General features: G+C 48.9%; 107 protein-coding genes, 7 pseudogenes and 1 riboswitch (2 of these 115 running past the window's edge). Of the genes and pseudogenes, 75 read left to right on the top strand and 39 right to left on the bottom strand.

What is annotated here, in order from left to right; translation table 11 throughout:
- Together ELR70_RS23315 and ELR70_RS23310 are read left to right on the top strand one after the other, a co-directional pair.
- Positions 1–496, top strand: the 3' portion of a protein-coding gene (locus ELR70_RS23315; RefSeq protein WP_054014939.1) for a DUF3103 family protein. 698 nt of this gene lie to the left of the window's left edge; only the last 496 of its 1,194 coding nucleotides appear in the window; its start codon lies off the left edge, out of view; the stop codon is at positions 494–496.
- Between the two features lie 299 nt (positions 497–795).
- Entirely contained in the window at positions 796–1,095 is a 300-nt protein-coding gene (locus tag ELR70_RS23310) for a hypothetical protein (RefSeq protein ID WP_128064734.1), read from the top strand.
- Positions 1,096–1,304: 209 nt separating this feature from the next.
- Here the strand turns inward: ELR70_RS23310 and ELR70_RS23305 are convergent, their stop codons facing one another.
- Positions 1,305–2,918: an endonuclease gene (locus ELR70_RS23305; protein WP_054014994.1), complete on the bottom strand. Its 1,614-nt coding sequence runs from the start codon at positions 2,916–2,918 to the stop codon at positions 1,305–1,307.
- A 354-nt stretch (positions 2,919–3,272) separates the two neighbouring features.
- Here ELR70_RS23305 and ELR70_RS23300 point away from each other — a divergent pair, with 354 nt between their 5' ends.
- The 5 genes from ELR70_RS23300 to ELR70_RS23280 all read left to right on the top strand — a co-directional run bounded on the left by ELR70_RS23300 (position 3,273) and on the right by ELR70_RS23280 (position 9,096).
- Positions 3,273–5,090, top strand: coding sequence for an assimilatory sulfite reductase (NADPH) flavoprotein subunit (locus tag ELR70_RS23300; protein ID WP_054014993.1), 1,818 nt, complete (start codon positions 3,273–3,275; stop codon positions 5,088–5,090).
- Between the two features lie 54 nt (positions 5,091–5,144).
- Positions 5,145–6,869 (top strand): assimilatory sulfite reductase (NADPH) hemoprotein subunit, encoded by a 1,725-nt coding sequence (cysI, locus tag ELR70_RS23295; protein WP_054014937.1) that lies wholly within the window; start codon positions 5,145–5,147, stop codon positions 6,867–6,869.
- Between the two features lie 64 nt (positions 6,870–6,933).
- Complete coding sequence (locus ELR70_RS23290) at positions 6,934–7,674, top strand: phosphoadenylyl-sulfate reductase (protein ID WP_054014936.1); 741 nt, start codon at positions 6,934–6,936, stop codon at positions 7,672–7,674.
- 124 nt (positions 7,675–7,798) lie between these two features.
- The gene (locus tag ELR70_RS23285) at positions 7,799–8,590 is read left to right on the top strand and encodes a hypothetical protein (protein ID WP_054014935.1); all 792 of its coding nucleotides are present in this window, start codon (positions 7,799–7,801) and stop codon (positions 8,588–8,590) included.
- Positions 8,587–9,096 (top strand): DUF4124 domain-containing protein, encoded by a 510-nt coding sequence (locus tag ELR70_RS23280; protein WP_054014934.1) that lies wholly within the window; start codon positions 8,587–8,589, stop codon positions 9,094–9,096. The genes ELR70_RS23285 and ELR70_RS23280 overlap by 4 nt, the downstream gene beginning before the upstream one ends.
- A gap of 1 nt (position 9,097) precedes the next feature.
- Here the strand turns inward: ELR70_RS23280 and ELR70_RS23275 are convergent, their stop codons facing one another.
- From ELR70_RS23275 to ELR70_RS23260, 4 genes are all read right to left on the bottom strand, one after another.
- Positions 9,098–10,189, bottom strand: coding sequence for an NAD(P)/FAD-dependent oxidoreductase (locus ELR70_RS23275; protein ID WP_054014933.1), 1,092 nt, complete (start codon positions 10,187–10,189; stop codon positions 9,098–9,100).
- Positions 10,190–10,287: 98 nt separating this feature from the next.
- Positions 10,288–10,512, bottom strand: a complete 225-nt coding sequence (locus tag ELR70_RS23270) for a hypothetical protein (protein ID WP_054014932.1) — start codon at positions 10,510–10,512, stop codon at positions 10,288–10,290.
- Positions 10,513–10,603: 91 nt separating this feature from the next.
- Positions 10,604–11,044, bottom strand: coding sequence for a PaaI family thioesterase (locus ELR70_RS23265; protein ID WP_054014931.1), 441 nt, complete (start codon positions 11,042–11,044; stop codon positions 10,604–10,606).
- A 16-nt stretch (positions 11,045–11,060) separates the two neighbouring features.
- Positions 11,061–11,459 carry an RNA-binding S4 domain-containing protein gene (locus tag ELR70_RS23260; RefSeq protein ID WP_054014930.1) on the bottom strand — a complete coding sequence of 133 codons (399 nt, stop codon included), beginning with the start codon at positions 11,457–11,459 and terminating at the stop codon, positions 11,061–11,063.
- A gap of 207 nt (positions 11,460–11,666) precedes the next feature.
- On the opposite strand from ELR70_RS23260, the gene ELR70_RS23255 reads away from it, so the two are divergent.
- Together ELR70_RS23255 and ELR70_RS23250 are read left to right on the top strand one after the other, a co-directional pair.
- Positions 11,667–11,939: a hypothetical protein gene (locus ELR70_RS23255; protein WP_054014929.1), complete on the top strand. Its 273-nt coding sequence runs from the start codon at positions 11,667–11,669 to the stop codon at positions 11,937–11,939.
- A gap of 84 nt (positions 11,940–12,023) precedes the next feature.
- Positions 12,024–12,698, top strand: coding sequence for a hypothetical protein (locus ELR70_RS23250; RefSeq protein ID WP_054014928.1), 675 nt, complete (start codon positions 12,024–12,026; stop codon positions 12,696–12,698).
- Positions 12,699–12,753: 55 nt separating this feature from the next.
- On the opposite strand, the gene ELR70_RS23245 is transcribed toward ELR70_RS23250, so the two are convergent.
- A complete protein-coding gene (locus tag ELR70_RS23245) occupies positions 12,754–13,416 on the bottom strand; it encodes a DUF2959 domain-containing protein (protein ID WP_054014927.1) in 663 nt (220 codons plus the stop codon).
- A 111-nt stretch (positions 13,417–13,527) separates the two neighbouring features.
- Here ELR70_RS23245 and ELR70_RS23240 point away from each other — a divergent pair, with 111 nt between their 5' ends.
- Genes ELR70_RS23240 through dtd form a run of 3 tightly spaced genes read left to right on the top strand, consistent with a single transcriptional unit; the run spans position 13,528 to position 15,844 of the window.
- The gene (locus ELR70_RS23240) at positions 13,528–14,409 is read left to right on the top strand and encodes a virulence factor BrkB family protein (protein ID WP_054014992.1); all 882 of its coding nucleotides are present in this window, start codon (positions 13,528–13,530) and stop codon (positions 14,407–14,409) included.
- 11 nt (positions 14,410–14,420) lie between these two features.
- Positions 14,421–15,362, top strand: a complete 942-nt coding sequence (locus ELR70_RS23235) for an alpha/beta fold hydrolase (protein ID WP_054014926.1) — start codon at positions 14,421–14,423, stop codon at positions 15,360–15,362.
- Positions 15,363–15,406: 44 nt separating this feature from the next.
- Positions 15,407–15,844 (top strand): D-aminoacyl-tRNA deacylase, encoded by a 438-nt coding sequence (gene dtd, locus ELR70_RS23230; RefSeq protein ID WP_054014925.1) that lies wholly within the window; start codon positions 15,407–15,409, stop codon positions 15,842–15,844.
- A 9-nt stretch (positions 15,845–15,853) separates the two neighbouring features.
- Here the strand turns inward: dtd and ELR70_RS23225 are convergent, their stop codons facing one another.
- Positions 15,854–16,543 (bottom strand): methyltransferase, encoded by a 690-nt coding sequence (locus ELR70_RS23225; protein ID WP_054014991.1) that lies wholly within the window; start codon positions 16,541–16,543, stop codon positions 15,854–15,856.
- Positions 16,544–16,758: 215 nt separating this feature from the next.
- Between ELR70_RS23225 and ELR70_RS23220 the strand changes: the two genes are divergently transcribed.
- Positions 16,759–17,652, top strand: coding sequence for a bifunctional GNAT family N-acetyltransferase/hotdog fold thioesterase (locus tag ELR70_RS23220; protein WP_054014924.1), 894 nt, complete (start codon positions 16,759–16,761; stop codon positions 17,650–17,652).
- Between the two features lie 42 nt (positions 17,653–17,694).
- On the opposite strand, the gene ELR70_RS23215 is transcribed toward ELR70_RS23220, so the two are convergent.
- A complete protein-coding gene (locus ELR70_RS23215) occupies positions 17,695–18,717 on the bottom strand; it encodes a phospholipase A (protein WP_054014923.1) in 1,023 nt (340 codons plus the stop codon).
- A gap of 168 nt (positions 18,718–18,885) precedes the next feature.
- Between ELR70_RS23215 and ELR70_RS23210 the strand changes: the two genes are divergently transcribed.
- Positions 18,886–19,092, top strand: a complete 207-nt coding sequence (locus ELR70_RS23210; protein WP_054014922.1) for a hypothetical protein — start codon at positions 18,886–18,888, stop codon at positions 19,090–19,092.
- A 300-nt stretch (positions 19,093–19,392) separates the two neighbouring features.
- Here ELR70_RS23210 and ELR70_RS23205 read toward each other — a convergent pair whose 3' ends face one another.
- Genes ELR70_RS23205 through dapA form a run of 4 tightly spaced genes read right to left on the bottom strand, consistent with a single transcriptional unit; the run spans position 19,393 to position 23,375 of the window.
- The gene (locus ELR70_RS23205) at positions 19,393–20,505 is read right to left on the bottom strand and encodes a succinylglutamate desuccinylase/aspartoacylase family protein (protein ID WP_054014921.1); all 1,113 of its coding nucleotides are present in this window, start codon (positions 20,503–20,505) and stop codon (positions 19,393–19,395) included.
- A 2-nt stretch (positions 20,506–20,507) separates the two neighbouring features.
- Complete coding sequence (locus tag ELR70_RS23200) at positions 20,508–21,728, bottom strand: PLP-dependent decarboxylase (protein WP_054014920.1); 1,221 nt, start codon at positions 21,726–21,728, stop codon at positions 20,508–20,510.
- The gene (locus ELR70_RS23195; RefSeq protein WP_054014919.1) at positions 21,728–22,468 is read right to left on the bottom strand and encodes a 2,3,4,5-tetrahydropyridine-2,6-dicarboxylate N-succinyltransferase; all 741 of its coding nucleotides are present in this window, start codon (positions 22,466–22,468) and stop codon (positions 21,728–21,730) included. The genes ELR70_RS23200 and ELR70_RS23195 overlap by 1 nt, the downstream gene beginning before the upstream one ends.
- Positions 22,469–22,478: 10 nt before the next feature.
- Positions 22,479–23,375: a 4-hydroxy-tetrahydrodipicolinate synthase gene (gene dapA / locus ELR70_RS23190; protein WP_054014918.1), complete on the bottom strand. Its 897-nt coding sequence runs from the start codon at positions 23,373–23,375 to the stop codon at positions 22,479–22,481.
- 113 nt (positions 23,376–23,488) lie between these two features.
- Positions 23,489–23,665: riboswitch (Lysine riboswitch) on the bottom strand.
- Positions 23,666–23,838: 173 nt separating this feature from the next.
- Between dapA and ELR70_RS23185 the strand changes: the two genes are divergently transcribed.
- On the top strand, positions 23,839–25,593 hold the full coding sequence (locus tag ELR70_RS23185; RefSeq protein ID WP_054014917.1) for a response regulator: 1,755 nt from the start codon (positions 23,839–23,841) through the stop codon (positions 25,591–25,593).
- Here ELR70_RS23185 and ELR70_RS23180 read toward each other — a convergent pair.
- Both ELR70_RS23180 and ELR70_RS23175 read right to left on the bottom strand, forming a co-directional pair.
- Entirely contained in the window at positions 25,577–26,191 is a 615-nt protein-coding gene (locus tag ELR70_RS23180) for a hypothetical protein (protein ID WP_054014916.1), read from the bottom strand. The genes ELR70_RS23185 and ELR70_RS23180 overlap by 17 nt on opposite strands.
- A 96-nt stretch (positions 26,192–26,287) precedes the next feature.
- Positions 26,288–27,169, bottom strand: coding sequence for a TraB/GumN family protein (locus ELR70_RS23175; RefSeq protein WP_054014915.1), 882 nt, complete (start codon positions 27,167–27,169; stop codon positions 26,288–26,290).
- 506 nt (positions 27,170–27,675) lie between these two features.
- On the opposite strand from ELR70_RS23175, the gene ilvG reads away from it, so the two are divergent.
- The 8 genes and pseudogenes from ilvG to can all read left to right on the top strand — a co-directional run bounded on the left by ilvG (position 27,676) and on the right by can (position 37,123).
- Positions 27,676–29,331, top strand: coding sequence for an acetolactate synthase 2 catalytic subunit (gene ilvG / locus ELR70_RS23170; protein ID WP_054014914.1), 1,656 nt, complete (start codon positions 27,676–27,678; stop codon positions 29,329–29,331).
- A gap of 32 nt (positions 29,332–29,363) precedes the next feature.
- On the top strand, positions 29,364–29,603 hold the full coding sequence (gene ilvM, locus ELR70_RS23165; protein ID WP_010383772.1) for an acetolactate synthase 2 small subunit: 240 nt from the start codon (positions 29,364–29,366) through the stop codon (positions 29,601–29,603).
- 18 nt (positions 29,604–29,621) lie between these two features.
- Positions 29,622–30,545 (top strand): branched-chain amino acid transaminase, encoded by a 924-nt coding sequence (locus ELR70_RS23160; RefSeq protein ID WP_054014913.1) that lies wholly within the window; start codon positions 29,622–29,624, stop codon positions 30,543–30,545.
- A gap of 110 nt (positions 30,546–30,655) precedes the next feature.
- Positions 30,656–32,512, top strand: coding sequence for a dihydroxy-acid dehydratase (gene ilvD, locus ELR70_RS23155; protein WP_054014912.1), 1,857 nt, complete (start codon positions 30,656–30,658; stop codon positions 32,510–32,512).
- A 2-nt stretch (positions 32,513–32,514) separates the two neighbouring features.
- A pseudogene (gene ilvA / locus ELR70_RS23150) lies at positions 32,515–34,058 on the top strand (threonine ammonia-lyase, biosynthetic).
- A gap of 62 nt (positions 34,059–34,120) precedes the next feature.
- Positions 34,121–35,176, top strand: coding sequence for an ABC transporter substrate-binding protein (locus tag ELR70_RS23145; protein WP_054014910.1), 1,056 nt, complete (start codon positions 34,121–34,123; stop codon positions 35,174–35,176).
- A 75-nt stretch (positions 35,177–35,251) separates the two neighbouring features.
- Entirely contained in the window at positions 35,252–36,445 is a 1,194-nt protein-coding gene (locus ELR70_RS23140; RefSeq protein ID WP_054014909.1) for a methyltransferase, read from the top strand.
- A gap of 9 nt (positions 36,446–36,454) precedes the next feature.
- Positions 36,455–37,123, top strand: coding sequence for a carbonate dehydratase (gene can / locus ELR70_RS23135; RefSeq protein WP_054014908.1), 669 nt, complete (start codon positions 36,455–36,457; stop codon positions 37,121–37,123).
- Between the two features lie 3 nt (positions 37,124–37,126).
- Here the strand turns inward: can and ELR70_RS23130 are convergent, their stop codons facing one another.
- Positions 37,127–37,399 (bottom strand): accessory factor UbiK family protein, encoded by a 273-nt coding sequence (locus ELR70_RS23130; protein ID WP_054014907.1) that lies wholly within the window; start codon positions 37,397–37,399, stop codon positions 37,127–37,129.
- 127 nt (positions 37,400–37,526) lie between these two features.
- Between ELR70_RS23130 and rep the strand changes: the two genes are divergently transcribed.
- On the top strand, positions 37,527–39,539 hold the full coding sequence (rep, locus tag ELR70_RS23125) for a DNA helicase Rep (RefSeq protein WP_054014906.1): 2,013 nt from the start codon (positions 37,527–37,529) through the stop codon (positions 39,537–39,539).
- On the opposite strand, the gene ELR70_RS23120 is transcribed toward rep, so the two are convergent.
- The 3 genes from ELR70_RS23120 to elbB all read right to left on the bottom strand — a co-directional run bounded on the left by ELR70_RS23120 (position 39,536) and on the right by elbB (position 43,550).
- Positions 39,536–42,109 carry a diguanylate cyclase gene (locus tag ELR70_RS23120; protein ID WP_054014905.1) on the bottom strand — a complete coding sequence of 858 codons (2,574 nt, stop codon included), beginning with the start codon at positions 42,107–42,109 and terminating at the stop codon, positions 39,536–39,538. The two genes, rep and ELR70_RS23120, sit on opposite strands and share 4 nt — an antisense overlap.
- 167 nt (positions 42,110–42,276) lie before the next feature.
- The gene (locus tag ELR70_RS23115; RefSeq protein ID WP_054014904.1) at positions 42,277–42,666 is read right to left on the bottom strand and encodes a cytochrome c5 family protein; all 390 of its coding nucleotides are present in this window, start codon (positions 42,664–42,666) and stop codon (positions 42,277–42,279) included.
- Positions 42,667–42,899: 233 nt separating this feature from the next.
- Complete coding sequence (elbB, locus tag ELR70_RS23110) at positions 42,900–43,550, bottom strand: isoprenoid biosynthesis glyoxalase ElbB (protein ID WP_054014903.1); 651 nt, start codon at positions 43,548–43,550, stop codon at positions 42,900–42,902.
- Positions 43,551–43,984: 434 nt separating this feature from the next.
- On the opposite strand from elbB, the gene polA reads away from it, so the two are divergent.
- From polA to ELR70_RS23095, 3 genes are all read left to right on the top strand, one after another.
- Entirely contained in the window at positions 43,985–46,738 is a 2,754-nt protein-coding gene (polA, locus tag ELR70_RS23105; RefSeq protein ID WP_054014902.1) for a DNA polymerase I, read from the top strand.
- 448 nt (positions 46,739–47,186) lie between these two features.
- A complete protein-coding gene (locus ELR70_RS23100) occupies positions 47,187–47,750 on the top strand; it encodes a YceI family protein (protein WP_054014901.1) in 564 nt (187 codons plus the stop codon).
- Complete coding sequence (locus tag ELR70_RS23095; protein WP_054014900.1) at positions 47,743–48,273, top strand: DUF1285 domain-containing protein; 531 nt, start codon at positions 47,743–47,745, stop codon at positions 48,271–48,273. The genes ELR70_RS23100 and ELR70_RS23095 overlap by 8 nt, the downstream gene beginning before the upstream one ends.
- Positions 48,274–48,302: 29 nt before the next feature.
- On the opposite strand, the gene yihA is transcribed toward ELR70_RS23095, so the two are convergent.
- On the bottom strand, positions 48,303–48,950 hold the full coding sequence (gene yihA, locus ELR70_RS23090) for a ribosome biogenesis GTP-binding protein YihA/YsxC (protein ID WP_054014899.1): 648 nt from the start codon (positions 48,948–48,950) through the stop codon (positions 48,303–48,305).
- Positions 48,951–49,320: 370 nt separating this feature from the next.
- Between yihA and ELR70_RS23085 the strand changes: the two genes are divergently transcribed.
- The 4 genes and pseudogenes from ELR70_RS23085 (at position 49,321) to ELR70_RS23070 (ending at position 52,358) form a co-directional block, all read left to right on the top strand.
- Positions 49,321–49,953 (top strand): c-type cytochrome, encoded by a 633-nt coding sequence (locus tag ELR70_RS23085; protein WP_054014898.1) that lies wholly within the window; start codon positions 49,321–49,323, stop codon positions 49,951–49,953.
- A gap of 647 nt (positions 49,954–50,600) precedes the next feature.
- Positions 50,601–51,250 (top strand): annotated as a pseudogene (locus ELR70_RS23080) (class I SAM-dependent methyltransferase).
- A 22-nt stretch (positions 51,251–51,272) separates the two neighbouring features.
- Positions 51,273–51,848, top strand: a complete 576-nt coding sequence (gene yihI / locus ELR70_RS23075; RefSeq protein WP_054014896.1) for a Der GTPase-activating protein YihI — start codon at positions 51,273–51,275, stop codon at positions 51,846–51,848.
- Positions 51,849–51,851: 3 nt separating this feature from the next.
- A complete protein-coding gene (locus ELR70_RS23070; protein ID WP_054014895.1) occupies positions 51,852–52,358 on the top strand; it encodes a DUF2489 domain-containing protein in 507 nt (168 codons plus the stop codon).
- Between the two features lie 11 nt (positions 52,359–52,369).
- Here ELR70_RS23070 and ELR70_RS23065 read toward each other — a convergent pair whose 3' ends face one another.
- The 6 genes from ELR70_RS23065 to cutA all read right to left on the bottom strand — a co-directional run bounded on the left by ELR70_RS23065 (position 52,370) and on the right by cutA (position 58,113).
- On the bottom strand, positions 52,370–53,263 hold the full coding sequence (locus ELR70_RS23065) for a DMT family transporter (protein ID WP_054014894.1): 894 nt from the start codon (positions 53,261–53,263) through the stop codon (positions 52,370–52,372).
- A 159-nt stretch (positions 53,264–53,422) separates the two neighbouring features.
- On the bottom strand, positions 53,423–54,763 hold the full coding sequence (gene accC / locus ELR70_RS23060; protein WP_054014893.1) for an acetyl-CoA carboxylase biotin carboxylase subunit: 1,341 nt from the start codon (positions 54,761–54,763) through the stop codon (positions 53,423–53,425).
- 21 nt (positions 54,764–54,784) lie between these two features.
- The gene (gene accB, locus ELR70_RS23055) at positions 54,785–55,246 is read right to left on the bottom strand and encodes an acetyl-CoA carboxylase biotin carboxyl carrier protein (RefSeq protein WP_054014892.1); all 462 of its coding nucleotides are present in this window, start codon (positions 55,244–55,246) and stop codon (positions 54,785–54,787) included.
- Positions 55,247–55,265: 19 nt separating this feature from the next.
- Positions 55,266–55,727, bottom strand: coding sequence for a type II 3-dehydroquinate dehydratase (gene aroQ / locus ELR70_RS23050; RefSeq protein ID WP_054014891.1), 462 nt, complete (start codon positions 55,725–55,727; stop codon positions 55,266–55,268).
- A 236-nt stretch (positions 55,728–55,963) separates the two neighbouring features.
- Entirely contained in the window at positions 55,964–57,793 is a 1,830-nt protein-coding gene (locus ELR70_RS23045; RefSeq protein ID WP_054014890.1) for a protein-disulfide reductase DsbD, read from the bottom strand.
- Entirely contained in the window at positions 57,793–58,113 is a 321-nt protein-coding gene (gene cutA, locus ELR70_RS23040; RefSeq protein ID WP_054014889.1) for a divalent-cation tolerance protein CutA, read from the bottom strand. Before cutA ends, ELR70_RS23045 begins: the two co-directional genes overlap by 1 nt.
- Before the next feature lie 174 nt (positions 58,114–58,287).
- Between cutA and ELR70_RS23035 the strand changes: the two genes are divergently transcribed.
- The 12 genes and pseudogenes from ELR70_RS23035 (at position 58,288) to ELR70_RS22980 (ending at position 68,834) form a co-directional block, all read left to right on the top strand.
- Positions 58,288–58,794, top strand: a complete 507-nt coding sequence (locus tag ELR70_RS23035; RefSeq protein ID WP_054014888.1) for an FxsA family protein — start codon at positions 58,288–58,290, stop codon at positions 58,792–58,794.
- A 165-nt stretch (positions 58,795–58,959) separates the two neighbouring features.
- The gene (locus ELR70_RS23030; protein WP_054014887.1) at positions 58,960–59,247 is read left to right on the top strand and encodes a co-chaperone GroES; all 288 of its coding nucleotides are present in this window, start codon (positions 58,960–58,962) and stop codon (positions 59,245–59,247) included.
- 61 nt (positions 59,248–59,308) lie between these two features.
- Positions 59,309–60,958 (top strand): chaperonin GroEL, encoded by a 1,650-nt coding sequence (groL, locus tag ELR70_RS23025; RefSeq protein WP_054014886.1) that lies wholly within the window; start codon positions 59,309–59,311, stop codon positions 60,956–60,958.
- A gap of 433 nt (positions 60,959–61,391) precedes the next feature.
- On the top strand, positions 61,392–62,174 hold the full coding sequence (locus ELR70_RS23020) for a sporulation protein (RefSeq protein WP_054014885.1): 783 nt from the start codon (positions 61,392–61,394) through the stop codon (positions 62,172–62,174).
- Between the two features lie 91 nt (positions 62,175–62,265).
- Entirely contained in the window at positions 62,266–62,712 is a 447-nt protein-coding gene (locus ELR70_RS23015) for a hypothetical protein (protein ID WP_054014884.1), read from the top strand.
- A 290-nt stretch (positions 62,713–63,002) separates the two neighbouring features.
- On the top strand, positions 63,003–63,947 hold the full coding sequence (locus ELR70_RS23010; RefSeq protein ID WP_054014883.1) for a hypothetical protein: 945 nt from the start codon (positions 63,003–63,005) through the stop codon (positions 63,945–63,947).
- A gap of 24 nt (positions 63,948–63,971) precedes the next feature.
- Positions 63,972–64,871, top strand: a complete 900-nt coding sequence (locus ELR70_RS23005) for a DUF350 domain-containing protein (RefSeq protein ID WP_054014882.1) — start codon at positions 63,972–63,974, stop codon at positions 64,869–64,871.
- A 48-nt stretch (positions 64,872–64,919) separates the two neighbouring features.
- Entirely contained in the window at positions 64,920–66,611 is a 1,692-nt protein-coding gene (locus ELR70_RS23000; RefSeq protein WP_054014881.1) for a polyamine aminopropyltransferase, read from the top strand.
- Between the two features lie 80 nt (positions 66,612–66,691).
- The gene (locus ELR70_RS22995) at positions 66,692–67,105 is read left to right on the top strand and encodes a DUF2170 family protein (RefSeq protein ID WP_046004856.1); all 414 of its coding nucleotides are present in this window, start codon (positions 66,692–66,694) and stop codon (positions 67,103–67,105) included.
- A gap of 15 nt (positions 67,106–67,120) precedes the next feature.
- A pseudogene (locus tag ELR70_RS22990) lies at positions 67,121–67,809 on the top strand (PspA/IM30 family protein).
- 68 nt (positions 67,810–67,877) lie between these two features.
- A pseudogene (locus ELR70_RS22985) lies at positions 67,878–68,508 on the top strand (hypothetical protein).
- 2 nt (positions 68,509–68,510) lie between these two features.
- A complete protein-coding gene (locus ELR70_RS22980) occupies positions 68,511–68,834 on the top strand; it encodes a hypothetical protein (protein WP_054014878.1) in 324 nt (107 codons plus the stop codon).
- A gap of 28 nt (positions 68,835–68,862) precedes the next feature.
- On the opposite strand, the gene ELR70_RS22975 is transcribed toward ELR70_RS22980, so the two are convergent.
- Positions 68,863–69,423: a hypothetical protein gene (locus tag ELR70_RS22975; protein WP_054014877.1), complete on the bottom strand. Its 561-nt coding sequence runs from the start codon at positions 69,421–69,423 to the stop codon at positions 68,863–68,865.
- Positions 69,424–69,882: 459 nt separating this feature from the next.
- Here ELR70_RS22975 and ELR70_RS22970 point away from each other — a divergent pair, with 459 nt between their 5' ends.
- The 6 genes from ELR70_RS22970 (at position 69,883) to ELR70_RS22950 (ending at position 77,504) form a co-directional block, all read left to right on the top strand.
- On the top strand, positions 69,883–71,793 hold the full coding sequence (locus tag ELR70_RS22970; RefSeq protein ID WP_054014876.1) for an FAD-dependent oxidoreductase: 1,911 nt from the start codon (positions 69,883–69,885) through the stop codon (positions 71,791–71,793).
- A gap of 237 nt (positions 71,794–72,030) precedes the next feature.
- Positions 72,031–72,720, top strand: a complete 690-nt coding sequence (locus ELR70_RS22965) for a DUF3313 family protein (RefSeq protein ID WP_054014875.1) — start codon at positions 72,031–72,033, stop codon at positions 72,718–72,720.
- 12 nt (positions 72,721–72,732) lie between these two features.
- Positions 72,733–73,800, top strand: a complete 1,068-nt coding sequence (locus ELR70_RS22960) for an efflux RND transporter periplasmic adaptor subunit (RefSeq protein ID WP_054014874.1) — start codon at positions 72,733–72,735, stop codon at positions 73,798–73,800.
- Complete coding sequence (locus tag ELR70_RS22955; RefSeq protein ID WP_241566350.1) at positions 73,797–76,406, top strand: efflux RND transporter permease subunit; 2,610 nt, start codon at positions 73,797–73,799, stop codon at positions 76,404–76,406. The genes ELR70_RS22960 and ELR70_RS22955 overlap by 4 nt, the downstream gene beginning before the upstream one ends.
- Positions 76,382–76,852 carry an efflux RND transporter permease subunit gene (locus ELR70_RS25600; RefSeq protein ID WP_241566349.1) on the top strand — a complete coding sequence of 157 codons (471 nt, stop codon included), beginning with the start codon at positions 76,382–76,384 and terminating at the stop codon, positions 76,850–76,852. The genes ELR70_RS22955 and ELR70_RS25600 overlap by 25 nt, the downstream gene beginning before the upstream one ends.
- Positions 76,853–77,018: 166 nt before the next feature.
- Positions 77,019–77,504: a DUF3016 domain-containing protein gene (locus ELR70_RS22950; protein ID WP_054014990.1), complete on the top strand. Its 486-nt coding sequence runs from the start codon at positions 77,019–77,021 to the stop codon at positions 77,502–77,504.
- Positions 77,505–77,569: 65 nt separating this feature from the next.
- On the opposite strand, the gene ELR70_RS22945 is transcribed toward ELR70_RS22950, so the two are convergent.
- Positions 77,570–77,863: a hypothetical protein gene (locus ELR70_RS22945; protein WP_054014872.1), complete on the bottom strand. Its 294-nt coding sequence runs from the start codon at positions 77,861–77,863 to the stop codon at positions 77,570–77,572.
- 72 nt (positions 77,864–77,935) lie between these two features.
- On the opposite strand from ELR70_RS22945, the gene ELR70_RS22940 reads away from it, so the two are divergent.
- The gene (locus ELR70_RS22940; RefSeq protein ID WP_040644570.1) at positions 77,936–78,133 is read left to right on the top strand and encodes a hypothetical protein; all 198 of its coding nucleotides are present in this window, start codon (positions 77,936–77,938) and stop codon (positions 78,131–78,133) included.
- A 54-nt stretch (positions 78,134–78,187) separates the two neighbouring features.
- On the opposite strand, the gene epmB is transcribed toward ELR70_RS22940, so the two are convergent.
- Positions 78,188–79,207, bottom strand: a complete 1,020-nt coding sequence (gene epmB, locus ELR70_RS22935; protein WP_054014871.1) for an EF-P beta-lysylation protein EpmB — start codon at positions 79,205–79,207, stop codon at positions 78,188–78,190.
- A 41-nt stretch (positions 79,208–79,248) separates the two neighbouring features.
- On the opposite strand from epmB, the gene efp reads away from it, so the two are divergent.
- Both efp and epmA read left to right on the top strand, forming a co-directional pair.
- Positions 79,249–79,815 carry an elongation factor P gene (gene efp / locus ELR70_RS22930; protein ID WP_046004845.1) on the top strand — a complete coding sequence of 189 codons (567 nt, stop codon included), beginning with the start codon at positions 79,249–79,251 and terminating at the stop codon, positions 79,813–79,815.
- 104 nt (positions 79,816–79,919) lie between these two features.
- Positions 79,920–80,918 carry an elongation factor P--(R)-beta-lysine ligase gene (gene epmA / locus ELR70_RS22925; protein WP_054014870.1) on the top strand — a complete coding sequence of 333 codons (999 nt, stop codon included), beginning with the start codon at positions 79,920–79,922 and terminating at the stop codon, positions 80,916–80,918.
- Positions 80,919–80,950: 32 nt separating this feature from the next.
- Here the strand turns inward: epmA and ELR70_RS22920 are convergent.
- From ELR70_RS22920 to ELR70_RS22910, 3 genes and pseudogenes are all read right to left on the bottom strand, one after another.
- A pseudogene (locus ELR70_RS22920) lies at positions 80,951–82,167 on the bottom strand (methyl-accepting chemotaxis protein).
- 120 nt (positions 82,168–82,287) lie between these two features.
- Positions 82,288–83,010: a glycerophosphodiester phosphodiesterase family protein gene (locus tag ELR70_RS22915; RefSeq protein WP_054014868.1), complete on the bottom strand. Its 723-nt coding sequence runs from the start codon at positions 83,008–83,010 to the stop codon at positions 82,288–82,290.
- Complete coding sequence (locus ELR70_RS22910; protein ID WP_054014867.1) at positions 83,007–83,870, bottom strand: DMT family transporter; 864 nt, start codon at positions 83,868–83,870, stop codon at positions 83,007–83,009. The genes ELR70_RS22915 and ELR70_RS22910 overlap by 4 nt, the downstream gene beginning before the upstream one ends.
- A 309-nt stretch (positions 83,871–84,179) precedes the next feature.
- On the opposite strand from ELR70_RS22910, the gene ELR70_RS22905 reads away from it, so the two are divergent.
- The 3 genes and pseudogenes from ELR70_RS22905 (at position 84,180) to rlmB (ending at position 89,592) form a co-directional block, all read left to right on the top strand.
- Positions 84,180–86,279, top strand: coding sequence for an ATP-binding protein (locus tag ELR70_RS22905; protein WP_160317361.1), 2,100 nt, complete (start codon positions 84,180–84,182; stop codon positions 86,277–86,279).
- Positions 86,280–86,363: 84 nt separating this feature from the next.
- A pseudogene (gene rnr, locus ELR70_RS22900) lies at positions 86,364–88,849 on the top strand (ribonuclease R).
- 2 nt (positions 88,850–88,851) lie between these two features.
- Complete coding sequence (gene rlmB / locus ELR70_RS22895; protein WP_054014864.1) at positions 88,852–89,592, top strand: 23S rRNA (guanosine(2251)-2'-O)-methyltransferase RlmB; 741 nt, start codon at positions 88,852–88,854, stop codon at positions 89,590–89,592.
- A gap of 31 nt (positions 89,593–89,623) precedes the next feature.
- Here rlmB and yjjG read toward each other — a convergent pair whose 3' ends face one another.
- The 3 genes from yjjG to ELR70_RS22880 all read right to left on the bottom strand — a co-directional run bounded on the left by yjjG (position 89,624) and on the right by ELR70_RS22880 (position 91,823).
- Positions 89,624–90,319, bottom strand: a complete 696-nt coding sequence (gene yjjG, locus ELR70_RS22890; RefSeq protein WP_054014863.1) for a pyrimidine 5'-nucleotidase — start codon at positions 90,317–90,319, stop codon at positions 89,624–89,626.
- Complete coding sequence (yjjX, locus tag ELR70_RS22885) at positions 90,316–90,849, bottom strand: inosine/xanthosine triphosphatase (protein ID WP_054014862.1); 534 nt, start codon at positions 90,847–90,849, stop codon at positions 90,316–90,318. Before yjjX ends, yjjG begins: the two co-directional genes overlap by 4 nt.
- A gap of 74 nt (positions 90,850–90,923) precedes the next feature.
- Positions 90,924–91,823 (bottom strand): phosphoribulokinase, encoded by a 900-nt coding sequence (locus ELR70_RS22880; RefSeq protein WP_054014861.1) that lies wholly within the window; start codon positions 91,821–91,823, stop codon positions 90,924–90,926.
- Positions 91,824–91,993: 170 nt separating this feature from the next.
- Between ELR70_RS22880 and ELR70_RS22875 the strand changes: the two genes are divergently transcribed.
- From ELR70_RS22875 to ELR70_RS22835, 9 genes are all read left to right on the top strand, one after another.
- Positions 91,994–92,866 carry a hypothetical protein gene (locus ELR70_RS22875; protein WP_054014860.1) on the top strand — a complete coding sequence of 291 codons (873 nt, stop codon included), beginning with the start codon at positions 91,994–91,996 and terminating at the stop codon, positions 92,864–92,866.
- Positions 92,867–92,943: 77 nt separating this feature from the next.
- Positions 92,944–93,960 (top strand): UDP-glucose 4-epimerase GalE, encoded by a 1,017-nt coding sequence (galE, locus tag ELR70_RS22870; protein ID WP_054014859.1) that lies wholly within the window; start codon positions 92,944–92,946, stop codon positions 93,958–93,960.
- Between the two features lie 206 nt (positions 93,961–94,166).
- Positions 94,167–95,180, top strand: coding sequence for a tRNA dihydrouridine(20/20a) synthase DusA (dusA, locus tag ELR70_RS22865; RefSeq protein WP_054014858.1), 1,014 nt, complete (start codon positions 94,167–94,169; stop codon positions 95,178–95,180).
- A 172-nt stretch (positions 95,181–95,352) separates the two neighbouring features.
- Entirely contained in the window at positions 95,353–96,018 is a 666-nt protein-coding gene (locus ELR70_RS22860; protein ID WP_054014857.1) for a PspA/IM30 family protein, read from the top strand.
- A gap of 59 nt (positions 96,019–96,077) precedes the next feature.
- A complete protein-coding gene (locus tag ELR70_RS22855; protein ID WP_054014856.1) occupies positions 96,078–96,284 on the top strand; it encodes a PspC domain-containing protein in 207 nt (68 codons plus the stop codon).
- A gap of 9 nt (positions 96,285–96,293) precedes the next feature.
- Positions 96,294–96,617: a hypothetical protein gene (locus ELR70_RS22850; protein WP_054014855.1), complete on the top strand. Its 324-nt coding sequence runs from the start codon at positions 96,294–96,296 to the stop codon at positions 96,615–96,617.
- A 138-nt stretch (positions 96,618–96,755) separates the two neighbouring features.
- The gene (locus ELR70_RS22845; protein ID WP_054014854.1) at positions 96,756–97,268 is read left to right on the top strand and encodes a copper chaperone PCu(A)C; all 513 of its coding nucleotides are present in this window, start codon (positions 96,756–96,758) and stop codon (positions 97,266–97,268) included.
- Between the two features lie 8 nt (positions 97,269–97,276).
- Positions 97,277–98,275, top strand: coding sequence for a DUF2333 family protein (locus ELR70_RS22840; RefSeq protein ID WP_054014853.1), 999 nt, complete (start codon positions 97,277–97,279; stop codon positions 98,273–98,275).
- 4 nt (positions 98,276–98,279) lie between these two features.
- On the top strand, positions 98,280–99,041 hold the full coding sequence (locus ELR70_RS22835) for a TIGR04219 family outer membrane beta-barrel protein (protein WP_054014852.1): 762 nt from the start codon (positions 98,280–98,282) through the stop codon (positions 99,039–99,041).
- Positions 99,042–99,103: 62 nt separating this feature from the next.
- Here ELR70_RS22835 and ELR70_RS22830 read toward each other — a convergent pair whose 3' ends face one another.
- The gene (locus tag ELR70_RS22830; RefSeq protein WP_054014851.1) at positions 99,104–99,985 is read right to left on the bottom strand and encodes a TIGR03899 family protein; all 882 of its coding nucleotides are present in this window, start codon (positions 99,983–99,985) and stop codon (positions 99,104–99,106) included.
- Between the two features lie 2 nt (positions 99,986–99,987).
- Positions 99,988–100,512: a hypothetical protein gene (locus tag ELR70_RS22825; protein WP_054014850.1), complete on the bottom strand. Its 525-nt coding sequence runs from the start codon at positions 100,510–100,512 to the stop codon at positions 99,988–99,990.
- Between the two features lie 184 nt (positions 100,513–100,696).
- On the opposite strand from ELR70_RS22825, the gene ELR70_RS22820 reads away from it, so the two are divergent.
- The gene (locus ELR70_RS22820; RefSeq protein WP_054014849.1) at positions 100,697–102,883 is read left to right on the top strand and encodes an EAL domain-containing protein; all 2,187 of its coding nucleotides are present in this window, start codon (positions 100,697–100,699) and stop codon (positions 102,881–102,883) included.
- A gap of 63 nt (positions 102,884–102,946) precedes the next feature.
- The gene (locus ELR70_RS22815; RefSeq protein WP_054014848.1) at positions 102,947–105,136 is read left to right on the top strand and encodes a YgiQ family radical SAM protein; all 2,190 of its coding nucleotides are present in this window, start codon (positions 102,947–102,949) and stop codon (positions 105,134–105,136) included.
- 44 nt (positions 105,137–105,180) lie between these two features.
- Here the strand turns inward: ELR70_RS22815 and ELR70_RS22810 are convergent, their stop codons facing one another.
- The 3 genes and pseudogenes from ELR70_RS22810 to coaBC all read right to left on the bottom strand — a co-directional run bounded on the left by ELR70_RS22810 (position 105,181) and on the right by coaBC (position 110,037).
- Positions 105,181–107,940, bottom strand: a complete 2,760-nt coding sequence (locus ELR70_RS22810) for a prolyl oligopeptidase family serine peptidase (protein WP_054014847.1) — start codon at positions 107,938–107,940, stop codon at positions 105,181–105,183.
- A 151-nt stretch (positions 107,941–108,091) separates the two neighbouring features.
- Entirely contained in the window at positions 108,092–108,682 is a 591-nt protein-coding gene (gene slmA, locus ELR70_RS22805; protein ID WP_054014846.1) for a nucleoid occlusion factor SlmA, read from the bottom strand.
- A 156-nt stretch (positions 108,683–108,838) separates the two neighbouring features.
- Positions 108,839–110,037, bottom strand: a pseudogene (gene coaBC / locus ELR70_RS22800) (bifunctional phosphopantothenoylcysteine decarboxylase/phosphopantothenate--cysteine ligase CoaBC).
- A 160-nt stretch (positions 110,038–110,197) separates the two neighbouring features.
- Here coaBC and radC point away from each other — a divergent pair.
- The 9 genes from radC to ELR70_RS22755 all read left to right on the top strand — a co-directional run.
- Positions 110,198–110,872, top strand: coding sequence for a DNA repair protein RadC (gene radC / locus ELR70_RS22795; RefSeq protein WP_054014844.1), 675 nt, complete (start codon positions 110,198–110,200; stop codon positions 110,870–110,872).
- 278 nt (positions 110,873–111,150) lie between these two features.
- Entirely contained in the window at positions 111,151–111,387 is a 237-nt protein-coding gene (gene rpmB / locus ELR70_RS22790; RefSeq protein WP_010383680.1) for a 50S ribosomal protein L28, read from the top strand.
- A gap of 12 nt (positions 111,388–111,399) precedes the next feature.
- A complete protein-coding gene (rpmG, locus tag ELR70_RS22785; protein ID WP_005493124.1) occupies positions 111,400–111,555 on the top strand; it encodes a 50S ribosomal protein L33 in 156 nt (51 codons plus the stop codon).
- 198 nt (positions 111,556–111,753) lie between these two features.
- Entirely contained in the window at positions 111,754–112,644 is an 891-nt protein-coding gene (locus ELR70_RS22780; protein ID WP_054014843.1) for a TauD/TfdA family dioxygenase, read from the top strand.
- Positions 112,645–112,652: 8 nt separating this feature from the next.
- Entirely contained in the window at positions 112,653–113,681 is a 1,029-nt protein-coding gene (locus tag ELR70_RS22775; protein WP_128064733.1) for an AMP-binding protein, read from the top strand.
- On the top strand, positions 113,632–114,180 hold the full coding sequence (locus ELR70_RS22770) for an AMP-binding protein (protein ID WP_164881464.1): 549 nt from the start codon (positions 113,632–113,634) through the stop codon (positions 114,178–114,180). Before ELR70_RS22775 ends, ELR70_RS22770 begins: the two co-directional genes overlap by 50 nt.
- A gap of 8 nt (positions 114,181–114,188) precedes the next feature.
- Entirely contained in the window at positions 114,189–114,926 is a 738-nt protein-coding gene (locus ELR70_RS22765; RefSeq protein ID WP_128064731.1) for an aminotransferase class III-fold pyridoxal phosphate-dependent enzyme, read from the top strand.
- On the top strand, positions 114,887–115,321 hold the full coding sequence (locus ELR70_RS22760) for an aminotransferase class III-fold pyridoxal phosphate-dependent enzyme (protein ID WP_128064730.1): 435 nt from the start codon (positions 114,887–114,889) through the stop codon (positions 115,319–115,321). Before ELR70_RS22765 ends, ELR70_RS22760 begins: the two co-directional genes overlap by 40 nt.
- A protein-coding gene (locus tag ELR70_RS22755) for an aminotransferase class III-fold pyridoxal phosphate-dependent enzyme (RefSeq protein ID WP_054014840.1) crosses the window boundary here: on the top strand, positions 115,321–115,343 show its 5' end (the start). It continues 1,321 nt past the right edge of the window; 23 of the gene's 1,344 nt are visible here — the first part of the coding sequence; it begins with the start codon at positions 115,321–115,323; the stop codon falls past the right edge of the window. Before ELR70_RS22760 ends, ELR70_RS22755 begins: the two co-directional genes overlap by 1 nt.

Here is a 115,343-nt window from a genome sequence, read left to right as displayed (position 1 = left end):
TATTCGTCTTAACAATGATCAGGAACCTTGGGTGCTGGGTAAAGCGGAAGTATATGGCATTGTCACCGGGGTAAGCCCATCACGCGATGAGCCAGTTCTGGATATTGTTGATATGCCCTATCTGGACCATGACGGCACTGACTATACACCGAATCAAATCCTTATCCACTGGGAGCGTTATCGCTGGCAAGCGGCTGATGTATTGCTCATGGAGCAGGATGACAACACCAACTACAAAGACTTAGCGACGACTTTCCTGGATATCGTCACTCAGGTCATGCGTACTATCCCGGATCCCAATGTACAGGGTTATGCGATTATTCCTCAGCTTACCAATCAGCTGATCAAAGCGATGCCAGATCACTGGTTCAGCAATGATGACGACTATGTTGATGTGTTTTATACCTTGTTTGAGGGCCAGAACTATAGCGGGTATATGGGCGCCAGCAATAATGCAAAAATCACATTATCTCCCTTAACCATAGAGCCAAGATAACAGCCAGTGGCCAGCCCATTGTCTTAGCTTATTAGCTCACAACCCGTTGAGTAGGTTACGGTCTAACGGACTAGACCGGTTTTTTATTCTGCAGCGAGCCTCTCCCTTTTAGGGTGCAGGCTTGCTTTGTCTTTCCGTCTAAAGCATGTGGGCAAATCACATGCGGCACCACCCGCCGGACTTTAAGCTTCCACACCCACTCAGCTGCATTTTTAACCACAGCTTTAGCCAAGATTCCGTTTTATTTAGCTTTATCAGCGCTGCCCCTGGATGAAGCGGCGCAGCAGAAGCTGGAAACCATGACGCCCAGCTGCGCGAATCTGATTGAGGCAATCTCCTTTTATTTTGAGACTCTGGAACAGTCAGAGGCCCTGATTGCTTTTCAGGAAGTGATCTTGTTTAAGTGTGAATATACCGATGAGTTCAGTGCGTTACTTAAACGAGATAAGGATGATCTCGAGAAAGCCCGTGATATTTTTACTGCGTTTATTACTGACATAGACGAAAGCCAGTGGCTGGATACGCGCCCTGATACCGCGCATATCGGAGCGGTGAGTCAAACGCTGCTCAATGCTTTGGTGGGGGCTCTGTTTCAATGACTTACAACCCACCAGGGTATTTTGTCTCATACCGTGACCCAGGCGGTCAGGATGATTTTGCGCGGTGGTGGATTAAAAGTCGATATATAAAATAAAGAAGGCAGACCTGTGAGGGTAAACCTGTAAAGGTGAACCACAGTCTGCCTTTTTGGTTTGGCTCAGCCACAGCCTTGTGCGCTGAACCTTTTTTACCTATAGAGTGATGTGAATTACCAGATCTGCTCTACAAACTCAGGGTGATCCACAAACGGGTTGCGGTTGCCCTGGAACTGATAGGCACCTTCGTTGCGGGCACGCTCCAGTGCATCAACCGGATCGGCCTGATGCCAGCGTTTGAGCATAGCAACCACCCAGGCCTCAAAGACCTGATCACTGCTGCCATTGAGTACCGCATCGCTGTAGCTGGAATTGTTCTGCCAGCCACTAATACGATCCTGATAGCGGGTAGCCATGTAGAAGTAGGCGCGGGCAAAGTCGCCCTTGAACTGATCGATAGGCTCAAACACCGTACCGCTGTAACCTATGCCCGAGGCGCTGCCCACTTTACTGCCGTTGCTTGAGACATAAGTACTGCTGCCGACTTCGCCAAAGGGGAAGCTGCTGCGGCGGTTATTTACATAGCCGTCGGAGGCGAAGATATGGTGAATGTCTGAATTCATAGGTTCAATTTTGCCACCAAACCAGCTTTTCGGGAATGAATGCTCACGGTTGTAGCAATCGCCCTCAACGCGGGCGGTGCCACACTGATCGCCTACCGCAGTAAACTCGTGACTGTCCGTACCGGTTGGCTTTTCAGAGTAGCGGTCCAGCACTGTGCCATTGTTCTCAAAGTAGCGATCGCGCTCGTATTGATCAATGAACGACCAGATAGCACCATAACCCTGATTATTATGGCTGGCAATGATGTTGTGCAGCGCCGTTTTCAGGGCATAACCCGATAAACCTGCCGCAGCACTGTAGTAACCTGTCGGTGTATCGCCACCACCATCGCCACCGCCATTATCCGTTCCCAGCGTGAAACTGTGCGAAGCCGATGAAGTAAACTGACTGCCCGACGCTATCGTCCCTGAAGGACCGTTCAGGCTATATGAACCGTTTCCATAACTGCAACAAATGCCGTCACCATAGCTGTCAGATATCGTAAAAGTGTATGAGCCGTCAGTTAAGCACAGGTTTTCAGTGTAGTTTTGACTGGCACCATAATTCTTACCACTGGCAACAGTCGTATTTGACGCATTTTTAATGACCCAGCTGGTTTCCTCACCGTACTTGTCTGTGGTCAGGTTGAAGGTCAGCGCATTGGCCTGGCAGGTTCCACCGGTTGGCGGTGGTGTACCTGTGGTGCCGCTGGGCTGGAAGTTATCAACATAGACGGTTTCATTGCCGTCAAATCCGCTGACATCATAAAAACGCAGACCCACCGTGATTTGGCCATTGCTGGTGGCCGTATAATCATGGCTCAGTTGTTGCCATTGGTTTAACTGTTGTGGATCCGAATAATTGTGATAACCGTCAGCGACCAGACGAGCCCTGACGCCGCCTTCAGTGTGATAAACCCAGGTACTGAAAGTGTAGGTCTTACCGGCCTCAACCGTGACGGTTTGTGCCAGATCTGTATTCCCCTGCGTTGTAGTCAGTACATTGACGGCGGCAGCCGTTTGTCCGCTGTGAACGCGATTCTGCTCGGTAGTCAATGAGATACCCGAATCAATGGTGGTCCAGTTGCTGGGCTTACCCAGCTGCCATTGTTCGAAATCTCCGTTGTCTACCTGTCCCCATGCCATGGTACTGAGCAGGCTTAACGCACTGCCAGCCAGGCCCATAGTCAGGCACAAAGGCCCTTTTCTTGTAATCATTTTATTATTCCCGTGTTCTATTTTTTATTTAATATTGTTGTTTGGTTGTAAAAAACCGAGTGGGAGTTTAAAGGAGTTTTGTTACATTGTCGTTAACTTTTTAATTGTATAAATCGGTACAATGATTTTTAATCTGTTTTATTTGGAGTTTTTGAATATCCATAACCAAATGGAATAACAAAGCAGATACTGTTCTTTTTGTCGCGCAGTGAGTTGCGTATCCTGCATGCTAAGAAAATGACCGAATTGCATGTCTGTGCTGTGGAGCCGCAGGCAGTTCGGCGGGGCAAGCTATATAAGGGTTATGGGGAAACAATCATCATGTTGTTAAGTCAACTCAGTGCCGCGGCCAGTCCGCTGACACAAGAACAACTGCAAAAATTACAGGGGTTAGTGGCGGAGCTTAATCCGATCCAGCAGGCCTGGGTCAGTGGTTATCTGGCTGCCAATGCCAACACTGCCGCGCTCGCGGGGACTTTAGGACAGGCACCTGCGGCTGCTTCAGAGGCCGCGCCTTTGACTATTTTATATGGCTCTCAGACGGGCAATGCCAAAGGTGTTGCGGCGCAACTAGAGAGTGCGGCGAAGGCACGTGGTTTGCAAACCAAGTTGGTCAATATGGCTGATTACAAACCTTCAGCCCTGAAAAAAGAACAGTTTCTTGCCGTTGCGGTCTCAACGTATGGTGAGGGTGAACCCCCTGAAGATGCTGAGACGTTACACGCCTTTTTGGCTGGCAAAAAAGCCCCTAAACTGGACGGCGTTAAAATCGCAGTGCTGGGCCTTGGCGACTCAAGCTATGAGTTCTTTTGTCAGACGGCCATTGATTTCGAAGAGCGCTTGCAAAAGCTGGGTGCGGAGTCCGTGGTTGCGCGCGCTGATCTGGACGTGGACTATGAAGATCAGGCAACTGCCTGGATTGACAGTGCATTAGATGCCTTTGAACCTGCGCTTAAGGCACAGCAGGCAGACGGCGGTGCCAATGTAGTAGCCATGCCATTGGCAACGGCCGGTGCGCATGCCAGCCAGTACACTAAGCAAAACCCGTTCAGCGCAGAAATCTCTGTGGTACAGAAGATCACTGGCCGTAACTCGACCAAAGATGTTCGCCACGTCGAAATTTCACTCGAAGGGTCAGACATTCAATATCAGCCGGGTGATTCACTGGGCGTTTTTTTCCTCAATGATGAGCAGCGTGTGGACGAGGTTATCGGCCTGCTTGGTCTTGAAGGCGACAGCGAAGTGACTTTGGGCACTGAGACGCTGACACTGCGCACTGCCTTGATTGAAAAGCTTGAGCTGACTCAGTCTTACCCAGGCTTTGTCGAAAAGTATGCGGCTGCAACGAATAACGCAGAGCTGAGTACACTGGCCGGTGACAAAGCCGCGCTGCGTGAGTATATCGAAGCGCGTCAGATCTTCGATATCATCAAGCAACAGCCGGGAACACTCAGTGCGCAGGCGCTGGTTGACAGCTGTCGTAAGATCCAGCCACGTTTATACTCCATCGCGTCGAGTCAGGCCGAAGTGGAAGAAGAAGTGCATCTGACTGTGGGTCTGGTGGAGTTTGAGGCCTTTGGTGAAACCCATCAGGGTGGTTGCTCTGGTTTCCTGGCGCATCGCGTTGAGGAAGGCACGCAAGTTAAAGTGTTTAGTGAGCATAACGACAATTTCCGTTTGCCAGCAGACGACAATACCCCCGTGATCATGGTTGGTCCGGGTACCGGGATTGCGCCATTCCGCGCCTTCTTGCAAGAGCGCGAGGCACGCGATGCTGAGGGCGACAACTGGTTATTCTTCGGTAACCCACACTTTACTCAGGATTTCCTGTATCAGGTTGAATTACAAAAGTACGTGAAATCGGGCGTACTGAATCGCATTGATCTGGCCTTTAGCCGCGATCAGGCAGAAAAAATCTACGTTCAGGACCGTTTACGCGAAAAGGGTCAGGACGTGTATACATGGTTGCAAAATGGTGCGCACTTTTATGTGTGTGGAGACGCCAGCCGTATGGCCAAGGACGTTCATCAGGCATTAGTAGACATCGTTAAGCAGTATGCAGGTAAGAGCGACGAGGAAGCTGAAGAGTATCTCAAAGAGCTACGCAGCGCGGGTCGCTATCAAAAAGACGTGTACTAATCCTGCGGGATTAGTCAGTACACACCGTCACAGTGTAAGAATTTAGGAATAAAGATGAGCAATAGCGATTACAAACCCAACAGTAAGCTCGACCCGAACGCCAAACTGTCTGATAACGAGCGTTTGAAAACTCAGAGCAACCTGCTGCGTGGCACCATTACGAATGATTTGGGCGATCAATTAACGGGTGGCTTTACCGCCGACAACTTCCAGTTGATCCGTTTCCACGGTATGTATCAGCAGGATGACCGCGATATTCGTGCCGAGCGTATCAAGCAAAAGCTGGAGCCGATGCACAATGTGATGTTACGTGCGCGGATGCCGGGCGGGATCATCAAGCCACACCAGTGGTTGGCGATCGACAAGTTTGCTGAAGAAAAAACTGAGTATGGCAGTATTCGTTTGACCACACGTCAGACTTTCCAGTTTCACGGTGTGCTCAAGCCACATATTAAAGAAATGCACCTGACGCTGAACGATGTGGGTATCGACTCCATCGCCACCGCGGGTGACGTAAACCGAAACGTACTGTGTACCACAAACCCTGTTGAGTCTGAACTACACCAGGAAGCTTACGAGTGGGCGGCACGTATTTCTGAGCACTTGCTGCCAAAAACCCGTGCCTACGCCGAGATTTGGTTAAACGGTGAAAAACAGGAAACCACCGAAGAAGAGCCGGTGCTAGGTAGTACTTACTTACCGCGTAAATTCAAAACCACAGTGACTATTCCGCCGAATAACGAAGTGGATGTGCACGCTAATGACCTGAACTTTGTGGCCATTGCCGAAGACGGCAAGCTGGTCGGCTTCAACGTCCTGGTGGGAGGTGGTCTGGCCATGACTCATGGTGATGTGAACACTTACCCACGTAAGGCAGATGACTTTGGCTTTATCAGCCTGGACGACACGCTGGCGGTGGCTGAGCATGTGGTTGGCGTACAGCGTGACTGGGGTAACCGTGCGAATCGTAAAAACGCGAAAACCAAGTATACCCTGGATACCTTTGGCACCGATGCGTTTAAAGCGGAAGTCGAAAAACGTGCCGGTGTGACCTTTGCACCGAGCCGTCCGTATGAATTCACCCATCGTGGCGACCGTATTGGCTGGGTTGAAGGCATTGATGGTAAGCACCACCTGACGGTGTTTATTCAAAGTGGCCGGATTTTGGATTACCCGGGCAAGCCGCTGAAAACCGGTTGTCGCAAGATTGCCGAGATCCATCAGGGCGATTTCCGTATGACGGCAAATCAGAACCTGATCATCGCAGGCGTGCCTGCTGAGCAAAAGGCTGAAATTGAGCAGCTGGCCCGTGAACACGGCCTGATCGATGATGCGCACACCGAGCAGCGTAAAAACTCGATGGCCTGTGTGTCTTTGCCAACGTGCCCATTGGCCATGGCGGAAGCTGAGCGTTACTTACCTGATCTGATTGAAAAAACCGAAGCGATCCTGGCCAAACATGAGATTGCCGACGACGACATTATTTTGCGTGTTGTCGGTTGTCCAAACGGCTGTGGCCGCGCCATGTTGGCAGAGATTGGCTTCGTGGGTAAAGGTCCGGGCAAATATAACGTGTATCTGGGCGGTAACCGTGCCGGGACGCGGATCCCGAAACTGTATCTGGAAAATGTCGGTGAAGAGGTATACCTGCCGGCACTGGACGAGTTGATTGGCCAGTGGGCCAAAGAGCGTCAGCCGGATGAATGTTTTGGTGACTTTGTGATCCGTAAGGAAATTGTGGCTGAAGTTAAGGTATCTAAAACCGACTTCCATGCATAATAAAGTGGGCGCTCGGCGCCCCTGACCACAGCTTTGAGCGGTGGTGGAATACTGGGAATGAGTAATGAGTGACTTTAAACAAATCCTGACACTGGATAAGGCCTCACAGCAGGCATTATTGAATGATGCCAACGGTATGCTGGCGCAAAAAAGTGTTGAAGAGCGCGTGATCTGGGCACTGGAAAATCTGCCAGAGAACCCGATATTATCGTCTAGTTTTGGTATTCAGGCTGCGGTGATGCTGCATTTAGTAACCCGTCAGCGTCCAGATATTCCGGTGGTCCTGACGGATACCGGGTATTTGTTCCCGGAAACCTATCGTTTTATTGATGAACTGACAGAGCAACTGAACCTGAATCTGAAAGTCTATCGTGCGGTCCAGGGTCCGGCATGGCAGGAAGCCAAGTTTGGTAAACTGTGGGAGCAGGGCGAAGAGGGTATTAAGCGTTATAACACCCTGAATAAGGTAGAACCGATGACCCGGGCCTTAAAAGAGCTTCAGGCAGGCACCTGGTTCAGTGGTTTACGCCGTCAGCAGTCTTCGACTCGTGCCGACAAACAGATCCTGGAGATCAGCCGTGGGACGGTGAAGGTATATCCGATTATCGACTGGCACAACCGTGACGTCTATCAGTACCTGACCAAACATGGATTGTCTTATCACCCGTTATGGGAGCAGGGTTATGTGTCTATGGGTGATGTGCACACCACCCGTAAACTTGAGCCGGGTATGAGCGAAGAGGAAACGCGCTTCTTCGGTCTTAACCGGGAATGTGGTTTACATATTGATGGTGACGGCATTTAAGCGGCTCTGATCAGAGCACAATTACAAAAGCGGACTCGGCTATACAGCCCAGTCCGCTTTTTTGTCACTATTGAGATGCAAGCACTACACTGTGAATTACGAGGGAAAAGAGAAGGTGAGTGCGATGCGCACAATGTACAGTCTGTTTGGTCTGTTGCTGTGGCTGGTGCCAATGAGTGGTCATGGTGTTGCAATTCCCCTTCCTCCGGCAGGAGCTGAGTTGCCGGTGTTGCGTGTTGCCTTGCCTTATAATGCTTTTCCGCCTTTTGTGACCGGCGACCCCGAGCGTCCTGGTGTGCTCCCTGAGCTGCTAACCCATTTTACTCCGGATGGCGCGGCGGTGGATGTAGACTATATCCCGGAAGAGCGCTCAAAAAAACTGATCAGTCGCGACAAGATACAGGTGCGAATGGAGTCAGAGTCCTGGTACCGGGGTGACAGCCCGATGTGCTGGAGTCCAGGTTTATACTGGATAAAAGATGTGCTGATAACCCATCAGGCGGCGTCCGTGCCCGAGGGGGACTATCGGGGGTTTGTAATGTTGGGGCGCTTTGGTTATACCTATCCAACAGTTGAGCAGGCACTGTCCCGGGGAGAGCTGGAGCAAACGCTGTTTTATTCAGAGCGAGCCATTCTCGACACCTTAGCCTCTCCTGTCAGCGGTGATAAGCGCTTTGCTTTTATGAGTCTGCCTACCATTCGCTGGTTGCAGCTCAATAGTCCCAAATTTGTGAGTGCCCTTAAAGTACATCAGGTGGTCGATACAGCGGCATTACAGTTGCAGTTTAATCGCAGTGCTCTGGGGCTAAAGGGCTGCACGCAATTTCGTGATTTCTTTATGCGCTTTCGTCACTCTACCGAATATCGCTCTATACTGTTAAAGTATGGCCTCGATATAAAAGGAGTGCCGCAATGAAGTACGCAAGTTATCTGTTAATTATGGTGATGCTGGTTGGTGTGGCGTCACTGTTTGTTTTGAAGCGGCCTGACGGGCGCACCTGGCTGAGTCTGGATGATATCCTTGGCAAGGCGCAGACTCAGGCACAGCAAGTGCTGAATGAATCTAAGCAGCAACTAGACAAAGCTGTAGATATGGTCAGCAGTAAAGATGCACCGACAGCGCAGGACAAACCCGCAAAAATCTATAAATGGCAGGACGCACAGGGCAACTGGCACTATTCAGACCGTCCCAATGCACGTGGGCAGAGTGAAGAAATGACACTGGACCCCAGCAAGATCACCATTATGGCGGCGGAAAATACTGACATTCTCAAGCAGCTAAAAGAGCAGCAGGATGCCGGCCGGATCCCGAAAGATTTACCGGCAAACATGAGTCCGGCTGACATTAAAAAGTTGATCCAGGATGCACAAAACGTTGAAAAGTTAATGCAGGAGCGCAGCAAGAAGCTCGAAGGCATTTAACCTATAGTTGTGCTTCAACATACTCGGCGATCGCCAGACTGGCGGTCAGCCCGGGTGATTCAATACCAAACAGGTTGATAAGACCATTAATACTATGGTGTTGATGCCCTTCAATCACAAAGTCTTGCCCCTGATCCCGATACAACTTAGGTCTTATTCCCGCGTAGTCGGGATGCAGCCGCTCAGGGTCCAGAGCGGGCCAGTAGCTTTGTATTGCTTGCACAAAACGGGCTTTGGCCTGTGCGTCAACTTGGTAATCCAGCTTGTCAATAAACTGGGCATCGGGCCCGAACCTGAGTTGACCTGCCATGTCTAAAGTAGCATGGATCCCCAGACCATGTTGTTCAGGCATCGGGTAGATCAGGTGATTGAAGGGGTGGGGGCCTTGATAACAGAAATACTGACCACGGCATAAATGGCTTTGTGGGATCTGGTCCTTGTCAAGTCCCGTGATTCGCTGAGCATTGTCTTGTGCAAACAGGCCTCCAGCGTTGATCAGAGTATTGCAACTCAGCTCAAAGGGGGCACCGTCGCAGTTTAGCGTCAGTGCAAATCCTGACGCTGTTTTTTCCGCCGATTCAAAGCGGGTGTGACAGACCAGGTTGCCACCTGCGTGCTCAAGCTGATGGACTAAAGACAGCATCAGCTGGTGGCTGTCGACAATCCCGGTTGAAGGTGAAAACAACGCCGCACTGGTGTGCAGGCCAGGAGCCATATCCGCGATTTGTGTTTGGCTGAGAGGCGCCAGATCATGCACGCCGTTGCGCTTTGCCTGCGCCTCAATTGCAGCGAGTTTACCTTGCTCTTGCGCCGTACGAGCGAATAAAATTTTACCAAGCTGCTTAACCGGAACATGAAAGCGCTCGCAATGTGCGTACAGCAAGGCTTTACCACGGACACACAAATGTGCTTTAAGGCTGTGTTCATCATAATAGAGACCAGCATGGATCACTTCACTGTTGCGGCTACTGGTATGCTCGCCAAATTGTCCCATCTGATCGATGACCAGGACGGAGCGGGTTTGACTCAGGCGTGCCGCGATGGCCAGGCCAACGACTCCTGCGCCTATGATCACTGTATCTATATGGTCCATGGATGTGTCTGAATTAGTAACTGAAAGCAAAATTGTAGCGAAATGCCAGTACAGAGGCAAAGCCCCAGGTGATGAATTGGGCTGTAATGCAATCTGGATTAGTCTGACTTTTCTCGGCGCATTAACAAAATCGTCAGATAAATCTTAGTTGGTAATGAGCAGATCAGACCTATGGCTATGCAGGCCGCACCTAGCGCATACCCCGTGGGTCCGAGTGCCGTCAACCACTGGGCGCTCAGCAGAGTGTGCCCTGTGAAGATCAGTAACAGGCCACATACAATCACACAGTGCAGAATAATAATCAGGCGTTTTTGTTTCTTCATGATCTCAGCCTCCACAAACTGGGGTTGAGATCATTGTGATATTGTAAAGAGTAGAGCGGCTTGCGCTATATCAATTTCGGTGAGGTTAGGGCTAGCGTCGTTCTACGACTGCGGCAGTCATACGAGCGACGCAGCATAACTCATCACGCGCATTGACGATTTTCACTTCCCAGACTGAAGTACGCCGGCCAAGATGCAGGGGTCGTGCCGTGGCAGTGAGCGTCCCGTTTCGTGAGGCTTTAAGGTGATTGGCGTTAATCTCCTGTCCGACACAGTAAAAACGTTCAAAGTCGACTGCAAAATTAGCTGCATAACTGGCCACAGTTTCGGCTAAAGCAACATTGGCACCACCATGGACCATGCCTAGCGGATTATGGTGCGCTGGGGTGGCGGGCATAGTGGCAACGAGGTAGTCATCGCCAATTTCACTGATGCTGATCCCTAAGGTTTGCATCAGCGTGCCTTTTTGATGGAGTCCCTCATCCAGGGCTTGGCACTGTGCCAGTGTGATTGGGCGATACCAGATACTCACTGTGTGATCTCCTGTTTTATCCAAACGAAATGGGTTTTCTGCCCGTGACACTATCCACGTTATTCTTTTGCTTATTGCGTCGCTTTTTGCCAGATTGGGTTGGCTGCTTGCCCTTATCAGTTGCTGAATGTGCACTGGACTGGTGCGCAGGGGATGGTTTTGGCTGGCTACGCTCTGCAGGTACAGCGCCCTCTGCGAGGGTCAGCATGAATGTTTCTTCATTAAAGTAGAGGGTATCACCTGCGTACAATTTCTTGCGTTTAACCGTACACAGCTCACCATTGACGCCCACATATCCTGCGGCGATAAGTTGCTTGGCTTGCCCGCCACTTTCTGCAAAGTCTAATACTTTTAAAAGGTTACAAAGCTCAATTGGCTCTTCTTCGAGCTCGATTTCAATATAATCTTGATTCATATCACAACCCCGTTGGATGTTTTGCGACAGTATAGCGCGACGCTGCGGTGAACCACGAAACTTTTTCGATCATCGTGGTGTCTTTAATGTAATTGCAGCATTTGGTGTGTATCTTGCACGCCGATACGGAGTCGGGCGGCCATTGGTCGAGACGTTTGGCAGTGATTCGCTGCGACTTTTGTAAATTATGACAACAGGAGACATTCCATGGGGATCCGTTCTGCATTAAAAAAAGACCTGATGAATTTAGAGGCATTGGGGTTAATGACAGCAGATGATGTGCGTGGCTATCTCAACACTCAGCTCAATCAGGGCAGAGACAAGCTGACTTTGATCTCTCGATTCAATGAGCATCACAGTCAGGTCCAGGCTGGTCTACCCAGTCAGGAGAGCGATCTTAAATTTGAGCGTCACCGCTTGTTTAAAGAGATTGTGTATCCCAAAACCGCGGTGCAAAACTGGCTGACACGTAGTCACTGATGCCGAGAGTCACATTGGAACAATGGACAGGTGTCGGGCGGCTGTGGTTTACTCTGACCATAATAATAAGAACAAGGACTTTTCATGAAAGTATGGTCAGTGGCTGGGTGCTTATTTTTGAGCGCCTGTAGCAATCAGCCTTTGGTACATGTGTTTCACTCATCTTTGGACGACACAAAACAGCAGCTGTTGGTGAACCAGCTGGAACAGGCCAATATCAACTATGTATTGAATGACCTTCCCGTGCCTGTAGAGTACACCAGTGATAGTAACACTGTTCGTCTCAATCGCTTTCCGGCAGATCAAAATGATGCTCTGATCTCACAGTTGTCTGAGGTGGTACGTGGGTTGGGGTATGCCGGGCTCAATGTGCAGGACTTTAACGGCGAATATCATCGTTTCAGTGAGGGCAATTATGGTTTGTATTTTCCTGGCGATGGCTCTCAGGTGAGACTGCCTAACGTCGTACACTCGCACGACTGTGCAATGGATCCCTTTCAGATTGAACTGAGCACGAGCGGAGACTGGAACCTGACCGGGACGGCAACAAAGGGGCAGTGGCAATACATTGACCCCTATTTGACCCTGATATGGAATGATGGCCGTGGCGCGATGCAACAGGCCTATCAGATGCGCTCGCACACAGTACAGACGCGGTTTGGAGAAAAACCTGCGGTTACCTTCCAAGTGATGGGCCACCGCAGTTATGCAGCCATCCCCATTTTCAATTGTGATTTGCAGGTAATCTATGCCGATTAGCATAGTAGTCACGGTTAACTGGCAGGATTAACCGTGACTGAGCAGAGCTTTACCTTTATGGCTGGTTAGTATTATTCATACTGGCGATAAAGGCGTTGGAGTCCTCAATGGAGCGATTCATATCACTGATCAGAGATTGAATATCCCGTTTCAGGCCACTGAATTCGCCTTTGATGGCGGCGATCGCTTGTGCGTTTAGGTTGTGCTTTAAATACAATACGTTATCTTTGAGTGAATCCAGTACTGGTTGCATTTTGGCTTCGCTGGCACGCATTGAGCGTAGCAACTTGTCAAACTGACGTTGCGTTTGTCGGAGCTTTTGTTCGCTCTGGCGCTTCAGTTTGGCACTGGAGTATTGGCTCAGCTCATCCTGCCATTCAGAGAATAAGGCCTCTGCAACGTCTTCTACCTTGTCTATGTTCGTACGTACGTCCTGCGCTGCGGCTTCACTGGAGAGATAATCGTCATTGAGTTGTTGATACACACTTTGTAATTCGCCACCATCAAAATTGATCAGGGTAGTCAGACGCTCCAGTGCAGACTGAAACTCTTGTTGAGTAGCTTGTTGCGCTTCTTTGGTATTTTCTACACGGTCAACTAAGATCTCGCGCTTGTGCACCCCTACTTTTTCCCAGGCTGCGTAGTACGCGCTTTGGCAGGCGCTAAGCAGGCTCAGGCTCAAGATTATGAGGCTCGTTTTTAACACAGAATTGTTCATCGGCTTTCCTAATGCAGTTGATACATAACGGCTTATACTTAAATCTGACCCTATGAATTATGACTGGGATTGGTAAGATGTGCAAAACTCACTCTGTGAACCTGTGTAATGATGAATGAATTATGGCTACAGCGCTTGTTGTCAATGAAACAGCAAGGCAAGGCCTTTTTAAGGCGCCAGCCCGATTGGTGGTTGTGCTTCTACCAGCGCTGCCAGCAAGACCAGCTCATGATCAATGCGGGCTATCTGGCTTATGTGACCCTGCTGTCTCTGATCCCTCTGGTCGCGGTCGGGGTGGCGATCTTCAGTGCATTCCCCGGCTTTCAGGATGCCCGGGATGCCATAGAAAGTTTTATTTTTAATAATTTTGTGCCCACCTCGACAGACACCATTAAATCCCATATCAGTGCCTTTACTGGCAATGCAAATCAGATGACTGCGGTGGGGATTGGTTTTCTTACCGCCGTTGCCTTATTGCTGATCCGCAACGTCGATGCTGCGTTGAATCGTATCTGGCGGGTCGAAAAATCGCGACCTATGATGATTTCCTTTGCTATTTACTGGATGGTGCTGACGTTGGGCCCGGTATTATTGGGAGCCAGTATTGGTGTAACGTCGTATATTGTGTCATTGGTTTCTTTTGCCGATCAGGGGATCCCGGGGTTCAGCGGTTTTTTATTGAAGCTTTTGCCCTATGTTATTTCCATGGCAGGCTTTTTTATGCTCTATACTTTAGTACCAAATACACGCGTGTCTTATCAGGCAGCGATACCTGGGGCATTTTTTGCAGCTTTGCTATTTGAACTGACCAAAAAAGGCTTTGCTCTGTATATCAGCCATTTTCCCTCCTATGAGGTGATCTATGGTGCGCTGGCCACAGTGCCAATTCTGTTCGTCTGGGTTTATCTTTCCTGGATGGTGGTGCTGCTGGGTGCTGAATTTACTGCCTGTTTGTCCGAAAAGGAGTGCGAGGAACAAGACACACCACAATAAAGAGGTGTGCAATGACTCAATTGTATCGGCTGGAATCGCCACGACGCAGTTTTCATATGGCGGTGTCTCATGGACATCAAATACATGTAGAAGAGTTTGGTCTGGAGACCGGGTTGCCTGTGATTATTTGTCATGGTGGCCCGGGGAGCGGCTTATGTCGCCATTCTGCCAGTTATTTTAATCCACAACGCTATCGTATAATTTTGTTTAGTCAGCGCGGTTGTGGCCAGTCTTCCCCCCAGCAACTCACACACAACACCACAGAATACCTGCTCCAGGATATAGATAGTCTGCTGTCGTACTTAGATATCAGTCAGTGCGTACTGGCGGGTGGTTCCTGGGGGGCCACGTTAGCCCTCTTGTTTGCGCAGCGCTATCCGCAGCGCGTGCTGGGGTTGGTATTATGGGCGACCTTTTTGGGGTGCCAAAGTGATTTACAGTGGCTCTATGGGATCAGCGGTGCCGGTGCACAATTCTACCCGGAGCGTTATCAGGTTTTCAGTCAGGGACAAGGGGATTACAAAGCGATATTGTCCCGTTATACCCAGCTATTGCATTGCGATGATGAAGTGGCGGTACGCCGCGCTGCGCAGCAGTGGCATGACTGGGATCGCCAGCTTAGCGTTGGCAGCCAGGCGCAGCGTTATCAGCTGGATCATGAACAGGCCGTGGTTCAGCAAGCCCGGATTATGGTGCATTACTTTAATACCCGCTGTTTTATTGAAGAACAACAGATATTTCAACAGGCTAATAAAATCGCAAGCTTGCCTGTGTGGATGATCCATAGCCGCCATGACTATGTTTGTCGTTTTGCGATGGCTCAGGCATTGGCCGAGCAGCTTAATGCGCGTTTGCTGATCCTCGAAGAAGTTGGGCACTGCGCCACAAATGCAGTATATTCCGAAGCGATACGGCGTGCCGCCGATTTACTGTTATGTAAACTGGCGCATTAGCGCCACAGTAGATATAAATTACGTCATGAATCATAGAGGTAAGCGTGCAGGGATTAATTCAAAGGGTCAGTCAGGCCAATGTGGTCGTGGAGGGCGAGTGTGTCGGTCAAATTGGTCAGGGGATCTTGGTGCTGCTCGGAGTAGAGAAGGCTGACGATCAAAAAAGTGCAGACAACTTGCTGCATAAGATCAGTAACTACCGTATTTTTACCGATGAGCAGGGCAAAATGAATTTGAGCCTGAGAGACATTGAGGGTGAGTTGCTGGTGGTGTCTCAGTTTACGTTAGCGGCGGATACCAAAAAGGGCATGCGCCCGAGCTTTTCATCTGCTGCTACGCCTGCGCAAGCCGAAGCACTTTACGAGTATTTTGTAGCGAAGGCGAAAGAGTCTGGGTTGCAGGTGGCCACTGGGCGGTTTGCTGCCGATATGCAAGTGAGCCTGTGCAATGACGGTCCGGTCACGTTTAATTTGTCGGTCTGACGGACATCTTTAGCGGGTTAAAGAAATAATGTGATTGGCGTAATCGGGCACTTTGTGTACGAAGGGTTTTTTGCCAAAGTTGGTGATAAGCAGGTGCTCAAGCTGTTTTAGTTGCGAATCATGCTCCGCAAGAAAATTGATATATAGGCGGCCGCCTTCATTGAGCGTGGCACGAATTTGTGTGTAAAACTTGTGTTCGTACAAAAATCGTGGTGCATCTAGCTGGCTGAACAAGTCCAGGATGATCCAGTCATAATGGCCATTGTTCTCCAGCGCCTTGTAGGCATCGCTACAACTGACGTTAGAGATAGGATTGCCACCAAAATAGCGTTTATAGCAATGAATAATATCAGGGTTATTATCGATAGAAGTTATCTGACAGTCGGGATAGCTGATATGCAAATAATCCCGGATAGCCCCAGCGCCAAGACCCAGTTCCAGTACTTTGCCAGGAGTGGGGCACTTTTGCCACAACGCGGCTAACACCTGTAAATGGGGAAAAAGCAGCTTCTCCGGATGATTGAGCTCAATCACGGATTGCAGAGTGTCGTTAATCAGTAACCAGCGTAAGGTTTTTTCCTGGCGTACTTGTATGCTGATTTTGCCATGTTTATGCCAGTACAACAGATGCCCAAGTTGATGGCTCTGATGTACAAACTCGTTACTGATAGTGCCGGGTTCGATAATAAAATCTTGCATAGTTACATCAGCATAGCTGGGCCTCACAGTTCTGCCACTGCGTTTCGTTGAATTTACATGACAAATTGGCCAAATCTGGCCGATCATTCCCTGTTGCGCACTTTTCTTGTAAGGTAAGGTCCATAAATTAGACAAAAGTTCCCCGTTAAAAAGTGGGAGCAGGTTGCACGGGCCGGGCGTATCGCCCCGGCGACAGGAAAAGCACAGGAGTCACCATGTTTCAAGTAACAGCGCCACAGAGCAGTGAAGATTGGCAAGCGTATTATCAACTACGATGGCAGGTTTTACGGGCGCCCTGGGATCAGCCCAGAGGCAGCGAGCAGGATGATCTTGAGCAGGAGGCCGAACATCGTTATATCAAAAATAACGAAGGTCAGGTGCTCGGTGTGGCGCGTCTGCATTTCAACAATCAGCAACAGGCACAAGTGCGTTATATGGCTGTAGATGAGGCACATCGTGGCCATCATTTGGGCAGTCGGCTGTTGCATGAGCTGGAAAAAATAGCCTGGACACAACAAGCCCAAGAGCTGGTGTTGTTTGCCAGAGAGCGCGCATTGGCATTTTATGAACGCCACGGTTATCAGATGATTGAAAAAGCCCACTTGTCCTATGGTGATGTGCAGCACTGGAAAATGGTTAAGCAACGTCCATCTGAGCCTGGCTGGTTCCGTCACCCGCAGTGGACTCAGGTGTTACAGGATACCTGGCGCGAGTCGATCCCTATCAGTGATGCGATGGGGATTAAGGTAGAAAGTTACACCGACTGGCAGTTTTCAACTCGCGCAGACCTTAAAGCTAACCTGAATTTGCACAATTCGATGTTTGCTGGTTCGGTTTATAGTATGGCGACGCTGACCGGGTGGGGTGCTACCTATCTGGCACTCAAAGAGCTGGCTCTGGAAGGCAATATTGTCCTGGCTGACGCCAATATTCAGTATCTTAAACCGCTGACCACCGCGCCCAGTGCAACGGTCACGCTGGCCGAGTGTAGTGGCGAGCTGAGTGCACTCAACGATGAGGGTAAAGCCAAATATCGTGTGCCGGTTAATGTCTATGATGGTGATGTGCTGGTGGCGAAATTTGAAGGGCTGTTTGTGGTTATCAAATAATCCCATATGCGGCCTGCAAAGGCGGGCCGCATCATGTCAGTATTAGAGCAGATCTGTGACGGCAATGCCCAGGCCAAGTCTTTGAATATGGGCATTATAATCAATCATGCTCTCGCCATAGCCATTGAAATACTGTACATAACCGCGCACCCTGGAAGAGCCCGGTAGTGGGAATGACCAGTCAAGCTGTATGGCGCCATGGTTATCACTGTTAAAGTTGTTACGGGTCATAAAACCAAACTCATGGTCGCCATGGCGATAGGCACCACTAAGCTCAAAGTAACCCATATACTTGTGAATGTCTGGGTTGTCATCGCCTTTGGCGACTAGCTGTTCTGGTTTGTCGTCTTCAGGCAGGCGATACCAAGGTTTAAAGCTAAACACAAAGCCTTCATACTCCCAGATAAAATTGGCATAGATACGGTTCCAGGAGCGTGAATTCGGCTGACTACGGCCGTTTGATTGATGCGATGCTCCCAGAATGATGGCCATTTCATCGCCCCACAGAACGTTTTCATCGTCCAGGAAGTTGATCCAGAAGATCTCCGGTTCATAATTAGTTTCACGAAACGGGGAGGAGATATCTTTGTTGTAGAGCTGCCAGTAAGATTGCAATGTCACGCCGACATAAACAGCCTGGTCCTTGTCCTTAGAGTGCCGATACAGGGGCACTTTCATCGATATCTGGTATTTGACTTCCATATGATCGAGTGGTTCACCTTCTTCTTCCTGAATGGCTTTTAGGCCGTCAAAGGGTCTGGAGTTAGGGTTTTTGACATAGGTAACCGGCAAAATATAGTTGCGATTGTGCGGTGTCAGCACATTGCGGTTGTTCTCCGTGATCATCTCGCGCGCCATGCGGCGATCCAGCTGACTGAGGCTCGTTTTTTGCAGTTTCTCGCAATAAGCTTTGAGCTCAGCAACAGTTTGTTGTTGATCACCGGCGATGATTTCGTTCAGTACACATTGTTTTATTATCTCCAGGTCATCCTTGTCCTGCGTTTCCTTGGCCTGAAGTGGTGCAGACGCCAATAATGGCAAAAAAGCGAGCATCCTGAGTTTCATAAGTGGTGAAGTCCTTAGTCAAAAGCAATAAGTTGTCATTTTATCATGGAAGAGAAAACGAAGAAGGACAAAGTTAATAGCAGAGTCTCTTGTCAAGATATGTGGTGGTTGATTTTTGTTCAATATGGCAGTAGGTTAATTGAGCAAACTACATAAAAGGAAATGGACATGAAAATATCACTGAACAAAAAATGTATAAAACAACTGAGTAATAACCAGCAGCTTGGATTGGCTCAGACACCGAATATTGCTGGCGGAGCCTCTGGCTATCCAGCTTGTAACTCGTTTGGGTGCGATACCGCCGTGTTCCTGGGTTGCCCTACTGGCCGGGACTGCTACTCTGCTCGTAACGAAATCTGTATGCCGGATTTATAACAATTTCACTTAATACCAGTTCAATGTGAAGGAGCAAATATGACGCTAACGGCGTTAAAAATTTCTCATTTAGAACCTTTACCTAAGGTTTGAGCTTGCAAATTTTTGCCTGGTTATCGATCCTATTTTCTCGCCTCAAAATAGAACACTTAATTAAGCAAATTGGTATAAAAAGGCCGGCGGCAACGTGTGTTGCCGCCTCACCTTAGCAAGTGAGGGTTTGCTCACCTACTCTCACGCAATCGTTGCTTCGTTTTGTGCGTTACGCGAACTGAGTACTGACCTATGCGCAGGACCCCATTACAGTTCATAGTAGTTAGTAAAAAATTTATATAACTCAGTGCCCTGATTAACACTGGCCGACGCGAAATGCAGTATCGCAATGGCATCTTGGGTTAATGACAGGCTGTGCAGGGGCATTTCGGATAAGTACTGCTCCATGCGTAAGATCCGCGCAATACAATCTCCCGCCTTAATGTGCTCACCAAGCTGCGCTTTATACTCCACCATACCGCCCATAGGTGCATAGTAAGTCAGGTAATCTTTGAGTGCGCAGGCGTAACGTTTGATGTCTCTTGGTTGATGGCTGCCATCTGCTATCACTTCTTTGTGAGTCAGGTAACTGAGGATGCTATTGGCATCATGTACGGCTTCATCGAGATCAATTTTTTCCTGAGAGCCCAGTTCAACAGTGAATGCTTCTACGGGGACGGGCAGGTCACGACCTTGTTCTTTTAGCGCATCACTTAGCTGCCACCAGGGACAGAAGCTGGCTTCATCCATTGCCCCATCGAATTCATTGGGGATCAGCAGTACATGGGGAATATCAAAATAGCGTGCGCTGTCTTTAGCATATTCTGGGCAATATAAGTGCTTTGCCGAAATGGGACCTGTGTGCAGATCCAAGACAATGTCTGCCTGATGGGCTAATTTTTGCAGTGTCAGTGCAATTCGCTTGCCTGTATTCAGTGTATGTGCGGGTGCATCAAGCAAGGTGTCGGTTACTTTGCATAGTTGTTCGCGAAAGGCCGCAATCAGCGTTGCATCGGGGGCCTGACTGTACTTTGCAAGACAAGTTTGCACCTGTGCACTGTGATCATAGTACATGCGATTCCAGTTTACCCCGGTAATAGGGTCAAAGCGCCCGAGCGTAAATTCCCCCGACTTCTGATTACAGCCAATCGGGTTAGCATAAGGTACAAGCGTAATGTCACCGGCCAGTGTCAGGTGCTTGAGTTGCTCCAGCAGAGCGTAAATTACGGCATTGCCTTGTACCTCGGCGCCATGCATATTGGCCTGAATATATACATTTGGGCCCGTTCCCTTACCTTGCAGGCGATAGACAGGAATGGTCAGTGGCAGGCCATTGGCGATTTCCCCAACCTGGATATGTTGCTGTGTAATTGTGTTCATGGCTACCTCAGATAATAGTCGGCGTTTTCGCTTTGACGAATGCAGTACAACAGACCCTGCTTAAAGACGTATTCAGCCGGTAGTTCATGGCACAGGAAATAGGGCATACTTTCGGTAAAGCCATAGGCACCACACTGGCCAAATATCAGCCAGTCACCATAGTCGAGATCGTCAGGCAAGTTATGGGTACCGAGGTGATCAATGGCGGTACACAAGGGACCATGTAAATGATAATCGCGCCTAATTGCTGTGGATTCACGCAATGCTTTAACCGGAAACGCCTGGCCCGTTACAGCCGGACGCAGTAAATGGTTAACGCCACCGGCAAGGATCAGCTGATGCTCGCCATAGTTGATCTTTTGCTCAACTACTGGGTTGAGATAATAACCACAGTGCGCCACGGCGTAGCGACCCAGCTCCATCCACAGCTCTTCGACACCTGCATCCGCTTTGATCCTGGCCAGATTATCGATAACCTGATCCCAGTCGAGGGGTTGATGAGTGGGGTCATATGGGACACCCAATCCACCACCCAGATCAAGGATCCTCAGTGACATGCCGAGTTGTGCACTCAGGCTAACCAGAGGTGGCACCATTTGTTGCCAGAGGCTGGCTAGTTTGGCGGCATCCAGCATATTACCCCATTGGAAAATATGCAGGCCGGCGAAGTCCAGCGCTGGATACTCGCTTAAAGTAAGCTGTTGCCACTGCTCACATCCCAGGCCGAAGGGCGTCAGGCTGTCGCCACCAAGCGGATTTTTGTCGCCTGCTGGCCAACGCAGCTGAACGCGCAGCAGCACAGTCAGAGTTTTTTGATGTTGTTCTGCGGCTTCATTCAACCAGCGCACCTGATTCAGGCTTTCAGCCACAAAAGTTGTTACGCCTGCCTGCAGGAAATGTTGGATCTGGGCTGGCGACTTGGCCGGCCCGGTGTTGAGTACGCGCTCAGCTGCGATGTCCTGTGATAGCACTTGTGTTAGCTCTCCGCGACTGGCAACGTCAAAGTTGAACCCGGCTTTGTCTAGTGTGTTAAGCACACTGGAAAGCGGGTTGGCTTTGACCGCGTACCAGAGTTTTACCACATCCTGGGTGGTAAGGCGGCTTACATGGGCGTGCAGCGCATCGAGATCATAGACAAAAAAGGGCGTTGCCAGGTCACAATTGTTTTGCTCTGTGCACAGCGTATTAAGTTGCTCGCGCAAAGGCGTACTCAAGGCTAACATTAGCGAAGCACCTCTTCGAGCTCTAATGATGCGTCACTTTGTTCGTCACGATATTTGACTATCAAAGCACAGGACATGCTCAGCCCCTGGGCTTTGGCCCAGTCACTGGAAGCCGGACGCGAGCCAGGGATAACAATGGCAAACGGGGGAATGGCTTCGCCCTTGTCTAGTGTACGCTCATTAACGCAGTCGTAAACCGGAATACTGGCAGACAGACGAACACCAGGTGCCAACACTGCACCTTGCTTCACGACTACGCCTTCAACCAGTACGCATCCTGCACCGATGAAGGCGTCGTCTTCCACTACAACCGGGCTGGCACCGACAGGCTCTAGCACGCCACCGATCTGCACTGCGGCACTAAGGTGAACGTTCTTACCTATCTGAGCACAGGAGCCAACCAATGCATGACTGTCGACCATAGTGCCGCTGTCTATGTAAGCGCCGATATTGACATAAGCTGGCGGCATGATAATGGTGCCAGGCGCAACATAAGCGCCGCGGCGCACACTACTGCCACCAGGAACCATACGTACCGCATCATCGGCTGAGAAACCACGCGGTGCCAAGTTGTCTTTGTCTACAAAACCGCCTGGATATTCTGTATTTTGACCGGCACGAAATGCTGCCAGAATACCTTCTTTTACTTCGACGTTAGCATGCCAGTTACCATGCTCATCTTGGCTTGCCGCACGTTGTGAGCCATTTTCTAAATTATCTAAAAGTGTTGACCAGGTCATAGGGATTCTCTTAATTCCAGGATAAAATCTGTTCGTTGGCGGCGCTCAGAGCCGCATTATTGGTTAGTTCCAGGTGCGTCAGTGGCGGCCTGAGGTGAGGCGTTGCCAGATTACCTTGCAGGTGCATGAGTGCTTTTACCGGGATGGGGTTAGCAACGGCAAACAGGCTGCTGATGGCGTCGGCCCAAGTGGTAAACAGGTTTGGACTGGTGCCACTGAGTGCGCGGCGTACAAACTCGGCGGTTTGAGCTGGCCAGGCGTTGGATGCCACCGACACCAGGCCGACAGCACCTGCCTGAGCAAAGTAGGGAAGCAATGCATCGTCACCGCTGTAAATTGCCAGTTTTGGCAGCGCACGGCGGAAGGATTCAAACGTGGCAATGTCACCGCTGGCTTCTTTGAGTGCCCACAAATTGTCATGATGTGCCAGATTAGTCAGCACTTCAGGGGCAATGGCAACGGCACTGCGACCAGGAACGTTGTATAACATACATGGCAGTGAAGTGGCGCACAGTAGCGCATCGAACCACTGAGTCTGGCCAACTACGCCGGGCTTGGCATAGAGTGGGGAGCCCAGTAGCAGGGCATCAATGTTTTGTGTATTGCAAAACTCAACCCACTCTAGCTGGGCTGACAGGTTGATGCCGCCAACTGCAACCATAATGGGTACCTGTGGCTCCAACGCACAAACAAACTCAACGATTTTTCGTTGTTCAGCAAGGGTCAGGGCTAATCCCTCACCGGTGCTTCCCAACAGCAAGATGCCATTGTTTGCTTCGACTTGCTGCGCAACGAGTTGCTCTAAGCTGTGGTAATCGACCTGATCGTACGCATCAAAAGGCGTAACTAAAGCCGTCCATAACGGGTAGTCAGATAACTGTTCAGGTTGCAAAGTGTGTGATTTCATCTCTACCGAACTTCTTGCTGGCCCGGTAGTCAGGGAAGTGTCCCGCTCCGAACCGTTTAAAATTCGAAGAGCAATGGACTTAAAAAGAATAGGCCGCTGGCCATATTGTTTCTAAGACCAGAAGCTCTCCACCAAATGTGTTGGTGACAGTCGCTGGGATTCAGCCCAGTCGCCCGAAGCACAGTGTAAGCAAAACACAATACTTCTCGGCGTTAATTCCCCTCTTTGAGTTTCTCGGGAGTTTGCTCTCCTCCACTCAAATACCTGAATAACGCACCTCTTCCAGCCCTAAGACACCCATACATCTTGTATGTATGGCCGTCTGGATAAAATAGGGTACGGGCGCATTGAAACATTTTGGCCGTCTGGGTGTCAAGTCGCCGTCGGCAAAAGTTTGAAATTTAATCTAAACTGGGAATGAGTCAGGAGTCTGGACGAATCGACTGGCAAGTGGAGGGATGATTTGAACAATCTGGTTACACGCTATCGCCTGAAATACCTGGTGGCGCTGGTTATTATGTTGCTGTTGCTGACCATGACAACCGGCCTGACCCTGTATTTACTGGACCAGCAAAAGCAGGCTGCCAGAGTGATCAATGTTGCTGGTATGCAGCGCATGCTATCGCAAAAAGCGGCGTTGCATTTGGAATATGTGATCATTATGCGTGAGCGCAATGTTGCTGCTGACCTTCAGGCTTTGAGCAACGCGTTGCAGCTGCTACAAAGTAACCACGACTTTTTGACTATGCGTGATGGCGAGGATTTTGTGCATCTGAACGCCGAACTGTCTGCCTGGTATTTTGAGCAGCCCGGGGATTTGAACAACCAGTTAAATCAGTATTTATCTTTGCTCTCAAACACCGCTGAGCAACCTAGCCCGGACCAGATCCAGGAGATCCATACCCGCTCTCAATTACTGCTACAAGATTTAGATCATGCTGTGCTGTTGTTCGAACAGTCAGCGAATCAGAAAATTGAAAAACTGAGGAATCTGCAATTACTGATGTGGCTGGTAGGGCTGGCGTTGCTAATTGCTGAGATCAAATGGATATTTTTTCCGATGGAGCGCAGTATTGCCAGCGCAATTGAGCGTTTACAGCAAACGCGTCTGAAAGCAGAACATGCTAATCAAAGCCGGGCGATGTTTTTGGCCCGCGCCAGCCATGAATTACGCACGCCTTTGCAGGCAGTGCTGGGATATTTGCATTTGTATCAGGAGTCTCAGCGAGAGGGCTATCTGGCACAGGCTAATAAAGCGGCACAGCAGCTGAAGGCCCTGATTGCTTCAGTGGAAGACTACAATAGATTGTCTGATGAACAGCAACCTGAACTCAATTTTCATCCGGCGCGCTTAACGGATACGCTGGGTCAGTCCATCGCCACTTATCGTCTGCTCGCCAAAGAAAAAGGCTTAGATTTTAGCTACCATTTTAGTAGTCATACCGAGAAAATTTTTGAGTGTGATCACGAACGTTTGAGCTGGGTTATCGGGCAGTTGCTCGATAACGCGGTAAAATTTACTGAGCAGGGAATCGTGAGTTTGTCTGCCTGGGTTGAGCTGCCTAATCCAGATGAAGACGAGTCGGGTTGGCGCTTTTATTGCGAAGTAGAAGACAGTGGTCCCGGCTTTAATATGGCACATGTGAATGCGCCCCCAACAGAAAATAACTTGGACAGACATCACTTTCAGGGCTTACAGCTGGGACTGGCGCGTTGCAATTTGATTTTGGCAATTATGTCTGGCGAGTTGACGTTTGTCGCTCGCCAGCCTCATGGCACTAAAGCGTCATTGAGCGTGCCGCTGAAGCGACTGCCTGAACCGGATCAGGCACTCGGCATTACCCGCTGTAAAGTGTTACTGGTCGAGGATAACCTGCTTAATGCAAAAATCATCGAAAAAATGCTTGAGAGTCTGGAGTTAACCAGTATCCATGCCAGCCACGGTGGACAAGCAATTGAGGTACTGGCTCATCAGTCTTTCGATGTCATTCTGATGGATCTGAATATGCCGATCATGGATGGGTTTAAAGCAATAAAAGAAATTCGTCAGACGCTGGCACTGTCGACTCCTATTCTGGTGCTGACGGCCAATACCTCTGAGCAGGCAATTAAATCGGCCATGCAGCTGGGCGCGACCGATTATTTGTTTAAGCCAGTGGAGCAAGATGCCCTGGAGCGGGCTCTGATTAAAATCTTGTCTGCTAACGGCGCAAAGTGATGTTGCCAACACCGACTTCAACATCAATGCTGTGCTCGCCTTTACCGCGATAACGCAGCGTTTCACCTACCATGTTGCGCTCGGTATCAACCTCTCCTGGCATGTCAGATAAGCGCGTTTTCCCTACGCCGGCATCGAAGCGTACCCGACGAAAATCGCCAGCCGCAGTCTCAATATTGACATTGCCAACGCCAATTTCAACATCTGCGTCATTGCGTAAACCGAGGAGTTTGACGTTACCTACGTCAATCTCAATATCGAGTTCCATTGAGTCTGGGACTTTAACTATCCAGCTTTGTTTTACATACTTATTATTGATGCTCAGGTTCAGGTCATCTCCCTCGCGGCGGCTGTCTAACTGTACGTCAGCCAATGCGTCTGGCAACCAGTCTATATCGTGTTCAGCGGGCTCCAGTTCAATGGTTACATCGATCGTTTTACCTGAATGACTCACCGTTTTCAGCTTGCCTATCGGAAATTGAATTTCCAGCTCTGAGCTGTCAGCTATGTCGAAGGAATGGGTTAACGTGCGTGTTTCATTAGCCTGAGTTGTTGCGCTCAGTACCAGTAGTGCGGCAGTGATCAGATTGCTTCTCATCCTGTTGTCCTTTGTTGGTGTCGTATTGATATCTGTGTGACGCACATGAAAGCCCAAAGGTTTAAAAGCGACTCAAAAAAGTCGCTTTTCAGATGGTTAATAGATGCGTTGCACCTTGAAACCCAGGTTTTGGAATTGACTGATCAAGCCATGTTCCTGGGGCAAGTGTAGTGCACCGACAGCAATAAAGTGGGCGTTGTTGACGAGCTTGGGTGTGAGTGTTTGCACCCAGGCATTGTTACGCTGAATAAGCATGACTTGCTCTGCCTGTTGGCCGTACTGAGTGTTATCAAAACTCATATCATAAAACTCATTAAGCTGTTGATAGTCGCCTTTTTTCCATGCCGAGAGCATCTTGGTGAAGTAGCGGTCAAAGTCTTTAACCTGCTTGAGTGTGTCGACTATCATGGCGTCACTTTGCGTGCTTAGCGCTGTGAATATGGTGAGCTGTTGCTCAAGACTTTCCAACTCCATGATTGGCTTGTTGAGCTGAGTTGCATACTCTATGACTTGCCCGTCAATGCCAAATTCTTCACCGAAGCCTGCTTTGGTGTACTCCAGTTGTAAAATAGTGAGCATCACAAACCAGGGTTGATAATGATTGAACAGCTCTATCTTGATGTCACGTGCTGATAAATACTGCTCAACTTGTTTGTAGGTTTCGGGTGTCAAATTGGTTCTTAGTGTCTGCCCTTGTTCAAGCAGCATGAATGGCAAGGTTCTGCGCTGTAGCTGTGCTGCGGTGATGGCTTTGGTGTTTAGCTCGACCACCACAGTTTGGCTGTTGGCTATGGCTGTTTTGAGGCGTTTATCTAACCCCTCCATAGACGCGTCACCAACATGAACGGTACCAAATAAATAAGAGGTAACGCCGTTTTTTTCCACACTCCACAGAGCTGGTTTTGCTGTGACAGGGTGACTGAGTAGTGACACAACGAGCACAAAGAACAGCAGGGTCAGGCGAGTAAGATGGGGCATGGCTCCCTCCGAATACGATTAAAGTGGGTACATCATAATCAATTCCCGGAGTAAATCATAAAAATTTAATGTTGTTACGCGTAAGGATGAATCGTGTGAGAAAAAATACTCTCTTTGGCTTTAAGGTGAGGTGAGTTTTCAAATTGGTATTTTTTATTCCTAAAAGTTCGATATTTTAGATTTATTTTCAAAATCGACTCGAGAACACTCTCTAATTAGCATAGTTTTGAGGGTTGACTTGTTAGCCGCTCACGGGTTACTAATAAAAAAAGAGCACACAGGAGCGCTTCGAGCGCGTGCAACGTATTCGGTTTTATTAAAAGAGCAGTGACATGATGAAAACAGTTTCTCTACTAGTCGTGATTATCAACGTGGTGATTATTATTACCGCGGGGGCTGGTTAGTGCTGTTTAAAAAGTATTAGCAAAAAGCCCCCGCACTGAGAAGTTCGGGGGGCTTTTTCGTTTTAGGGCCAAATTCAAAGACAAAGGGCAATAGGCAAAACAATGACAGGCGCACAATTGGTAATAGACATGTTGGTAAAACAAGGGGTGAGTTCGGTATTCGGGTATCCGGGTGGAGCCATCATGCCGATTTACGATGCGCTATACGGTGCGCCACTGAAGCATTATCTGACTCGCCATGAACAAGGCGCCGGGTTTGCAGCGGTTGGCTACGCCAGAAGCACAGGTAAGCTGGGCGTCTGTTTTGCGACATCAGGCCCAGGCGCAACCAATCTGGTGACTGCTCTGGCCGATGCCATGATGGACTCGGTACCGCTAATGGCTATCACCGGTCAGGTGCCTACTGCCGCGATTGGTTCTGATGCCTTTCAGGAGGTTGATGTACTGGGTATGTCGTTATCCTGTACTAAGCACAGTTTCATGGTTGAACGCGGTGAAGATTTGGCAGAAGTGCTGCAGCAGGCCATGCATATTGCACAGTCAGGTCGTCCAGGCCCGGTGTTGGTGGATATTCCGAAAGACATTCAGCAGGCCCAGGTTCCTGTGACTGCCTGGCAAGCCGAAGCGTATCAGCCAACGCCATTGTCGAGTTTTGAGCTGGACAAAGCCAATGCGCTTTTGGCGCAGGCGAAAAAGCCGGTGGCTTATGTGGGCGGAGGCGTTCACAGTGCAGATGCACAGGCCGAGCTGATGGCTTTTTTGCAACGTACACAGATGCCAGCGGTGTCGACACTCAAAGCGTTGGGCAGCGTGAAGCCTGAGTATGCATACGATCTGGGGATGTTGGGCATGCATGGTGGTCAGGCTGCAAACCTGGCTGTACAGGAATGTGATTTGCTGGTTTGTATCGGCGCGCGCTTTGATGATCGGGTAACGGGCAATCTGGCGAAGTTTGCCGCTGCGGCCAAAGTGATCCACCTGGACATCGACCCGGCTGAAGTGGGTAAGCGTAAACCTGCGGCTGCTTCACTGATTGCTGATTTGAAAGTGTCATTGCCGCTATTACAAGGGGAGGTAGCTCCTGCATCTTGGCGTGCCCATATCAGTGCGCTGGCTGAGCAACATGCATGGCGTTATGACTACCCTGGTGACAAGGTATATGCTCCTTATCTGCTGAACCGCTTAAGCCGTTTGATGCCGGATACGGGGGTGGTGTGTTGTGATGTGGGTCAACACCAGATGTGGGTGGCACAACATATGCGATTCAGCCATCCAAGTAATCACCTGAGTAGTGGCGGCGCAGGCACCATGGGGTTTGGTTTACCGGCTGCCATAGGTGCTCAGGTTGCTCGTCCTGAAGACATGGTGATAACGGTATCCGGCGATGGCTCTATCATGATGAATATACAGGAGCTGGCGACCATACGACGCAATAACTTACCGGTCAAAATTGTCATTCTCGATAACCAGCGCCTGGGCATGGTACGCCAGTGGCAGCAGCTCTTTTTTGATGGCCGCTACAGTGAGACCAATCTGTCGGATAACCCGGATTTTGTCCAGCTGGCTGCGGTGTTCGGTATTCCGGGACAGACCATCACACGCGCGGATGAGGTCGATGGAGCGGTCGATGCGCTGCTGGCTTCAACGGGCCCTTATATATTGCATGCCTGCATCGACGACAAAGAAAATGTCTGGCCATTAGTACCGCCGGGCGCTGCAAACCATGAAATGCTGACGCAATCGCAACAGCAAGATTAATTTTACTTACTTCCTTTGACGGAGCGAACACCATGAAACATCAACTCACCGTAGCGGTAAACAACCAGGCCATCGCAGTCGAGCGTTTTTTGCGCGTAGCCCGTCATCGCGGGTTTCGCCTGACACAATTGGAGCTTCAGGGCCACGAAGAGTTATTTCACGTCAAAATGACGGTAGATAGTGACAAACCCATCTATCTATTGACGTCACAATTAAATAAGCTGGTTGAAGTGCAGTCAGTCGATCTGCACACACTACAGCAGGCAATATAATAAATAAGGTTTTAAACAATGACACAAACTTCACAATACATTTGGCATAATGGCGAACTAATCCCTTATGAGCAAGCTACCACGCACGTGCTCAGTCATGCCATACATTATGGAAGCTCCGTATTTGAAGGGATCCGCGCGTACGATACGCCAAAGGGTCCGGCTATTTTCCGTCTCAAGGATCATATTCAGCGTTTATTTGATTCGGCCAAAATCTATCGCATCGAGATCCCTTACACTCAGGAAGAGATCATGCAGGCGTGTAAAGACGCGGTAGCTAAAAATGGTTTCACCAATGCTTACCTGCGTCCTTTTGCCTTTCTAGGCCACGTTGGTCTGGGTGTACACCCGAAATCACACCGCGCGGAAGTGACTGTTGCGGCAATGGAGTGGGGCGCTTACCTGGGCGAAGGCAGTTTAGAGAATGGTGTGGACGCATGTGTTTCCTCCTGGCAGCGTCTTGCACCCAATACTATGCCAACTGCAGCTAAAGCGGGCGGTAACTATTTGTCTTCCCAGCTCATAACGGCAGAAGCTAAACGTCACGGCTATGTTGAAGGCATTGCATTGGATGTCAACGGCTATCTGAGTGAAGGCGCCGGTGAGAACCTTTTTGTGATCCGCAAGGGCATCATCTATACCCCGCCAGCGACAGCGAGCATTTTGCCTGGTTTAACCCGTGACACCATTATGCACCTGGCCAGAGCCCGAGGCTATGAGGTCAGAGAAGAGCCTATCGCCCGCGAAGGTCTGTATCTGGCGGATGAATTCTTTATGGTGGGCACCGCTGCCGAAGTCGTGCCAGTTCGTAGCGTTGATCAAATTCAGGTGGGTGATGGTAAACGCGGACCTATCACCGCAGAGTTACAACAGGCGTACTTTGATCTGGTGAAAGGGCAAAGTGACGATCCACAAGGCTGGCTGGACTACGTAAACGAATAGGCTCAGGCACTGTTAATAAATACACGCCGGATCGGCTGATCCGGCAAACATTTTTTGGAATGAGGAAAGCCGTTGCCAGCCAGGCAGCGCAAACTGGAAAAGGGGTCAACATGGCAAAGTTACGCAGCAAAACAACCACTGAAGGCAGACAACAAGCAGGCGCTCGTGCACTCTGGCGCGCCACGGGCATGACCGACAGTGATTTTCATAAGCCCATCGTGGCAGTGGTGAACTCGTATACCCAGTTTGTGCCCGGGCACGTGCACCTCAATCAACTCAGCGAGCTGATGGCCGATGCCATCCGGGGCGCCGGCGGTGTACCACGCGAATTTAATACCATTGCCATCGATGATGGTATTGCGATGGGCCATGGCGGCATGTTGTATTCTTTGCCATCAAGGGATCTCATCGCCGATTCGGTAGAATATATGGTTAATGCCCACTGCGCCGATGCCATGGTGTGTATTTCAAACTGCGACAAAATCACCCCGGGCATGCTGCTGGCGGCGCTGCGGCTGAATATCCCGGTGATCTTTGTCTCGGGTGGGCCGATGGAAGCCGGCAAAACGCGCCTCGCCGACATCGACATCAAACTCGACCTGGTTGATGCCATGGTCAAAGGCGCGGACCCCAGTGTCAGCGACGAAGACTCCGAGCAGGTAGAGCGCTCGGCCTGCCCAACCTGTGGTTCCTGTTCAGGCATGTTTACTGCCAACTCTATGAACTGTTTACTCGAAGCATTGGGCCTGGCATTACCGGGTAATGGTACTACCCTGGCCACCCATGCCGATCGCCGTTTTTTATATGAAGGGGCCGCAAAGCGCATCATGGCGTTATGCGAAGATTATTATGGCAAAGACAATGAGGCTGCACTGCCGCGTAACATTGCTAACCAGGCTGCGTTTACCAATGCCATGACCCTGGATATTGCCATGGGTGGCTCGTCTAATACCGTGCTGCATTTGCTCGCGGCAGCCATCGAAGGTGGGGTCGAGTTTGATATGGCCGACATCGATCGCTTATCTCGTACCACGCCTTTCTTATGTAAGGTGGCACCTGCAACTCAGCAATATCATATTGAAGACGTCCACCGCGCCGGTGGCATCATGGCGATTCTGAATGAACTGGCCAAAGCCGACAAACTCAACTTAGCAGTTGGCCATGTGGCAGGTGGCACCCTTGGCGAAGTAATTAAGCGCTGGGATGCCACCGATCCGAGTAATGAGCGTGCGCAAACCTTCTATCGTGCAGGTCCTGCTGGCGTACGCACCACACAAGCTATGAGTCAGGAGTGTCGCTGGGACGAGCTGGATCTGGACCGCGAGGGCGGCTGCATTCGCAGTGTTGAACACGCGTTTCGTCAGGATGGGGGGCTGGCGGTATTAACCGGTAACCTGGCGCTGGATGGTTGTATCGTGAAAAGTGCCGGGGTCGATGATGACATGCTGTGCTTTGAAGGTCCGGCCGTGGTGTTTGAATCTCAGGATGACGCCGTAGAGGGGATCCTCGGTGGCAAGGTGAAAAAAGGCGATGTGGTGGTGATCCGCTACGAAGGGCCAAAAGGCGGACCGGGGATGCAGGAAATGCTTTATCCGACCAGCTATCTCAAATCTATGGGGCTGGATAAAGACTGTGCCTTGTTAACCGATGGCCGCTTCTCCGGTGGTACGTCTGGTCTGTCGATTGGTCATGCCTCGCCAGAGGCTGCCAGTGGTGGTGCGCTGGCGCTGGTAGAAAATGGCGATATGATCCGCATTGATATTCCTGAGCGCAGCATTGACGTACTACTTGATGAGCAGCAGCTGCAAGCACGTAAAGAGCAGCAAGACGCCCGAGGTAAAATGGCCTACAAGCCATTGGACCGTCAGCGTTATGTGAGTCCAGCACTGAAAGCCTATGCGTTGTTAGCGACCAGTGCCGATAAAGGCGCGGTACGCGACTTTGAGAAGCTGGAGGCATTGAGTTAATTATGGTGGCAAAAGAGCTCGATTATTTTCGTGCTGTAGTGCAGGCCAATGTCTCGCCACTGGTCCGGGAAACCGAGGTCAGTGAGCTGAGCGGGCTTTCCGCCCGGCTCGGACATCAGATCTGGCTCAAGCGCGAAGATCAACAACCGGTTTATTCGTTTAAGCTGCGTGGTGCATACCACAAGCTGAGTAAACTGCCCGCCAACAGTCTGGTTGTTACGGCATCCGCTGGTAATCATGCACAGGGGGTGGCATTGAGCGCCGCACACTTGGGTCATCGTGCCATCATAGTAATGCCGGTGACGACACCTGAGATCAAAGTCAATGCGGCGCGTAATCAGGGGGGAGAGGTGGTCTTGCATGGTCATCATTTTGATGCCGCGCAGGAGTACGCTCAGTCTTTATGTAAATCAGAAGGTGGTGTGTTTGTCCCCCATTTGACGATAAAGACGTAATCATCGGCCAGGGGACAGTTGCACGAGAGTTGATGCAACAGTTACATCAGCTGGATGTGGTATTTGTGCCCGTAGGAGGCGGAGGCTTACTGGCCGGGATGGCCGTATACATTAAATCGTTGCGTCCCGAGATCCGCGTGATAGGTGTTGAAGCTGAGGAAAGTGCCTGTCTGAAAGCGGCGCTGGAAGCCGGTCACCCGGTTGAACTGGCGCGGGTTGGCAGCTTTGCGGATGGTGTTGCGGTAAAGCGCATTGGCAGTGAAACTTTTCGCCTAGCCGAGCAGTATTGTGATGAGGTTGTCACTGTGAGTGCAGATGAGATCTGCGCAGCAGTGCAGGATATTTTTGTTGAAACCCGGGCTATTGCAGAGCCATCCGGGGCATTGGCCACAGCTGGCTTAAAGAAGTGGTGCCAGAGCAGTGATGAACAGGGTCTGACACTGGCTTCTGTGTTGTCGGGTGCCAACCTCAACTTTGATCGCTTAAGGTATATTGCCGAGCGCACGGCATTGGGTGCACGCAGCGAAGCGTTGCTGGGGGTGACCATAGAAGAATCTAAAGGCAGCTTCAAACGCTTTTGCCATGCTTTATCGGGTCGTGCAATCACTGAGTTTAACTATCGATATGCTGGTGGTGAAACGGCCCAGATTTTTGCCGGTGTCGGATTACGTGGCGGCGAGCAGGAACTCCAGGAGCTCAAAGCCAGTCTGAGCGAGGCGAATTATCAGTTTACCGACCTGTCCGACAACGAGTTGGCAAAATTACACATTCGTTATATGGTCGGCGGCAAACCGCCCGTAGCCCTGAGCGAGCGGTTGTTTCGATTTGAGTTTCCCGAATATCCCGGTGCACTGGCGCGCTTTTTAGATACCCTTGGCAGCAACTGGAACATTACGCTATTTCACTATCGTAACCATGGTGCAGCACAGGGCAATGTACTGGCAGCGTTTGAACTGGGTGCGCAGGACAGTGTGCGCTTTGACGAGCATTTGCAACGTTTGGGTTACCAGTATCAGGAAGAAACAGATAACCCGTGCTTTAAACAGTATCTTCAGCACGATATCCCACAGGCAGATCGTCGCGTCAGCTAGTATTGCAATCCGTCCGGTGCCTTCTATAGTTGTAACAAGGCAGGCTCCGGGCGCATATCACAATGAGTTATTCCCCTTTGGTGTTGGCAGTCGTGCTGCTGTGGTGTGATATGCTCGCCGCACTGGAAGACGTGACACTACAACTTAAATGGACCCATCAGTTCCAGTTTGCTGGTTACTATATGGCAGAAAAAAAAGGCTTCTATCGCCAACAGGGGCTGAATGTCAAAATTGTCGCAGCCGATCCGGATAATCCGGATGAACAGTTTAAAGTCTTGTCGGGGCAAGCACAGTTCGGTGTGACACACTCAGGTATTTTACAGCAACGTCTGAGGGGCAAGCCTTTGGTTGCACTGGCAGCGGTTTTTCAGTCTTCTCCCTATTGCTGGATGGTCCGCGCTGAGAGCGATATTTATGTGCCTAAAGATTTCGCAGGAAAGAAGATCAGTCATTTAGGCAGGGTGGAAGGCGCTGAACTGGTGGTGATGCTCGAGCGTGCCGGGATTGACGTGACCCAGTTACCACTCTATGCCGGGTTAGAACCCATTAAGGACTTTATTGCCGGGCATTTTGATGCCTTGCAGGTCTATATTTCAAATGAACCCTTCAAACTTGCACAGCAAGGCGTTGCAACACGGCAGATCTGCCCAAAACACTTTGGTCTGAATGTGTATGCCGATATCTTGTTTACCTCCGAAGATGTGTTGAAGTACCGACCAGAAACCGTTGCACGCTTTCGCCGGGCATCTTTGCAGGGCTGGCGTTACGCCATGAGTAACCCGGACGAGGCTCTCGCAGTGACACAGTCGGAGTATGCGACGGGAAAGAGCATTGAGGCTTTGGCCAACGAAGCCGACAAACTAATGCCTTTTATTAAAGCCCCTGGGATTGCACTGGGCGCAATGTCGCAGGCGCGCTGGTTGTGGATAGCTCAACTTTACCGACTCGACCTTACCCATTTTCATGAGCAAAAACATCAATTTGTTTATACCGAGCCAGATCAGGAAGAAGACAGCTGGTCGTGGATGTTGACTTTAGCGGTGATAGTGGCCGTGATTTGTGTGCCCATGTACATACATCTCATTTTTTTCCGCCACCGGCGCTTTACCTTAAAATGACAGCCAGAGCTTTGCGAGCGGGGCGCGAACGCATACAATGAGCGCCCTTTGTTTCGTTCGGTGCAGGTGACTTGTATGCGCAGTTCTTTTCATTCTCAGTTTGTAGCCCTGGATGCGTTGCTTGCGGACACCCGTCAGTACTGGCAGTTACTGGCTTTCGATCATACTGATATTCCCTGGCCTGAACTCAAAAGTGGATTGTTGTCGCTGAGCGATGAACAAGTGACGGCGCTGGACCACGAGCCAGGTGCATTGCTGTCGTTTTTGGCACCCTACGTTCCTGAGTTGTCAAAGCTACCAACACTGACGGCGCTGACATTCCAACAAGCGAGCCGGCCAGAGTTTCCCTTCTGGCTAAGTAATGGCATTAAAGGCCGTAAACTGACGCAGCTACAAGACTTTGTCGCCCAGATATATCAGGCGAAATTACCTGTTCTTGAATGGTGTGCAGGGAAGGGCCATTTGGGCCGTTTACTGGCTTATCAGGGCGCAGTTCATGTCGACAGTGTGGAGTTACAAGCTGCCTTGTGTCAGCAAGGACAACACAGTGCGCAGCAACAAGGCCTGGCTATGACCTTTCATTGTGCCGACGTGCTAAAAGACCCCGTCGAGCATTATTTTAAACCACAGCAACAGGCGGTTGCTTTACACGCCTGTGGCCGTTTGCATCAAACTTTTATGGCGCAGGCCTGCACCGCAGGGTGTGAGCAGATCAGTCTGTCACCCTGTTGCTATCATCTGTTTACTGAACCTACCTACCAAGCAATGAGCGATGCTGCCGCAAAGAGCACGCTCAATTTGTCACACAGTGATATGAAGTTGGCGCTGCAGGAAACAGTGACCGCGCCGGGCCGAGTGGCTAAGGTACGTAAGCGAGAGGTGCAGTGGCGATTGGCCTTTGATACACTGCGTCGTGATGTGACAGGTGACACCCGGTATCTGAGTGTGCCCTCTGTAAATAAGGCGATTTTTTCCGGAGAGTTTGTTGATTTCTGTCACTGGGCGGCAGAACAAAAACAACTAGACTTACCGGTGCACTTTGATGCTGACTACTACCTGGCACAAGGGCGTGCACGTCAGCGTATTACGGAGCGTATAGAGCTGGTCCGTCATGCATTCCGCCGGGCGATAGAGCTGTGGCTGGTACTCGACAGGGTATTATATCTTGAGCAAGCTGGGTATGATGTCAGTCTCTCAGAGTTTTGTCATAAATCACTGACACCAAGAAACATCTTAATTCAGGCTACGCGGTGTCACTCAGCAGAATAAGGAAAAGCCATGTGTCAGTCTGACAGCCAGCTGCAGCATTTGCTCAAAAAAAATCGCCAGTGGGCGAAACAAACTCAGACCAACAATCCGGAGTTTTTTGCCAAGCTATCGATGCAGCAGAACCCTAATTATTTGTGGATCGGCTGCTCCGACTCGCGGGTACCGGCTAACCAGATTGTCGACCTAATGCCGGGAGATCTATTTGTTCACCGCAATGTGGCCAATGTGGTAGTGCATACCGACCACAACTGTTTGTCTGTGATGCAGTATGCCATCGAAGTGCTAAAAGTAGAGCATGTATTGGTGGTGGGCCATTATGGGTGTGGTGGTGTTCGTGCGGCACTGGAAGATGCCCGCCTGGGCCTGATAGATAACTGGCTGCGCCATGTCGGTGATGTCAAAGAGATGCATCAGGCAATGTTAAATGAGATACAGCCAGCACAGCGTTGTGATGCCCTGTGTGAGCTCAATGTGATAGAGCAGGTACGCAATGTGTGCCGGACCAATGTGGTACAAGATGCCTGGGCGCGAGGGCAGAAACTAACCATTCATGGTTGGGTTTATGGTCTGGCAGACGGGCTGCTGAAAGAGCTCAATACGCAGGTTGGGCAGGAGGAGCAGCTGGCAGCGCACTACGAGCGGGCCCTGGTGGACCTGGCTAAGCGCTACCAGTTGTAAATATTACTGCTCTGGCTGGTCGTTATTCTGAGTTGCCAGTTTAGCCTCCAGTTCAGCCACTTTGGCTTCCAGCTCTGTCAGCTTCTCGCGGGTTTTGATTAAGACTTTACTCTGAATATCAAATTCTTCACGGCTGACAAAATCCATTTCTGCCAATTTATTTTGAATGGCTTGTTTGGTTTTGCTTTCAAAGGTATCTGCCAGATTTTTCACACCTTGTGGCATGTTACTGGAGATCTGCTTGGCGATTTCTTCAATTTTTGCTGGGTTGATCATGGGCTGGCCTCTAAGCTTGATTATAGTCTCTATCTTACCTAAAGCGGTCACCGGTTAAAAGCGCTTGGGATCCACTTGAGCATTACGGTAAACTTAGCAGCTTATTGACTAAAGGTGATCACAGAATATGAAACTGAACCCGAAACAAGACGAAGCCGTTAAGTACATCAGCGGACCCTGTCTGGTACTGGCCGGTGCCGGCTCTGGTAAAACCCGGGTGATCACCAACAAAATAGCCTATCTGGTGCAAAAATGTGAGTACAAGGCGCGCAACATTGCGGCGGTGACCTTTACCAACAAGGCCGCCAAAGAAATGCGCGAGCGGGTATCGCAGACACTGGGCAAACAAGAAGCCAAAGGGTTGTGGGTCTCGACCTTCCATACCCTGGGACTGGAGATCATTAAAAAGGAAGTGAAAACGCTGGGCTATAAGCCGGGCTTTTCTCTGTTTGATGATCAGGATACCCATCAGCTGCTGGCTGAACTGACCGAAAAAGAGCTGGATCGCGACAAAGATCTACTCAATCTGCTGAAAATGCAAATTGGTAACTGGAAAAATGAACTGATCCAGCCTGAGCGGGCTATTCGTGAAGCCGGTGAGGCACAAAAAGCGCTGTTTGCTCAGTTGTATGCTCGCTATCAGACCCAGCTCAGGGCTTATAACGCGCTGGATTTTGACGACCTGATCATGATCCCAACCTTGTTATTAAACAGCTCAGTAGAAGTGCGCGAACGCTGGCAGGCCCGTTTTCGTTATTTGCTGGTGGATGAGTATCAGGATACCAACACCAGCCAGTATCAACTGGTAAAACTGTTGGTGGGCGAGCGAGCCCGCTTTACAGTGGTTGGGGATGACGATCAATCTATCTATTCATGGCGTGGCGCCAAACCACAAAATCTGGTGTTGCTGAGCAAGGATTTTCCGGGGCTGCGTCTGATCAAACTGGAACAAAACTACCGCAGTGCCGGGCGGATCCTGAAGGCGGCGAATATTCTGATCGCTAATAACCCCCATGAATTTGATAAAAAACTATTCAGTGAGCTGGGGTATGGGGATCCACTGCGCCTGATCCCAACCCGCGATGAAGAGCATGAAGCAGAGCGGGTGGTGGCGGAGATCATTTCCCATAAGTTCATGAAGCGCACCAGTTACAAAGACTACGCCATTTTGTATCGTGGTAACCATCAGGCGCGGGTATTCGAAAAAGCCCTGATGGCCAACCGTATTCCTTATAAGATCAGCGGTGGTATGTCGTTTTTTGCCCGCAGTGAAATAAAAGACATCATGGCGTACTTGCGCCTGCTGGTGAATCAGGACGACGACAATGCCTTCTTGCGTATCGTGAATACCCCGCGCCGTGAGATTGGGCCGGTGACATTAGAAAAGCTAGGCAGCCTGGCTAATGATAAACACATCAGTTTATTTGCTGCCTGTTTTGAACCTGAGCTACCGCAGCGACTAAGTGGCCGTGGTCTGAATGCTCTGATGGGATTTGCCCGTTGGGTGGTGGAGCTGAGTGACAGGGCAACCCGTGGAGATACTCTGGAAGCTGTGAAGGACATGGTACGTGAGATTAATTACGAAGCCTATCTGTATGAGTCCTCGCCCAGTGCTAAAGCCGCCGAGATGCGAATGAAAAACGTCTCAGAGTTGTATCGCTGGATCAGCGACATGCTGACGGGCGATGCCGATAATCCTCCCATGACATTGCCTGAAGTTGTGAGTAAGTTGACCTTACGAGACATGCTGGAGCGTAATGAAGAAGAGGACGACAGCGATGCGGTGCAACTGCTGACCTTACATGCCTCGAAAGGACTGGAGTATCCACACGTCTTTATGGTCGGGATGGAGGAAGGCTTATTGCCGCACCAAACCAGTATTGATGAAGACAATGTTGAGGAAGAGCGTCGTCTGGCCTATGTGGGCGTAACCCGGGCGCAGCAGACGTTGACCATGACGTATGCCAGGAGCCGTCGTCAGTTCGGTGAGCAGATCACGCCAGAACTCAGTCGCTTTGTGCAGGAAATGCCGCAGGATGATATTCAAAGCGAGGGTAAAAAGCCTGTGCAATCACAGGCCGAGCGTATGGAGAAAGGTCAGGCCCGGGTGGCAAACCTCCGGGCTATGCTGAAGCGTTAAAGTGGCAGCGATTCGTGAGCGGAGCGTGCTTCGCTCTGGCTGGTGCCAGTCAAGCTTTGCTGCTTACCAAAAAACAAACTCAGTCCGTGACGTTCCAGCAGACTTCTGAAGTTCAGGATTGCAGGCCCTTTCGCTATAACCTGAATGGCTTTGAGGGCGGTGACTGCCAGGATCCCTTGTAACTGCACATCATAGCTATTTTGTTGTAATACGCGTTTGCTAAACGTTGAACTGAGCAGCAGATATTTAAAATCAATGTGGCTGACCAGTGCCAGATCGCAGCGATCTTTAGCAAAGTCATTGAGACCAACCGCAATGCCCAGGCTGCACAGCTCCTTGAGGTTTTCAAGTTGCATACTCGAGGCATAGCGGATCTCATTTTCATCAAACAACAAGCATAAGTTGCTGGCTCTGACGCTCAGGAGTTGCTTCAGCTCAGCAAATGTTGTGCTTTCTAAAATGGCACAGGAGCAGGCAAATAACACATCGATATCACTACTTTTGGCAATACAGCTGGCCTGGTCAAGCGCCTGAGTGAGCAGCTGCATTTCAATTTTTAGTTGCTCATCTTTGGCTGCGGCAAACTTCTTAAGGATATCGAAGCTGGTGCTACCCAGCACCGGGTGTTCGCCAAACGCTTCCAGCATGACGATTTGCTGACCATGATTGGCCATATTAACTATTTCAGTACTGCGGAAGTGAACTGGCAGTGCACTGAGATGGTGATACTCCGTTTGTTTACTTGGCGCACTGGCTGCGCTGAGCAGCGGGTGATAAAACTCGTACCGTCCTCGGCCTGCATTTTTGGCGTAATACATAGCCGCATCTGCATCGCGGATGATTTCATCGGTATTTTTGTAATCTTTGTTGCTATAGGTAATACCAATACTGGCGCCACTTTGCATGCAAACGCCCTTCATACAGAACGGCTGTTGCATTACTCTGATGAGACGCTTGGCAACATCTTCGGCTTGTTGGCGATCGCTCAGGTGATCCAATAGGATCACAAATTCATCTCCCGCCAGCCGTGCCAGCAAGTCGTGTTCTCGAATACACTCGGCAAATGCCTTACTGACCCAGATTAAAAATTGATCGCCCGCCTGGTGACCGAGTTCATCATTGATGTCTTTAAATTTATCGAGATCGATAAATAAAACAGCAAAATTGTTTTCCGGATATCGTTGGTATTTTTGTAATGTTTTCTCGAGCTGAGTGAGAAACAGCAACCGATTAGGTAACGTAGTCAGAGGATCATGGTGGGCATCATGATAGAGCTGCTGCTCAATTTTCTTTCTTTCTTCTATTTGCATTTGTAAGTGCAAATTAGTCTGGCGCAGTTCTTTGGTTTTTTCCGCAACTCTATGTTCCAGCTCCAGGTTACTGGCTTTGAGTGCCTGATTAGCCAAATGGGTTTGTAAAACCGAGGCAATCTGATTCGAGACAAATGAAATTAATTCAACATCTTCATGGTTGTATTCGTACTCATGATTGTATGCCTGACAGGCGATCAACCCAATGACCCCTTTTGCCGTTTTCAGCGGGGCTCCCAGCCAACTGGTAGCCGCATCCTTTAGCTGATAATTGTTGGGCCGCTTGACGATTTCATTGTCGATCAGAACCTGAGCTCGCTTAGTGTCGATCAGCTGGCTTCGCTCGGTGGTGATCACCAGCTCACTGTAGCCATTGGCAAACGGACGAGGTTTGTAGTCTGTCATCTCGTCTACACTGTACGGGAAAGTTAGCCAGTTAGATTCTTTGTCATGCAGCGCAATAAAGAGGTTATCGGCAAAGGTAATGGAGCGCATGATCTGGTGGACTTGCTGGTAAACATCGTCGATATCGCTGAACTGGGTGGCTAACTCGGCGATCTTAAATAGGATCTGCTGCCGCTCCAGCGCTCGTTTACGTTGCTCAATTTCGGTATTCAGTGCTTCATTACTCTGCATTAGAGCACGGGTTCGAATTTTTACCTCAGACTCCAATAATTCACGCTTTTTAACGCGTTCAATCGCCGTTGCCAGATATAAAGACATGACTTCGAGCAGCTCGACTTGCTGCTCACTGTAATGTTCATCCTGAGAGTAGTTTTGCGAAACCATCACACCTATGATGGTTTTTTCTCTGAAAATAGGCACGCCGACCCAGTGCTCAGCCTGAGTTCCCAGCGCTTTAAACAGACCCTGAGCACTCATGTGCTCCATTTGTTGGCGCTTAAGATACAAGGTTTGTCGATTTTTAAAGACGTAACCTGTGATCCCCTGGCTAAAGTGGTTCGCCTCGTGCAATGGCACCGAGATACCATCTTTTTCATCAACAAAATAAGACAGTTCCAGACCTTGGGTAAACTGGTTCTGTAACACGACATAAAAGCTTTTACTGGGTAAATACTGCTCTAAAATGCTGTGAATAGCGGGGTACAGCAGCGTCAACTCCGCAACCGTACTGGCCTGCTCTGATAATTGGATCAAAGCATGCTGCAAGTGCGAGTTTTGTTTATATTTCTTCAGCAAGGACTCTAAACGGCGATTTTTTCGAGTCAGTTTGCGAACTAAGACGCTGGGATCTTCCAATGATGAAACCAAGAGTTATTATTGTCTATTTATTGTTCTTATATTTTCATTTTTACAATGGGGGGTCAAGTGCAAAATTTTAATAACATTATGGTGATAATTGTCTTAAATTCTGCGACATGACACGCCATTAGTAGGGGGAATTAACTCCCCCCGCACGGCGATTTTTACTTGATCATAAAATCAATCGCTGCGGCGATTTCGTCATCGCTACAGTCCATACAGGTACCACGAGGAGGCATCGCGTTGAAGCCATTGATTGCGTGGTCAAGTAGCACATCTTTGCCTTTTGCAATACGCGGTGCCCAGTCATCAGCTGTTTTAGGCGCGCCTAGTGCACCTGTGCCATGACAAGCAAAACAGGAAGCCTGGTACACTTGCTCACCTGAACGCGGACCGGTAGGCGCCGCGGCAGCAATATCTTCGGCACCAGCCAGGTAGACAGAGCCCACAGGCTCAAGACGCTTTTTGATCGCTTCTTCAGTTAAAGAATTGTCGAATGGCTGTGCGATTGCCGCAGTAGATAGCAATAACAGTGCTGCTGAAAGTTTCTTCATTTACCTTGCTCACTTCAAATTGAACGTGATCTATCACGATGGATGACGGAATTAAGCCGATTATAACGTCACCAACTAATTTATAAAACGTAAACTTGAGTATAAGCGACTAAAAAATAAAATTTATTGCGTTAGGGCAAAAAATCATAGAGTTGAGCGTAGATGAATTGAATTAGTTTGCTTGATTATTGAACAGGTTGGCAGAGGCGGCATGGTGCCGCCCGGGTTTAGTGCTAAGCCAGTTCAAGTAGCTTTTGTACGGCTTTTTCGATACCGCTTGATGCTTCGCTAATCGAGCCTGCTAGCATATATGCTGGGGTACTGATGACTTTGTGGTTGTCATCGACCACGATCTCAGACACATCGCAGGCAACGTGGCTGGCACCCAAAGCTTCAACTGCCTGAGCTGTAGCCTCATCATTGCCGATGGTGGCCAGCGTACCAGCTGGGTGGATATGACCAATAAGCGCAGGTGCAATACACAGATAAGCGATGGGTTTACCTAGTTGGTTGAAAGCCTGACAGCTTGTTTTGAGCACCTCCAGGATATTGGATTCTGCCCCTTTAAAGGCAAAGTCGGATAGGTTTTTTGCGACGCCGAAGCCACCTGGTAGGATCAATGCATCAAATGCACTGGCATCCAGTGTGGCGAGATCTGCAACTTCCCCACGCGCAATGCGTGCGGCCTCAACCCGGACATTGCGTTGCTCGTCTTGCTCTTCACCGGTGAGGTGATTGATCACATGATGTTGCTGGATGTCGGGTGCAAAACACTGATAACTTGCACCCAGGCGCTCGAGGTGAAGCATAGTGAGTACAGATTCATGGATCTCAGCACCGTCAAAGACGCCACAACCGCTTAAAATGATCGCTACTTGTTTCATCGGGATCTCCGTTTAAAGTCTTTGTTTTGCGATATATGCAATTTTGTCATTAAGCCAGTAATAAAAAAATATAAAGGATCTGCTTTGATCTTTGATCGTTTGTGTTAGTATACGCCTCCGCTCATGGAAAAGCGGTGAATTTATAGCCACTCAGTAGTTGGCTGTAAACTGACTCCAAAGTCACTGTCCACAATCTTAGCTTAAAGCATATAAAAGAGTAAAAATAAATTTCCTTTTATATTCAGTGTTTTACTTTTTTATCCTAGACGTCTTTCTGATGTGTGGGCCGATAGCTCATGTTTATCTACAAAGTTATCCACAGGCCATCCCCATTTCTTATGGGGCGTTTTGGACTGTGCCAGACTCGTTTTATTCTCGTCCTTATGGCATGCTAACCCAGATTTAAAACTTCCAATTTTAGGATCCCTATAACTATGTCTCAGATCCCTGAAAATCCGCTGATCCTGGTCGATGGTTCGTCGTATTTGTTTCGTGCCTATCATGCGCCACCGCACCTGACCAACTCCAAAGGAGAAGCCACAGGCGCCATTTACGGTGTCATCAACATGCTGAAAAGCTTGCTCAAGCAATATCAGCCCAGCCATATGGTAGTGGTGTTTGATGCCAAAGGGCCGACTTTCAGAAATGAGATGTACAGTGAATATAAAGCACATCGCCCACCGATGCCGGATGATCTGCGTACGCAGATAGCCCCGATCCACGATATCATTCGTGCGATGGGCCTGCCGCTGGTCAGTATTGAAGGGGTCGAAGCAGATGATGTCATTGGGACGTTCTCGCGCCTGGCGTCAGAGCAGCAAAGGCATGTGCTGATCAGCACGGGTGATAAAGACATGGCACAGCTGGTCAATGAGCATGTCACGTTAATCAACACCATGACCAACACCATTTTAGACCCGCAGGGCGTAGTGGATAAGTTTGGTATCGGGCCAGAATTGATCATCGATTATCTGGCGCTGATGGGTGACAAAGTGGATAACATCCCGGGTGTGCCTGGTGTGGGTGAAAAAACCGCGCTGGCCATGTTGCAGGGGCTGGGATCGATTGACGATCTCTATGCCAACCTGGATAAAATCGCCGATCTGGGTTTCCGTGGCTCAAAAACCATGGCTAAGAAACTGGCAGAGCACGAAGCACAACTGAAGCTATCTTACGAGCTGGCAACCATTAAACTGGATTGTGAGGTAGAACAAGACCTGGAACAGTTCAAGATCCGGGAAATGGACAAAGATCAGTTGATTGAGCTGTATGGCCAATGTGAGTTCAAACGCTGGTTGGCTGAGTTGCTCGATGGTAAGAGCGCGCCGGAAACGGCCGCTGACACTGAGCAGGACTCTGTGGTCACGCCACCGGTTGAGGTGGACTATGAGACTATTTTAGAGCGCGAGCAGTTGGATCGCTGGCTCGATAAGCTGCGTGAGGCTGAGCTGTTTGCCTTCGATACCGAAACCACCAGTCTGGACTATATGCAGGCTGAACTGGTCGGTATGAGTTTTGCGGTCGCAGCAGGCGAAGCGGCGTATCTTCCATTGGGACATGATTATATGGGCGCGCCCGAACAGCTTGACAAGCAGCTGGTGTTTGAGTTGATTGGCCCGATCCTGGCAGATCCCAAGCATAAAAAAGTGGGACAAAACCTGAAGTACGACAAGAGCGTGCTGGCACGCGCCGGTCTGGAGCTCAATGGCATTGCCTTTGACACTATGCTGGAGTCTTACGTATTTAACAGTGTGGGTACGCGCCATGATATGGACTCGCTGGCACTTAAATACTTGGGGCATAAAAATATCAGCTTTGAAGAGATCGCAGGTAAAGGTAAAAACCAGCTGACGTTTAATCAGATTGAACTGGACAAAGCTGCACCGTATGCAGCGGAAGATGCCGATATTACCTTACGCCTGCATCAGCACCTGTGGCCACAACTACAGCAGCATCCGACTTTAGTCAGTGTGTTTGAAGACATCGAGCTGCCGCTGGTCAGTGTGTTGTCTGATATTGAGCGCACCGGTGTGAAGATCGACAGCGATATGCTGGCACAGCAGAGTCACAACATTGAAACGCGCCTAAAAGAGTTGGAGCAGGAAGCCTTTGAGCTGGCGGGAGAAGAGTTCAACCTCAGCTCGACTAAACAGTTACAGGCAATCCTGTTTGACAAGCTAGAGCTGCCGGTTTTAAAGAAGACGCCTAAAGGCGCGCCGTCTACTGCGGAAGAAGTATTGCAGGAGCTGGCCCATGATTATCCGTTACCTAAACTGATCATCGAGCATCGCGGTCTGGCCAAACTCAAATCTACTTATACCGATAAACTGCCTAAGATGGTTAACGAGCAGACTCAGCGCGTTCATACCTCGTATCATCAGGCCGTCACTGCCACAGGTCGTCTTAGCTCAACCGATCCTAACCTGCAGAACATTCCGATCCGTAATGAAGCCGGACGCCGGATCCGCCAGGCATTTGTGGCGGATCAAGACCATGTAATTATGGCAGCGGATTATAGCCAGATTGAGCTGCGGATCATGGCGCATCTGTCGCAGGACGCCGGTCTGTTAAAAGCTTTTGCAGAAGGTAAAGATGTCCACAGTGCCACTGCGTCAGAGGTCTTCTCTGTACCACTTGAAGAGGTTACATCGGATATGCGCCGTAAGGCCAAAGCGGTAAACTTCGGACTGATCTACGGTATGAGTGCCTTTGGTCTGGCCAGACAGCTGGATATTCCGCGCCACGAAGCACAGCACTATATGGATAAGTACTTTGAACGCTTCCCGGGTGTGCTGGAGTATATGGAGTCGACGCGGGAGAAAGCCGCAGAGCAGGGCTATGTTGAAACTCTGTTTGGTCGACGTTTATATCTGCCGGATATCAAGGCACGCAATGGTGCCCGTCGCAAGGCGGCTGAGCGCGCTGCAATCAATGCCCCAATGCAGGGCACAGCTGCGGACATTATCAAGAAGGCGATGATTAAAGTAGCTCAGTGGCTGGCGACTCAGCAGGACAGTGATATTAAGCTGTTAATGCAGGTGCACGATGAACTGGTCTTTGAGGTGAAAGCCGATAAAGTGGCGCAGTTTAGCGAGCATGTCTGTCAGCTTATGAGTGACGCAGCCAAGTTGGATGTTCCTTTGTTGGTTGAAGCCGATCACGGTGAAAACTGGGAGCAGGCGCACTAGCGTTATGGTTATCCCAAAAAAACACGGCTCAGGCCGTGTTTTTTATTGCCCCGATCCCAGTAATGGCGGGCCCTGCAAATGTATCTTGTGTAACTCAGAGGTAAAAATGCGCAATCTGATGTTTAAAAAATATCAAATTGGCGCATAACTTGCTTTTGGCTGTTTATTTCCCCTAAGTGATTTGCTACAGTGCGCGCGTCCTCTTCCTGTAGGACATCCTGTTGATGATGTATCTCTCCTTGTGAAGATACAGTGTATTGATAGCTTCTCCCCAGATTGCTATAACGGCTCGCAATGTGAATGGTGCGAGCCGGTTTTTCCTGTCAATTAATCTTTCAATATAAGCCATTTTCTGATTGCGCTATAAGGCCAGTATTAGGTGCCATGTCGTTGCATCTGCTTACGGGATACAGTTAAGATGACGACTTTCATTTTCAAGGAATACGTCATGCTTAAACCCTTTCTTTTTTCAATCCTTGGCCTGTCGGCGCAGTTTGCTCAGGCGTGGCAATTAGACACCGCACATAGCGATGTGAGTTTTACCTCTATTAAAGCGGGCAGTGTTGCTGAAAATCATCACTTTAAACAGTTGTCTGGCACCATAAATAAGGCCGGTGAACTGGATCTAAGACTGGATCTGAGCAGCGTTGAAAGCCTGATCCCCATTCGTAATGAACGCATGCAAAAGATGCTGTTTGAGGTGACTAAATTCCCAGAGGCTAAAATCACCGCTAATGTGAGTCAGTATCTCAAGTCGCTAAAACCGGGTGTTCAAATTATCCAAAAGGTGCCTGTTACGCTGGCACTGCATGGTCAGGTTGCCACATTGAACGTGGACCTGGTGGTGAACAAAGCTAATCAGCAACTTCAGGTGACACCACTGCGCGCTGTGCTGATCAATAGTCGTGATTTCGGCCTGGATGCGGGGATTGAAGCACTGCGTAAAGTTGCTGGTCTGAATACTATTGCAACCGCCGTACCTGTTACTTTCAACTTGGTGTTCAGTGAGTAATATTGATGCGCTGATCTCGCATTATGTGACGCAGCATGCGCCCACTGGGCGCTGGCATGCCGATGAATGTGGGGTTGGCGCGTTTGAAATTGACGCACAGGGTCGCTGGTTTCACGAGGGGGCACCGATCAATCGAGAAGGACTGGTCAGGCTGTTCGCCAGTGTGTTGTGTTATGAGCAGGGCCAGTATCTGCTAAAATCACCCGCCGAGACGTGTCCGGTAAAAGTCGCAGATAGTCCCTTTATGATTGTAAGCTGGCAGTATTGTAACCTGGCACCTACGTTGGGCTTGTCGACCACTTTAATCGTCCAGGATAATTTGGGCCGGTTGTGGCCTGTTTGCAGCGAGTTTCCCTTGGTGCTTAAATCCTACCAAGGTCAGTCAGTCCCGTATTTGATGCTCAATTATGGCTTATCGGCACGAATTAGCCGTTCGGTCTATTATCAGTGGGCTGAGTTGGCGCAGTCTCGGGGTGACGAGTTTGTGTTGATGTCGGCGAATTCGTCATTTGTGATTGGATAGGCTACGCCTGGGGCGCAGCCTGAAGTCTATTACTCAGCAGCAGGCGTGTCTTGCTCTGCTTCTTCTTTGACGTATGGTCCTAGGAACCAGTCATCCAGCTGCCAGGCCAGCTCTTTAAGACCGAATCCTTTTAAAGAAGAAAACGCGTGAACAGTAATATCGGCGTTGAGTTCAGCCAGTGCTTTACGCACCTGAAGTACCTCTGCTTTGCGCTTGCCTTGCTTTAACTTGTCGGCCTTGGTTAACAGTGCCAGTACAGGAATGTCACTGCCAGCAGCCCAGTTGATCAAATCCATATCCAGGTCTTTGAGCGGATGACGAATGTCCATCAGCACCACAATACCTTTGAGGCTCTGACGCTTTTGTAAGTATTCGCCCAGTGATTTCTGCCATTTCTTTTTCATTTCCAGCGGCACTTTTGCAAAGCCGTACCCGGGTAAATCGATCAGGCGATTATCATCATCGAGTGAGAAGGTATTGATGAGCTGAGTACGGCCCGGCGTTTTACTGGTCCGTGCCAGCTTCTGATCAGTCAGGGCGTTTAGCGCACTGGATTTTCCCGCATTGGAGCGTCCGGCAAACGCGACTTCAATGCCGGTATCGGCGGGTAATCGGGAAATATCTGGGGCACTCGTCACAAACTGAGCACGATTATACGGCATGCGGGATTTTAGCACTTCGACTCCTCAAGGGGGTTGATCTCATTATTGTCTATTTTATTATACTTGGTTGCTAAAGCAAAAGCCGATAAAATCTTCACCTTGGGTGAGTTTTTACGCTATGTCCTTAAGGGGAAACTTAATCCAGGTCAAATCCCTATAATTTATGGGCTTAATGTGAGCAGAAAACGTGCCAGAGAAATTAATATCGTGTAGAATGTAGCAATTGCAACGTAAAACTCGAGCCCGTTGACTTTGTCGGTGCCAATTAGTGCACAATTAGCAAGCTTGGTCAGTCGGTCTCAAATAAGATTTGCCCACGCAGTAAAAGAAACGAGGCTTTTTCGGCTGGGGTCAAAATTACAGGGTCGGAAACAGAGAATTTACCATGAAAAAAATAGCATTAACTTTAACTATGTTGCTAGGGTCCTTGTCAGCCAGCAACGTCGCGGCATTTGATGGCGATGCGCAAGCCGGTAAAGCAAAGGCAGCAACCTGTGCGGCGTGTCACGGTCCGGATGGCAATGCTCCTGTTACTATGTATCCGAAAATCGCTGGCCAACATGCGGATTACATCTACAAGCAGCTGCAAGAGTTTAAGCTTGGCATGACGTCGGGTGGTAAAGAAGGTCGTATGGATCCTGTGATGAGTGGCATGGCTATGCCTTTATCGGATCAAGATATGAAAGACTTGGCTGCTTATTTTGCGTCTTTACCAATGTCGTCAGGTACTACTCCTGAAGATGTGGTTGAAGCTGGGCAAAAACTATATAAAGCCGGTGATGCTGAGCGTGGTATCCCGTCTTGTGCTGCGTGTCACGGTCCACGTGGTAACGGTACGTCTCTGTCTAAGTTCCCGAAAATTTCATTCCAGCACCCTGAATACATCAAGGCGCAGCTTGAAAAGTTCCGTAGCGGCGATCGTAACAACGATCCAAACGGCATGATGGGTGACATCGCGAAGAAACTGACGGATAAAGACATCGAAGTATTATCTAAATACTTAGGTGGCCTACACTAAAGTCGTATAGATACAAAGCATACCCAGTGTAAACTCTGGGTATTGTAAAAAAGGCAGCAACAAGGCTGCCTTTTTTTGATCTCACTTTGTGAGATATATCTCAATGTTGATGTAGGATATATGCTTATGAAGTGTGTAGGACTTGACTTAATTTCATCCTGCGTTCAGTTGTAACCTATTGTAATAAAATTGGTTTAATGTTGTTCTAAAATATTCAGGTAATAATTTTGTTATTGTTTAGTTGTAACTGTTTCAGATCGGCGTAGATTATTCGTTGTCGCCAGATAATACAAAAACAGGGACAATACGTAACGGAAGCGTCGGTGGCAAGACTCGGTATTCTCTTTGAATACACAGGATGACCAAGAAAGTGTCAGGAAGACCGAAAATAAAAAATGCATTGGAAGTTTGATAACAATAACAATATGGAAAGTGTTCACGGAAGTGACAACAAAAACAAAACGGAAGATACCACAATAAAAATAATAAAGACTTAAAAGTCGAAGGGAGAAGTGTCCAGTTTGTGACGCTCAGATTAGTAAGCGGTAGAGAGCAATCTCTGCCGCTTTTTTATTTGTGTATGCATATTTGTTCACTAATTGATTGCTGTTACAATACGGCCTTTAAGGCATTTCGGTTTATCTCAGTTGCAAAATCCACAGTCATGGCGTTGCGGCCTTTGTGAAGGCGACTCACTGACGCACTACCATCAGGACAAATTCAGAGACTACTGGCAGTGTCAGCGCTGCAAGCTGGTATTTGTCTCCCCGAGCAGCGATTAAGCGCTGAGCAGGAAAAAGCCATTTATGACAGTCATGAAAATGATCTGATGGATCCCGGCTATCGGCGCTTTCTATCTCGCTTGGCTGAACCGCTGTGTGAGCGTTTACCGGTGGCTCAATCAGGACTGGATTTTGGCTGTGGTCCAGGCCCCCTGTTAGCCAAAATGCTAACCGAGGCCGGCCATCGGATGGCGCTATATGATTTATACTATGCCAATGATCCCAAAGTGCTGGAACAGCAGTATGACTTTATTACTTGTAGTGAAGTGATAGAACACCTGGGCCAGCCTGGTAAAGTGCTGCACCAGTTGCTGGCCATGCTCAAGCCTGGCGCACCATTGGCATTAATGACTAAGCTGGTAATAGATCCAGTACGTTTTGCAAACTGGCACTATAAAAACGACCAAACCCATATCGCGTTTTTTAGTCGTGAGACGTTTGCCTACATTGCAGAGCAATTTAATACCCAGGTCGAAGTGATAGGCAATGATGTCATCATTTTGACTAAGCGATAGTACAGAATGAGTAAAGACTAGTATGACGAGAAAGAAGAAATCCCGTAAGGTGGGCAACATTGGCACACCGAGGCTGAGTAAAGAGAAACTTCAGGAACTGAGAGCGCTCAAAGAGCAGCGCAACAAAAAGCACAAAGGTAAAAAGCCGGGCTCACGTAATGCACAAGAAGCCAAAGTAGAAGAGAGTAAGACTTCTGGCAGCAAGAAGGATCCGCGTGCGGGCAGTAAAAAGCCAGTTGCGCTGGTACCTCAGCCACAGCAGGCCAGCGAGCCTAAGCTCAATCGTGACCTCAAACCTCAGGTGGAGCTGAAAAAGGTCGCGCCGGTGACATTAACGCCGGAAGAAGAACTGCGCCAACTGGAAAATGATGAGCGTCTGATGGCGCTGTTAGAGCGTCATGAGCGTGGTGAGCTATTAACGGGCAAAGATGCCAAGTACTTCAATAAGTCGGTGGCACGCCATCAGGAGTTATGTGAGTTACTGGGCATTGATGATGAGTTCGAAGAAGCTGATATGCCGCAGGAAGACGAGCTGGATCAGTGGATGAGTAATGATCTGGCGAATGAGTGGTTAACAGACGAAGACGAGGAGCGTTAAACTATGTGGATAGCCGCGATTGTGGTAGGCGCGTTGATCATCGCCGGTCTGGCATTTTACGCCGGCAAGCTGCTGTGGCAGTTGAAAGTTCAGAAAGACACGATAGCAAAATTGCAGCAGGAGCAAAAAGAGAAGCTGGCACGGTCTCGTGAGGAACGAAATGCCAAGCTGTCCGATAGTATCAATCTGATAGCCAAAGCGATGCAGCAGAAGCAGTGTGAGTACTCTGAAGGCTGTTTGCGGGTATGGGTGCTGATGTCTCAATACAGCTTTGATGAGGAAATCGAGCTGAGCCAGAGTTATCCGGGTGTGCATGAGATGTACGAGGAAGTCAAAGAAATGCCGACCCATGACGCACGCAAAAAATACAGTAAGAAAGAGATCTATAAAATGGATGCGCAGCGCTGGCGCGCTGAAGAGCGTCTTGAAGCACAGATCCTGGAAGACTGTGAAAAGCTACTGAGTCGCTTTAAGCCGCTGCCAGGCAGCGAAAACGTGGTTTTTCAGTAGCCATGTATGATCTACTGGGTGCGCACAGTACGCCCAGTTTGTAAGGTGGCGGGTGAAAAGCCCGTCACCAGCATAGTACCCGTTAATACCAGCACCATCCCGCCCAATGTATTGAGTCCAACCTGCTCGTCTAATATCAGATAGCCCCAGACAATCCCAAACAGGGGGATTAAGAATGTGACCGATAGCGCAGAAGCCGCACCTACGTCTGAAATTAATCTAAAATACAATAAGTAAGCAATGCCAGTACAGATCACGCCCAGTGCAATAACGGCAGAGATTTCTGTGCTATCCGGCACTGCCCGCATGGGTATGAAAGGGAGCAGCGGCAGTAGCCAAAGGACGGCTGCCCACATGCTGCCATGTGCATTATCAAACGCGGGGATCTGGGGTGCATTTTTAGCATAATTGCTCGCAACACCGTAACTGACAGCAGCAAGTACCCCCGCCAGGACCGGCCAAGTCAGCTTTTCTGAGACAAGGGTCTGGTCCCAGCCAACCAAGATGATCACGCCAAATATCCCCAGCACCATGCCGATCAGAGACTTCACTGAAAGAGGCGTTCGGTGCCAGAAAAAAGCGATCAAAGCACCCCAAATGGCAGCCGTAGCGTTTAAAATTGCCAGCATAGAGACTGTTAGGGTTTGCGCCGCATAGGCAAAGAGTACGAAAGGTAGCGCTGTATTGAGTAATCCCAAAATAAAATAGTGCCGGGCGTGGGCGCGAAAATGCAGAGATCGCTTCAGGTACAAGGCTGTCACGAGCAAAGCAAGTGCGGCAAAGCTCACTCGAAATTCGATCAAGTAAGCCGGTCCAAAGGTCGGCGCGGCAATACGCATAAACAAAAATGAACCGCCCCAGATTGCAGCCAAACAGATCAAACGTAAAAAACTGGATAAAGTCATCATCTTCTCTTCTACTGAGCCAGTCTGTAGATCAGGTGATTAAAGTGACGGAAGTGGCGTCTGGATGCAATGAAAAATATGCAGTGAGTTCTGAAAGTGTCTACACAGGGAGGTAGATCAGATTAACGCAGGGGAATGACATCCCCTGCGTAGACGGGCTTACAGGCCCAGTTTCTTTTCCAGGTAGTGGATATTGGTACCACCATTTTGGAAGTTTTCGTCCGCCAGAATTTTCTTGTGCAGCGGGGTATTGGTTTTAATACCGTCAATCACAAGTTCATTCAGGGCGTTACGTGCACGGGCAATGGCCACATCACGGTTTTCACCGTAAGTGATCAGCTTGCCGATCATCGAGTCGTAATGCGGTGGTACTGTGTAGTCAGCATAGATATGGCTGTCCCAGCGAATGCCCAAACCACCTGCTGGGTGGAAGCGCGTGATCTTGCCTGGAGACGGAATAAAACTTTCCGGATCTTCGGCATTGATACGACATTCAATGGCATGGCCACGGATCACAACATCATCCTGAGTGATAGACAGCGGTTGACCCGCGGCAATTTTCAGCTGCTCTTTGATGAGGTCAACGCCAGTCACCATTTCAGTCACCGGATGCTCTACCTGAATACGGGTGTTCATCTCAATGAAGTAGAATTCACCATTTTCATACAAGAATTCAAACGTACCGGCACCACGGTAACCGATCTCGATACAGGCACGCGTACAGCGATCACCAATGAACTTACGCATTTCTGCGGTAATACCCGGTGCAGGCGCTTCTTCTACCACTTTCTGGTGACGGCGCTGCATTGAACAGTCACGCTCGCCCAGATGGATGGCATTACCTTGTCCGTCTGCTAAGACTTGTACTTCGATATGACGTGGGTTTTCAAGGAATTTCTCCATGTATACCATGCCATTACCAAAGAATTGCTGTGCTTCTGTCTGCGTCAGTGCGATTGAGTCAAGTAGCTCTTCTTCAGAGCGTACAACACGCATACCGCGACCACCACCGCCACCGGCGGCTTTGATGATTACCGGGTAACCAATGCGTTTAGCGATTTGTACGTTTCGTTCATTATCTTCAGTCAGCGGGCCGTCAGAGCCAGGTACACAAGGCACGCCAGCTTTACGCATTGCTTCAATGGCCGACACTTTATCACCCATCAGACGAATGGTGTCGCCTTTTGGACCGATAAAGATAAAGCCGCTTTGCTCAACCTGATCAGCAAAATCGGCATTTTCAGACAGAAAGCCGTAGCCTGGGTGAATAGCAACCGCATCGGTTACCTCTGCCGCAGCGATGATGCGTGGAATATCCAGGTAGCTTTCGCTGGCAGCGGGTTTACCGATACAAATGGTTTCGTCTGCAAGTAGCACGTGTTTGAGGTCACGATCGGCAGTTGAATGCACTGCAACCGTTTTAATCCCCAGCTCCTTGCAGGCACGCAATACGCGAAGCGCAATTTCGCCTCGGTTTGCAATGACTACTTTATCTAGCATAGTGTTAACCTTCCAGGGGCATTATTCGATGATGAACAGAGGTTGATCGAACTCAACCGCATCGCCATTCTCAACCAGGATCGCCTTTACAACACCGGCTTTGTCGGATTCGATTTGGTTCATCATCTTCATCGCTTCAACGATACACAGTGTATCGCCTACGTTGACTTTTGCGCCAACTTCAACGTATGCCGCAGCTGTAGGAGAAGACGCCGAGTAGAAAGTACCAACCATAGGTGACTTAACCTGATGACCAGCTGGTGTGTTGCTTGCAGCCGGTGCTTCAGCTGCTGGTGCCGCCGCAGGGGCTGCAACTGGGGCTGGCGCTGCTGTTGGTACAGAGTACTGCTGTGGCTGAGCAATAACTGGTGCGCTGCTGTGACGATTGATGCGTACCGACTCTTCACCCTCGGTGATTTCCAGCTCTGCAATGCCTGATTCTTCTACTAATTCGATAAGTTTCTTGATCTTGCGAATATCCATAACTTGACCCGCCTGTTAGTTAATTTGAGTTATCTTGTTTGCGCAGCTTGGCTACGGCGGCCATTAATGCCGCTTCGTAGCCAAGCGCACCTAATCCACATATTACGCCTTGCGCCACGTCCGAAAAGTAGGACTTATGGCGAAAGGGCTCGCGTGCATAGACATTTGATAAATGCACTTCATAAAACGGGATGCTGACGCTTAGTAGGGCATCTCGCAAAGCAATACTGGTATGTGTAAAAGCGGCTGGGTTGAAGATGATGCAATCAACACGATCATATTGAGCATGAATATGCTCAATCAGCTCTGCTTCGCTATTGCTCTGAAAGTGACTTAGCTCAACATCGTAATTTACCGCGCTTTGCGTCAGGCTCTGCATGATGTCTTTTAAGGTCCGGGTGCCGTACTTGTCCGGCTCACGTCGGCCCAGCATGTTCAGGTTTGGGCCATTCAGGACTAAAATCTTCAAATTTGTAGACATAATGCGTGAAATTCCTTTATTTAGAAAACAAAGCCACTTTTTTCGAAAAAGACCTTGTTAACTTAAGCGTATGCACAGTAAATAGCAAATATTTCTCACGTTCGCGAACTATTATAGAGAGTTCAAGGTAAATAGCAGCAAAATACTGGTCTAATCAGCATAGGAAGAGACGAGACACAGAGGCAAATCTTCAGGCCTCTGTGTCGTGGGGAGCGATTCGCTCGCTAAAAAGCAGGTTACAGGACGTGTTGGCGTACTTTTTCTAAGTGAGCGGCGAACTCGTCGGCACCCAGGAATCCGGTTACGCGCAGTTCGGGGATCTCATTACCCTGTGCATCAAAGAACAAAATGCTGGGCAGACCGAAAACCGTAAACGCTTCCATGATCTCTATGGTGGTGTCGTTACTTTCGGTCAGGTCGAGTTTCAGAGTATCGAAATAAGCAAACTGGGTTTGTACTTGTTCGGTGGGAAAAGTATATTTCTCAAACTCCTTACAGGCCACACACCACTCGGCATACAGATCCACCATGGCGATTTTACCATTGCTATTAGCTTGCTCGACTGCCACATTCAGTGCAGCCAGGTCGTCCAGCAGTCTGAAGCCTTGTTTGGACTCTTGATTTGCCGCACTCACCTGGGCTGTTTCAGGGGGAGGGAAAACCACGCTTCTGGCAGTCATTAGGCCTACTACGAATAAGCTGGTTGCCATCGCCCAGAGCAGGGTTTTGCCTTTACCTTGTGACTGACCACTTTGCCAGTGATGTAAATACAGAGCGGTTGCCACTGCCAGTACCGACGCCAGTCCCAGAATGATATTAAAGTCCAGGATCCGCTCCAGCAGAATAAGCGGTACAAACAGCATAACAAAGCCAAACAGGGTTTTAACCTGCTCCATCCAGCCACCGGCTTTGGGCAGTAACTTACCACCTGAGGTACCAAGCAGCAGCAACGGCAGGCCCATGCCTAAGCTCAGCGCGTACAGAGTCAGGCCACCGACCATAAAGTCACCACTTTGGGCGACATATAACAGCGCGGCCGATAATGGCGCAGTGGTGCAAGGTGAAGCGATCAGGCCGGATAAAACGCCCATAGAGAATACGCCAATATAATTGCCGCCACTTTGTTGGTTGCTGATCTCGGTAAGCTTGTTCATCATACCGCTGGGTAGTTTGATTTCGTACCAACCAAACATGGCAAAGGCCAGTAACACAAACAATAAACTAAAGCTTATCAGTACCGCCGGGTGTTGCAGGTAGCCCTGCACCTGACCACCAAAATAGGCCACCACTAAGCCAAGCGCGGCATACGTCACGGCCATGCCCTGTACATAAACAAAAGACAGACTAAAGGCTTTTTTGGTCGACAGATGTTGTTGACCGGCAATCAGGCTCGACAGAATAGGAAACATCGGGAAAACACACGGCGTAAACGCCAGGCCCACGCCCACCGCAAAAAACACCGCCAGGTTGGTGAGCAATGATTGCTGAGCCAGTCGCTCCGTGAAGCTCAAGTCCTCGCCGTTAGCGGGGTTAGCCTCAGGCTGGCTGGTTGCTTTGGCGGGTGGGGTTGCATCAGCATCGCCGCCACTGACGAGCACAGTTAAAGGCACAGTGATCACTTCGGGCGGGTAACACAACCCGGCTTCGGCACAGCCCTGATAGCGAATTTTGACTACTGCACCGTCGGTGATGTTACTGAGTCGGGAGATCACGGCAAACTGATCAAAGTAAACTTCGGTTTTGCCAAAAAATTCATCTTCGATCATTTCACCCTGCGCGTATTCGGGCACTGAAATGTCTGCCCCTTTGGCAATGATCTCCAGTTTCTTCTTATATAAGTAGTAGCCGGGCGCAATATCCCAGCCGGTAAACAGCACTTTTCCCTGCTGGTCGAAGTCGAACTTAAACGCTTCTTCGACGGGTAAAAACGTTTGCTGCTTGGGAGCGAGCAAGCTATCGAGCACAGTGGCATTGCCTGCCGCCTGGCTGCTGGTGCTTATCAGCATCAACAGTGCGGTCAAAACGGCCAGTATGCCGCTGGGTAAAAAGCGCGTCAGCATTCGCATTAATTCAGTACCTCATCAATCCAGTTAAAATAGTCCCGCGATCCAGCACAGACTTCGATGACCTGAATTTCAGGGACATCGTATTGGTGCAAACGGTGAATGGTCTCAATGACAGCCTCGACCAAGTCAACATGCGTTTTAATCATTAATTTGCACTCGCTGTCCTGAGTGACCTCGCCCTGCCACACATAGATGGACTCAACGTTTGGCAAAATGTTCACACAGGCTGCCTGTTTATTTGCCACCAGGTGCCTGGCAATGTCTCGGGCCTGCGTATGAGTGCCGCAGGTGGTCAAGACCAATCGGTAAGGCGTCGTCATGGTTATCCTTTCACTTGAGCTAAATTTGCTCTAGTGTAACCAAACACGCGGTCTATCCCAAGCGCTTCACCTTTACTTTCAGCGCATTGGTCGTGTGCTTTGCCGTGCCTGATGCGCGGGCTTGAAATAAGACCCGAGGACCCATACATCTATTTCAGTTATTTTGGAGATCTTATGTTTAAAGTCCTTTTTCTACTCTTTATTGTTATTCCCATCGCTGAAATAGCCCTGTTACTACAAGTCAGTGAAGTCATCGGCGGGTTTGCCACCCTGGCACTGGTGATCCTGACCGCGGTGTTTGGGGCACGCCTGGTCAAACAACAAGGTCTGGGTGCCTACGCCAACGTACAACAACAAATGGCACGTGGCCAGTTACCCGCCAGCGATCTGTTTGCCGGTATTTGCGTGATCATTGCCGGTGTATTACTGATGACGCCGGGGATCATGACCGATGTGCTGGGCTTTATGCTGCTCACGCCGGCCATTCGCCAAAAATTAGCCAAAGCGCTGCTGCAACGTGCCACTGTGCAGGTGCAAAGCGGTGGTATGTTCAGCCAACACACCACACAGCAACAAGAGCAGCAGTTCGACCCGTTTGCTGGTCGCCCATCTGGTCATGGTCAATCGCAGCGTGATGAGGGGAATACCACGTTAGAAGGCGAGTTTAAGCGCAAGGACTAAAAAAAATTGAAAAAAATGCTTGGATTTTGTTTTGCCCATCCCCATTAAGTGAAGCAACTTAGAAATTAATTAGTTAGCCCCTTGTAAACAATTAAGTTTGAGCGGGCAAACATCTTACACTATGTATTCTGTCATTGTTCAGAAACTGTTAGGAGAACTAAACACATGAACATTCGTCCTTTACATGATCGCGTTATTGTTAAGCGTCTTGAAGAAGAAACTAAGTCTGCTGGCGGTATCGTTTTAACTGGTTCTGCTGCTGAAAAATCAACCCGTGGTGAAGTGATTGCAGTAGGCAACGGCCGCGTGTTGGACAATGGTGAAGTGAGAGCATTACAAGTTAAAGCGGGCGACACAGTCTTGTTCGGCTCGTACGTTGAGAAAACAGAAAAAATCGAAGGTCAGGAATACCTGATCATGCGCGAAGATAACATCCTGGGCATCGTAGAATAAGCCTGGTCGTCGCACTCAACATTTAACGATTAATCGAAAAGAATTTAGAGGAATAAATATCATGGCAGCTAAAGAAGTTCGTTTTGCAGGCGATGCCCGCACAAAAATGCTTAAAGGCGTAAACGTACTGGCAGACGCAGTAAAAGTAACTTTGGGTCCAAAAGGCCGTAACGTAGTACTGGATAAGTCATTCGGTGCCCCTACCATCACTAAAGATGGTGTATCTGTTGCAAAAGAGATCGAACTGGAAGACAAGTTCGAGAATATGGGCGCACAAATGGTGAAAGAAGTGGCGTCTAAAGCAAATGATGCGGCGGGTGACGGTACTACGACTGCAACGGTACTGGCACAAGCTATCGTGAACGAAGGTCTTAAGTCAGTGGCTGCGGGTATGAACCCGATGGATCTGAAGCGTGGTATCGACAAGGCCGTGATTGCAGCGGTTGAAGAGCTAAAAGCGCTATCTGTTCCTTGTTCAGACGCTAAAGCGATTGCTCAGGTAGGTACTATCTCTGCAAACTCTGACAAAGAAATTGGTGACATCATTGCAGAAGCAATGGAAAAAGTAGGTCGCGAATCTGGTGTTATCACTGTAGAAGAAGGCCAGTCACTACAGAACGAATTAGACGTTGTTGAAGGTATGCAGTTTGACCGCGGTTACCTGTCTCCTTACTTCATCAACAATGCTGAAAAAGGCCAGGTTGAATTGGACAACCCACACATCCTGTTGGTTGACAAAAAAGTATCTAACATCCGTGAATTGCTGCCAACTCTGGAAGCGGTTGCCAAAACCAGCAAGCCTCTGTTGATCATCGCTGAAGACCTTGAAGGCGAAGCGCTGGCGACTCTGGTTGTGAACAACATGCGCGGCATCGTAAAAGTTGCAGCGGTTAAGGCGCCAGGTTTTGGCGACCGTCGTAAAGCAATGCTACAGGATATTGCTATCCTGACTGGCGGTACAGTTATCTCTGAAGAGATTGGTCTGGAGCTTGAAAAAGCAACGGTTGAAGACCTGGGTACTGCGAAGCGCGTTGTTATCACTAAAGATGACACCACTATCATTGATGGTGCGGGCGAGCAGGAAGGCATTGATGGTCGCGTTGCGCAAATCAAAGCACAAATTGAAGAAGCGACTTCAGATTACGACAAAGAGAAACTACAAGAGCGTATGGCTAAACTGGCCGGCGGTGTTGCAGTGATCAAAGTCGGTGCGGCAACCGAAGTTGAAATGAAAGAGAAGAAAGACCGCGTTGAAGACGCCCTGCACGCAACACGTGCTGCGGTTGAAGAAGGCGTGGTACCTGGTGGTGGTGTTGCACTGGTTCGCGTTGCGAGCAAGATTGAATCACTGACAGGCGACAACGAAGATCAGAACCACGGTATTAAAGTTGCGCTACGCGCGATGGAAGCACCGCTACGTCAAATCGTATCAAACGCGGGTGACGAAGCATCTGTGGTTGTTAATGCAGTGAAAGGCGGCGAAGGTAACTATGGTTACAACGCAGCGAATGGTCAGTATGACGACATGATCGAAATGGGTATCCTTGACCCAACTAAAGTAACACGCTCTGCACTGCAGTTCGCAGCGTCTGTTGCTGGCCTGATGATCACCACAGAAGCCATGGTTGCTGAAATTCCGAAGGAAGAAGCAGCGGGTGCCCCTGACATGGGCGGCATGGGCGGCATGGGTGGTATGGGCGGCATGATGTAATCATTTCCCAGCACTTAACGTTTTGAAAAACCCGGCTTTGCCGGGTTTTTCATTTTGTGTGTATAAAAAGTTTAGCAAAGGGAATGGGTGATGGAGTCGCTGGTGTTGTTTGTGCTGGAGAAATCGAGCATCAGGTTTGTGCGATATATCTTTTTTAATAGATGTAAATCTATTTAATTTAAAAGGGATGTATAAATATAATCATATTTATGTGGGGTTTTCTTCTCACCTTAGTACTTAAAAAAGTTAGGGGCTCACTGTTGGTGTATATTTGTTTTGGTAAATATATTCTCAATGCAGTGAGCTTCTTGGTTTTGTATTATTATCGTCAGATATTTGCAAAGAAAAAGCGATTGACGCGTTTATATTCTTTTCTATAATCGACCATGAAAACCTTCAAAGATTGAGGGTAGTAAAATTAATAAGGATGAATATGTCTTTTTTCAAAAAAGCACTTGGCGCAGTTGGTATTGGCGCAGCAAAAGTAGACACATTGTTAGACCATCACCAGGTTGCACCTGGCGAGGAAATTTCCGGCACAGTTAAAATTAACGGCGGCAAAGTCGCTCAGGAGATCAACAAAATCGATCTCAAAGTGATGTGTACTTACACCGTTGAAAGAGAAAACAGTGAAGGTGAGTCGGAAACTGTCACTAAGCAACATACTTTGGCCAAATTTCGTATTAATGAGCGTTTTACTATTGAGCCGGGTGATGAAAAACATATTCCCTTTGCATTTGATTTAGACCTGGAAACGCCTATCACAGTCGGCGAGTCTCAAACCTGGATTGCCACTAATCTGGATATCGACATGGCGTTGGATAAGTCCGACCGTGATTATATCCGTGTTGTGCCAACCGACCTGCAACAAGCCGTTATCGATAGCATGGAAGAACTGGGTTTCAAATTGTATGAATCAGACTGTGAAGGCATTGAAGAGGCTTCTTTCTCTCGCCTGCCATTCGTACAGGAGCTGGAGTTCAAAACCATTGCCGGCGAATTTCATGGTCGCTTCGACGAAGTAGAGATTGTCTTTTTCAATCGGGGCAATCAGCTGGAGGTTATTTTTGAAATTGACCGCAAAGCTCGGGGTCTCAGAGGATTTTTTGCCGAGGCACTCGATTTAGATGAATCGAAAGCCCGCCTGGTTATCGACGAAGATAATCTAGAGGACCTTGAAGATCTGATTTATGACCTGCTTGAGGATAACTGTTAAAACTCAGGTTTTATTGCCAGGCCCGCGGTATACAACATGGCAGTTATACCGCAGGCACTTGACTACTCTATAGATAATTATAAGGACGATAATGAAAGCACTCACTTCTTTGGTAACGATCCCAGCCTTATTGCTACTTACTGCATGTGGTAGTGAAGAACCCTCCACAGAGCTGCCGCAATGCGACGATGATGATGTCATGGAATTGGTTCATGACATCGTAAAAGAAGAGGCAAAATCTCAGTTGTTTAATGTGATGCTAACTCAGGCTGGCAAAGCAGGCGAAATCACTTACGAGCGAGCTGTTGAAGTGAAAGGGCGCTCGGCAGATTTGGCAAAAGTGCTCGATGCGGTCGACGAAGCGATAGAACAGCAGGACCTGAGGTACTCAGATATCGCGCAGTCCTCTCAGGACGTCAGTTTACAAAAAATATGGTGCAGCGCCAGTATGATGAGCCCTGGTGGTCAAAAGCCCGCAATCATCAATTACACAGCATTATATGAAGGTGATGATGTTGAAGTACTGGTGACTTTCTAACCTTTGTATCTGCGTATTTATGGGCAGAATAAATCTGTCCATTTTTCTTCACAGTGTGATTATTCTTAAATTAATTGTTAATACCATCTTTTTTGCACAAGTACCTCTATCTCATTTAAACATCATTTTTATTTCAATGGTTCTGTATGTCTGCACATACAGGCTTCAACCTGTGTACCTTTATTTTTTGAATTTTATGAAGTGAGTTAAATATTGGCGCTTGGTTATCCACCGCAATTATGTAGAATAGAAAATCTGAATTCATATCAAGGTAGATCAGGTGACAGTGAATGTCCGATTTTAAAGTTTGGAAACTGATAAGTCTGCTCTGTGTAATGTGTTTAATGTTGGGGTGTGAATCGAAAGAAGAACGTACTCAGCAAACGATTACTTACACACTTCAGGACGCCTCAAGGGCCATCAACACCTTAGGTGATGCACTTGATAAAAAACAAGTGCGCAATGCCAATCTCTTAACCGAGTATGGCAATGTCCTGAGTCAGCAGAATCCACAATTGAGCAACATTGCTCAATTGATCGCACAGGATGCAACCAGTGCCGGTCCTCTATATCAAAATTTACTGACCCGCTATCAGGCGCTCAAATCCCCTCAGCCAGGTATGAGCAGTGATGACATCATTGAACAAGCAGTACTGCTCAAAGAGGCGGCCTCTGTGAGCTTATTCAACGATGCACTGACTGATCCCATCAATGTGCTTGCCGACATGTCCAATGGCACATTAGCCCGGGTCGGTGCTGTCAGTCAGTCCGCAGAGTTGGCTGCTAATAATGGTCAGCAAACAGTGGGTAACCAATTGGTTGGCAACGCCAATTATGGTGAGTGGCAGACCAGCTCCAATGGCACCAGCTTTTGGATGTGGTATGGCATGTACAGAATGCTTGGTGATTTGGTGGGAGACGTGGAATATAGCAGTTGGAGTAAGCGTCGAAAATATAGCTACTACAGCGATTATGGCCGAAAACGATACACCAGTTATCAGGGCTACAAGCGCCAGAATACCGTTGAGCAGCGTACCCGGCAGTCTTATCAGCGCCAGGGTAAGCAGTTCACTAGCCCCTATGCAAAAAGAAAGCCGGGCGCTTCTGGTCTCAGTCGTGCCAGTCACACCCCCTCATCAGTATCGCGAAGCAGCTACTCGAGAGCAAAATCGGGATCAGGCTCAATTCGCAATAGTTCAAACCGGACCTCTCGCGGCGTTAGCCGGGGCAAGTAGTGCATCAGATAGCGGAGTTAATACATGTATCAATTTAACGGATTAACTGCCTGGACATTTCAGGCACTTCTCATCGATATGGCGGTGATCATTGCCCTGTTTGTGAGCTTAAAATATATCAAGGGGTGGGTGTCAAACCTGCACGCCAATGACGAAATTACTGAGCGGGACAACTTTGCTTTTGGTCTAAGCTTTGCCGGTGGTTTGACCGGGCTTGCCATTGTACTGACGGGGATAACCAGCGGTGCTTTCGCAAGTACACTGACTCAGGAAGCCCTGCAAATGGCAGGCTATGGCGCCGTGGGGATTGTGTTGATCAAACTGGGGCACTTTTTTCAGGACAAAGTGGCGCTGCGCAAGGTGGATTTACACAGTGAAATTCTTAAAGGCAACATCACATCGGCTTTGATTGACTTTGGCCATGTGGTCAGCGTTGCCATTGTTATCCGCTCAGCACTGCTGTGGGTACTGACGGAAGGCTGGTATGGGTTACCTATCGTGGTTGCTGCCTTTGTTATAGGCAACGTGTGCATGCTGCTGGTAAGCCAATACCGGGTACAATTGTTCAAACGTACCAATCGCAATGGTGACTGTTTGCAACAGGCCATTGTGGACAACAATGTGGCGGTCGGTATTCGCTATGCCGGGTTTCTTATTGGTGCAGCATTGGCATTGACTGCCGCGTCTGGCCTGGCACCGTATGTGGCCGACAATATGATCAGTAGCCTGACGTACTGGAGTATTGCCGCGCTGGGTAGTATCGTTTTGTTCGCACTGTTACATCTGGTGATGATCAAGATTATTCTGGCCGGTACTGATATTTCTGATGAAGTGAATCGTCAGAAGAATATTGGTGTGGCAACCATTTCTGCAGCGGTGTCCTTTGCGGTCGGTGTTACCATGGCAACCTTGCTGGGTGCGTAATTCTTGAGCGTATCTGTACCCCCTAATCAACCTAAAGTGACCGGCAGCATGTCGCTGTTTGGTCACGATGTTTTACTGATCGGTGTGATGGCCATTTTAGCTGGCTGTGGCCTGATCTATGAATATTTACTCTCTCACTATGCCGGTAGGGTGCTTGGCTCAGTCGAAAGCGCCATTTATGCCATGATAGGCACTATGATAGTGGCAATGGGAATTGGCGCTTTTTTAGCACGCTGGTTTAAAGACCCATTCACAGCATTTGCCTGGCTGGAAAGTCTGATTGCCTTACTGGGGATGAGCAGCATTTTGATCATCGCCAGCATTATCGCATTGACCTACACTTTACCGCACACTCTCTCCAGTCTCTACAACCTGCCACCCGATAGTTTGCTTGAGGGTAGGCCGCTCCAGCAGTTACAAGAGTTTGCCCGCTTTTTGCCGTATGTATTTGGCTTAATTCTGGGGATACTGATCGGTATGGAAATTCCCTTGATCGCCCGTATTCGTCAGCAGGTCTATGGCCGCTTTTTAGAAAATAATGCCGGCACTATTTATGGGGCAGACTATATTGGTGCGGGAGTCGGCGCCGCGATTTGGGTCATGATCATGCTGGCGCTGCCCATTATGCAGGCCGCTGCCTGGACAGCGTTGTTTAACATTGTTGCGGGGCTGATTTTTTTGTGGCGTTATCATCCGTATGTACGCTTTGCCAGGCTCTTGCTGATGTGTCATATCCTGTTGCTGGGCGTGTTTACCGTGATACTACTCTTTGGCACTGCATGGATGAAAGACCTCAGCAATGTGCTATACAAAGACAAAGTGATTTACTCCGAGTCGACCAAATATCAGCATGTGGTGATCACAGAGCGCCTCAGTCGTACACAGGCGACTCCTATCAATGATTTATTCTTAAATGGGCGCTTACAGTTTTCATCAGTAGACGAGCAAATCTATCACACTATGCTAGTGTACCCGGCTATGCTGGCGTCCAATCGCCATGATAAAGTGCTGATCATTGGTGGTGGCGATGGCCTGGCATTGCGTGATGTGCTTAAGTGGCCGGTACAAAGCGCGACGTTGATTGATCTGGATGCTCAGCTGCTGTCGTTATTTGGTTTGCAGGGTCAAGTCTTTGAGGCAAGACCAGAGATAACGTCCAAACTGATGCGGCTCAATCAGGATGCGCTTAATTCCCCCAGAGCAGACGTGATTGTGGCAGACGCTTTTTTAGAAGTCGAAAGTATGCTCGACCGCGGTGAGCAATTCGATACGATTATTATTGATCTGCCAGACCCTAATCATCCGGATCTGAATAAACTTTACAGTGATTATTTTTATAATCATGTTCGTCAATTGCTGGCACCCGATGGGGCATTAGCTATTCAGTCGACATCACCTTACCATGCCAAAAGTGCCTTTATCAGTATCGCAAAAACGGTAAAACAGGCCGGGTTCGAGCATGTAGAGCAGTATCAGCAGAATATTCCTTCGTTTGGGCAATGGGGATGGACAATCGCAACGCGTACCGGTCAGCCTGCCAGTGCAAGAATTGCATCAGCCGAGTACCTGCCGGTTGCCAGTAACTGGGTGAGCAAAAAATATTTACTGTCCTCTTTCACGTTTCCTAAACGTTTCTTTGATAAGAATAAAGATATTGAAGTCAATCGCTTAGGTTCTGGCGTTCTGTACGACTATTATCGCCAGGCATGGCAAACGGAAGATGAGTTGTATAAAAATTAACGCAATAGTGTTGACATATTATGTCGCACATGCAAATCTTAACTCAGACATAATATGTCAAAACGAAAAGGTAAAAAAAGATGGAATTAAATGAACTATCAATCAAATTGGCATCGTTTGAAACGGAAGGTGCTAACTTCGAGTCCTTTCTGATCAGCAATGAGGGTGAGCAAGATGTATTGCAAGTGATTGTTGAGGGAAATGACGAATTACCGATTTTTGTGACTCAAACTGAAGAACAGCTGGTGTGTATTAGCTACCTGTTTAATGAAAACGAAGTCAAGCCTGAGTTATTAAACGAGTTAAATGAAGCTTTGCTAAAACTCAATGTACCTATCCCTTTGAGTGCGTTTGCTAAGATTGATGAACAGTACGCTATTTTTGGCGCGCTGGCTGTTTCCTCCTCCATCGATGAGATAACGCACGAACTGGTCACACTGGCAGACAATGCCATCGAAGCACTTGACGCCGTGACTGTGTATTTAAAAGATTAATAGTGGAGTAGTGAGATGAGTATTTTAAAGAAATTATTTACAGCTGTACGTGGCGGCGCCCGTGAAGTGGGTGAGTCGATTGTCGATGCTAATGGCATTCGTATCTTTGAGCAGGAAATTGCCGACGCCAAAAATGCCCTGGCGAAAGCCAAAAAAGCCTGACCGAAGTGATGGCGAAAGAGATGCAGACTAAGCGCAAACTGGCTGCCCTGGAAGAGAGCATTGCCGAGCACGAAGACTACGCAGGCCAGGCGTTACAGCAGGGTAACGAAGCGCTGGCAGTCGAAATTGCCGAAAAAATTGGTGAATTTGAGACAGAGAAAGAAGAGCATCAGCAAGTGCTGGATGGTTTTACTAAGCATGTGATTCTGCTTAAGCAGCAAGTTAAGGATGCAGAAAAGTCGATCAAAGAAAATCAGCGTCAATTAACTATGGTTAAAACCACCGAGAGCGTACAAAAAGCGACAATGGCGGTAAACAGTACGCTAAACACCAATGAGTCTTCTATGGTGAATGCACGTCAGTCTCTGGAGCGTATTAAGCAACGGCAGCTGGACAGACAAGATCAACTGGCCGCGGCCAAAGAGCTGGAAGCCGCTGAAACAGGCGCGGATCTTAAAGCAAAAATGGCAGAAGCAGGTATTGGTGCCACACAAAAGAGCAATGATATTCTGGATCGCATTAAGGCAAAACAAGCCAAATAATATGGCTTGAATGATAAAAGGAGGCCTGGCCTCCTTTTTTGCTTTTATTATTTTCTTAAAGGTGAGTTATGTTTGGTTTTTTCAAATCTAAGAAAACCCCTGAGCGCCAGCTTAATCATGCCCGCGACTTGCGTGTGGGGGACATGTTGACAGTGATAGATTCCTTTGCCTACCCCGATTGGCTTAAAGGTCAGACGCTCAAAGTTACAGCGGTACAGACCTATCAATACCAGCACAGTGCTGAGTATGAGTTTGTGCTTGAGTCAGAATCAGGCAAAGTGGTCTTTTTACAGATAGACCAAGATGACGGCAAAGAGTTTGCTAACTTTGCGGTGAAGATCCAGCGCAGTGATGTGGACGCGATATTCACACTCGACGAATTTGCGCGGATTTTTGATGAAGAATCCCTGACAGAAATTGAAACACAGACCAGGCCGGCAGCCTTTGAGCGTTTTCTGGGACAAAACTACCAGCAAAGCGAGGCGCCTTATGTGGCGTATTATTACGAGCAGGATTATCGGGGGCACATTGCCACGTTACCAGGATGAAAGCGGTGAAATCTGTGAAGTGATTGAACTGGTATCTCCCGATGAAAAGCACAGTATCAATATTGAAATTTGGGATGGCGGTGAGACAGACGTATCTCTGGTTTTAACCCGACCGCTTAGCGACATTGTTGATCTGTTTCCCGGGGCCTGATAGTGACTGATAAACAAGCTAAATGGCAACGTCAGGAACGGGCGTTGCGTGCCACCCAGATGGCGTTTGATTTAACCACTGAGGTTCAGAAAAGCCTTAAAAAGCAGGCTATTGACGAAGAACTCACGCCGTCGGATATGATTCGGAAAATCCTCGATTTAGAGGTCAAATCCAAAAAGACCCGGCAGCGGTTATCGTTTAACCTCACCGATGAAGAAATTGCCTTACTGGCACAACGTTTTGGTGTGGACCCGACCGACAAGCGCGCAGTGAAGCAGCAGGTTGCCAGTTTACTGATCAATCGCTATACCGAGTCGCAGGGGTAGCTCTGTGCTCACCCTGCTTCTTACTTCATCAGTTTGTGATGTGTTTTCTGGTAATAACGCGTGCAATCACCGGTTTTATCGCAAAATGAGACAAAGCCGATACCGTTGCAAACAAGACCACACCGACAAAGGGCATCGCGGGCCCTGAGGTTAAACTGGCGCCCAGAACATAGCCCAAAATGCACTCCATTCTATAAAGTGGCATAAACAGCGCGGTGATCAACAGCCCCAGTAACATGAATTTGGCCAGCGTATGAAAGCCCAGGCTGAATACGATTGCCTGGCACAAACTGAACAGCAACAACATACCAAACCCCAATTGTACATTGTTCCAGATTTTAAGGCGCGCGGTTTCGTCTTGTGCATGCGCAGTTAGCCTTGCCTGAACATGCATACCAGTTACCAATACCAGTGCAGGCAAGATGAGTAACCCCCACCAGTTTGAAATGCCCGGTAGATCGGCACGCATTAATAAATGATGAGTGACGACTCCTCCGTTGAAGTGTTCCCAAATGAGCTGAGCAGTCTGAAGTAGCAGAACGGCAACGAGAAACATATTTCTCGTCTGACTGAGTGGTTGCGTAATCATACTTTGTTTACCTTATATTGATCGTTCTTGGTTACAGTGCAAGGTATGAAGCAATGGACATTCCATTTTTAAGTGATTGATTATAGTGGTTTTGCTTGGATGTCTATGGTGATTTATGCCAACTGTTGAGTATTTTGATTAAATGATGATGCGTTGGAAAGGTTCAGCAGGCACCGTTTGTTTCGTGATAACCCGGGATATATTAGCCTATTGAACAGGCAGAATATGCGTGACTGAGCTAGAGTTACAGAGCCTGATATCGCGCCTTGTTTGTACCACAGATAGTACTCTGCGATACGGGCGGTAAACCTTACTGGAGTCAGCTGGTAGTAGGGACAGTTTATTATCCCAGGCCACCAGGCTGGCTCTATGTGTTATGCCATTGTGCGCATTTTTAATGTGTACCAGTTAACCACAGTAAACGAGCTGGCAGGGGCGGTGTTTTTTAAGGAGCAAGTCATGACAGAACACCAATCACGCGCACGCTTTTTTCAACAGCATCCCAAAGCCAGAGCACATGCCGCGCTGGACGATGCAACCAATCAGCAACTTAAAGTTACTCCGGGCCCTGTTACCCTGACCAAAAATAAATATCAGGGCAAAAAAGCCGTGATCATCGGAGCGGGTGTATCCGGGCTGACGACGGCCTATGAGTTGTTAGCACAACAGTCGGGCATGGAAGTCACAGTGTTAGAAGCGCAAAGTCGCACAGGAGGCCGCTGTCTGAGCCTGCGTACCGGAGACACGTTAATCGAAGATGTCGACAGCCAGTTATTTAATTCCAAACCAGGCCTGCCTCAGGTGGTCCGTTTTGACAGACCACAAGGCGACGCGGAACCCTATCTGAATGCCGGTCCTGGACGGATCCCTTCAAGCCATAAACGTCTTCTGTCATACCTCAAACAGTTCAGTGTAGATGTGGAAGTTTACGTGATGAACAGTGAGTCAAACCTGGTTCAGATGTCGGATAGTTTTGCGGGTCTACCGCTGGTATACCGACGCCTTGACCATAATACGCGTGGCTGGCTGGCACAAATGGTATTTGAAAACGCAGAGCAGTTGATTAAAACCACTGAGTGTGGTGTCGGTGCGCAGGATGTTCAGCGCCGCGCCGAGCAACTCAGGGAGCTTATGATCAGCTTTGGAGAGCTAGTTCCGAGCGGGCCGAATATGGGCAAGTATGTGGTCACTGCTGGTCAGGATGGCATGGAGAATGGCCGCTCCCGGGCAGGCTATACTGAACTTCCTGGTGTGGATGCCGGCACGATAGCTGAGCCTTTGAGTTTTGATAGCTTACTGGGCTCAGAATTTTGGGACAAGACGCGTTTTTATCAGCCCGTTGATTTTCTCTGGCAGGCGACTTTGTTTCAGCCGGTAGGGGGCATGGATCAGGTTCAGCATGCATTTGCACAACAGGTCGCTGCACTGGGTGGCACCATATTACTTAATAGTCCGGTCAAGCGTATTGACTGGGACGCATCACGTCAGCAGTTTGCAATCTCTATTGCTAAAATCGGCACCCAAGATGTTGATGTTGTGTATGCTGACTATTGCTTTAGCAATATGGCGATCCCTTTCTTAAAAGAAATATTGTCAGAAGAGCTTCAGGATCCAAACAGTAAACTGGGCCTCAATGAAGAATTTAAGTCGGCGCTGCAGGCGGTATATCAGTCGCAGTTTATCGATGATCAAGGTGGTTACCAGGCTAAGTTCCTGGCTTGTACAACCAAAGTGGGCTGGCAGGCAGACCGTTACTTGTGGCAGGGTAGCCAGGTCCAGGAAGTCCATGATGATAGTGCTGATATAGATATTCTGAGTGTACCAGACTCTGAAATTGGTGTGGTTCCCATTTTCGGCGGTATTTCCTGGACAGATAATGATATTACCCAGATCTGGTATCCTTCTACGGCTTATCATGATCAAAAAGGCGTGCTCACAGGGGCTTATAATTTTTCTGAAATCGCTTATGAGTGGGGCAAGTTACCGGTACAAGCCCGCCTGGATAAAGCACGTGAAGGCGCTAAGTTATTTGGTCATGCATTTGGTGATGGTTTGGAGCATGGTCTGGCGATTGCCTGGCAAAACATGCCTTATATCAAAGGGGGCTGGGCTCAGTGGCATGTCGTTGGCGATCAAGCTGTGCATCACTTTAACGTGTTGACACAGGGGAGTTCAGTGACGACCACTGATGGTGCACAAACTAAGCCAAACTTCTTTATCGTTGGTGACCAGCTGTCGTCATTACCAGGCTGGCAAGAAGGGGCTATCGCGGCTGCACTGAATGCGTTGAACCGCATGGAGCGTCCTGATTTGGCCATTCCTCACTTGGCGTGTCTGCCGGATACACGTCTTATGGTTGAAGGCGTTTAGTTGTTTTAATGCAGAAGTGGCGCAACAGATGCCACTTCTGGATCTATGCATTGTCAGAACGTCTTATGGATAAATGGTGTCTTTTTGGGGAAGTATGGCTGCACCCGAGCAAAAGGCTGCTATTTTTATAGAAGACTTTGAATACCAACGTGAACACATCAATTAACACGTTAGATCAGACTGTTGCATTGAACTGATGTATTAAATGCATTTTGAATATCAAATGGAGATTTGACGATGCGTCATACCATCTTATGGTTTTTTCTGGCCCTGTTTGTGACAGGCTGTGCCAGTACCCAACAAACAACCCAATCGGGGTTTCTCCCTGATTATCAGCGTTTAGCACCCTCAGAGACTTATCCTGATACAGCTCTGTATGTAGCAGACGTACTTAAATCAGGTGCGCTGGAGAAGGTGCGTACTATTTACCTGCCTCACTTTGAGATTTGGCTGCAATTTGATGAACAAAGAAAAATGGCACTGAGTCCAAAACATTTGGCGAAATTAAGTGTCTATATGCAAAGCCAATTGCAGAAAAAACTGTCACCCTATTATCGGGTTGTGCTTGAGCAACCGCAGAACCGTAATTCTGACGTACTGACAATTCGCGGTGCGTTTACTCAAATTGAGTTCTCAGAAACAGCAATGGAAGTGCGCGACTTTATTCCTATCCGTCTGGTTTATAGTGCGGGTAAAAGCGCCTATCTGATGGCAACGGAGCAATCAGAAGTTGTGACCTCAGTGTCTCTGGAAAGCATGTTTTACTTAGGCGAAAGCACAGAGCCTGTGTTGATGATGTCTGCTCATAAAGAAGTGGAATCAGTGCTCAAGCAAAATGGCGAAGAAAATACACAAGCTGTTAAAGCGGTACTCGACATCTGGATAGATAACTTCGTAACAGCAATTAGTAAATCAAAAATGATATAGCGGTGATCACCTATGATAAGAAAGCACACCTTCCTTTTAGTCGTTGCCATGACGACTTATCTGTCCGCGTGTTCTGAACAACAGACTACGGTTGACAAAGCGCCACAATTGCGGCCAGTTAGAACCATCGAGCTCAGTGTTAATAATTTCGGACCGCTACAGGAATTCCCGGCAGTGGTAGATGCGGCCAGTACGGCTGACTTATCGTTTAAAGTGTCTGGGGAGCTTACCCACCTGAATGTGAAACAAGGTCAGGAAGTCACCAAGGGAGATGTGATAGCGAAACTGGACGACACTGATTACAAACTGGCAGTGGAAGAAGCGCAGGCGTCATTTGAAAAAGCAGAAGCTGATTTTGAACGTGGTAAGCAGTTGATAGTAACAGGTACTATCAGCCAGTCTGACTATGACTTGCTGAAATCTCAGTTTGCCAGTGCCAAAACCAAGTTGGCCAATGCCAGAAATAACCTTGACTACACACAGCTGAAGGCGTCTTTTTCGGGGATCGTGGCACGTACCCATGTGGAGCAATTTGAGGAAGTGCAGGCCAAACAAGTTGTGGCCACATTACAGAATATAGAGCACATCAATTTGAAAGTGAATGTGCCGGAAAGCTTGATGATCCATGTCAGTAAAGACACGCCAAAACAGGTGTTTGCGGAGTTTGCAGCGATTGAGGGGAAGCGCTTTGAACTGGAGTTTGTCGAGGTGAGTACGCAAGCTGATGAGGTGACGAAAACCTATGAAGTTACTCTGGGGATGCTCCCCCCTCCCGGATATAATATTTTGCCGGGTATGACGGCAAAGGTGATGGCTAGCGCGCCAAGTGAAGCTCGGTCTCGCCTGTATTTGCCCTTATCCACAGTGTTGAAAGATGAACAAGGGCATTATGTCTGGACCGTATCATCGCTTGGAGAAGGAACGGGAAAAATAAGTAAAACGCCTGTACAGATCGGCGAAGTATCTTCGCTGGGCTTTCCGGTTATCTCCGGCGTCACCGCGGGCGTTCATGTGGTTACTGCAGGCATGAGCAAAGTGACGGATCAGCAAGTTGTGAAATTCCAGGGAGGTCGTGAGTGAACATTACCCGTTTAGCGTTAGAAAACAATCGCACAACGTGGGTTTTGATTTTTGCCTTGGTCTTCTTTGGTATTGTGGCATTTAACAAAATGCCCAAAGATTATGACCCCGGATTCATCATCAGAACAGCCCAGGTTGTTACTTACTTTCCCGGCGCCAGCCCGCAGCGAGTCGAAGAGCTGGTTACCGATAAAATTGAAAAGGTTGTGCAACAAATTCCAGAACTGGATTTTGTTAAAAGTACCTCGAAAACGGGTGTCTCAATTGTCAGCGTAAATATCAAAGAAAGCTACAAGGAAATGCGGCCAATCTGGGATAATCTGCGTCGTAAGATTGAAACCGTCGAAAGCGATCTCCCCAGTGATGCGCAAAAACCCATAGTGAATGACGAGTTTGGCGATGTGTTTGGGGTTGTTATAGGGCTGACCGCCGAGGGGTATTCCTATCGGGAAATGGAGGAAGTAGCTGAACAGGTCAGAGATGAACTATTACGACTCCCAGAAGCGGCCAAAGTCGATATTTTTGGTGCTCAGGAGCAGCGCGTCTTTATTGAATTCGAAAACGCCAAACTGGCATCGCTGGGGATCTCGCCTGGGCAACTGAAAGATCAATTGGCAGCTCGTAATATTGTGAATCCGGGCGGTTCAATCTTTATTGATGATGAAACACTGGCACTGGAGCCCAGTGGTAATTTTGAGTCGGTAGAGGACATAGCCGGTACCATTATAAATATTGCCGGCTCTGAGCAGGTCATTTTGCTCAGTGATATCGCAAGAGTGTACCGAGATTATGTCGATCCGGCCAAAGTGAAGGTACGGGTCGCCGACAGGCAAGGCATGACCATTGCTATTTCTATGCGCCATGGTGGTAATAATTTGCTACTGGGTGAACAAGTGCTCAACGCAATCCATTATTTGGAGTCAGTGTACCCGATAGGTGTCGACTTCGAGCTACTGTCTTTTTTACCGCGAGAAGTTGAGCAGAAAGTCGATGACTTTGTATCAAACCTAATTCAGGCTGTACTGGTGGTCACGGTCGTGATGTTATTCAGCTTAGGGTTGAGAACGGGTTTGATTGTGGCCAGCCTGATCCCGATGAGTATGGTTTTCGGCATACTCGCCATGTCGTTTTTTGATATCAGCATAGATCAAATTTCTCTGGCGGCACTGATCATTGCATTAGGAATGCTGGTGGATAACGGCATTGTGATGTCAGAAAGTATTATGGTACAGATGGAGCGGGGCAAGTCTGCCGTCGATGCCGCAGTTGACTCGGCTGAAGAGTTGAAAATCCCGTTGCTGGTCTCTTCGTTGACAACAGGGGCAGCATTTTTACCTATTTTTCTGGCGGAATCGGCCACAGGTGAGTACACCGCGTCGTTGTTTAAAGTGGTCACCATCACGCTACTGTGTTCCTGGTTACTGGCAATGACCATGATCCCGATGCTTTGTGTACTGTTTACCCGAGTAAAATCAGAGGCAGCCAATTATGACAGCGGGGTGTACTTAACCTATAAGAAAATCCTGATGGGACTGATTAAGTATCGCTGGATGACAGTGGGTGGATGTGTGCTGATGTTTTTCATTGCATTACAGGGTCTGCAGCTGGTACCTAAACTATTTTTCCCACCGTCTGACCGGGATTATTTTAAGGTTGAACTGGAGCTGCCGATCGGTACGCGGCTAAGCGCAACGGAAGCCGTGGTCAAAGACATGGAAGCGTTCTTACTTCGCGATCTCAAAGTGAATGAGAGCCGTGAAAAAGGGGTTACCAATTGGGTCAGTTACGTGGGAAATGGCGGACCGAGGTTTTTGTTAACGCATACGCCCGAGCCAACCAGCTCGAATTATGCTTTGATGATAGTCTCAACGACTTCTTATCGTCATATCGACGAACTTATGGCGAAGATAGAGGCTTATGCCCTGCAACGACACCCTGACTTGCTTATCAAACAGCGTAAAATTGAAAACGGCTCACCCATAGAAAACCCGGTTGAAGTGAGGCTGTCTGGTAATGACATTCATGTCCTGACCGGGTTGGTGAATGAGCTGAAAACGCAGATGCGTAACACTGAGGGGTTAAAGGCTGTGAGCGATGACTGGGGATTACCCATTAAAAAGCTGCAGATTAAAATCAATCAGACTCGTGCCCGGCGTGCCGGTGTATCCAGTAAGGATATTGCCAGTTCATTGCAAACCGGGCTCAGTGGGCTGGAGTTAACGCGATATCGCGAGGGAGATGAGCTTATTCCGGTGACACTGCGTTCTGTGGCTGCTGACAGACAGGACATTGGCAAACTTGAAGCCATGGTCGTTTACTCTCAGGCATCGGGTAAGTCGGTACCACTTAAGCAGGTTGCGGATATCGAAGTAGTATGGGAAAACGCACAAATCCTCAGACGTGACCGCCTCAAGTCTGTGACTGTGGGCGCTCAGCTGGACGGTATCACCGCAGACGAGGGCTTTTCTAAGTTGATCCCCTGGTTGAATGAGCAGCAAAAAACCTGGCCATTTGGCTATAGCTATGAACTGGGGGGGAAGCAGAGTCATCAGGTAAGGCAAACCAGTCCATTGCAGAGAAAATGCCCATTGCAGTATTTATCATAGTTATCCTTCTGGTTGGTCAGTTTAATTCGTTACGTAAATCGGCCATAGTATTGACGACCGTACCGCTTGGCTTTATCGGCGTCGTTGCCGGGTTACTGGCGGGGCAATCCTTCTTCGGCTTTATGACTTTGCTAGGGATCATTTCTTTGGCAGGGATAGTGATCAACAATGCGATTGTATTGCTGGAGCGAATTAAGTACGAGCTAGATCAGGGTGGTGAACCGGTACTGGCCATTATTCAGGCTGCGCAGCAGCGGATGCGGCCAATCTTGCTTACCACTGCAACCACTGTGCTGGGATTAGTACCTCTGTATCTTGGAGGCGGTGAAATGTGGGAGCCGATGGCGCTGGCGATTATGGGAGGCCTGCTGTTTTCAACTATACTGACATTAGGTGTGGTGCCTGTCTTATATGCGCTTTTGTACCGTATTTCGCTGAAGGCATAGCATAGGACTCAGATACCAATCTGCTAAAGTCAGTGGATTGGTATCAATTTGTCGTCAAATGTTACCTTTCATTGCGCGTTCAGCAAAAAATGCAGATTATAAAATGGTGAATGCGGCTTGGTGTAAAAGCGACCGCAGATGGGTTCGCAATCATGAGGAGAAGACCATGAAATATCTATATGCAATCACGCTGGTTTGCCTGAGTCCTCTGACTACGCTGGCTGGTGAAACAAATGTCACCTGGCGTGATTTTAAAGAGTATCGTGATGTGGTGCCTGCCAATGAGAGCAAAGCGGGTTATCATAAGCGGATCGTCTCTCAGTTTGAGAAACACCTTAGCAAGTTGATGACTGACGCGCCGCAAGGTTATCAGCTTGACATCACTTTTGATGATATTGACTTAGCGGGCGATGTACGCTTTAACATGCATGATATTCGCATTGTAAAGCCGATTTTCTTTCCACGCCTGAAAATCAGTTACACGCTGACCGATAGCAGCGGTGCCGTTGTGGCGCAGGCTGAGGAAAAGGTGCTTAAAGATCTGTCGTTTATGGATCGGGTACGAACTGGACGAGATAGTGAGTTTTACTATGACAAACGGCTGCTCAGTACCTGGTATAAAGAGGAAATTGCAGACAAGTTAAAGGGATAATTGTGAGTCACGGATTAAAGGTTTTTTGCCGGGTTAGCAGACCCGGCGGTGTTTGATAGCGTGTACTACTTAAATGTAGCCAGTAACTGAATTAGCTGTTGGAGTTTAAAAACCGCTTTTTTAAGTTGTGCTTCGTCCAGTTGTTCGGCCTTACTCAGTGCGTCAACATCGGCAGCAACGTCAAGTACGTAGGGCTTGAAACGTTTGGCTGCAAAGTCAAACCCTGCATCTTCAGAAAATAACGCCTGGAATTTTCCGTGACCTTGCTGTTGTAGCTCGTCTAATTTTTTATCGGCATCAAGCGCTTGACGGTAAACGAGTTTTAAGTTTTCATTCAGCTTTTCGATAACGGCTTGCATATTTTTCCTAAAGACTTACGGGAATTGGCCGATATTGTACTTGGATCCATCAATCTTGTCAGGTATAAGCTTATGAATATATCCGGAAGTAACCTACCTGCTATGTCTGGGACGGGGCAAAGCGGCGAAGTAATGAGCGCGCAGCTAGCCAAAAAACAGCAAAAAGCAGATGGACAAGCCGCCCTGGCCTTAATTGAATCTGCTGGGAATTCAGCTCCAGCAAAATCAACCACGGCCACCATGGGCAATAATATCAACGTCTACGTCTAGGCATTGATATGCTGTGCCTAACCTGAATTCGCAAGCCTTTGCTTGTGTGTGGTATCAGGCCGGGCTCAGTCCCAAATCAATCGGCGTCTTACTAGGTTGGCCGCCGATTTCTCTTACCAGTTTGGGGACCAAAAAGCCGGGCAAGGCATCCAATAATCCATGCATCAGCGTAATGGCTTCATGTTCTGTGACGTCAAAGTGACTCGCTCCTTCTACTTTATCCAGCAAGTGCAGGTAGTAGGGTATAACGTCTGCGTCAAACAAGGCTTCACTCAGCGCTTGTTGAGCAGCCAGGCTATCATTAATACCTTTGAGCAATACCGCCTGATTTAGCAGCGTAGCACCGGCACGTTTGAGCTTTTGCATTGCCGCTGAAAAGTGTATATCAATTTCATTGGCATGATTTATATGGTTTACCAGAATGGGCTTCAGGCGACTATTACTCAGTATATCGCATAAGCTGTCTGTGACTCTGGCCGGGATCACCACAGGCAAGCGTGTGTGTATTCTAAGGCGTCTGAGGTGTGGGATAGCTTCGAGATGCTCAATTAGCCAGGCAAGCATGTCATCTTTGGCCATCAGCGGATCACCGCCACTTAAAATGACCTCGTTAATCTCGGGATGTGCCTTCAGGTAGTCGAAAACGGTGTGCAAAGTGCGCTTATTGAGTTGATTTTCCTGATAAGGAAAGTGTCGACGAAAACAATATCGGCAGTTAACGGCACAGCCAGTTTTCAGCATTAACAACACTCTGGAGCGGTATTTATGTAGCAATCCTGGCAGTGCAGCCTGTTGTTCGTCGAGAGGATCTTTGCTAAATCCGCTTTTAGCTAAGAATTCCTGGTGCTGAGGAAGCACCTGCAGCAACAGTGGATCCTGAGCATCCCCATAGCGCATTTTTGCAATGAATGGACGTGGAACTCTAAGTGGAAACAAACGCTTAGCGGCCAAATCCTGTTCGCTAAAATGGCCCTCCAGACCGACCAGTCTGAGTAGTTCATCGGCATCGGTGACGACATTCGCCAATTCTTTTTGCCAGTTAGTATGCAAATTTACTTCATTTATTTGTATCATTAGCGGGTTTATTACTCGAAATACAAAGATTAGAGGATACGATGGCGAATTATAGCACCAACGAATTCAAGGGCGGCCTAAAAATTATGATCGATGGAGAGCCTTGCTCCATCCTGGAAAATGAAGTGGTCAAGCCCGGTAAGGGCCAGGCGTTTAACCGCGTTAAGATCCGTAAGCTGATCTCAGGTAAAGTTTTAGAGAAAACTTTTAAGTCTGGCGAATCGGTTGAAGGTGCGGACGTCATGGACACAGATCTGGCTTATCTGTATACAGATGGCGAGTTCTGGCACTTTATGAACAATGAAACCTTTGAGCAGATCGCTGCCGATGAAAAAGCATTGGGTGACAGCGTGAAGTGGCTGGTTGAAAACGATGTATGTACCATCACACTGTGGAATGGCAGCCCAATTGCAGTGACACCACCTAACTTCGTAGAGCTGGAGATCACTGAAACAGATCCTGGCCTGAAAGGAGACACTGCGGGTACAGGCGGTAAACCTGCGACTTTGAGCACAGGAGCAGTTGTACGTGTTCCTCTTTTCGTACAGATTGGCGAAGTGATCAAAGTAGATACGCGCAGCGGTGAATACGTCAGCCGGGTTAAGTAAGCCAACCCGCTTTATTATCAGTTTGCCCAAGCGTAGGTGAACTGCTAAAGCACATAGTTAAACGGATCCCGGCAGTAGCCGGGATTTTTTTGTCTGGAGCCATTATGAGTCATTCAAAATCAGACACAGCATCTGAGTGCCTATGGGCACCCAGTGCCAGCATAGATACCTTACGGCAACGCGCCGCGATCCTCGCAAAAATCCGAACGTTCTTTGCTGAGCGTGATGTGTTAGAAGTGGAAACACCAAGCCTGGCGCAGGCATCAGTTACAGATGTCCACCTGGCGACTTTTTCAACCACGTTTGTTGGACCGGGTCATGCGGCGGGTACGCCTTTGTATCTGCAAACATCGCCAGAATTTGCCATGAAGCGCTTACTGGCTGCAGGCAGTGGCGCGATTTACCAGATTGGCAAAGCCTTTCGCAATGAAGAGTCAGGTCGCCACCACAACCCTGAATTTACTATGCTGGAGTGGTACCGCCCCGGATTTGATGAATTTGCGCTTATGGCGGAAGTGAACGACTTAATGCAGGTAATTCTGGGCTGCCCTGAAGCCGAGTCACTGAGCTATCAGCAGGCCTTTATCACTCATCTGGGCCTGGATCCGCTGAGCGCTTCGATGGATGAATTAAGACAGTTGGCATCGCTGCGCGGCCATGGCCACATTGCAGCGCAGGAGCAACATCGCGATACGCTACTGCAATTGCTGTTCTGTATGGAAATTGAACCGTTAATTGGCCAGCAGGCACCGTGTTTTGTCTATCACTTTCCGGCCTCTCAGGCTGCACTGGCTCAGCTCAACGCCGACGACCCGAGAGTCGCGGGTCGGTTTGAGTTGTACTATCGTGGTATGGAGTTGGCCAATGGTTTTAATGAGCTGACGGATGCGCTTGAGCAGGGTGCCCGGTTTGATGAGGACAACGCACTGCGCACAGCAATGGGGCTGGCACCGGTGGCCAAAGACACGCGCTTTTTGTCGGCACTAGCACAAGGTTTGCCTGCTTGTGCCGGGGTCGCGTTGGGCGTCGATCGCCTGGTCATGCTGGCGACTGGTAAAACCCAGCTCAAAGAGGTTATTGCGTTTGATGTTGACAGAGCATAAGCCAGACTAAGCTGGAAGGGCCTTTGCAGGCCCTACACAAAACGCTTAAGCTCTTGTTGCGTCTTGGTTGAGCGTTGCTGTGCGTCCTGGCAGTCCGCCAGGGCCGCATCTATCTGCGCTTTGGCCGACTGCCCTAACTCTACAATTCGTTGTACGGAGCCATGGGTATGTTGCTGCGTCGACTCCAGCTGATGCACAGCACTGACAATCTCTTCAAGTTGTGATTGATTACGCTCAAAGTCCTCTGACATATCGGCAAAACCCTGTGAGGTGGTGCGAATGGCTTGCTCGGCGGAACTGGAGTGATCTATCAGCTGTTCTGACTCCTGATGGGTTTCACCCACCAAGACGTCCATCTGGTTGATAAAATCACTGATCTGACGGGTGGCATCGTTAACTTTGACTGACAGGTTGCGCACTTCATCGGCCACTACGGCAAAACCGCGACCCGCTTCTCCAGCCCGTGCAGCTTCAATGGCGGCATTGAGCGCTAACAAGTTGGTCTGATCGGAAAACTCTTCGACCATTTTCAAAATACTGCGAATGTTCTCACTGTTTTCTTTTAATCCGGCAACGGTGGATGAAAAGCTGCCCAGCAGATGGGTAATTTGCTGAACCTCTTTAACCAGGGTACTCAACGATTGTGAAGAGCCACGCACAAAATGCAGACTTTCTGTATTGGCCTGATAAACCTGATCGGTGTTGTGCACTATGCTTTGCAGGCTATGCGTAACCTGATCGCTGGCAGCGATAATGGTGTCACCTTGATCTATCTGCTGGCCACCCAGTAAGGCGGTTTGCTTCATAGAGTCGGTAACCTGCTGATTGCTGCGGTTCGCTGCCTCTGCACTTTGATAGGTGGCAGCCAGCAACTCACTCAGGTGTTGCGTAAAGGTATTGTATTGCTCACTGAGGTCGCGAAATTCGTCGTAGGTAAACTGGGGCAGCCTGGCGTCCAGATCGCCGTCCTGACGGTTGATTTGCTCCAGTGTATCCCGCATGGCCTGTACGGGGCGTACAATGAGGTAGCGCATATAAAAAAAGGTAAAGATAAATGCACCGACTGAAATAAGCGCAAGCAGCCAGAATACTCCGGTAGATCCGCCGTGCTCTGTGAGCTCACCGTGTAGCCATAGCAAGGTGATGATTTGAAAACTAATAAAAACCCCAGATTGCCAAAAATCTTACGGGTGAGGGTGAAGAACAAAGATTCTTCGATCAAATTATATATGCGCATGTATAAACTCATATTTGGCTCTTCACTGTGCCTTTTAGCATACAGTATAGAGTAAACCCGGCAGGTGCAACTGTTTACAGGTTAAGCAATTTATTTTAGTCAGCGGCATAATCCGGTGAGTTGTCTGCCCTTTCAATTTGCCTGAGACGAATGGTTAAGCCGCTGCTGAATGACCATTTTGGCGTAACATGGATAATTACTGAATATGCCGTCTACACCATAATCTAACATTAATTCAATGTCTTTGGCTTTATCGACGGTGTAAGCCAGAACTTTAAGGCCACGCTGCTTAGCATCCTGAACAAACTCATGATTAATGAAGTTTTTATCCATATGGATGCTTTGTGCATGAAGTTGCTGAGCAAATTGGGCATAAGTAAGCGGAATTGACGCCGTCAGTGCGCCAATCCTGACCCAGGGCAGTTTCTGTTTAAGCCACAATAATTGGTGATGATCAAAAGACGACAGCAATAACTGATCTCTGGTTATCACGCCACGCTGTACATTATCTTCTATGGTTGCCACAAACTTATCCAGACTGAAGGTATGTTTGAGCTCCAGATTTATGGTTGTTTGCTGGCCTATGGTATCCAGCACTTGTTGCAGCGTAGGTACAGGCTCGTTATTACTGAGCTTGAGCTGAGACAGCGCCTCGCGACTGGTTTCATTGACTTTACCCCGTCCATTGGTGGTGCGATCCAGCCAGGTATCGTGAATTATGGCGTAATCATCCAGGCAACTTTGTACATCGAGTTCTACGCCATCGACGCCCACTTCCAGCGCTGCTTTAATAGCGCTGAGCGAGTTCTCCGGATAGTTTCCACTGGCACCTCGGTGTGCAAAAACCTGGGTCATAGCTTATTCCTTGTAATCGACCACGTTTCATAGCAGGCTGCACTGACAACCAGGACGCCCCCTGCCAGGGTGGTTAAAGTTATGGTTTCTGCCAACAGCATATAAGCCAACACCGTTGCGTACAAGGGTTGCAAGCAAGAAATCAGCCCTGCGGTTGTTGCTGATAAGTAACGCAAACTGGACGCAAATAAGGCATGAGGGATTGCCGTAAAGACACAGCCTGCCAGGGCGATTAGCATGAGATTATCGGTGCTTAATTCTGTCGGTGGCACTTCAACAAAAGCACATAACATCAGAGCGGCTATCAGGGTCTGATAAAACATGGTGTGTGGCCCGCCATAGCTGGAAAACAGCTTTTTTTGCAGCAGATTTCTAAGTGCAAATAAGACCCCTGAAGCGATACCGGTGAATATGCCGAGCGTGATTTGGTTTCCGGGATCGCTCGATGGGACAAGCAAATAAATGCCTAACATCACAACGATAGCTGTAAACACATCTTTGCGTTTCAGGCGACTGCGGAAAAACAATGGCTCAAGCAGAACGGTGATCACAGGGTAGGTAAAAAACGCAATTACGCCCACAGCTATCCCTGCCATTTGCATGGCGGCAAAATACGTCACCCAGTGCAATCCGACGCAAATACCCAGCAGCAGCACTATGGCATAATCTTTTGCCGCATTGAGCTTAAATACACTGCCCTTGAAGGCGAGTATGCATGCCAGTGTGACGAAGGCGATGGCGGTGCGGTACACCGTAATATCCAGCGCTGAGAGGGAGATCAACTTAGAGAATAACGCGGTACCACCGAACAGCAGTACAGCCAGATGTAAATTAACTAATGAGGATTGTTCGGGGCGCATAGCGAACTCGGTATGTTTTTCATCAGCTTACCATGGTAAACAGATGTGACTAAAGCACAATGACAAATCACAAGACCTGTGAATATGCAGGCGCTCACACAGTGGAAAAACCGACCCTGCTGATTCTTTTTAAGATGAAAGGATGAGGTGTAATCTCGTGTAATGCCGTGTGGATTAGATTTTGCTTCCAGCCAGCACAAAATTAATACTATACTAGTAGTTCTTTTTGACGATGTTTAATGCGGTATGGGCGATCCTAAACAACTTTTACAGATCCTGGCTTTAACTTCGTGCGTGTGTGCGTTGTTTATGATGGTCAACTGGTTTATTCATCGCCGCCTGCTGGGCACCGCATTATGGGCCGGTTTTTCGCTTTGTACTGCCCTGGGGTGTATTTTTATCGCCTCCTTTTCCCTGCCCGTGACCTGGACTATTTTTATCCCAAACAGCTTGATCTTAATTGGTTTGTATTGTCTGAGCCGGGGCAGTGAAGCGTTTTTTTCTGTGCCGCGCCTGAGCTGGCCCTGGTGGTTACTTGGCGCCATTTTCTTTCCAGGCTACCTGTATTACACCTATATTGATGCCAATTTCATTGCCCGCGTGATACTCAATTATCTTGGCTGGGCGTTAAGTATGCTCTTATGCTTGCGTGCATTATGGCTGGGCCAGCGGCGCCAGTGGCAGAGCTTTTCTCCGGCTCATTGGGCCTTCGCTTTGTCTTGTATGTGTTTGTTTGCGGTCTTTACCGTGCGGGTGCTGATGCTCAATCATTACACTCAGCATGATAGTCTGACGACAAACAATTGGGTGAACCAGTTCTTCTCAGTGTCCGTGATAGTGATGCCTCTGATTTTGTGCTTTTCTCTATGTTTATTGTGCAGTGGGCGACGTGAAAAAGAGCTCCACGAGTTACGCCATCGTGCCGAGCTGGCAGCACAGCATAAAGAACGCTTTCTGACCTTGCTAAGCCATGAACTCAGAACGCCTTTAAATGCCATAGTCGGGCACGCCGAGCTGCTTAAACGTGCGCCTCGAGAGCCAAAACAGCATGCCCAGTTTTGTGATGTGATCATCGCTACTTCCATGTCTATGTCCGATCTGGCCAACCAAATCCTGTTGCAAGCACGTGGTACTGTTCCTAACACCACCATTGAACCGGTCCACCTCGCAAACCACCTGAGTGAGCTTATTACGTTTTTCAGACCTCTTGCAGAGAAAAAACACTTAAAGTTGACACTCACAACGCAGGGAATCGATGCCAACCTGCAAGTGATGCTGGATAAAGACCCTTTTACACTGGTGGTTAAGAATCTGCTCTCTAATGCCATCAAGTATACAGAGCGCGGTGAGGTTGAATTAATCGTTTATGGTTATGCGCTGAGCCAGACACGTCATCAGTTACGCATTGCAGTGAAAGATACGGGTGTCGGGCTGAACCCAGCTCAGCAAAAAAAGGTATTTGAGCCCTTTGTCACCTTTGGTGCTTCGCGAGCAATTGCTGATAGTGCCGGAGTGGGCCTGGCTTTATGTAAACAGCTGCTGGAGAATATGGGGGTTGACCTGGAAGTCGAGAGCGAGCCAAATAAAGGCAGTGAGTTCTTTTTTGAAATGCAGGTCAATTCTGAGCTGACAGAGCAGCTTGATGTGACAGACAGTAAGCCAACGTCACTTGGGGAGTTGTCTGTATTGGTCGTGGAAGACAACCATCTGAACCGGGAAGTGGTACGCGGATATCTCGATAACCTGGGCCTTTCATACTGCATGGTTGAGAACCTTGCTGCGGCCCATGCGCAACTGACACGCAGCCATTTTGATGTGGTTTTGTTGGATATGCATTTGCCGGATGGCCATGGGTTGGAGTGGTATCAGGCAAACTTTAACCAGCTACCAGCCTTGGCATCTGCGGTTGTTATGGCGCTGACGGGCGATGTGGACCAGCAAGCCCGCCAGGCATATCAGCAGGCGGGTATCTATGATTGTCTGGAAAAGCCGTTGCGTATCACCGCATTGCGCCAGGCATTAGAGCGCATCGTGCAGGAGAACAACAGTGGATTGGCAGCAACCGAAGCGGCTTATGTTGACCTGGCCTTTGTTGAGCGCCAGTTAAGTGAGTCAACCGAACGCTCAGAGTTTTCTTCTCGTTTAGTGTACCTTAGTGACAGGCTGGATTACGAGTTTGCGCAGTTGCGGGGGTTGGCTGATATTCAAGCCGACGAATCTTTACGTGAGAAATTATTGCAACTGGAGCACGAAGTTGAACAGCTAGGGTTGTATGCGTTGCGTCAGGCATTACACCAGACCAGGCGGCGTGCGGCTCAGGAGCGTGATATTGACTGGACTGCCTTGCATCAGTTTGCTAAGCAAAGTGCCTCGGCTCTGCAATCCTGCCATCAGCGCATGAATGCCTGAGTGCTTGAAAAAGCGCAAGGTTAGGTGGGCCATTGGCAGGATTTGAGTTAGAATACAGGTATAACTTCTCTACATACTCAGTGAATGTCTAAACAGGATCCCTATCTCAGCCGAGAACAAGAAAAATACGACAACCCGGTGCCCAGCCGCGAGTTTATTCTTGAGCATATTCATAAAAGCAATAACAAGACCAACTTCAGTCAGCTCTGTCAGGACCTAAAAGTCTTTGAGGATGAGCGGCAAATCGCGTTTAAACGTCGCCTGAGGGCCATGGAGCGTGATGGTCAGTTATTTTTCAACAAGTTTAAATGTTACGTGATCCCAACCGAAGACGGCCTGGTAAAGGGGCGTGTCATCGGACATCGCGACGGGTTTGGTTTTCTGGAAGTAGAAGGGGAGGCCAAAGACTGGTTTATCACTAAGTATCAGATGGACAGAGTATTGCACGGTGACTGGGTGCTGGCCAAAGCTGGCTCTCGTGGCTCCGGTGGTAAAGTGGATGCGCGTATTGTACGCGTACTCGAAAAAGAACGAGCACCGTTGGTGGGGCGCTTTTTTGTTGAGCATGGCATGGCGGTGGTTGTGCCGAAGACCCGCGCATTACTCAGGACATAGTCATTCTACCTGGCAGCGAAAATGGTGCCCGTCACAATCAGATGGTGCAGGTGGAAATCACTCAGAGCCCCAGTAAACAAATGAATGCCGTGGGTAAAGTCACCGAAGTACTTGGCGATCATATGGCACCGGGTATGGAGATTGAGGTGGCTTTACGGAACCACGAGATCCCCTACGAGTGGCCACAGGCGGTGCTGGATCAGGTTGCTGAACACGGCGAGTTTGTTGCCGAGCCGGATAAACTCGGCCGGGTCGATTTACGCGAGCTGCCGCTGATCACTATAGACGGGGAAGATGCCCGGGATTTTGATGATGCAGTTTACTGTGAGCGTAAAAAGTCTGGCGGCTGGCGCCTTTGGGTTGCCATTGCTGACGTGTCTCACTATGTACCTAAAGGCAGTGCACTGGATAAAGAAGCCATTTCTCGGGGGAACTCAGTGTATTTCCCTGAGCAGGTGGTTCCCATGTTGCCCAAGGTGCTGTCCAATGGTCTGTGTTCTTTGAATCCACAAGTGGATCGCTTGTGTATGGTGGCCGAAATGACGGTCTCGGAAGCGGGGCGTTTGTCTGGCTACCGGTTTTATGAGGCCGTCATGAATTCTCATGCCCGTCTGACCTATACCAAGGTCCACGCGATGTTGCAGGGCGATGAAGGATTGCGCGAGCAGTATAGCGAACTGTACCCGCATATCAGTGAATTACACCAAATGTATATGGCGTTGAAATCGGAGCGTCAGGCCCGCGGTGCCATTGAGTTCGAAACCCTGGAAACCCGCTTTGTTTTCAATGCCCATCGTAAGATTGAGTCGATTGTCCCTGTGGTGCGTAATGACGCACACAAGCTGATCGAAGAATGTATGATCCTGGCCAATGTGTCGGCAGCGCGCTTGCTGGAAAAACATGAAGCCAGTGCCTTATATCGAGTCCATGACCAGCCCGATCCGGAAAAGCTCAGCCAGTTCCGGTTATTTTTGCAAGATCTGGGTATTGAAAGCACTCTGGGGCATGAGCCAACCCCGTTAGAGATCACAGAAGCGCTGACAGGCCTGGGTGAACGGCCAGAGCTTGAGCTTATCCAGACGATGCTTTTACGCTCTATGAAGCAGGCTGTGTATCAGCCAGACAACATTGGCCACTATGGCCTTGCCTTGAAAGCCTATGCACACTTTACCTCGCCCATTCGTCGTTATCCTGATCTGGTGGTGCATCGTGCCATCAAAGGAATTTTAGCGCAGCAGGGTCAGCAGGTGTCAGGTGCTTACGTCTATGAGAGTGATGAGGCCGACCAGCTGGGTGAGCAGTGTTCAATGACCGAGCGCCGAGCTGATGATGCCACGCGCGAGGTTGCGGATTGGCTTAAGTGTGAATTTATGCAGGATCATGTCGGTGACGAGTTTACCGGAGTGATCTCTTCTGTAACGAACTTTGGTTTGTTTGTACGACTCGATGAGCTGCAAATCGATGGTATGATCCATGTCAGCAATCTGGGTCACGAATATTTCCATTTTGATGGTGCCAAACACTGCCTGATTGGCGAGCACAGTCGCAGTGTATTCAGACTCGGTGATAAGCTGAGTGTGGTGGTGAACTCCGTGAGTCTGGATGAGCGACGCATCAATCTGGCCCTGGCGGAAGAAGCGGTGCCGGATCGCTATGCCAGACGGCGTCGTAAAACAACGACAGACAGTACGGCTAAAAGTGTTCGTGCACAACTGAAAGACGGTAAGATCCCGGGTAAAGACATCAAAGCCGACAAAGACGCGAAAGCGCTTAAAGGCGACGGTAAAAAGCCGAAAAAGGGCAAGAAAACCACGCCCAAAGGTAAGGCTAAAAAAGCCAAACAAGCTGCCACTTTGACCTCAAAGAAGAAAGCTAAGAAAAGTGCCAGCAAGACCAAGGCAAAGCGGCCGGGAAAAAACGCGCGTAAAAGAAACAAATCGAGTGCGGGAGCATAATTTTGAGTAATGAATTAATCTATGGTTTCCATTCTATTGAAGCCATTTTATCTACCACCCCAGAGCGTTTTTTAGAGATCTATGCGTTAAAAGGGCGGGACGACAAACGCCTTAATGCGGTGGTCAATGAAGCACGTAAGTTCGGTATTTCAGTCCAGTTTATGCAACGTAAGGCGTTGGATAACAAAGCCAATGGTGAGCAACATCAGGGGATCATTGCCAATGTGAAAGCCGCCAGAGTTCTCAATGAGCGCGATCTGGATGAAATTTTAGCCAGAGAATCTGCGCCGTTCTTTTTGGTACTGGATGGCGTTACCGATCCGCACAACCTGGGGGCCTGTTTACGTAGTGCTGATGCTGCGGGGGCGCATGCCTTGATCGTGCCAAAAGATAAATCTGCAAAACTCAACGGCACCGCCCGAAAGGTGGCGTGCGGAGCGGCAGAAACAGTACCGCTTATTCAGGTAACCAATCTGGCGCGTACCCTCAGAGACATCAAAGAAGCGGGTGTCTGGGTCGTTGGTACTGCAGGCGAAACAGACACTGAACTGTTTGATGCCAGTCTCACAGGCCCTATTGCTGTGGTGATGGGAGCCGAGGGGGATGGCATGCGCCGCTTAACTCGCGAACACTGTGATGTTTTAGTGAAAATACCGATGGTAGGCACAGTGTCCAGCCTGAACGTGTCGGTGGCCACCGGCATTTGCCTGTTTGAGGTGTTGCGTCAGCGAAATGCTCAGTAGCACTACAGTCTGTCGTATAAGAAAGGCAAGCTTAGCTTGCCTTTTTTGTCTCTGAGTCCAGCAGCAGAGTCTGCAACTGAGACAGGGTATCGACCGTATAGGTCGGGCTGATCTCGGCTGGGCAAACAACACCGGGGTGGCGTAGCCAGCAGCTATCGATCCCGAAACGATTGGCACCCAATACATCACTGGCGGGTGTGTCTCCAACCATTAACACCTGCGACTTATCTGGATTACCCAGTAATGATAAGGCGTGTTCGAACACGCTTGGATCGGGCTTCGCCACACCCACCTGCTCAGAAATCACAATGCTGTGAAAATAATCTTTAAATCCGGTATGAGCCAGGCGCTTTTCCTGAAGGGCTGTAAAGCCATTGGTGATGATAGCCAGGGTCGCTTTGCCCTGCAGGGCATGCAGTAACTCAGCTGCTCCAGGCAGCGGGGTACACAGCTCAGCCATCGCTTCCAGAAAACCCAGATTGAGGGTTTCAGCCGACACATTCAGGCGTTCGGCCCAGAATTTAAATCGCGTCACCTGCAGGGTTTTTGCTGTGATTTCGCCGTTCTGATATTGCACCCATAGCGGTTTGTTGATGCGCTGATATTCTTCATTATCAGCTTCACTAAAGTCCACGCCATAGCGGGCAAACAGGGTTTTCAAGCCTAAAAAGGCATTGAAACTGAACAGGGTCTCATCGGCATCGAAAAGAATGTGGGTATATTTCATGAATACAGCTCTGCATGATTAAAGGGAGCCATTGCCAGCAACAGGGCCTGAGTGTAAGCACTCTCCCGGGTCGCCAGGTGATTGGTTAGTAACCCAATCGCGCCACCTTTTTGTTTAATATTGTCAGTATCGAACATACGGTCCATGACATGGCCCAGTTCTTCACCACCAAGCAACGCATCATAAATGCGTTGTGGCAGTGGCAGGTTGGCGCTGCGACCAACACTTTCTTTTTCTCCGTCGGAGATCACCACAAAAGCAAAGGTAGCGGGGCCATATGTAAACTGGTGTGCACCGCCCTCCATTGCACAGTAATAATCGGCTGAGTGGTGTTCAACTAAGTGATGCACACGATTTTGTGCACCTAACAGAGTGTCCGGCTCTCCCAATGGCTGATCAGCGACCCCACTTGGGGCATGCAATCCCTCACACTGGATATCGTGATCCGGGTAATACTGCGTAAAAATTTGCCGTGCGGCATTGATCTTAACCGGGTTCTTTGACCCGACGAGTACCTTAATAGCTGCCATCAGTGATGCCCTGAAAAATCGCTAGTGTAACGGCTGTGAGGGCACTGCTGCAAGCGGGTAAGTGTAACCAGGCGTTAAACCGGTAGATCGAGTGGAACGATTTGCTCAAGTGCGCGTTTTTTGGTGAGCAAGTCTTTGATAAGTGGAGTTAATACCAGCTCCATTGCCAGTCCCATTTTACCACCCGGGACAACCAAAGTGTTTACACGGGACATGAAGCTGCCCTGGATCATCTGCAGGTAGTATGGGAAATCAACGTCTTTAATACCCCGAAAGCGGATAACCACAAAGCTCTCATCCAGTGATGGGATGTCTTTGGCGCTAAACGGATTGGAAGTATCTACGGTGGGCACGCGCTGAAAGTTAATATGCGTACGCGAAAACTGTGGCGTGATGTGGTTAATGTAATCATCCATACTACGTACAATGGAAGTCATGACCGCTTCGCGTGTGTGTCCTCGCTCATGGGTATCCCGGATCAGCTTCTGGATCCATTCCAGGTTGATGATGGGCACCATACCAATCAGCAAATCAACATGATGGGCGACATCATGTTCTTCGGTAACAATGCCACCATGTAGTCCCTCATAAAATAGCATATCACTGTTGCTATCCAGCTCCTGATAAGGGGTGAAAGTGCCGGGTAACTGGTTGTAGGGCACTGCATCGTCAAACGTATGCAGATAGCGTCTGACTTGACCGGTACCTGTCTGACCATAAGTGGCAAACAACTCTTCCAGTGCTGCAAAGTCATTGGCTTCCTGACCAAAGTAACTCAGATGTTTGCCTTCTTGCAGAGCTTCTCGCTTGAGCTTATCCATTTCCGGGCGGGTGTAACGATGAAAGCTATCACCCTCTACGATTTCGGCTTTGGCGTCCAGGCTGCGAAAGATGTGCTTTATCGCAGCTGTGGTGGTGGTTGTACCGGCACCAGAACTCCCCGTGATCGCGATGATAGGATGCTTTGCAGACATTTTGTCCCCTTACCTGGCTCAGCTGGACTGAGCGTAACTTCCGATTAACACCTTTCGATGTTACTCGATAAGGGAAAATTCGCAAGGCATTTCGCGGTGACTTGCAAGCCAGTGATTGAGTTCCTGCTGTTGCTCGGTATGATAGCGAAAAAAACAAGGAATATAACACAATGACATTGTTGAAAAAGATTATCGCAACCTGGTTACTGTTGGGCGTAACGCAGACACTAAGTGCCATGCCTGCATCACAGCTTTGGCTGGCTGAAGAGCAAGAAGGGACGCTATCGGTGAGGCCAATCAGTACGGCTGATGGTTACCATAACCAGCCTTTGGTTGTCGACAATGGTGTTTATTTCACCCAGCAAGTATCCAGTGTGGATGGAGTACAAACAGATCTGTTTTTCTACGACTTTACCACTCAGGTAGCGCGTAATCTGACTAACACCCCGGTATCTGAGTACTCTCCGACCCTATACCCTTATGGTGACGGCCTTTCCGCGGTGGTGGTTGAAGCCGATGGGTCACAAAAGCTCTGGTATTATCCATTTTCTAAGGAACAGTCGCCTCAACGTCTGTTCGCCCATATTGCGCCTGTGGGGTATCATGCCTGGGGCGAAAATGAACAGTTGGTGATGTTTATTCTTGGTGAACCGCACACTTTGCAGTTTACCGATTTAAAAGGGCATCTGCCGAAAGTTGTAGCCAGTGATATTGGCCGCACTCTGGCTTATAACGCTGCGCGCAAAATATACAGCTTTACCTATACCGAGCAGGGACTGCAATGGTTTGCCAGCTTGGATGCGCGAACCCTGGACATCACCAGGCACTTCGCATTACCAGCCCAGGTGCAGTACTACACCTGGTTTGATGACAATACGGTGGCTTATGCCATTGCAGGTCGAATTTATACGCGTCATTTAGATAATCCTGAGCAGGTCAATATATGGCGTAATTTGTCAGCATACTGTCCGGGTACAATCTCGCGTTTGAGTAAGCAAGGCAAGCGGCTGGTGTTTGTGTGCGATCAGGTAAAGACGAAGTAATGCATTGCTGGTCAATCACTGACACATAAGACATGATCAATTACAATGAACACAATTATGGATCCAGGAAAAGAAATATGAGCGTCTTAGTTACTGGTGGTGCTGGATATATTGGCTCACATACTGTTTTGGAGTTACTTTCTGAAGGGAAGGACGTCATCATTGTTGATAACTTGAGTAACGCATCGCAGCAGTCATTGCAGCGTGTAGAAGCCTTGACTGGGCGACATGCAACTTTCTATCGCGGTGATATCTGCGATAAAGCCTTTCTGGATAATGTGTTTTCTCAGCACCAGATCAGTCAGGTTATTCACTTTGCTGGTTTGAAAGCGGTGGGCGAATCAGTACAAAAACCAGTTGAGTACTATCAAAATAATGTTCAGGGCACGCTCACCTTATTAGACGCGATGCGCGATGCCGGGGTGTTCCAGTTGGTGTTTAGTTCATCTGCAACTGTGTATGGCGACCCGGTTAGTTTGCCCATTCGTGAAACGTTTCCCGTTGGTGGCACAACCAACCCTTATGGTACGTCAAAACTGATGGTGGAGATGATCCTGCAGGACTTAGCTAAGTCTGATGAGCGCTGGGCGTTTGCCATTTTGCGCTATTTTAATCCGGTTGGTGCGCACGTTTCGGGTCAGATTGGCGAAGATCCCAATGGCATACCCAACAACTTATTGCCTTACATTGCCCAGGTTGCGGTGGGTAAGTTGGCACAGTTGGGCGTATTCGGAGACGATTACGATACCCATGATGGTACAGGCGTGAGGGACTATATCCATGTGGTTGACCTGGCCATTGGTCACCTTAAGGCATTGGATAAGATCGCTGAGCAGTCCGGTACACATATCTACAATCTGGGCACAGGCAATGGTTATTCGGTACTTGATATGGTGAAAGCCTTTGAAAAGGCGGCGGGAAAATCCATCAACTACGAAATTAAACCACGCCGCGACGGTGACATTGCGGCCTGTTACGCCGCGCCTGAAAAAGCCCTGAATGAGCTGGGTTGGCGTGCTGAACGTGGTATTGATGAAATGATGCAGGATACCTGGCGCTGGCAAAGTCAAAACCCAAACGGATATGAGGGTTAGCCCTTAACAGGCGGCTCCCTATGGTCGCCTGCTCCCCAATCTAGCTGCGCTGGATGAAACTCATCACAACAGCGTGTATAATTCTTCTCTTATCTATTTTGATGACCACAAGCGGCGCCTTATTCGCAGAACATGGGCTGGGATGTGGTTTGTTTATTGACGTTGGTGGCGGTTTGGAACCGTGATCAGGGCGTTTCAGAGGTAGTATGACAAACTCAGATAAATCAGGCACAAGCCCAGTAAATACAAGCGATACAGCGTTTCGCCGCTTCTCCGTTGCACCCATGCTGGATTGGACGGATCGCCATTGCCGAACCTTTCACCGTAAGCTGACCAAACACGCGGTGCTATACACAGAGATGATCACCACAGGTGCCATTATCTTTGGTAAGGGCGATTACCTGCACTTTGGTGAGCACGAAATGCCTGTGGCGTTGCAGTTGGGTGGCTCAGATCCTAAAGCGCTGGCTGAATGTGCCAAGCGCGCTGAGCAATATGGTTATAATGAGGTGAATCTCAATGTGGGCTGCCCGTCGGATCGGGTGCAAAATGGCCGTTTTGGTGCGTGTCTGATGGCTGAACCTGAGCTGGTGGCTGAATGTGTCTCAGCGATGAAAAGCGAAGTATCTATTCCGGTGACAGTAAAAACCCGCATCGGGATTGATGAGCAGGATTCGTATGAATTTCTGACCCAGCTGATTGAGACTTCAAAGGCTGCCGGCTGTGATGACTTTATCATTCACGCCCGTAAGGCCTGGTTGCAAGGCTTAAGCCCGAAGGAAAATCGTGAAATTCCGCCCCTGGATTACCCTCGTGTGTACAAGCTGAAGCAGGATTATTCGGATCTGCACATCAGCATTAATGGTGGTGTTAAAACCATTGAAGAATGTCAGCATCATCTGGCACATCTGGACGGCGTAATGATTGGCCGGGAGGCTTACAGCAACCCGTTTATGCTCTCTGAAGTAGATAGCGCCCTGTATGGCGCCCCAGCGTTTACTCAGACCCGCCATCAGGTCGTCCGTAGCATGTACGACTACATTGAGTCGGAAATGTCTAAAGGGGCAAACTTTTGGCACATTGCCCGTCATATGCTGGGCATTTTCCAGAATCAGCCAGGTGCGAGAGGCTTCCGTCGTCACTTGTCTGAAAATGGTCATGGTAAGAGCGCTGATATCAGTGTGATGGAGAAAGCCCTGACCTTTGTTCCGGAACTCTAATGGTAATTATGGTCAAAAAGGCTATTTATGAGTTTTTTTGACCAACATCCTCTCATGGAATTCTCTTCTTTCCTTTCTTCTTTTTTCTAACTTTCTGATTTATATAAGTAACTTTCTTTTGGCACAAACCTTGGAATAAGTTAAATCACATTAGCTTATCAAGGAGCCTGTCATGGCCTTAATCGACCGAATTGAAGATTTAATCAAAGCCGAGTTCAATGCATTGCTCGACAAAGCGGATGATCCCAAGAAGGATCAGCGCCAGCTACTGACTCAGCTGGAGGAAGCACTCAGTGAATGCCGCAGCACTGTGGTTCAGGTGATTTGTGAGCAAAAAGCGCTGACTCGCCGAGAGCAGGCACTGGCCAAAAAAACGGCGCAATGGCAGCAACAGGCTGAGTACGCGCTGCAAAAGGATCGTGAAGATCTGGCTCGTGCTGCACTGCTGGAAAAGCAAAAATGCCAGGAAGCGCAGCAACAGATTGAAGATGAAGCGGCACAGCTGCAACAGGCTTACGACAAGCTGGAGCAGGATGCACAGATGCTGACAGAAAAGCTCAATCAGCTGCGCCACAAAGAAGCGCAGTTAGCTCGCCGTGAACACACCGCCGCCACTCAGCTAAAAGCCCGAAGTGTAGTGAGTCAGCAGTCGATAGATGAGGCTCTGGCACGTTTTGAACATCTGGAACGCAAGGTTGAGCGAGTGGAGGCTGAGGTAGACAGCTATGAGCTGGTCAGCAAAGAGCAAGCGCAATGGCAGGCGCTGGAGACATTGGCGCGCGAAGAACAAGTCGATAAGGCGCTGGCCGAACTGAAACAAAAAACACACCCAGCTTAGGTATTGGCAAACTCAGATACCTGATGGGTACGAATATAGCAGCAATGAGGAGAACTCTGATGACAGATCATGACACTTATTACAGCACCACACGTTCGCAGCAGCCTCGTAAAAAAATAGCGGGGGTATGTGCCAATTTAGCCAAAAGGCTGGATATGCCAACCTGGTTGGTTCGCCTTATTACAGTGTTGTTGGCACTGAAAGCACCGGTTTTTGTGCTGATGGCGTACTTTATTGCCTGGATCGTACTGTCGGAGCGTTCCTGAGGAGGCATTATGAAAGCGGCATTTATCTTACTGATTAGTCTGGTTGTGTTATCGGCATTATCCTGGGTGTCTTCACCCCTTGCCTGGCTCAATGTTCCAGAAGTGGTCACAGATGTGAGCTGGGTAGGGATCGAAATGCTCAGTCTTTTTGTAGCTATGATTGCCGTTTTTGCTGTTCTGGCGTTGCTGAGCATAGGGTTGCTTGGCGTACTATTAGTAGTGCTCATTGGGCTAGTATTGGCACTGTTATTTAACTCGATTCTTATTGCCGTCCCTTTGTTATTTCTGGTTGCCATTGGCTGGCTGGTGAGTGACAAAGAGGTACTTTGTTAATTTGGTTAGCCGGATATTTCGCTTTTCAGAAATGGCCGGCTGAACAGCTGGCGGCTGTAAAGAAATGGTGATGAAAGCGCGGTAAACTGAGGGCAATGTGGTATAGTAAACAGTCTATACTCAACAAGGAAAGCGCTTATGATCAAAAATTTAGCCTTCTTTATGCTGTGTTCATTGCCTTGTATGTCGCAGGCTCATTCCGGCCACACACATAGCGAGCCTCACCAGCATGCCCATGCTGAACAGGCACCCGTGACATTAACGCAAGCCACTATTCGGGATTTTCTGCCCGCCGCTAAGTCGACCGCGGGATATTTTACTTTGTCTAACACCACCAAGCAGGCAATGACTTTAGTTAAAGCCGAGATTGAAGGGCTGGGAAGAGTGGAGATCCACGAACATGTACATGCCAATGGTATGATGCGTATGCAGAAGCTAGATAAATTGGAGATTGCGCCTGATAGCCAGGTTGAGTTTAAGCCCGGCGGGTATCATCTGATGGCTTTTGAGCCGACAAAACCATTAAAAGTGGGCGAAAATCGTAAACTTACACTATATTTTGCTGATGGAAATCGCGTCTATGGTTTGATTGAAGTGATTTCGCTTAAAACGCAGATGCATAACGCGCACAATGGACATCAGCATCACTAGGAGTCTTGATGGATCACAATACACACAATCACATGGCTAAAATCTGGGCTGCTTTGGCTTTGTTGCTCGTGCTGGGCTACGGTCTGGCAGTATACTGGAGTGCCGAACCGGATCAGTTCGATGTGGTCGGCAGTGCGAAAAGTCATGCTGAACAGTCAAATACTCAGTTGGTCACAGGTTACGTTACCACGCACACATTAATCACCGTGTCCCAGACTTTACTCGATAAACCCGGTGGCTACTTATCTAATGACGTACTACCTCCCAGTGTGATGATGGACAACATGCCTGCCTGGGAATACGGTGCACTGGAAATGATAAGAGACATGGCTTTGTCGATGCGCAAGGATTTTAGTCGTTCGCAATCTCAGTCTACGGAGCACCCCAGTCTTAAAAAAGCGCAGCCACAGTTTAACATTAGCTCGACGGCCTGGTTATGGCCAAGTGCAGAAGGTGAGTACCGCACTGGTATCGCGCACCTAAACGATTATTTGCTGCAGATATCTAACCCTGTTGATCAGACCAGTCAGTTTTATGCCCGAGCAGATAACCTGAGAGGGTGGCTCAAAGAGGCCGAGAAGCGCATGGGCAGTTTAAGCCAGCGCCTTAGTGCGAGTGTCGGGCAGGACAGACTGAATACCGACCTGGCAGGTGACAGTGCCGCTAACCAGGCAACCTACGCGGCCAATCACCACGAAGTCAAAACTTCATGGTGGAAAATCGACGATGTATTTTATGAATCCCGTGGGGCTACGTGGGCCTTGTTACACTTTTTAAGAGCGGTTGAATACGATTTTGCGGATGTGCTTGAGAAGAAAAATGCAAAAGTGAGCCTCCAACAGATCATCCGGGAACTTGAAGCCACACAAGAAACCGTGTGGAGCCCGATGATTTTAAATGGTAGTGGTTTTGGATTGGTGGCCAATCACTCATTAGTGATGGCTAACTATATTTCTCGAGCCAATGCGGCTCTTATTGAACTCAGTGAACTTTTAGCGCAAGGATAAATAAATGAAAAAGTACTGTTTAGCGGCAGCGTTATCTCTGGCCTGCCTCGCACCTGCAGCACAAGCAGACACTCTGTTAGGTTTGTACCTAGGTGGTGAAGCTTGGGGAGCAGAACCTGAGGGGAGCTTTGCGAACAAGGGTAACCAGCAAGAATTTGACTTTGAAAAGAAGAACTTTTCGAGCTTCTATGCTGCACTGGAACACCCAGTGCCTTTAGTACCGAACGTCAAACTTAAGTATACCGAGCTAAAACTAGATGGTTCAGCGGTACTGAATGAAACCTTCGACTTCGGTAACAAGAGCTTCACCGTGGGTGGCACAGTGAATACTGTGGGCGATCTGAATCATATGGACTACATCCTGTACTATGAACTGTTCGATAATGACTTGGTGTCCTTTGACTTCGGTCTGAATGCCAAGCACTTTGACGGTGATATCAGCGTAACGGGTTTTGCTAATGGTGAAACGACCACTGAGACTGTCGACTTTTCTGGTTTTATTCCACTAGGTTACCTGAGAGGAGAAGTCGGCCTGCCACTCACAGGCTTGAGTGTCTTTGCTGAAGGTAGTTTACTGGCCATTGATGACAGTAAAATTCAGGACTTCCAGGTCGGAGTTGCGTGGGAATTCATCGACAACATGGCTGTGGATATTGCGGTACGTGCGGGCTACCGCTCTATGGTGGTAGAGTTGGATGATGTCGACGATATCACTACTGATTTGGATGCATCGGGCCCGTTCGCTGGCTTACAGATCCACTTCTAAGAACCGCGTTTAGCAGTAGCGTATCTAAGCTTCCACTGGGTGCTTAGATACGTTTACATCCTTCATGATTCCCAGGTCAGAGTAAATTCTTCTTCCAGTGCTTTACCAAGCAATTGCCTGTAGACTTTATTGACCGGTGTATTGATGAGCTTTTTCAGTTCATCTCCGGTTTGAGTTAACTTGTAATAACTGAGTACCAGATCGTTGCTGTTGGCCTCAATAGTAAGGTGTTTACCTTGGTATGCCAGGGTCATAGACTGGCCTTTTTGCAGGTTTGCTGATTCAATCTCCTGGCGATAAATCAGGTTAATATCCATCAGGGTCAAAATATGCGGAAAACTCAAGCCTGCCTGAGCCAGATTAAGCGACTCTTTTGCCCCCTTTCTAAGTAAATCAAATAGTGAAGGTTTCTTATAAAAACCAAGCAAAATCAGGTAACTGTCTTCTTTTTCCAGGTAACCGCACAGTGATGCACAGCGTTGTAATGCATCGGCTTCTTTTTGTGTCATTTGCTTCAGGGTCTGCAAACTTTTTATGGAAAAGGTACCTGGAGAGATAGATTCTCCAACCAATATTTTCGCCCATAGTTTTTGCATTGCGCTGTTAGCAATGTCTTCGGCAAGTGCAATGAAGTGTTCCAGCCAGTCAGGGTCAGGGCGGCCGCGACTTGTTACATCGGGGCATAGGGTCAGCGACATGCCCATAATGGATTCAATATTACGCTGCTGGGCAATGCGCTGTAACTGATTTCGCTTAAGTGCCCGTTTTAGTACACCATGTCCACTGCGTACGATAAATTGATTCTGATTGGGGTTAGGTGTGTTTGAAAAGCGCCGATCTTCGGATTGAATCGCGGCTTTTGGCTGTTTGATCATGGCGTAGCCGAGCTTTTCTTCTATCAGAAGTGCCAAACTAGAGCGCGCCTGAGCATTTTTTATAGTCATCCCTATCCCTGTCTGTGTAATTTTAGTTGGCTGACAATTTGGTTCATCATCATTTTTAGCTGTTGCTCAACATAATAAGCGGCAAAATGGGCATACAGGCCTCCGACCAGCGGCGCATGGTTTTCACCTTTGGCACTCAGTTTTACCACCACGCTTTCTTCTTGCTGACTCAAAGTGAGTTGAATGTGTGCGACGTGTTCTGTATCAAATCTGATTTGCACTGTTACGCTATGCTCGTTCAGGCCCAGTACGGTTATTTCAGCCAATCCCCAAGGGTGGACCAACTCGCCATAGCCACCTACCCGTTGAGCCTGTGTCAGAAAAGACAGCTGTAAATCTGATTGCGGTGTCAATAATCCTTGCCAATTCGCTACGTTTAAATACTGCTTTACAGCTTGCACATCTCGCACAGCGATTGTTTGCTCTGCGTGGGCCTGATAGCGAGCGGGCAACAAAGCGGTCAGCACAACCAGGCTGAATATAAAAACGAGACCGAATAGAAATGCTCGGAAAATAGTTGCTGTCATAACTTGCTTTGAGCCGCTATATTATTTAGTTAACGAGCACAAGTAGTTGAACATCGACTATAATATTACTTGAGTGTTAACGGGTATGGATCTTGATAGTAAAAACCTATCATAATTTATAAGAAAACACATAGGCAAATATGCCGTGTGGGCAGAAACTAAGTAGTTGAACATAAGGTTGATGATGGCGTCAGAACAAGAAGAGTTTTTGTTTGCGGATCAAGACTCAACGCATGACTCACTAGAGACGGTCAGCGCGTATTGGGATGTACTGGTTGTGGACGACGACCCAGAGATTCATTCCGTTACTAAGTTGGCCTTATCTGGTGTTGAGTTTTGGGGACGTGCACTTAAATTTCATCATGCTTATTCTGGAAAAGAGGCGCTTGAAGTCTTAGCGCAGAATCCTGAAATTTGCATCTTACTACTTGATGTTGTCATGGAAAGTGACGATGCCGGACTGTCTGTGGTTAAAAAAGTCCGCGAAGAGTTTGGTAATTACGCGGTTCGGATCATTTTACGTACGGGCCAGCCCGGTTATGCACCGGAAGAAAAAGTCATTCGAGAATATGATATCAATGACTATAAAATGAAAACCGAGCTGACGCGCGGTAAGCTGGTTACATCCTTGCTAACAGCCATTCGTTCTTATCAACAGATCTGTGAGTTAGAGCAGCAGAGTCTGGCACTAACCAATATTCTGGAAGCCTCTCATGCCATTTTAGGTCACACAGATATGCCTTCATTTGGCTTGTCTGTGGTGAATCAACTTGCCAAAATCCTTGGCTCTGAGCCACATGGCTTGGTTGCTGGTGTGATTGAAAAGGACGCCAAAGTGATTGTCTTTGGTGGTACTCAAACTTACCTAACCCATATCGGTCAAGGCCTGGAACAAGTCGACAATGGTCGGGTGATTATGCAAGTGCAAAATTGTTTTGACATGGATGCGCACCAACAAACCGACCATGACGTCACTTTCTTATTACAAGGCAAAAATCGTCGTGCAGCCATTTATCTTGAGGTGGCAGAGCCGCCGAGTGCAGCGCAAATGCAGTTTGCTGAAATCTTTTTAACCAATGTCAGTGTAGGCCTGGACAACATTAAATTAATTAACGAATTGCGCGATGTTGCTTATAAAGATGCCCTCACTCGATTACCAAACCGTGCAAACTTTGTGGACCAAATCGCGCAATATTATAAACCTGAGCAAGATCAGCTGGTGTTTGTGCTGATTGATATCGCCCAGTTTTCAGATATCAACAACGGGCTTGGTCAGGAAGTCGGGAATTTGTTACTGCTGGCAGTCAAAGAGCGGCTGGAACAAGAGTGCCCGCAAGGGGAATTGCTCTCACGCATTGGTGCCGATGTATTTGGCGTGTTGTTACCAAAGCAAGGGTTCGACGAAACTTTGTTTCTGGATGCGCTCACCGTGCCTTATCAGGTTGGCGAGCATGTCCTGACTATGCATTTCCACATTGGTGTGTGCTGTCAAAGTGATTTCTCGCCGCAGGGTCTGGAGACTCTGAAGCTGGCTTATATTGCTCTGAACCAGGCCAAACAAGCACGACAAACACTCAATTGGTACAGCTCAGATCTGGAAGAAAAAATGGCCTGGCGATTAGGGCTCATTCGCCAGCTAAGACAAGACTTTGAGCTGAGAAAACTCGAAGTATGGTACCAGCCGCAGTTGTGTTTACGAACTATGGCGGTGATAGGTTGTGAGGCCCTGCTAAGATGGCCAACCGGGAAAGGTGACTATATCTCTCCTGGGGTGTTTGTGCCGTTAGCCGAGGATGCGGGTTTGATCGTCGAAATTGGCCAGTGGGTGCTGGAGCAGGCATGTAGTATGCAAAAGCAATTAAGCTCGCTTGGCCATGATATTAGCGTGGCGGTCAATGTCTCTGTACCACAATTTAAAGTGGCCAATTACGCTCAGCAGGTTAAACAAACTATCATGGAACACGATGTGCCACCTGAGAAAATTGAGCTTGAGGTCACCGAAAGTGTCGTGATGGATGAAATTAACACTGTGGTGCACACATTGAGTGAACTTAAGTCCTTTGGTGTCGAGGTCGCGATTGATGACTTTGGTACAGGCTTCTCGTCATTGAGCTATTTGCAAAAATTACCTTTAGCCCGACTCAAAATTGATCGTGCCTTTGTAAAAGGGATCCCTCAGGAAGACTCAGGTGCCATTGCTGAGTTGGTGATTTCGTTAGGCCGTCATCTTGGCCTGAAAACCATTGCCGAAGGCGTGGAAACACAGGAACAAGCTGATATTCTCCGGGCGTTAGGCTGTGATGAAGTGCAAGGGTTTTTCTTCGCCAGACCCATGGCACAAGATGACTTGCTCGCATATTTGAAAAGCTAGTACTGGGAAGCTGTGGTGCTTTTCAGTATAATCCGCTTCTTTTTTCAGCATTGAGCCGTCATCATGAATGCGTTACAGGCAGAGCGCCCGCTTTTTTCTTATCCCAAATACTGGGCCGAATGTTATGGTCCCGCCCCGTTTTTACCCACCAGTCGTGCAGAGATGGATGCGCTGGGTTGGGATAGTTGCGACATCATTATTGTCACGGGTGATGCCTATGTAGATCACCCCAGTTTTGGTATGGCGGTGATCGGCCGGGTATTAGAAGCACAGGGGTTTCGAGTTGGGATCATCGCTCAGCCTGATTGGTCGAGCAAAGATGCCTTTATGAGCCTGGGTAAACCGAATCTGTTCTTCGGGGTGACAGCCGGTAACATGGATTCCATGATCAATCGTTACACCGCAGAAAAGCGTATTCGTCATGATGATGCTTATACACCCGGTAATGTGGGTGGTAAACGGCCCGATCGTGCCGTGGTGGTATACAGCCAGCGTTGCCGTGAAGCCTACAAAGAAGTACCTTTGGTGATCGGTGGTATTGAGGCGAGCCTGCGCCGAATTGCCCATTATGATTACTGGCAGGAAAAAGTGCGCCGCAGCATTATCTTTGATGCTAAAGCAGACTTGCTGATTTATGGTAATGCTGAACGCCCGCTGGTTGAAGTCGCACATCGTATCGCAAACGGTGAGTCAATCGAAACCATACAGGATGTGCGCGGGACAGCCGTGATCCGTAAGGAACCTTTGCCTGAATGGCGTGGTAGCGACTCAACGGCGATCGATAAAATAGGTAAAATCGACCCGATCCCTAACCCGTATGGGGCCGATGATGTAGGTTGCAGTAAATCGGAGTTTGTTCAGGCTGAAAAAGAGCAGGCCGCAACTCAGGCACAGCCCATTGTGGTGCAGCCACCCAGGTTAAAACCTTGGGAAAAAGTGTATGTTAAGCTGCCAGCCTATGAGCAGGTCAGTGTAAACAAGCCGCTGTACGCCCATGCATCGCGGATCTTGCATCAGGAAACCAATCCAGGTTGTGCCCGGGCACTGTTTCAACGCCATGGTGATCGCAGTGTGTGGGTGAACCCACCAGCATTTCCGCTGGAAACCGAGGAAATGGACGAAGTATTCGGGTTGCCTTACCAACGTGTACCGCACCCCAGTTATGGCGATGACAAAATCCCGGCCTATGACATGATAAAAACATCAGTGAATATCATGCGGGGCTGTTTTGGCGGGTGTAGTTTCTGCTCAATCACAGAGCACGAAGGGCGCATTATTCAGAGTCGCTCTGAGCAGTCTATCATTGATGAGATTGAACAGATCCGCGATAAAGTCCCTGGGTTTACCGGTGTGATCTCTGACTTGGGGGGACCAACGGCCAACATGTACAAGCTGCGCTGCAAGAGTAAAAAAGCAGAGAGTACGTGTCGTCGTCTGTCGTGTGTGTACCCTGATATTTGTAAGCATATGGACACAGATCATACGCCAACCATAGATTTGTACCGTAAGGCGCGGGATGTTGACGGGGTGAAAAAGATCCTGATTGCCTCGGGTGTACGCTATGACCTGGCGATAGAGGATCCACGCTATGTCAAAGAGCTAGTGACCCATCACGTCGGTGGCTACCTGAAAATTGCGCCGGAGCATACTGAGCAGGGGCCACTGTCTAAAATGATGAAGCCGGGCATGGGCACTTACGACAAGTTCAAAGAGCTATTCGATAAGTATTCCAAAGAGGCGGGCAAAAAGCAGTATCTGATCCCTTACTTTATTTCTGCACACCCGGGCACCACGGATGAGGACATGGTGAATATGGCGCTGTGGTTGAAAGCCCATGACTTTAAACTAGATCAGGTGCAAAACTTCTACCCATCACCCATGGCCAACGCAACCACCATTTATCATACTGAGATGAACTCGTTGCGTAATATCAAAAACAACAAAGAAGTGGTGGCTGTGCCAAAAGGGGCTAAGCAGCGCCGTCTGCATAAGGCAATTTTGCGATACCACGACCCAGCGGGCTGGCCGATGATCCGTGACGCGCTGAAAAGAATGGGTAAGGCAAACTTGATTGGGCGGGGACCACATTGCCTGGTGCCTGAAGCTGGTCGCAATGAAGGTAAGAGCAATACCCGACGTAAGCCGGGCACGAAAGCACTGACCCGCCACAGTGGCTTTGGCCAGTTTAATCAGGCTAATACCAAGCCCAGAGTGGGTAAGAATAAACCTTCAGGCCGTAGCGCCAAACGCTAGTGAACTGAGCAAAGAAAAAGCCGCTGTATAGCGGCTTTTTTAGTTTAGTTGCTGCCCTCTTTACGATAAGGGAGCCCTGATTTGATCCAGTCTGCAGCGGGTTTGCCCATCAGATAGTGATCAAAGTAGTCTTTCATGCGGATGGAGTAGTCGACCTGATTTGGAAATTGCTTCAGGTGATGTGGCTCGCCTTCGTACTGCAAGAAGATCGCATCTTTATTGTGACGACGCAGTGCCAGATAATATTGGATCCCTTCCTGCCAGGGTACAGCGCCATCTTTGTCACCAAACATCAGTAAGATAGGGGTTTTGACCTTATCGGCATAGAAGACAGGTGAGTTCTCTATATATAGCTCCGGCGCTTCGGTCAGGGGTTTACCGATCCGGCTCTGCCCGGTTTCATACTGGAACTGGCGCGCCAGACCAGACTTCAGGCGAATACCGCTATAGGCTGAGGTCATATTTGAAACCGGTGCACCGGAAACCACGGCTTTAAACATATCGGTTTGGGTGACAGCAAAGGCACTCTGATAGCCCGCCCAGGAGTGTCCCTGCAGACCAATTTTGTCAGGATCAGCCACACCCAGATCAATCAGCTTTTGTGCAGCATTGACTAATGTCTGCGTAGAGGAGCGGCCCGGATAGCCGATTTCAAATCGAATATCAGGCAGGAATATGGCGTAACCATTGGAGGTGAACATCGGCAGGTTTGGCCTGTGGTTCAGCACCATATGTGGGAAGTCATACATGCGTTGGCTCATGTATCGATAAAAATAGAATACCACAGGGACTTTCTGGCCGGGCTGATAGTTAGCGGGTTTGATCAGCACCCCCTGTAATTGCTCACCATTGTAACCCTGATATTGCACCAGCTCCGGTTTTTGTCCCCATGCAAAGGTACTCAACTGAGGGTTCAGGTTGGTAATTTTGTTGCGTTTATCAAAGGTGCTGTCTGTTTGCCACAGATCCGGAAACTCGTGATAACTCTGCCTGGTAAACAGCAGCGTGTCTGCCTGTTTAGCTTTTTCTATCAGGCTGTACTTGGCTTCTCCGGAGGTTAGAGTGGTTAGCTTGCCCGTTGCCAGGTTGAGCTTTGCAATGTGTGTTTGCTTGTTTGCCAGGTTATGCGCTGAGAGATACACCTGCTCATCTGATGTAAAGCCGACAAAGTCTTTATCCAGCTTGATAACCCGGTATTGTGTCTGATGTTCTTTGCCCTGTGTCAGGCGCGTGCCCTGACCTGTTTTAGCATCAAAAGCCCAGATATCGAATTTACTGTAGGCGTATAGTGTGCCGCCGTCTTGTTGCCAGCCGGCAAATCCATAGCCTGGGTTAGGCTCTGGATAATCGTGGCGATCATCTCCAAACAAAGCATCGTGAACGGCTTTGCTCACGGCCGTTTCTTTTTGCGCATGCAAGTCTTTGAGCCAAAGCTGATCATGCATAAAATAAGCGGCGTGTTTGCCTGTGGGTGACAAGGTCGGGCGATTGGGTGCTTCTTTCACAATAAAGCTGCGTGCCCCTGTGGCAACCTGAACGGCATAATAGTCCGCGTAGAAACCTTTATACATGATCTGTTCCAGATAGGGCTGATCATTACTGGCAAGTAAGAAGGTTGCTTCGCGGTTAAGCGTGAGGTCACGGGCCGTTTCATCACTAAGCTGCGCAACACGTTGGCTGTTCAAGTGGTACACCGCCTGGTAATTGCGATCGCGGTTTGTCTCTTCCCAGGTTTTGATCTCTCGGGGTTTGATCTGGGTGTCATTATTATGCCAGACCTTCAGCCCTGACTGCGCCATAATGGTATCCAAATCTGTCAGTGACGCCTGATCCTGGTATTTTTTCTCAACCGGCTTTGGTGCCAATAGCGGACGGTTTTCAAAGTACAGCCGCTCGCCTTGCTCCGACCAGCTTAATGCCGCTGATTTTGCACTGTACCAGCCTTGTGGTTGCGCGACCTCTGTAAAGCGGTCAACTTTGGCATCCCACAATCGGACCTGATAAGCACGACGGCGCGTATCGTCGTTGACATAATTGCCCTGTGTAAAGGCCACCAATGACGAGTAGGGATGCCAGGCGACATGTGACAGGGTTACACCCGGTTCATCTATCAACACACTGGCCTGAGCGCGAGCAAGGTCAAAGTACTGAATCTGATTGTCTGCGCCGTCTTCACTGTGTTGGCTCATGAGTACGCCGTATTCTGCCGGACTCAATGCATAACGGCCAACCTGTTCAAATTGGTGCTGCTGATCTGAGTTCAAGTCCACAATAACCAGTGGATAGGTTTTGTCCTTCTTATCGGCAGGGATTTTAGCGTCGTCGCTTTGCTTTGATTGTTCTGATGGCTCGGGTTTTACATCCTGGCGGTATGCCAGCCAGCGGCCATCGTCGCTCAGCTGATAGTCTTTGACCGCATTAAAGGTACGTTGCTCACCAGTGAGGGTATTGACCAGTACCAGCGCTCGTTTGAGTTCTTTGCGGGCTTTTTTATCAGACGTTTCTGACGCCAGCAAGCTGGGGACTTGAGTGAAAGCAGCCCAGTTAGCGGCGCGATTGAGCTGGGCTTTGGTACCACGTTCAACGCTGGCAATCAGTCGGTTGGTTTTGAGGTCATAAACCTGACCTGTGCTATCACCGCGGTAGGGCTTAGCGCTGAGCGCAACAAAGCGCCCGTCTTCTGACAAGACTCTGCCTTGTGCATATTTAAAGTCAAATACATCACTAAACTCCAAATTGGGTTTAGCGGCCAGTGCAGAAGCTGAAAACAGCGCGGCCGTGAGTAAAGATTTAGCAAACGTCATAATATGATTCTTGTTCGATAGGAGTTGTAACTTTGTAACACTTTTATCTGGGAGACAAAACAGTGCTGCGTTGGGTGTGAGGAAAAACTGGATAAAGTCAGGCGGACAAGGCCCGCCATACAAACCACAAGTTAAAAACGTCAGGCGCGCTTTATGGCAGCCAGATACGCTGTAGCTCTTGCCAGTGACTGCTGAAGTTTGCTGCGGGTTTAGCTTTGAAATCACTGCGTACAAACTGGTTCATTTTACCTTCCACATAAGCCAGGAAAAAGTTCGCCAGAGCGGCTTCATCGCTTGCAAAGGTTTTGCCTTCGCGTAATTTGCGCTCCCGCAGTACTTGCTTGAACTGTGTCTCAAGCTTTTCAAACAAACCCTGTACACGCTCTCGCAATCGTTCCTGTTCACCCTGCAGCGCATCGCCAGTAAGAATACGGGTTATGCCCGGGTTTTTCTCGGAAAAGGTGAGTAACAGCATCAGGATGTTGTATATACGGCTTTGCGTTTCTTTCTCATTTTCCAGGATCAAATTAATGCGAGACAGTAGGGTATCCTCAATAAACTCGATCAGCCCTTCAAACATGCGGGCCTTGCTGGGGAAATGACGATATAACGCAGCCTCAGAAACACCGACTTCCGTCGCCAACTTGGCGGTGGTGATACGCTGCCCGGGACTGGTTTCAAGCATCTGCGCAAGGGATTGAAGTATTTGCTCTTTGCGATTACTGCGTTTAGTCGCTGGCATGAGATTTCCTTTATGATTATCGTTATTTTAGTAGGAGCGGGCCCTTGAAAAGACAGTCGTTTTGCACACCTGAACGACCGTACAATGGGCCCTGTACTCAATTATCTGGCCATGTTAATGCTTTATTCAGCTTCTTTCCAGTCTTTTAACATGAACTTAATTAAGTTTACCCGCAATTGCTTTAACGACAGTAAGCGCTAACTCTGACTTGCTTGCCAGCGGTAAAGATTGTTGCTCCTTGTCCCAGAACAGGGTAAGTGCATTGTCATTGGCATTAAAACCGATCCCAGCCTGGCTCACATCATTGGCACAGATCATATCTAAGCCTTTGTTTTTCAATTTGCCTTGTGCATATTGTGCAACATCCTGAGTTTCAGCTGCAAAGCCTACGGTATAGGGACGCTGTGCGGTCAGCGCGGCTACATCGGCGATAATATCGGGATTTTTCACCAGCGTCAGCGTCATCTCGTCGCCCTGCTTTTTGATTTTTTGTTCAGCAATATCGGCGGCACGATAGTCTGCAACCGCGGCGCAGCCAATAAAGACATCTGAGCCCGGCGCCAATGTCATTGCGGCTTGATGCATATCTAATGCACTGCTTACTGAGTGGACGTTACAACCCTGAGGGGGAGTGAGCGTGACCGGACCTGAGATGAGGTTGACTTTGGCACCCAGTGCCAGTGCTGCTTCGGCCAACGCATAGCCCATTTTACCTGAGCTGTGGTTGCTGATGTAACGGACCGGATCGAGTGCTTCACGTGTGGGCCCGGCGGTGATGGTGACTGTTTTACCAGCCAGCAGCGGCGCTTCGGGGTGAGTGCATCGAGTGCCAGGGAGACGAGTTCGTTGGGCTCTAGCATGCGGCCCTTTCCTACATCACCACAGGCCTGTTCGCCCTGACCTGGCCCCCATACTGCAACGCCTCTGTTTGCCAGTGTGGCGAGGTTACTTTGGGTTGCAAGATGTGCGTACATTTGCTGATTCATAGCCGGTGCAATGGCAACTTTAGCGGGGGTTGCCAGCAATAAGGTGGTTAACAGGTCATCGGCGATACCGCTGGCCATCTTGGCGATGATATTGCTGCTAGCCGGGGCAACTAATACCAGATCAGCCCATTTGGCCAATTCAATATGACCCATAGCCGCTTCCGCTGCCGGGTCGAGCAATGAATCTGCAACAGGCTCGCCGGATACAGCCTGCATAGTCAGCGGGGTAATAAACTGTTTGGCTGACTCCGTCATAACGACTCTGACTTCACATGCCTGATCTTTTAACCGCCGTACCAGTTCGGCACATTTATAGGCGGCTATTCCGCCGCTGATCCCCAGAAGAATACGCTTGTGTGTTTGGCTCATGCTCGGCCCCTGCAAATTGAAACTAGCGCTAAGATAGCATAGCCCGCCTGTGGTTTTGAATTATTCTGCCGTCCGTCTACACTCAGATCATCACAGTGACGTGATGGCAGGCAATTTACACCCTCTGTTTTGCAAATTGACGGGTTAACAAGGAGGAATTATGCAACTGATGGCAATACCGAAAGCGCAGCGACCAAGAGAGCGTTTATTAAAGTGTGGTGCGGGATCACTGAGTGATGCCGAATTGCTGGCTATATTTTTACGCACGGGCGTGGCTGGCATGAATGCGATTGAGTTGGCTCAGTCTTTGATCGAACAAAGTGGCTCGTTACACAACCTGATGAACGTAACATTGGGTGAGTTCTGTGAATATAAAGGAGTAGGTGAAGCCAAGTATGTACAGCTACAGGCCGTGCTTGAGCTAAGTCGACGCTACTTGCTGGAGGAAGTAGTACGTGATGCGCAGTTTGGCTCGCCTCAGGCGGTCAGTGACTACCTAAAAATTCAGCTCAAGGGGTTGCATCATGAAGTCTTTATGGCGCTGTTTTTAGATAATCAGAATCGCCTGATCCGCGATGAAATTTTATTTTCAGGGACCATCAATGCCGCCAGTGTCTATCCCAGAGAAGTGGTCAAAGCTGCGCTCAAATATAATGCGGCAGCTTTAATCTTCGCACATAATCATCCATCAGGTGTTGCTGAACCCAGCGAAGCAGACAGGTTGATCACTAATAAGCTGCAGCGCGCGTTGGCTCTGGTTGACATTCAGGTACTGGATCACATGATAGTGGCGGGCAGTTGCTGCCTTTCATTTGCGCAAAGAGGGCTGTTATAGAGCCTGATTTTGCCCTATCTGACTGGTTTCACCCCGCTTTCCTAGCATAAATTAAAAATAGTTTAATTTAAATGCAGTTTTTACTTTCCTAAGCGGCTATGGATCATTATAATTGGCCGCTATCAAATTTACCCATGAGCTGATTAGGATATCATCAGATCCTTGAACTCTGCCTGTAAATACTGTATAAAGAGCGCCCTTTGATTTTACCCAGGGCAAACAGTTTGAAGGCCTAAGGGGAAATTAAGCTCGAGCGAAGTTATTGGAGATATATAGACATGTCTAAAGTCTGTCAAGTTACAGGTAAGCGCCCGGTTGTTGGTAACAACCGTTCACACGCGCGCAACGCAACTAAGCGTCGTTTCCTACCTAACCTGCAAACACACCGTTTCTGGGTTGAAAGCGAAAAGCGCTTTGTTACTCTACGCACTACTACTAAAGGTATGCGTATCATCGATAAAAAAGGCATCGACGCGGTATTAACTGATATCCGTGCTCGCGGCGAAAAAGTATAAGGAGCTTAAATCATGCGTGATAAGATCCGTCTAGTTTCTACTGCTGGTACTGGTTATTTCTACACTACCGACAAGAACAAGCGTAACATGCCTGAAAAAATGGAGATCAAAAAGTACGATCCTAAAGTACGTAAGCATGTGATCTTCAAAGAAGCGAAAATCAAGTAATTCGCTTTCAGATTCGAAAAACCCGGCTCCGGCCGGGTTTTTTATTGCCTGTATTTCGTCACTCTACCTACTTTTCTTACTCATACTGACCTGTTTAGAACTCTCACCTCTTTGAGCCCTACCTGTTTAGTTGGACAGTTATTGCCTGTCAGGCAATCCCTTAGGCTATCTCCGATCGAATTCAAAAAGGAGATGGTAATGAAATATACACTGAAAACTCGGGAGAAAGGGGAAATCCAAATCGTCGAGGCGAATGCTGCACTGGGCCTGGATGCGTTGACACGAAAAGATGTACTGGAATTGGTGAAAGCACATGGGGCGGTTTTGTTCCGTGGTTTTGATACCAATCTGGATGCATTTTCAGCCTTGGTTTCCCGCGCCAGCGACAAAGTGACACTGGACCCTGCACGTAAGCACTTTTCTGATAATGCACAGCTGGTCGATGCCGGTACCGATCCGGTCGGACTGCACTTAGAAAATGGTAATGCACCAAACTTGCCGGATCTCGCCTGGTTTTACTGTAAAAAAGCGGCGAAACGAGGCTCTCAGACAACCTATTGCGATGGCTATAGCGTGCTGGATGACTTGGATCCTGCCTACAACCAAGACTTTACTGAGCGACAAATCAAGTATGCACGTCACTTACCTGAAGCATTATGGAAAAAGTATACGCTCAATGAAGTGGATGGCCTGGAGCGTATCGAGCAAGTGACCTTTGAGCACTTACAACAACTGGCTGCACATAATCCGGGTCAGACTTTTACCTTGCTTGAAGAGGGAGTGGTGTACTCAGAGTTGGTTGTGCCCGCAATTCGCCAGTCTAAGTTCAGTCAGGTTAAAGGGTTTGCCAACAGTTTACTGGGTCCTTCCTATAACTACGAACCACCTAAGATCACCTTTGGGGACGATCAGAAAATTGATGAGGCTGTCTGGCAGCACATTAATGAGGTCACTGAAGCGCATACCAAAAACATTGACTGGCAGGATCATGATGTCGTGGTGCTAGATAACACCCGAGTGATGCATGGTCGTCGCGAAATTATCGACACCGATCGCGAATTATTCAACGCGCTCAGTTATGTGGCATAGGAGTGGACATGAAACAGGCTAAATTAACCGAGATCGTCGGACAATTTCTTCAAAATACAGAGGCGCAGCAGGTTGTTGTTAAGCAGTGTGGCAGTGCACAACAGCTGACGATGCAGGATTTTCGTCATGCACTGGCACAGCTTAACACCAGACTAACCGCACAAGTAGCAGACATCGATCAGCATCTTGTCGCGATAGCGATAGATCCGAGTGCGAACTGGATTCTGCTGGATACCCACTGCATTGTGAGCAAAACAATCAGTGTTCCCATTCCAACTGAGTTCAGTGACGAGCAAATTGCGCATTTGCTTGAGCCGGTTGGCTACTGCTTTGTGGATGATTTTCAGGTGGCAAAACGGATCATGGCCGCAGCCCCTCAGGTTGGCGTGATCTTCTCTGATGGCACCCTAATCAAAGCCACTGAAAAAGCACCTAATGCGGAGTTGCTTTCCCGGCTACAACAGCAGGATGTGATTAAAATCATTCATACCTCAGGTACAACGTCAGCGCCAAAAGGCGTGTTGATCCGTGATGCCGGACTGGGTGGTCTGATAGAGACGCTGGCGCAGGTATATCAACATCTGGGTCCCTGGCATTACTATTCTATGGTGCCGTTTTCGCTGCTGATTGAGCAGGTACTGGCCATTTATCTGCCCTTTAGCAGTGGTGGTTCCTGCACTTTACTACCGAGGGGGATCCGGCCTTTCAGTACGCAAAGCGGTATGGCGGGTGAATATCTGGAAAGTGTCCGTTATGCCAACTGCAATGTCCTTTACCTGCCTCCTAAGCTACTTGAGGAGACACTCAGCATATTACAGCGTGGTGAAATGAGTGTGGCGGATATCTTCGGCTCTAATCAGGTACACGTTGTTACTGGTGGGGCAAAAGTGTCGGCACAACTGCTGATTGACCTGCAAGCGTATGGACTGGAGGTTGATGAAGGCTACGGGCTGAGCGAAAACTCATCGGTGGTGGCGATTAATACTGGTGTCGGAAAAAAAACTGGGCAGTGTTGGCAAGCTATTACCCGGACTTGAAGCGCGGATTGAAGAAGGTGAACTGCTTATCAAGAGTCCCAGCCTGTGCGCAGGCTACCTTAATCGCGATATCAGTGCATGCGAGTTCAACGACGAAGGGTTTTTGCATACCGGTGACCTGGCTCATTTTGATGAACAGGGCTACCTCTATATCGAAGGTCGGATCAAGAATGTCATCATTTTGTCCAGTGGCCGTAATGTCAGCCCGGAGTGGGTCGAGGCGACCTACAAAGAGCTGGATGATGTGGCTGATGTGGTGGTGTTCGGTGAAGCACAGGAAAGCATTTCAGGTGTGGTGTTTACTAACCAAGAAATGGACGAAGCACAGATCCAGACTGCGCTGGCACAGGTGGCCTCGAGACTGCCGACATATTGTCAGATCCAGCAAGTGCGGGTGCAACATCTGAGTGAGTCACTCAGACGCCGCTACTTTACCGTAACCGGGCGTCCGATGCGGGACAAGATAGCCCAGGATTTCTTTGCTGATATCGCAGCATAAAGGAGCAAATGATGACAGTAAAAACAACAAGCCGGACGCTGCAAAGCGCCTCTGGCGCTACTTTGACATTTGATGACGGTAGTACAGCAATAGACTTGCGCAGTGGCGGTTTTGGTCATGGACAGCGCGAGATTGTCGCGGCGGTTAAGGCCCAGGTCGAGGCCATGCCATTGTCAAACCGAGTAATGATCACCCCAGTACTGGCAAGTCTGGTGGATAAAATTGCACAGCTGATGCCAGGCGAGCTGTCTGTCAGCTATATCTGTAACTCCGGAGAAGAGTCTTTTGATGGGGCACTGAAGCTGGCCCGCGGTGCAAACCCGGATCGCGATCAGGTGGTGGTGGTATCCGGGAGCCATTTAGGTTGTCTGAGCTATGGCCAGTATTTCTCACAATCAGGCGTGTCTTTGGATTATCTGCCATTGCGTCCTGTCTTTGTCGAAGCCAATGACAGTAAGGCGTTAGCCAGCGCTATTACCGCGCAAACGCTTGCTGTGGTTTATGAACCTGTATTGACGCAACAGCAGTTGTTGCCGCTGAGCGAAGAATTCCTGATGACCATGCGCACCCTGTCCAAGAGTACAGGTGCCACCATGATTGCCTATGAAGTGAATACGGGCATGGGTCGTTGTGGTCGCAATTTCGCGACTGAACTGACTTCAGTGGTCCCTGATGTGATGGTCATTGGTGGTGCCCTGAACGCAGGGTGTGTGCCAGTGGGGGATATGTCACACACAAGGCACTGAATGATTTGGTCTACGGCAAGCAAAACCCATCACTGCATGGCAGCACCACTGGCGGAAACCCGGCCAGTTGTGTGGCGGCATTACAGGCACTACTTGCGTTGGAGTCGCAGGGGATTGCGAACAGACAAACTCAGATTGGTGCGCAATTGGTGAGCAGCATAGACGGACAGGCAAGCTGCAAGCAGGCGGGGAGTCTGGTGTATGTGACGCTGAAAAACGCCGCACAAGCGGATGCCATGAAGCAAGCGCTCAGTGAAGCCGGGTTACTGGTTGCTACACGGGGGCAAGAACTACATCTGACTCCGCCTTTGATGATCAGTGACAGTGAACTAGCACAGGCCTGCGCCACATTAAGTAAAATCATCAAGCAAGTTAACGTCAAGGAGGCAGCATAATGGATCTGCAACAAACAGTAGA

This window comes from Pseudoalteromonas sp. R3 (assembly GCF_004014715.1).
Taxonomy (GTDB): domain Bacteria; phylum Pseudomonadota; class Gammaproteobacteria; order Enterobacterales; family Alteromonadaceae; genus Pseudoalteromonas.
This window is presented reverse-complemented; position numbering and strand designations above follow the sequence as displayed.

Bases quoted from the DNA above. Each gene is read 5' to 3' on its own strand.
- slmA (WP_054014846.1), bottom strand. From the start codon at position 108,682: ATGCCAGCGACTAAACGCAGTAATCGCAAAGAGCAAATACTTCAATCC.
- ELR70_RS22830 (WP_054014851.1), bottom strand. From the start codon at position 99,985: ATGACTATAAAAAATGCTCAGGCGCGCTCTAGTTTGGCACTTCTGATA.
- ELR70_RS23045 (WP_054014890.1), bottom strand. From the start codon at position 57,793: ATGCGAATGCTGACGCGCTTTTTACCCAGCGGCATACTGGCCGTTTTG.
- ELR70_RS23280 (WP_054014934.1), top strand. From the start codon at position 8,587: ATGAAGTACGCAAGTTATCTGTTAATTATGGTGATGCTGGTTGGTGTG.
- ELR70_RS23085 (WP_054014898.1), top strand. From the start codon at position 49,321: ATGAAAAAAATAGCATTAACTTTAACTATGTTGCTAGGGTCCTTGTCA.
- ELR70_RS22940 (WP_040644570.1), top strand. From the start codon at position 77,936: ATGAATATATCCGGAAGTAACCTACCTGCTATGTCTGGGACGGGGCAA.
- ELR70_RS23220 (WP_054014924.1), top strand. From the start codon at position 16,759: ATGTTTCAAGTAACAGCGCCACAGAGCAGTGAAGATTGGCAAGCGTAT.
- ELR70_RS22965 (WP_054014875.1), top strand. From the start codon at position 72,031: ATGCGTCATACCATCTTATGGTTTTTTCTGGCCCTGTTTGTGACAGGC.
- ELR70_RS22950 (WP_054014990.1), top strand. From the start codon at position 77,019: ATGAAATATCTATATGCAATCACGCTGGTTTGCCTGAGTCCTCTGACT.
- ELR70_RS23160 (WP_054014913.1), top strand. From the start codon at position 29,622: ATGACACAAACTTCACAATACATTTGGCATAATGGCGAACTAATCCCT.
- cutA (WP_054014889.1), bottom strand. From the start codon at position 58,113: ATGACGACGCCTTACCGATTGGTCTTGACCACCTGCGGCACTCATACG.
- polA (WP_054014902.1), top strand. From the start codon at position 43,985: ATGTCTCAGATCCCTGAAAATCCGCTGATCCTGGTCGATGGTTCGTCG.
- ELR70_RS22975 (WP_054014877.1), bottom strand. From the start codon at position 69,423: ATGATTACGCAACCACTCAGTCAGACGAGAAATATGTTTCTCGTTGCC.
- epmA (WP_054014870.1), top strand. From the start codon at position 79,920: ATGAGTCATTCAAAATCAGACACAGCATCTGAGTGCCTATGGGCACCC.
- ELR70_RS22910 (WP_054014867.1), bottom strand. From the start codon at position 83,870: ATGCGCCCCGAACAATCCTCATTAGTTAATTTACATCTGGCTGTACTG.
- ELR70_RS23195 (WP_054014919.1), bottom strand. From the start codon at position 22,468: ATGACCTGGTCAACACTTTTAGATAATTTAGAAAATGGCTCACAACGT.
- ELR70_RS23200 (WP_054014920.1), bottom strand. From the start codon at position 21,728: ATGTTAGCCTTGAGTACGCCTTTGCGCGAGCAACTTAATACGCTGTGC.
- ELR70_RS23000 (WP_054014881.1), top strand. From the start codon at position 64,920: ATGTCGCTGTTTGGTCACGATGTTTTACTGATCGGTGTGATGGCCATT.
- ilvM (WP_010383772.1), top strand. From the start codon at position 29,364: ATGAAACATCAACTCACCGTAGCGGTAAACAACCAGGCCATCGCAGTC.
- yjjX (WP_054014862.1), bottom strand. From the start codon at position 90,849: ATGGCAGCTATTAAGGTACTCGTCGGGTCAAAGAACCCGGTTAAGATC.
- ELR70_RS23100 (WP_054014901.1), top strand. From the start codon at position 47,187: ATGCTTAAACCCTTTCTTTTTTCAATCCTTGGCCTGTCGGCGCAGTTT.
- ELR70_RS22915 (WP_054014868.1), bottom strand. From the start codon at position 83,010: ATGACCCAGGTTTTTGCACACCGAGGTGCCAGTGGAAACTATCCGGAG.
- ELR70_RS23065 (WP_054014894.1), bottom strand. From the start codon at position 53,263: ATGACTTTATCCAGTTTTTTACGTTTGATCTGTTTGGCTGCAATCTGG.
- ilvD (WP_054014912.1), top strand. From the start codon at position 30,656: ATGGCAAAGTTACGCAGCAAAACAACCACTGAAGGCAGACAACAAGCA.
- ELR70_RS23285 (WP_054014935.1), top strand. From the start codon at position 7,799: ATGCGCACAATGTACAGTCTGTTTGGTCTGTTGCTGTGGCTGGTGCCA.
- ELR70_RS22970 (WP_054014876.1), top strand. From the start codon at position 69,883: ATGACAGAACACCAATCACGCGCACGCTTTTTTCAACAGCATCCCAAA.
- ELR70_RS22860 (WP_054014857.1), top strand. From the start codon at position 95,353: ATGGCCTTAATCGACCGAATTGAAGATTTAATCAAAGCCGAGTTCAAT.
- ELR70_RS23310 (WP_128064734.1), top strand. From the start codon at position 796: ATGACGCCCAGCTGCGCGAATCTGATTGAGGCAATCTCCTTTTATTTT.
- ELR70_RS23175 (WP_054014915.1), bottom strand. From the start codon at position 27,169: ATGCCCCATCTTACTCGCCTGACCCTGCTGTTCTTTGTGCTCGTTGTG.
- ELR70_RS22765 (WP_128064731.1), top strand. From the start codon at position 114,189: ATGATGACAGTAAAAACAACAAGCCGGACGCTGCAAAGCGCCTCTGGC.
- ELR70_RS22775 (WP_128064733.1), top strand. From the start codon at position 112,653: ATGAAACAGGCTAAATTAACCGAGATCGTCGGACAATTTCTTCAAAAT.
- ELR70_RS22960 (WP_054014874.1), top strand. From the start codon at position 72,733: ATGATAAGAAAGCACACCTTCCTTTTAGTCGTTGCCATGACGACTTAT.
- ELR70_RS22780 (WP_054014843.1), top strand. From the start codon at position 111,754: ATGAAATATACACTGAAAACTCGGGAGAAAGGGGAAATCCAAATCGTC.
- radC (WP_054014844.1), top strand. From the start codon at position 110,198: ATGCAACTGATGGCAATACCGAAAGCGCAGCGACCAAGAGAGCGTTTA.
- ELR70_RS23260 (WP_054014930.1), bottom strand. From the start codon at position 11,459: ATGAATCAAGATTATATTGAAATCGAGCTCGAAGAAGAGCCAATTGAG.
- ELR70_RS23030 (WP_054014887.1), top strand. From the start codon at position 58,960: ATGAACATTCGTCCTTTACATGATCGCGTTATTGTTAAGCGTCTTGAA.
- ilvG (WP_054014914.1), top strand. From the start codon at position 27,676: ATGACAGGCGCACAATTGGTAATAGACATGTTGGTAAAACAAGGGGTG.
- ELR70_RS22810 (WP_054014847.1), bottom strand. From the start codon at position 107,940: ATGACGTTTGCTAAATCTTTACTCACGGCCGCGCTGTTTTCAGCTTCT.
- cysI (WP_054014937.1), top strand. From the start codon at position 5,145: ATGAGCAATAGCGATTACAAACCCAACAGTAAGCTCGACCCGAACGCC.
- ELR70_RS23305 (WP_054014994.1), bottom strand. From the start codon at position 2,918: ATGGGCCTGGCTGGCAGTGCGTTAAGCCTGCTCAGTACCATGGCATGG.
- ELR70_RS23240 (WP_054014992.1), top strand. From the start codon at position 13,528: ATGAATGAATTATGGCTACAGCGCTTGTTGTCAATGAAACAGCAAGGC.
- ELR70_RS22855 (WP_054014856.1), top strand. From the start codon at position 96,078: ATGACAGATCATGACACTTATTACAGCACCACACGTTCGCAGCAGCCT.
- ELR70_RS22995 (WP_046004856.1), top strand. From the start codon at position 66,692: ATGGAATTAAATGAACTATCAATCAAATTGGCATCGTTTGAAACGGAA.
- ELR70_RS23250 (WP_054014928.1), top strand. From the start codon at position 12,024: ATGAAAGTATGGTCAGTGGCTGGGTGCTTATTTTTGAGCGCCTGTAGC.
- ELR70_RS23115 (WP_054014904.1), bottom strand. From the start codon at position 42,666: ATGAAGAAACTTTCAGCAGCACTGTTATTGCTATCTACTGCGGCAATC.
- rpmB (WP_010383680.1), top strand. From the start codon at position 111,151: ATGTCTAAAGTCTGTCAAGTTACAGGTAAGCGCCCGGTTGTTGGTAAC.
- accC (WP_054014893.1), bottom strand. From the start codon at position 54,763: ATGCTAGATAAAGTAGTCATTGCAAACCGAGGCGAAATTGCGCTTCGC.
- elbB (WP_054014903.1), bottom strand. From the start codon at position 43,550: ATGAAACAAGTAGCGATCATTTTAAGCGGTTGTGGCGTCTTTGACGGT.
- ELR70_RS22850 (WP_054014855.1), top strand. From the start codon at position 96,294: ATGAAAGCGGCATTTATCTTACTGATTAGTCTGGTTGTGTTATCGGCA.
- ELR70_RS23140 (WP_054014909.1), top strand. From the start codon at position 35,252: ATGCGCAGTTCTTTTCATTCTCAGTTTGTAGCCCTGGATGCGTTGCTT.
- ELR70_RS22840 (WP_054014853.1), top strand. From the start codon at position 97,277: ATGGATCACAATACACACAATCACATGGCTAAAATCTGGGCTGCTTTG.
- ELR70_RS23235 (WP_054014926.1), top strand. From the start codon at position 14,421: ATGACTCAATTGTATCGGCTGGAATCGCCACGACGCAGTTTTCATATG.
- ELR70_RS25600 (WP_241566349.1), top strand. From the start codon at position 76,382: ATGCCCATTGCAGTATTTATCATAGTTATCCTTCTGGTTGGTCAGTTT.
- ELR70_RS22880 (WP_054014861.1), bottom strand. From the start codon at position 91,823: ATGTCTGCAAAGCATCCTATCATCGCGATCACGGGGAGTTCTGGTGCC.
- ELR70_RS23010 (WP_054014883.1), top strand. From the start codon at position 63,003: ATGTCCGATTTTAAAGTTTGGAAACTGATAAGTCTGCTCTGTGTAATG.
- dapA (WP_054014918.1), bottom strand. From the start codon at position 23,375: ATGAAATCACACACTTTGCAACCTGAACAGTTATCTGACTACCCGTTA.
- ELR70_RS23180 (WP_054014916.1), bottom strand. From the start codon at position 26,191: ATGAGAAGCAATCTGATCACTGCCGCACTACTGGTACTGAGCGCAACA.
- can (WP_054014908.1), top strand. From the start codon at position 36,455: ATGTGTCAGTCTGACAGCCAGCTGCAGCATTTGCTCAAAAAAAATCGC.
- efp (WP_046004845.1), top strand. From the start codon at position 79,249: ATGGCGAATTATAGCACCAACGAATTCAAGGGCGGCCTAAAAATTATG.
- ELR70_RS23145 (WP_054014910.1), top strand. From the start codon at position 34,121: ATGAGTTATTCCCCTTTGGTGTTGGCAGTCGTGCTGCTGTGGTGTGAT.
- rpmG (WP_005493124.1), top strand. From the start codon at position 111,400: ATGCGTGATAAGATCCGTCTAGTTTCTACTGCTGGTACTGGTTATTTC.
- ELR70_RS23070 (WP_054014895.1), top strand. From the start codon at position 51,852: ATGTGGATAGCCGCGATTGTGGTAGGCGCGTTGATCATCGCCGGTCTG.
- accB (WP_054014892.1), bottom strand. From the start codon at position 55,246: ATGGATATTCGCAAGATCAAGAAACTTATCGAATTAGTAGAAGAATCA.
- ELR70_RS23005 (WP_054014882.1), top strand. From the start codon at position 63,972: ATGTATCAATTTAACGGATTAACTGCCTGGACATTTCAGGCACTTCTC.
- ELR70_RS23270 (WP_054014932.1), bottom strand. From the start codon at position 10,512: ATGAAGAAACAAAAACGCCTGATTATTATTCTGCACTGTGTGATTGTA.
- ELR70_RS22825 (WP_054014850.1), bottom strand. From the start codon at position 100,512: ATGACAGCAACTATTTTCCGAGCATTTCTATTCGGTCTCGTTTTTATA.
- ELR70_RS23225 (WP_054014991.1), bottom strand. From the start codon at position 16,543: ATGCAAGATTTTATTATCGAACCCGGCACTATCAGTAACGAGTTTGTA.
- ELR70_RS23130 (WP_054014907.1), bottom strand. From the start codon at position 37,399: ATGATCAACCCAGCAAAAATTGAAGAAATCGCCAAGCAGATCTCCAGT.
- ELR70_RS23205 (WP_054014921.1), bottom strand. From the start codon at position 20,505: ATGAACACAATTACACAGCAACATATCCAGGTTGGGGAAATCGCCAAT.
- aroQ (WP_054014891.1), bottom strand. From the start codon at position 55,727: ATGTCTACAAATTTGAAGATTTTAGTCCTGAATGGCCCAAACCTGAAC.
- epmB (WP_054014871.1), bottom strand. From the start codon at position 79,207: ATGATACAAATAAATGAAGTAAATTTGCATACTAACTGGCAAAAAGAA.
- ELR70_RS23275 (WP_054014933.1), bottom strand. From the start codon at position 10,189: ATGGACCATATAGATACAGTGATCATAGGCGCAGGAGTCGTTGGCCTG.
- ELR70_RS22820 (WP_054014849.1), top strand. From the start codon at position 100,697: ATGGCGTCAGAACAAGAAGAGTTTTTGTTTGCGGATCAAGACTCAACG.
- ELR70_RS23210 (WP_054014922.1), top strand. From the start codon at position 18,886: ATGAAAATATCACTGAACAAAAAATGTATAAAACAACTGAGTAATAAC.
- rep (WP_054014906.1), top strand. From the start codon at position 37,527: ATGAAACTGAACCCGAAACAAGACGAAGCCGTTAAGTACATCAGCGGA.
- ELR70_RS22815 (WP_054014848.1), top strand. From the start codon at position 102,947: ATGAATGCGTTACAGGCAGAGCGCCCGCTTTTTTCTTATCCCAAATAC.
- ELR70_RS23215 (WP_054014923.1), bottom strand. From the start codon at position 18,717: ATGAAACTCAGGATGCTCGCTTTTTTGCCATTATTGGCGTCTGCACCA.
- ELR70_RS23015 (WP_054014884.1), top strand. From the start codon at position 62,266: ATGAAAGCACTCACTTCTTTGGTAACGATCCCAGCCTTATTGCTACTT.
- ELR70_RS23290 (WP_054014936.1), top strand. From the start codon at position 6,934: ATGAGTGACTTTAAACAAATCCTGACACTGGATAAGGCCTCACAGCAG.
- ELR70_RS22945 (WP_054014872.1), bottom strand. From the start codon at position 77,863: ATGCAAGCCGTTATCGAAAAGCTGAATGAAAACTTAAAACTCGTTTAC.
- yihI (WP_054014896.1), top strand. From the start codon at position 51,273: ATGACGAGAAAGAAGAAATCCCGTAAGGTGGGCAACATTGGCACACCG.
- dusA (WP_054014858.1), top strand. From the start codon at position 94,167: ATGACAAACTCAGATAAATCAGGCACAAGCCCAGTAAATACAAGCGAT.
- ELR70_RS22905 (WP_160317361.1), top strand. From the start codon at position 84,180: ATGATGGTCAACTGGTTTATTCATCGCCGCCTGCTGGGCACCGCATTA.
- ELR70_RS23255 (WP_054014929.1), top strand. From the start codon at position 11,667: ATGGGGATCCGTTCTGCATTAAAAAAAGACCTGATGAATTTAGAGGCA.
- ELR70_RS22845 (WP_054014854.1), top strand. From the start codon at position 96,756: ATGATCAAAAATTTAGCCTTCTTTATGCTGTGTTCATTGCCTTGTATG.
- groL (WP_054014886.1), top strand. From the start codon at position 59,309: ATGGCAGCTAAAGAAGTTCGTTTTGCAGGCGATGCCCGCACAAAAATG.
- ELR70_RS23245 (WP_054014927.1), bottom strand. From the start codon at position 13,416: ATGAACAATTCTGTGTTAAAAACGAGCCTCATAATCTTGAGCCTGAGC.
- ELR70_RS22835 (WP_054014852.1), top strand. From the start codon at position 98,280: ATGAAAAAGTACTGTTTAGCGGCAGCGTTATCTCTGGCCTGCCTCGCA.
- ELR70_RS23035 (WP_054014888.1), top strand. From the start codon at position 58,288: ATGTTTAAAGTCCTTTTTCTACTCTTTATTGTTATTCCCATCGCTGAA.
- galE (WP_054014859.1), top strand. From the start codon at position 92,944: ATGAGCGTCTTAGTTACTGGTGGTGCTGGATATATTGGCTCACATACT.
- yjjG (WP_054014863.1), bottom strand. From the start codon at position 90,319: ATGAAATATACCCACATTCTTTTCGATGCCGATGAGACCCTGTTCAGT.
- ELR70_RS22875 (WP_054014860.1), top strand. From the start codon at position 91,994: ATGACATTGTTGAAAAAGATTATCGCAACCTGGTTACTGTTGGGCGTA.
- ELR70_RS23300 (WP_054014993.1), top strand. From the start codon at position 3,273: ATGTTGTTAAGTCAACTCAGTGCCGCGGCCAGTCCGCTGACACAAGAA.
- ELR70_RS23020 (WP_054014885.1), top strand. From the start codon at position 61,392: ATGTCTTTTTTCAAAAAAGCACTTGGCGCAGTTGGTATTGGCGCAGCA.